The organism is Paenibacillus foliorum (assembly GCF_013141765.1).
GTDB lineage: Bacteria > Bacillota > Bacilli > Paenibacillales > NBRC-103111 > Paenibacillus_S > Paenibacillus_S foliorum.
The window spans coordinates 115,343-230,685 of record NZ_WHOD01000045.1; the positions used below are offsets into that span (position 1 = coordinate 115,343).

Sequence of the window (115,343 nt, forward strand, 5' to 3'; positions counted from 1 at the left end):
GGCATCGAGACGCTGAAGTTTCTTGGTCAGAGCCGTAACCATGCGACAACCATAGAGAAAGTAAGTGATAGATTCAAAGCTGCCACCATGCGGACGCTTAGAACTGCTTTCTTATCTTCCTTCGCTCTTGACTTCATTACGATGCTGTCAGTGGCTTCGGTAGCGGTAAGCCTCGGATTGCGGCTTGTTAACGGAACCGTATCACTAGCCCCTGCCCTAACGGTGCTGATTCTAGCACCCGAATTTTTTCTTCCGGTTCGCATGCTGGGCTCAGACTATCATGCAACGCTGAATGGCAAAGAAAAAGGAGCGGCCATGATGTCCATCCTTCAGCTTCCATCCCATCCTTTGCCGAACATGGAGATGAATAAGGGTAACACTGGCTCATGGAATCATGCGAGCCATCTGACCCTTACGTCAGTTGGAGTGAAACATGATGAGGCGTCTCCCTTTTCTCTCGAATCGGTCTCCCTGGAATTACGCGGCTATCAAAAGATTGCCATAATCGGCGAGTCCGGCGCAGGGAAATCAACCTTGATTGAAGTAATTGGAGGTTTATTGGATCCTTCAACAGGTCAATTAGTATGGGATGGCCGCGAGTTAGCGGAAAAGCTTATGAATGAGGCTTGGCGTATGGAAACCATCTATATGCCGCAGCATCCCTACTTGTTCAGCGGCTCCATATTCGACAATATTAGATTCTACAGACCCGAAGCCACATTGGAAGAGATCCAACAGGCCGCATCCAAGACCGGCTTGTCATCTTTTATCGATAGCCTTCCTAACGGCTTGCATGAGCTAATTGGCGGAGGCGGTCGACCGCTTAGCGGCGGACAAGCGCAGCGTGTCGCGCTTGCTAGAGCTTTTCTAGGTCAAAGACCTGTCCTATTATTGGATGAACCAACTGCACATTTGGATATAGAAACCGAGTATGAGCTTAAAGAAGCCATGCTCCCCTTATTTGAAAACAAGCTGGTGCTGTTGGCTACCCATAGGCTGCACTGGATGCCCGATATGGATCTAATCCTTGTACTTGAACATGGAAAACTCGTTGAATCGGGTACTCACAAACAATTGCTATCCCAGCAAGGTTTATATTATAGCATGATGCTGTCGCAGCTGGAGGAGGTACTATGAAGGAACGATGGGTTCTCCACTATTTGCGGTCTTACTGCGGATCATTTCTGTTCATTATCGGATTAAGTGTATTAACGCTTGCAGCATCTGCTGCACTAACCTTTACTTCGGGTTATCTTATTTCCAAAGCAGCTCTCCGTCCTGAAAATATATTGATGGTTTATGTCCCGGTTGTTGCTGTGCGCACCTTCGGAATAAGTAAAGCTGTTCTAAACTATGTTGAGCGCTTGGCTGGACATAACGCTGTGTTGCGAATCTTATCATTGATGCGGGTGAAGCTGTATCGACGTCTTGAACCACATGCATTGAATTTCTTCGCCAAATTCCGTACCGGTGATCTTCTGGGAGTATTAGCCGAAGATATTGAGCAGCTTCAGCATTTGTATCTGCGCACGATATTCCCAAGCGCGGCAGCGCTGATACTATATGGCGCCATTATTACCGCGCTAGGTGCAATGGATATAAGCTTTGCCCTCCTGATGACCATGTATATAGGTCTGCTTCTATTTATTTTACCAGGTATTTCGCTGTTAATCACAAGACAACGTTTGAAAAAGATTCAGCATTACCGAGGATTATTGTATCAGAAATTAACAGATGCGATTCTCGGGATGGCGGATTGGACGGGAAGCGGCAGACAAAAGGATTTTGTTAAAAGCTATGAAGCTGATGAACAAATCATAGAAAAAGCAGAACAAGATATACGGCGCTGGGAGCGATGGAGAGCCTTTATCGGTCAATGTATAGCTGGGCTCACCCTACTCTCCGTCTTGCTTTGGGCATACAGCCAGGTAAAAGACCACTCTGTTCCGGTTACGTGGTTGGCTGCTTTGGTGTTGGTTGTGTTTCCTGTTATGGATATTTTTATGTCTGTAGTTTCAGCAGCGGATAAGCTGCCCCAATATAAAGGCTCTCTGAACCGTCTTCAAGCTATCGACGGGTTATTGCCTCCTGCTTCTGATTCTGAGAATAATGATACGGCTCTACCGCAGCAAAATCGGCCGCAGATAAATAGAGAGAACATCCATATTCAATTGAACCATGTGTTCTTCAGATATGATCAGACTGATTCATGGATTGTGAAGGACCTCAGCCTCGATATTCCACAGGGCAAGAAAATAGCTGTCATTGGGCGCAGCGGAGCAGGTAAATCGACCTTGTTAAAGCTGCTGTTTGGAGCATTAACACCTAGTAAGGGAATAGTAACAGTCAACGGACAAGAAATAGACAGCTCCCACCAACTGCTGGGGAAGCATATTGCCGTCCTCAACCAAAATCCTTACTTATTCGATACAACAGTAGCCAATAACATACGACTTAGTAATCAAGCTGCTGATGAACAGGAGCTGCAGCAAGCTATAGCGCAGGCTAAGCTAACCCACCTTCTTCAAGAACTGCCTCTTGGAGAACGGACCATGATGCACGAAGCCGGCAGGCGCTTCTCGGGAGGCGAGCGTCAGCGTGTTGCACTCGCCCGAATTTTATTGCAAAAATGTCCTGTCGTATTGCTGGATGAACCCACCCTAGGACTGGACCCCGTGACTGAGAAGAAACTTCTTTCCACTGTATTTCAAGCTTTGGAAGGAAAGTCACTTATTTGGGTGACCCATCATCTGGTCGGAATTGAGCGTATGGACGAAATAATATTTATTGAAGAAGGGGAAATTGTCATGAGGGGCACCCATCAACAGCTATACGAGCAAAGCTCCAGATACAGGAAGCTTTATGCTCTTGATAAGCCATCTCTTTTAGAGCCATCCTACCCGTTACTGTAGAGCGATATTTCATTGGAAAAGGGCAGGTCGAATGCGTTCATTCGCCCTGCCCTCTTTGTCTGCTGAATCAGGATACAAATATTTTTCCTTCAAAAACGCTTTAATCTCGTTCTCCTTGAAATTACGTATTCTTACTACAAAGGGTTGTTCCCATCCCCGGCGTGTTTTCGCATTCGAAGCTGAAGGAGTCTCCGAAAAACAAGCCAAAAACAGTAATTTATGAGCTCTTCACACTTTTTTGCCTATCAAATTCCGCTCCTTCAAACGCTTTTGCATCTCCACTGAAAACGCTCCTAATTTGATTACAATGTAGTTGGGTAGTTCCGTCCGTCTTCCGAGCCGCTTACCCAAGTACACCTATAGCTACGAACGGTTGCGCAGAGCTTTCGCTGGGTTGCAGCTCATTAAGCCGTCCAGCAAGCTGCGATCTATTCCCCATTCCACTGCATATGGGATAAACTCCGTAAACAGCTTATGATACGGCCGAATATCACCGCCTTGCGCTTTTCCGACCGAGTACCAGCCCAGGTCCTGTGACAGCAGCAGCTTCTCTTTCATCCCGCGATCCAGAAAAGCTTGGAGCAGCTTGCAATTATCCTCATTAGTCCAGCGCATGATGGAATCGAGCTGAATCCACATGCCCTGCTTGAAGGCCTGCTCATGCAAAGAGAGATTTTTTTCATTCTGAGCGTGAACCCAGATGAATCGAGACGGATCGAAGTGGCGCTCTGCCATAATTTCCAGCACATGCAGAACCGCGATGCCATCGTTCGTATGGGCTTGAATCGGCAGACCAGTTTCGATCGATGCGGTCAGCGCGGCGCGAACGATCTTTTCCTGTACCGGAATAAGCCGGCCTCTGTTCAGAGCAATTTTGATAAAGCCCGGCTTGACACCGGTACTTTCAATTCCTTCGTCATATTCGCCAATCCACACCTTGGCTAGCTCCGACTCTGGAATTTCATACACAAATGGTGACAAATACGGAGCTTGATAGAAACCAGTATTCGTGATGATATGCAGCCCCGACTTTTCCGCCAGCTCGCATAATACGTGGGGATCACGTCCCAAGTATTCCGGCGTGCAGTCGACGAACGTCTGGCAGCCCACGTTCTTGAGCTCCAATAGATAAGGTAAAATGAGGTTGACTACCTCTTGCCGTTTATAATCGTCTCGGGTCAGCTTACCGTCTTCGATAAAACCAACCATAATATGCTCATGCGGCAGGGTAATTCCAAGCTCTCTATCTTCGATCGGACCAAGCACCGTATGGATCATCGTCCTGTTCCTTCCTTTGACAGCATCCAGTCGAGCGTTTCTTTAAGCGCATCCTCCAGTTTCAATTGCGGCTTATATCCGGTTACTTGAGTTAAACGCGAAGTATCATATATGCGGTGTCTTGCATGATGGACATCGTTAGGCTTATTTTGCAAAAATGAGTGAAGCGGCACGGAGCTGAATTTAAGCTCTACACCCAACATCCCTGCTACGATCTCGTAATACCGCTTCGCAGTTACCGCCTCTAGTCCTGCACAGTTAAAAATATGACCGAAGCTCTGCTCCATCCCAGCAATATGTGCGATACAACACGCGATTTCGCGAGTCCATACCGGTTGGATAAGCATCTGTCCTTCAACTAGCAGTTGAAGGCCCTCCCCGGTGCGGATTTTGTTCAACAGTCGAGTGTCCCGTCCGAGCACTTGGTCGCTACCTAGCTCTTTTCCCGCACCTAAGATGTGCGGTGGACGAAGAACCGTAACTGGAAAACCCTCTCTATCCCAGGCATCCAGAAGCAGCCGCTCACAATCAAGCTTCCCCGCCGCATATGCTGTGTCACGTTGCGTCTCAGCCGATTCCGCAATGGGAAGTACCGCCCGAGTAGTGGAAGCGTATACATAATCAGTGCTTATGAAAACATAATGTCCGCAACGTCCGTTCAAGCTGTGTAAGGCGTTCGCCACATCAAGCTCCTTGTAGCCGGCGCAATCGACGACTAGGTCATAATGACGACCCTCCAACGCCTCCTGCAGCTCCTCCTGGATGGAACGATCTACCTGAATAATTGTGCTACCCTGAGTAACAGGCTTATTGCCCCTGCTGAGCACGTGGGTGTCCCAGCCTTCCCCAATCAGTTGTGCAGTAATGGCGCTGCCAAGAAATCCGCTGCCGCCTATGATAAGTGCTATTTTCCCCACAGTCTCACCTCTTGGTTATTGTTATCAAAAACCTTACACAACGAACTAAATTTTTCCTTGTTTACGACGTTATATCCGCTATCATGTCGTTGCACCCTCTACATTTGGGGTGGAACCCAACCAAAATATGGTTCATCTTGCCCCCATTTCATAAACTATTATAGCAAAAAGTGGAAAGTTTTTGTGAGAAACGGACTGTTTTTTATTCAACTCTAGGTTCCCGTTACAATTATTCCGTGATCTCCCACTCAGGATTCCAGACTACCTCCCACAAATGACCATCCGGGTCTTGGAAGTAACCTGAATATCCTCCCCAAAAAGTCTCATGCGCCGGGACCGTTATAGTAGCACCAGCCTCCTTCACTTCTTGCATCACCTTATCTACTTCTTCTTTGCTGCTTACATTGTGACCGATACTAAATTCAGAAGGACTTGCTTCAGTCTGAATAATTTTTGCGTCATGGGCAAGATTTTTACGATTAAAAATTGCAAGCCTTAAGCCTGCTTCTAAGTCGAAAAAAGCAACAGCACCATGCTCAAATTCTTGGCCAATAACTCCTTGTGTCGGGAACCCTAAACCATCGCGATAAAATTCCAACGATCTTTCCAAGTCATCTACCCCTAAAGTAATAACCGTAATTCTTGGTTTCATTATAATGCCTCCTCTTTTGATTTCAGCCAAAAATACATCCCCATTCCCACTATTGTCAGTAATCCGCCAACGAACTGTGAGGGACCTATCATTTCCCCTAAAAATACATAGGCTAACATAATGGCAAGTACAGGTTCGCCAATAACACCCACAGAAACTGTAGTTGCACCAACATGTTTTAGCAGCAAATTAAATATAAAATGTCCGAAAATGGTAGGAATTACAGCGAGCAACATGAAGTAAAGCCATTCAGATGATTGGTAATCCGTTAGTGAGTAATTATTTGCTACACTATAGACGAGCATGACAACGCCACCCAAAAAGAAGACAAAAACACTATAAATGTTTGCTGGAATCCTGTTGCTTATCTTTTGACCAGCCAGCATATAGATCGATATAGCAATTGTACCTAGTAAGGATAACAAATCTCCATAAAGTGCTGTACGTGAAACCCCGATGTCTCCCCATGCAATAACTATCGAGCCAACGACTGCGGCAACCATACACAAGCTAATAGGTAAGGTTACACGCTCTTTAAACATATAATAGGAACCCATCATCACAAAAAATGGCTGTAATGTTAATATCACCATGGAGCTTGCTACTGAGGTATATCTCAGTGACTCCATCCAGAATAAAAAATGTAGCCCCAGCAAAATACCAACAAATATTAATGTTACCCAATCTTTAGCTTTTAAATGAATGGTTTTGATGATCCTCCAAGGGACAAAAGGCAGCATAATTACTACCGTTATAAACAGTCTATACATACCTGCAACTGATGTAGGAGCTAATGATGATTTTATCATGATTGAAGAAACTGCGACAGCAAGTACACTGATAAGTAGTAAAAAATAAGGATGAACCGATAACTTCTTTTGATCTATCATTAGTTTTATACATTTCCTCCATCATTAAATATCTTTTACATAGGATAACCCTTGTGCTCGCCTTCAATCTTCTGTGAAGCATGACTAGAACGAAATTTAGGCAAATGAGGAATAACACGACTCATAGCTTCTTGTTTTTGCTTATCACCCACATGGGTATAGATTTGAGTTGTTTGTATACTTGAATGTCCAAGCAGCTCTTGCAAGGTTCTTATATCTGTCCCCGCGATCACTTGCAGAGTAGCAAAAGTATGCCTCAGCTTATGACTGCTAAGCGATTTTCCTTGAACTTCTTTATACTTCTTCTTAAATTCTGAAAAGTTCGATTCAGCAATCTTTTGTATCATTCGAATGGTAATGCGACGACCAAACTGTGAAATGAAAAATGCTTGCTCTGTTTCCTTTTTGGGTCGAATACGTTCCTCCAACGCTAAATCAAGAATATACACCAATTGCTCCGGAAGCGGGATGGTCCTCCATTTTCTTCCCTTGCCATTGACCTTTAAATCTTGGGTCGATTTATTGAAATCAGATAGGTTGAGCTTACTCAGCTCACTTACACGCAGCCCTGCATAACTCATAAGAAGAAACATCGCTACGTTTCTGATCTGGTATTTTCCATCGATGGATTCTATGAAATTAGATAACAGATTTTCCTCTAGATAGGAAGGGATCTGTTGTTTCTCGACCTTTGATTTTTTAATAGCTAACGACGGATTTATTGAAACATACTTGTGCTCAAGCAATGCATTAAAAAATGTTCGAACAGAAGATAAGTATCTATTTCTTGTCGAGTCCCCCGCTCCCCTTTGTCTTACTTTAGTTAGAAAACGCATAATGTCGATGGATTCTATTTCAGTTAACTTTTTAGGCGCAATTGTTTCTAAAAACTGCCGCGTATCACCAAGATAGGCTTTTTGTGTTTGGGGGGTAAAGCCCTGATCCTTCATCCATATATCGAAAAACTCTAGCAGCTCATCGTCAAAATAGTCATGATTCATGAATTTAAGGTCACCTTCTCTTTGAACTTGGACTCATATATATTTATAAAAATCGTTTTAAAACGAAATTACGTGAAATAGTGATTTAGCGTAATTTTTATCTCAAAAAAAAAAGCTTGTTTTCATGATACAGCAGCCATTTTTTTTACTTGAACGAGGTACTTCCTCTGATATCCATCATTATACCAAACATATATTCTCATGTATATAAAGTTGACTACCACTCTTGTAATACGATCCCATTGAATAAAAATAGCTGCTTTATTTATCTCCTGCTTCCAGAAATGGTTGATACATCATAAGTGCATGATTCTCTGTAACATATTGATCATCAATTAATTGCTTATTTTCATCAAACACTCGTCTATAGATATAATTATGTCTCATATAACCGCCCCAATATTCTTGAGTAATTTTATGATCTCTTTCATAGATTTCGTAACTGTTTAGCGGTCGAGCAGTCGTCTTCCATTCACCCACTAATTGATCATTCGTTAAATAGATATTAAGCTGATAGGGCTGCTGAGTAGGATTATATATTCTTAAATCTAAATAGTTGTAAGCACAAGTTGCTCCACTGCCAAATGGCTGACTTCTATTGGAATCAGGGAAGGCGTCATAACTATGACGATGTCTTTCTGAGATTTCTAACGGCGTATGCAAAGTCATCCAGTAGATAAGATTTGACAATTGACACAATCCCCCACCTACCCCATGCTTAAATCCTCCGTAAAATAAGACCATTCCGTCCACATACCCTTTCTTGCTAGTTGGGTGGGTGGCCGATTAATTTCCAATAGGAGAAGGTTTCACCTGGCTTAATAAGGATTCCATCGATGTTTTGGGAGGCTATTTTAAGGTTTTTAATCTTATTATGTTGGAGCCACATATCTACTTCTTTCAATTGTCTCAGTAACGGAGTCTGATGCTTCATTATCGTATAAGGTAATGGATTTTTCTGGAGCTCCTTTGCAAACCGTGTACTTCCAAAATACCACTCCATATATCTCTTAGATCTATAATAAATAGTACCCAAGGCTAGTCTTAGCTTTGATCTTTTAATAGGCTTCAACAAGGAGCTCCTCCTAAACGGTTTTCTTTTTTTGCCTATGTATAATAAGTGGATGCCTTCCTAGATTATAAGGATCAGCAGCAGCTTCATATATGAGCTCTATCGGTTGATTGAAATCATGGTCTCTGCTTTGTCTCCAATACTCCCAGTTCTCCGTTAGAAAGTCATGGTTTCTTTTATTGTTGCCCATTGTATCTGTGGATTTAATTCATTATTGACTGTCACAGTTCCAACTAGGATATCATCTTGATTCGGATTGTCTAAATAATGCTCTATAGTAAATTTAATAAGCTTGGACGTATGTAAACTTAACAATTCATTCTTATCTATCCAAAATAATTCCCCTTCATCAGAAGCTATATAGTTCCTATGCTTTGTCTCACCAAAATATACGTACTGCTGTCGGATTTCTCCACTGTTATTCTCTATCAGAATGTATTTAAGTCTAAAATTCTCAATTTCACTCTTAATAAATCCTGTTTCCTCTTCAATTTCCCTATAGCTTGCCTTCATTGGAAAGTTAAGCTCTTCAAATTCAAGATGTCCTCCAATACCACCCCAAAATTCAAAATTAAATAGCTTACTTCTTGCTTTTTTCATCATCAAAACATCGTCCTGGTTAAATAAAAAGGCAGTAGCCATTTGTCTTACTTCCATATGTACCTTCCTCAGCTTCTAAAAATTATTATTTAACTTAATTTAATTAATCTCATTAATTGATTTGCTGGAGAAATTACGTTCTTATTATTGATGTTACATTCTTCTTTAAATCTTCAATTACAGGCCTTTGTACCGAGCTAATATTATCTATTTCAATTTCTTCTATATGTATAAATTCTAGTTTTAGTGACTCTCTGTTTACATCGCTGAATAGAAGCGTTTTACCATCTTCATCTAATCTGCCTTCTAAATCTGCCTGAGCATTAAAAATGAACATTACAAAAACAACTTCATTTCCATCCGGATAGCGATATTTCATTCTTGAGCCACTATAGACCGTATAAAGCTCATTTTCGATTACCGTTAAACCCGTTTCTTCGAGAACCTCGCGTTTCATAGTCTCCTCAACGGATTCTCCAGCCTCCATTGCTCCTCCCGGTAGTCCCCAGTTTCCATAATCCGATCTTTTTTGAAATAATATTCTGCCTTGTTTATCACGGATCACTGCTCCGCCCGTAACTACAGTCCGCATCCTTAAATAGTCCTCTCTGCTAATCTCATTTAGAAATAAAACAGCACATCACTCATTGTACCATATATTGGGATAATGAGTGATCCTAATAAGCCCGTGGAACTAGCCGAATATGGTTACCCTACGTCCTCGATCTGAGAAGCTACATACTTCAGGAATTTTCCCCTTGATATCTAGAAGCTCCTCATCCCTGGAAGTGAGGGCCATAAAGGAAGTCCTTATTCCTCTATTGTCTGGAAAACAAAAAAAGAGAGCGATAAAGGAACAGATAGTTCCGTTATCGCTCTCTTTTGGTGCTTAACGCTCCTCTTTGCCTCAAATAGCGGCATTCTTACTTCCGCTATTGCACTAAATCGAAGGCGCCAGATGGAATAAAGGAACTTTCCGTTCCGCTCAACCCTTCGTGACTTGTAGCACAGCACCGCCGCTATCCTCCACCTATTCATGATTACGTGTAGCTATTAAGCTCTCATTTAAGTTAGGGGTAGTGTTTAATTCCAGTAAAAATGCATTCCAACCTGTTTAAAGAACTGCGCTCAACGCGGATTCTTTTCTGACTGTGTTGGTGCAAATAAAAAAAGCTGCCCCTAAGGGCAGCTTTAATTTTGAATTACAGTTTTACAACGTTCTCAGCTTGGGGTCCGCGTTGACCTTGAACTACGTTGAATTCTACACGTTGACCTTCGTCAAGCGATTTGAATCCGTCGCCTTGAATTGCGGAGAAATGTACAAATACGTCATTTCCGCCTTCTACTTCGATAAAACCAAATCCTTTTTCTGCATTAAACCATTTTACTGTTCCTGTTTCCATTTTAAATGACCTCCAAAATTTTATTTAACATGTTTTTTTCGAACAAACAAAAATCACACATTGGAAAAAGTACCATTAGACAAATGATAACCTTTTTCAATATGTGAATTTAAGGTTTAACTTTGTTTGTATGGACATCATAACATATGGACAACCCCAATGCAACCCTATTGCCCAATTAATTTTTTCATCATGGATTTATCTGAGCCATTTCGGAGCCCACCAATTCCACTTGCCAAGTAATCTCATTAAGGATGGAACCAAAACCATTCGGATCAAGGTAGCATCAATCAAGATTGCTGCCGCGATGCCAATCCCCAGTTGTTGTACTCCAACAACGTCTCCGAAAGCAAAAGGTCCAGTCACTGCGACCATGATCGCTGCTGCAGAGGTTATAATTCTGCTCGTTGAAGCCAGTCCTACCAGCACTGCGCGTTCATTATCTCTTGTCTGTCGATATACTTCGAAGATTCTTGACACCAGGAACACTCCATAATCCATACTTACACCAAACGCAAGCCCAAATATAAATACAGGAATCATGACAGCGATGTGGGTCGGCTCCATTCCCAAATTCCCCTCTACAAAAACCCACACTAAGAATCCAAATGATGCACCCAAGCTTAGAAGAATCATAAAAATCGTTTTAAGCACAATGAGGACAGATCGGAACGCAATAAATAATACCACAAAATTGGAAACCAATATAAATAGACACACATATTTAATGTTTAGAAATATATCATCAAATACCTCCTGTTGATACTTCGACTCTCCTCCCAGCAGGAATTGTATATCTGAAGATTCCCCTTCCCGTTCCCAATTTCGAACCCAATCCATAGTATTCTTCGATGCAGGAGTACCCTGTATGGTTACGTGTATGAGCATGCGGTTTCCTTTTACAAATTGTTGTAGCACCGCTTCATATTTCTTTTTGATAATCGGATTTTGTAAACGTGTATATAACGGCTCAGGTACCATCCCGAAGCTGGAAAATACCGATTCCACTCGTTTTACGTTCGTATCCCTTTCCAGCTTCTGTATGACGGCATAGGCTTTTGACCAATCATCCTTATTTAAATGAATCGATTTCCCTTGGAGTACCATATAAACATGTGAAGTATCCTTGGGAGTAAAATGAGCTTGATAAACCTCAGAGGCCATGCGGGATTCATATCCCGTAGGTAAGGATGTTGCATCTGGAATAGCTAATCTCATCTTGCTTAAAGGCAGCAGACAACCAATCAACAATATTGAAGCCAAAAGGCACATTCGGACAGGTCTTTTCATTACATAAAGTGCGATAGAGTACCAAATATTAGTCTTACCAAAATCTCGAAGTGATCTACTTTCTGCTTGTATGGCTGGCCACAAAACGGTTAATAGTGCTGGAAGCAAAGTTAGGGCGGCACATACCGATACCAATAATACCGTTATAGCGCCAATGGCAACCGTAGTAAACATAGGCAATGGAATGAACAGGACCCCAATCAGTCCTAAAAATATGCTGGCCGCTGAAACTAAGACAGCTCGTCCGGCAGTCTTCATAGTAATGATTAGTGCTTGTTCAGAAGCATTACTCTCTAATTCTTCACGAAACCGACTGACTATGATTAGCGCAAAATCGATACTAAGAGCCAGCCCGACCATGGGGATGACATTCAACACAAAGTTAGACAGCTCGATCCTTGTGCCCATCCAATACATCATTCCCATGGTTCCAATAACCCCGGTTACCCCAATAACTATGGGAATCATTGCGGAGACAATGCCTCCAAATGCATACCATAGAATGATGAAAGCAGCAGGTAGACCTATCATCTCAGCTTGTTTCAAATCATGCTGGCTAGCTTGATTAACATCCACTTGGACCGCGGATTTCCCTGTCATTCTCACTAAGATATCTTTAGTGTCCGGCAAACGCCTACGAACTTCTTCTAGCACCGGCTTCATTTCATAGGATTTATGCTCAAACGAAAGCACTGCAAAGGCTAAATCTCCTTTGATCATGCCCTCTCTTTCCAATGGAGATATCACATTGCTTAAGCCTTTCATCCCTTGCAGCTGAAGCAAGCTTAGCTTGATAAGCTGATTAAAGGGCTCTGGAGGAAGGTGGCTTTTGTTTTCAAATACTAGAATAATAGGATCCTCAGGAATATGAAAATCAGAAGACAGGATATGTTGGACCTCAACATAAGCCCCGTTCGAAGTTAAGCCATGATCCTTTAGAACGGCAGACAGCTTAGGAGCGTAGACTCCGAAAAAGATGAAGAACATAACCCATAAGAAGATTATTGTTTTCGGATATCGAAAAGAGATGCTGGCAAGCTTGTGATATCCCATGATCACGCTCCTCTAAACACAGATTTGCTGCTAACCTAATCATCTGCTTTAAGTCTGGTCGCTTGTACCAATCCAGCTGCCAAGCCAGGTGCGAGATACGCTAAACCTGGAAGAAAATGAGGCATAACAGGGACACCTAGCAGCCATTGAAGAAATCGTCCCCATCGTAAGGGGCTATTGAACTCCCGATGGATAGACTGCGTGTATCGATGCTGCCACATATCAAGAGATTGCTCCCCACGTAAATAACTATCAGCAAGGGACATACATAAGCGAGCAGAACGCAGAGCCATCGACATACCATCTCCGCAGAGAGGTGGTATCATAATTGCTGCATCCCCTATGTGGGGTATCATATCCCATGCAAGCGGCTTGCGGCTTAGATCAACGGGAGCAACAGCTGCCTGAGTGCCTTGGACGGGAATGGCTTGCCCGAGTTTTTGATAAAGCTTTGGATTCCTTTGGGCAGCGGCTTCAATTAGCCCCAAGATCGTTTTTTCACTGTTCTGAAAAGCTTTCCGTGTCAGTAATGCGGCAACATTAACAAGCCCGCCTTCTATCGGGGAAATGCCCATGTAGCCGCCTGAAAAAAAATAGAGCTCTACAACCGGCTCCATTGCGATCCCCATATAATGCGATTTCACACCCATATACGTATTACTCCCCGAACCAACAGGCCTCTTACCTGGAAGTCCTGAACGATGATTTGAGCCCCAAGCAGCAATAACGGCCCGAACTTGAATCCTATTTATCGTCCCCTCTTGTCTCGTCTCAATCAGGTAGCCTTTGTCATTGGGGTACACGGAAGTGACCGTTGTCGCCGTATGCATACGCACACCTGAACCTAGAGCCGCGTTGTGGAGGGCTGGATCAAGTAGATATCGGCTCACTCCCAATGCAGAACCCGGTAAGGGAATTTCTATTACATCTCCGTGGCTGAAAATTAATCGTATCCGATTGATATAGCTTGGATTAAGCAATTCAACAGGCTTTAGCAGACCGAGTGCTTTCAACGTATTTTGGGATTCAGGGGAAAGAAACTCTCCACAGACTTTATGACGGGGGAACCGCTGACGATCGATCAATACGGTATCCCACCCCCTATCAGCTAAAGCTTTGGCTAAGCTGCTTCCGGCGACGCCTGCGCCAAGAACCGCTACATCCTGGGTGCGATTCATCTATTTCAACTCCATTGGATGGATTATTCCTTATTTTTCTGAATCACTACTACATATCGAAATAGCGGCCTCCACGCATAGAGCATCTTGGATAAGCCCATTGCTTTCCTCAGCAGCTTCCAATCCGCCGATCGAAAACCTTTAGCCACAGATAAAGGTCCATCGTTTAAAATATACTGGTTTTTGGAAATCAAACGTGTTGTAATCCATACCGCGGCCCAAGCTATCCAATGCCGATGAATATCATTGATCACAACACCGAATCGAGACGTCTTCAACATCTTATCAACAACCGTGGGAAGCTCACCCTCTGCAAAATGATGAACAAATTGCGTCCCTGTAACCACATCTGCATAAGCTTCCGGCAGTGCAAACAAATCATGCTGCATCACCTGGATCCTCGGCTCATTGAGAAAGAACAGCTTGGCCTCTTCACAGGCTTCCTCTGTAATATCCACCAATGTAATCTTTAGATCAATTCGGTTCGTATCCGCCCACCGTAAGAGATACCGATTTACATCTCCGGATCCTGATCCGATGTCCAGTATGGAAAGTCGTGATGGTTTGCCGGCATCCGTCCATAATTGGCGTATCCCGTAGAGAGTAGGCTTAGCGGCACCGAAGATTCGATTAAGTCGTCGAAGATGCCTCAAGGCTTCTCTAAGCTCCGGTCCACCTAAAGAAAAATCATCCATCAACTCAGAATCAATCGCCCGATACCGCAGCCCTCTAAACACCCGCACCACTTAACTGCTGTTCTTGAATGACAGCGGCAGGAAGATACTTAAACTTGATCATCTCTGCCGTAAGCCCGGGTCCGAATGCCAGAGCTATTCCGCTCATCGGTCCCGATCCATCTCCTGTCAGCTCTCGCCTCATCTCTTGAAGCACGAATAATATGGTGGCAGAGGATACATTCCCATAATCTCGAAGGACGCTGAGACTGGGCCGGACTTGTTCAACTGTGAGCTCAAACCTTTCTCTCAGTATATCCACTATCCCTCTACCTCCGGGATGGATAGCCCATAGGTCAGGATTTCCTCCACCAGCGAACATTTGTTCTAATTGATTGGGAATCAAACTCCCTATCAGCTTAGGGATGCTCGGGGAGAGATAAAGATCAAATCCATGATCACCCAGCTCCCATACCATTTCATTGGCAGAGTCGGGTAAGAGAACGGAATGTTCTTTGCCTAATTGAAAAATAGCTTTATGATCAGGTCCCGGGGTACCTACTATACATGCTGAAGCTCCATCTCCGAAGAACGAAGTGGCGAATAAAGATTCACGCTGACTGGACGGTTGAATGTGAAGCGTGCATAGCTCAACGCAAACAATTAATACTCTAGCTGACGAATTACCCAATATAATCTGCCGCGATAAACAAACCGCCTTCAGACCGGCAGCACACCCGATAAAGTTAAGCGGAATTCTATTCACAGTAGCAGCTAGTCCTAACTGCTTAGCCAAGACAGTATCCATGCCCGGAAGGAATTGCCCGGTGCAGCTAACTGTGATCAGATGCGTAACGGTAGATACTTCTACATCTCCATCTAATAGAGCTTTTTTCGCAGCCTCCAGCCCTAACGGAACCGACTCCCTCTTATAGGTTTCCATCCGATTTGCGGTTGATGGAACATCTTCTAATGAGTTCCGAGGAAAATAACGGCAATCCGCAGCGGATTCGAGTAGGTTAGGTTCACAAGTGTAGCGAGTTTCCACACCACATTGCTTGAATATTCTTTTCGCCCAGCGAGCTGAATCCGGTGTTTCCTTTAACGCTTCTGCTAATCTTCTTGCTGTATCCGCTTGATCGAGCCGATTTACCGGTACAGCCGTACCGATTCCCAACAGCGCAATGATTGGATCTGAATGCTCCATTTGGTTATATCCATCCTCTCGCACAAATTCCCAATATCCACTTAAAAGGTCGGACATGTCTATTAGACATTTATATTCGTATTTACTACTCAATATGACGTTATGACATTAGACGTTTATTCAAAAAATAAAAATCAAAAGGCAGCCCCTTTGTATGGACTGCCCAATCATTGAGAATCGATGTACCCTTATAAAGATTCAATCTTTTTTAATGGCCTCTTAGCCGGTCCCTCCAACACTTCCCCCTTGTATGAAAATCTTGAACCATGGCATGGGCAGTCCCACGTTCGTTCTCCATGATTCCAATCGACCTCGCAGCCCATATGAGTGCACGTTGTATCAACTATATGTAGTTGACCTTGTGGATCCCGATAAGCACCAGCTCGGCTTCCATTAACTTTCACAACGGAACCTTCATCATTCTCCAATTCCTCCGGTAATTTGTGAATCATTTCAAATTTGCCTGTTATGAAGTGTTTAGCTACATCCGCATTTTGAACGATGAACGTTTTTATACTTGGATCTGCATGAAATCTTTCCGGACTAAATAATTGTTGGTAGGGGCTTTCTTTTGCCATAACCAGCTTTTCTATTAATAACGCCGCGGCTGTTCCTGTTGTCATGCCCCATTTCTTATAACCGGTAGCAACCAGAATATTAGGAGTATCTGCAGCAGTTTGCCCTATGTATGGAAGTTTGTCCAATGTTGTTAGGTCTTGAGCTGACCATCGGTAGGCAATTTCTTTTAATCCAAAATGGACTTCCCCAAAAACTCTCAAAGCTTCATAATGCTTGATCGTGCAGATCCCTTGCCCCGTCTTGTGATTCTCGCCTCCAATTAATAGCAATTTTTCACCATTAACCGTGGCCGATCTAAGAGATCGTTTGGGGTCTTCAGCACTAATATACATTCCTTCAGGGTAGCCTTTGTCCGTTTTAACACCTAGTACATAAGATCTTTCGGAATACATTCTAGCAAAGTAAAAGTTCCATCCATCAATAAATGGAAAATGGGAGCATGATACGACATGTCCGCATGTGATTCTAGCTCCCTCACTTGTTACAACAACTGCAGGGCTCCCTTTCTCAACGCTAACGGCTTCTGTGTGCTCATAAATTTGGCCGCCTTGTTTGATAATATGATTTACTAATTGGGTTAAATAGGAAACGGGGTTAAACCGAGCTTGATTAGGCATGACAATAGCGGCCTTGGTTTGAAAAGGAAGCGGCGTTTGTTCAACATAAGCACCTGGTATCCCTAATGCTTCATAAGCCTCGAGTTCAGCGGATATTTTGTCCACATGCTCGTCTGAGTTGGTGTATACATAAGCATCTTCTTCTGCAAAATCACATGAGATTTGATGCTCTTGTATGGTCTGTTTGATGAATTGTAATGCATCCAGGTTAGCTTCGTAATAGCGTTTCGTTTGTTCCTTACCGAAGTGAGCAATGAATTCATCATAGATCAGGTCATGCTGCGCAGTGATTTTGGCTGTTGTATGTCCTGTAGTTCCTGTTAATATTTTACTGGCATCAATTAACGCCACTGTAAAACCTTGTTTGGAAAGAAGATATGCCGTTGTAATTCCGGAAATTCCCGCTCCGACTACCGCAACATCCACTTTAATGTCCTGTGTAAGCTTAGGAAAGCTTGGGATATTTGTAGACGCAATCCAAAAGGATTCTGGAAATTGCGGAAGGTCCAAAGGTATAGATTGTTTAGTCACGATATGATCCCCTTCTGCCATTTTTTTCATAATATATCCATAACAACTGTTTAATATACGATTAGATAAAGGAAAGACAAGTTAAAGACCTTAGATAGCAAAAAAAGGCTTCTAATAGAAGCCTTTTACAAGATACTTTCGTGGCATGGCTCTTCTATTCGAAGACACCCAGAAATTTGTATACATAATAATTGTTATGTAAACACTAATGCAATATCCCATTCAGCATATTATAGAGTTAACTGATTTTTACAACTTATTACTTTGCAGCAGCTGGTTCCTCATCCACTCATTTCGCACCAATCCATCGCCTTCCTCATATAGTCGTTGATATAACAACTGCCTATACTCCTTAATTAAATCTATACAGCTATGATCATAGATAAGATTGGTCAGCTCGTAGGGATCATCCACCAAATTGTATAATTCATCCACATCTGTTGTATTCCAAATATATTTCCAATTGTCAGAGCGCAGCATTCTTTGAGTGTACAAGCCGAATTGTTGACCGTTATAGGTCGAAACCACTGCAGTTCTCCAATCCGGAACGGATTCGTTTTTCAGGAGTGGGAGCAGTGATCTGCCATGAAAAAAGGAAAGCGGCGCTGCCAGCATTAGAACTTCCAATAAGGTTGGGGGGATATCCAGCATATTATATACGAACTGATCACATCGATGTCCCCTCTTCGCTATCCCCGGGTACTTAATAATAAGTGGAACTTTTACTACGTCATCATACAAAATGTAATGCTTATCCATCATCCGGTGCGAACCGCACATATCGCCATGATCAGAAGTGAAGATAACTAATGTGTTATCTAATGCTTTAGTTTGTTCAAGAGCTTGCAGCACCTGTCCAATCGCATCATCCACTTGACTGATCATACCGTAGTAGCGGGCAACGATCGGAGCCCATTCCTCCCACGTAAAATCTTGAATTTGCCAATTAAGCAGCTGCTGCCGTTGGATGTACGGTTTATTGTTGAAGGATTCGTTAAATCCTCCCCATTCCGGAATGTCTTCAGGACCATACATGTCAGCGAACTTCCCTGAAGGCCTGCATGGTAAATGTGGCTCCGCAAAATGAAGCTGCATATACCAAGGTTCACCCGATTTTTCTAGCTCATGGATGGATGCACACGCTTGATCAGCCAACCAGTGGGTTTTGGAATGCTCTACTGGGATGGGATCACGTTCACCGAAAAACCCAGCATCGTATTGAACATTAGGGTAGGATTGCGCTAGCATTTCCTTGTATCCGTCATACCCAATATAGGTATCATATCCGTATTCTATAGGTGACAGCCTTGGGTGTACGTCCCATTTGCCGAGAAAAACCCTTCTATAGGAGAGCTTATTTAACTCTCTAGGCCAAGCATATTCCGTAGGCTCCAAAGCTGGAATGCTCAAACCACTTGTATAATTCCATAGAGCCCCAAAAGCTTCAGGCCTCCGTCCATTAATCAAGGCTTGTCTGGAAGGGCAGCAAATCGGGATTGGAGTAAAAGCATTCGTAAACCAAACACCTTCCGCAGCTAATCGGTCGATATTCGGTGTACATACTGGATATTGTTTGCTAAAACCAATGCAATCATAACGAAGCTGGTCAAGCATGATAAATAAAATGTTTGGTGTATTCATTTATCCTCTCTATCCCCTCTATCCCTTCAACCCACATCAACCACATTCCCACCGGACTTATGAGAACGTATGGCTGCCTCAATAACTTCCTGTGCGGCTAATGCCTCCTCTCCTGAGCCTTCAACTTCTGAAGGAGAAACATTATGTTTAAGCTGCTCAATGAACCGTTCGATCCGATTGCGAAATGTGTCGTTGAACCCCTGCATGCCTCGCATTATAGAGTTGCGCATTACTATCGTTTCGCTGCTTTTATGTGGATACAAGGTGATGCATTCGTAGACGTTTTCAAGCACGAACCGGCCTTCCGTACCCGCAGCCTCGCACCACTCAATCGGATGCAGCATGGACATATCATAACTGCCTGTCAGATGTCCGACAGCCCCGTTAGCAAACTCCAAATTAACGCTGGCGGTAGACCATGTCTTACGATCAGGCGCTTTATTCATAAAAGCTTGCACCCGTTTGATATCTCCGTAAAAATAACGCATCACATCGATCGAGTGCGGATGAAGTGCTCGCATATGAAACCACTCGGTGAAATCGGCTTTGTTATCTATAGTAAGTCTCATGTTGATAAACATCGGCTTGCCAAGCAGATTCTGATTGATCCATTCTTTGCCCCTCTCTGCGGCTGGGGCAAACCGGTGATTCAAATTACAACCAAGACGTACTCCTTTTGCATTCGCAGCATTCACCATTTCCCTAGCCTCTTCGATTCGGTTAGAGATCGGTTTCTCGACAAGCACATCCTTCCCGGCTTCAATGGCGATCATGACCGGCTCATAATGATGGCTGCCTTTCTCATCTCCGCCAGTAGCAACGCATACCATATCGATCTCCTCTTTGTCTAATAAGCTCCTGAGATCCGTATACGCCTTTACCCCGTAAATAATTGAGGCTTCCTTGACACGATCCTCCATCAAATCGCAGACAGCGACCAACTCGGTATCCGGATGCTGACTGTAATAGCGGCAATGAATTTTACCAATGTTATTGACGCCTACAACGGCTACTCGAATCATACTTATCCCTCCTAGTACGATTACCTCTACAATAAATCTAACCGCACCGCATTAAGCAGGTGCGGCACAAGACGATCCGCTTTTATTTATTTGAGCTGTTTGGCCTGAAGGGACCTTGCAGTGAGCGCGCTGCCAATATGCAAGGTATCATAGGCTTGTTGGGATGAAGTAAAAGGTGCATCCCCTTTACCATGCCAACCAAGATTCGTAAACATGGGATTAGTACGCCCGGTTTGCTCCTCTCGTTTACGGATATACGCATCCATCCTTGAAGTAAGCAGCCCTACAATCTCCGGCTCCATTTCTGCCACATTGTTATTTTCTTGCGGATCCTCGATCAAATTATACAGCTCCACTTCCGGTTTGAAATGGAAGTCAGGCTCTAAGGAGCGGATTAGCTTCCAATGAGGCGTGCGCCAGCCATGTTTGCGCATCCAGGTGCACTCTGTGATATAAAATTCGCTCACCCGACGTTCCGGGGTACCGTTAATTAATGGGATAAGGCTCTGTCCATCCGGCTCCAGCTGCTCGTCAACCTCCAGCAATTCCAGAATTGTCGGCATAATATCGCTAATTACCGTTACATCGGAGACACGTTTTCCCGCAGGGATTTTACCGGGAAATTTAATAATTAACGGTACAACAAGGGTACAATCGTACAGACCATGATGATCAAAGTAGCAATCATGCTCATAGAGTGTTTCTCCATGATCCGATGTCACTACTATTAAGGTATCCTCGGCTAGTCCCAAAGATTGGACACTTTGCAACAGATTTTGAATACACGAGTCCATATAGGCGACTGCACCATCATATTGAGCACTGACATACTCTTGATCTGTCACGCCCTCAGGAATCCATGATTTAAGGAAATCGGCAAAAGGCTTAAAGTTATAAACCGGATCCATTGAATGGTTGGCAGAATCATGCTCATCTCCTCCATAGAAGATGCGCTCATACGGCTTTGGAGGCAAGTAGGGCGAATGCGGATCCATATGTCTCAGAAACAGGAAAAATGGTTTATCATCATTAGCAAGCCGGTGCAGCTCTGGAATGGTTACATCGTTCAAGTTTTCCGCTTTGGGGCATTTACCTTGTTCATTAGGCATCCATGCTTCATACTCCAAATAGTTGTCAAAACCCCGCGAGGACGGATTTCCAGTAAACCCCACGCATGTCGTGTTATAACCAATGTCTCTCAGTACCTCCGCCAGCGTTTTTGCTCCAACCGCACCTTTATGCCGCAGCGCAACCACATCAGTACCGAAGCAATCCTTGCCAGTCAGCATGCATGCATAAGCGGGTGTTGTCGGGATGCTCGGACTGAAGTGCTGTTCAAATAAAACCCCTTCACACGCCAGCTTATCAAGATGCGGAGTCGTTAATTTGCCGTAGCCATAAGAACTCATTCGATCCCGGCGCAAGCTATCAATCCCGAAGAGAATCAGATTCGGCTTTTTTTTGGATGTGGAGTGCATTCTGTTCATTCTCCTTTTGTATGTAATAGGGTATTAAAAACATATTAGAATCAATGAATGTCCAAGACTATCGAGAACCGAGCTGCTTCAAGCAAGCATTCAAATAACCGTAGGTTTCTGCAGCAATAATCGAGATTTGGGCTAACGTATGCTCAGGCTTTGCACCGATTACTTCGAGTACAACAGGCCCTTCATAATTACTGTCAACCATAGCTTTACAATAGGCAAACAGATTAATGTCTCCGCGCCCGCAAGCTTGCAACTCAATGGCACCAGGTCCTTGCTCCCGTCCTTTGCAGTCCCGAATATGGATATGCTTGACGCGGTTTATGACAGCCGGCAGCGCTTCCTCTGGATTCTCTTTAGCGCGGTAGATGTGACTTGGATCCATATCGATGCCGAAGGCGCTAGAAGTAACCTCTGACATAGCACGTAGTGTTGTCGGAGTATCATGAATGGCTTGCCCGATATGTGCTTTCACACACAGTGTCACTCCTAATGCTGCCGCCTTTTCCGACATTCGTTGGAGCTGGTCGATGGATTGCTTTAAATCCTCTTCAACGCCGGTTTTGCCTCCTGGACCGATATTGACAATGGGAATACCGATTTCAGCAGCAGCCTCCAATGCGCTTAACAATCGCTGCTCATCTTTAACGCTGCCGAATTCCATAGAGAGGAAGCTTAAACCATTTTCTTGAACAACCGACCTCAGCTCAGCCGCCTGCTCCTTCCACCGTGCAATGTCCAAATGCTCACACATACCTTGAATCGCCGAAATTTCAACCCCATCATAACCACTAAGTGCAATGTGACGAACCGCTGTAGCGAAATCAAATTCCTTATAGAGAACTGAATTAACACCGAGCTTTATCATAATAAAATACCCTCTCCTTATGGACGGCAGACCCTGCCGACTTTTAATTAATATCATTAATGAATAACCACAACTGGTTAAGAACAATACCGCCCCATATATTTAATGTTATTAATTGTCTGTTCCCGTCTACATGGACAACGGATCACCGTGGAATGCCGGTAACGGGTGAGGTCTGACTACAATTCCTCCTTGTTCGTACGATTCGATGACCGCAAACGTATACTCCAGCACAGCCAGTGCATCCCTGCCTGAAGCCCGGATATGCTCTCTTGGAACCCCATTCGTAATATCCTCCAGAAATGCGTGCAGCCTGTTGTTAAATGTCGTATTAAATTCCGTAACCCCTGATTCAGTTACTTCCGGTTGTGGATGTGCTCCTATAACAGGAACCCCCTTTTGAGCCCTCCAATAGGAAACCTTTTCCACACAATTCTCTATACAAAAGGTTCCTTTCGTACCCCCAACCTCCATACTCCACCAGCCGCCTAATCCATAGGTTGCATCACCTCGTTGACTCAGCAAATAGCCTGCCGCACCGCTGGCGAACTTAACGTGAATACTGTTAATGGAGACCATAATATCACTTGCGCTTTTTCGGAAACCCGCCTGACTGGAAAATGTTTGAATATGAGTTATATCCCCGCAAAAATACCGCATAACGCTGAATGGATGAGTCAAGAACGCTTTCATATGAAAATAGGGCTGTCCTTTGTCCTTAGGTGTCTTCGGAGAATTGTACGTGTCTTCACCACCATTAAAGCCCATTTTATGTAAACAATACACGGTTTCACCGATATCACCGGAATCCATATACTGCCGGGCTTTTGCTGCGGGGGCTGTAAAATAATGATTCAAATTGCATCCGAGATATACATTCTTCTCCGCAGCAAACCTAACCAGCTCTCGACCTTCTCGGATATCGTTAGCCAATGGTTTTTCGATTAACACATGCTTGCCAGCCGCAATCGCCTGCATAGCCGGTTCAAAGTGCCAGCTCCCATTATCGATACCACCCGTCGTGACATCGACAATTTCAATCTCAGGCTCATGCTGAAGCATATCCCGCAAACTGTAATAGGCTCTTACGCCGTATTTGTCCGCTGCTTTATCGGCTCTTTCCTTCACTACATCACAAACTGCGATTACTTGCGCGAGCGGATCCTGCGAATAACATTCTGCATGGCGCAAGCCAATTCCATTCATACCTACGATCCCTATTTTCAATGCCATCTCCGCGTCCCTTAGCTTGTTACCTAAGAATAGTGCAAGCCGGGACTACACCACCTTCCATTATGGTTTTACTCTGAAATGTATTCGATCAGCTTACCTGCTTGCACCCTTAGAGCCCACTCCAATCAATGCCCCGACTTCCTATGCTGTGAATACACCCCCGCTCCCTCTAATATGTCATACCGCACACGTTGCGGGTCGGCAATCCACGACTCCCAGGTTAATCCAACCTTTCCAAGGATCAGTTCGATACGTCGTCGAAACGGCAGCTGCGCTTCATTGATTTGAATCATCATAGGATCAGGCCTGCCATTCAATTTACTGGATACAAAAACATTAAGCTTCGCTTCCAATTCCTCAGCCATATGTGGCAGCTTTTTCGCCAAATTGATAAGTTCCTCAGGATCCTGCTGCAAATCGTACAGCTCTTGTTCAGGCCGTTGAAAAGGTCCTGTATCGTAATTTCTTATAAGCTTATATCGCTCTGTCCGGATCGCCCTTGCCGCCTGCCAAGCACACTCGCTCAGGAACACTTCGTCCATAGTCCCATCGGCTTCTCCATTAATGGAGGACCATAAGCTTTGTCCGTCCAGATTGTCCGGTTTCCTAAGCGCTGATAGGTCTATACCGGTCTCGGCTTCCGCCGCAACCGCTTCCAGAATGGTAGGCATCAAGTCCGCATGCTGGACGAAGCCTTTAACCCGTTTAGCAACAGGTATATGTCCAGGCCATCGCATTATTACAGGAACATGTACCGTTTGCTCATACAATCCGCAATGATCCCAATAAATATCGTGCTCGGTTAAGCTCTCTCCATGGTCGCCAAACAAAATTAGCAGCGTTTCCTCCCTTATGCCTACATTCATCAAGTACTCGTCGAGCTCACGAATTAAATCATCCAAATATCGAACTTCCGCATCATAAAGCGCGCTTATATAATCAGCATCTGTGACAGGCCCAAGCTGATTATAGTGATGATGTTTAAAAAAAGGGTATGCCGGGTGGCCATACGCCCGATTCATACTTGAGTTTCCCTTATCATAAGGATTTTTTCCCTCACCATAAAATGGTGTGATGTAGGAATCCGGCGGTAAATAGGGCGTATGGGCATCCCAATAATGAAGAAATAAGAAAAAATCCTCATCTTTATGCTCCTTAATCCAAGGCAGTGCGAGATCATTAACCGTTCTGCCATCAATCCAGCGCTTCTTTCCGGAGCTGTTCATATAGTAGCGGTACCCGCGGGCAAACCATTCCTTCATGTTATAAAGGTTGTCAACAGCGCCGGTTGTGAAGCCTGCTGCTTTAAGTATGGACGGCAGCCATTCCACCGATTTGGAAAGGTAGCTTAGATCCGAGCCATGAGATATGAGTCCTGTCGTCAAACCAATGCTTCCCGTAAAGATAGCCGAATGGGCAACCTCTGTCGGAATATCGGCCGCATAAGCGCGTTCCATGAGCACACCTTCCGAAGCGATCTGGTCGATATACGGAGTCGTTGGTTTTCCGTAGCCATAGCAGCCAAGCCGGTCCGCACGGAGCGTATCGAGCGAGATCATGATGATTTTCATCTGATGTCTCCCTCCAGTTGACCAATCTTGCTATTTATCTCTACCACCCGCTCCATTTCCTGACTCGCCGCCACACAGCTTTGCACAGATTCAACATCCACCTCTTGAGCATTCTGGTTAATCCATTGCATAATCCGATTCACATTAGCATGCACGGAGTTCTGTTCCGTATCAATTACAATGTCCGCTTGATCTGGCTCCTCATAAGCATCGGAAATGCCGGTGAACATAGTGATTTCCTGTCGACGTGCTTTGGCGTATAATCCTTTCACATCCCTCGCCTCGCACACCTCAAGCGAACAGTGCACATAAATTTCCACATAACCCGTGATGTAACTCCGAAGGTACTTCCGCATTTCTCGGTAAGGCGTTATGGCGGACACAAGGACAAGGATACCGTGCTTGGACAGCAGGTTTGCGACATAGGCAATTCGGCGAATATTCTCCAGCCGATCCTCCCGGCTGAAGCCAAGACCTTTACAAATGGCTGAGCGAATTTCGTCCCCATCTAGCAATTCTACCGGCCGTCCTGCATCTGCAAGCTGCTTATAAATATGCTGCGCTGTTGTTGTCTTACCTGAACCTGAGAGGCCGGTAAACCAAAGTACATTACCGCTGGAGCTTTCCATGTACTTTCCTCCTATGAGTTTCGCGTAAGCGAAACTAACTTCGTGAGCATAAGCTGAGTTTTCATATCTCTATATTAAAGCGGAACAGCCACGATATCATTGTCCATTCAGCCATTCGTGTGGTCGATGCGGCCCTAATTAGCTATCCTTTCACCGAACCAGCGGTCATTCCCGCCACAATCTTCTTATTGAAGAATATAAACAGGATAAGTGGCGGGAGAGAAATCAGCACGACATCGGCAAATAACAAATTCCATGAAGTTAGATACATGCTCATGAAATTATATAGCGTTAATTGAACTGTAGCATTCTCCGAACCTGGCAAGAAATAGAGCGGGTTAACAAAATCATTAAATATACTAACCGCCTGAATGATGATGATCGTCGAGGAAACAGGTTTAAGTAACGGAAATATAATATGGGTATACAGCTTAAACCCTCCGCATCCATCCATAAAGGCGCTTTCGTCGATATCACGCGGAATGGTTGCCGTAAAAGCCTTGTACAGAATGGCGCAGAATGGGAAGTGCAGTGCAATTTCAACCAGCGTAAGTCCTGTCAAAGTTTTGAACAAGCCGACCGAATTGAGCACCCAGATAGTAGGTACAACAGCTGGAGGAATCATCAAGCCTGCAAGCACTAGAAAATTGAGCGTCGAGGCTGCTCTCCCCCTCTCTCTACGTTGCAGCACAAACCCCGCCAAAGAGCTGACTATAACCAATCCAGTAACCGACAACACAGTCAGCAGCGTGCTGTTATAGAAGGCGCGTATCAGCATATTGTCAGCTGCAACCAATACGGCTTTATAATTATCAATAATATGGAGTGTATCCGGCCAAAACATGTTCATATCAGCCGCTTTTGTACTCGATTTGAAGGAGTTCACTATAACAAAATAAAAAGGCACCCAGAAGATCAAAGTAGAAAACAGGAGCATAATGATGCTGATTAAAGTTTTTTGTAGCTTATTGCTCATAGGTCTACCTCTCTTCTGTTCAAAAACATGTATAGAGGAAATGCCAGTAAGGATATGGCGATGAATAAAATGACGTTGCCTGCTGTAGCGAGACCGTAAAATCCGGCTTGGTACTGTTTATAAATAATCGAAGCAATCAGATCTGTCGAGAAGCCTGGCCCACCTCTGGTCATAGCCCAGATCAGGTCGAAGGTCCGCAAACCACCTATGAATGCCAGTATGATGACGGAGTTCATAGCGGGCCTGCTAAGGGGCAGCGTAATGTGCCAAAAAGCCTTGAACGCATTTCCTCCATCGATTTTCAAAGCTTCATAATAATGCTGGGGAATAGATAAAATACCGGCAATATATATGACCGTTGCGATCCCGACTCCTTTCCAGACATCAACAAAAGCAACAGAAAACAACGCCAATTTTGTATTCCCTAGCCAATCCGGCCCTTCAATGCCAATTGCAGCAAGGGCAGAGTTTATGACTCCTTGAGTAGGGTGCATCATTGTACTGAACGCAATTCCAACAGCAATCGTACTCAACAAGGTCGGAAAAAACACCATTGAACGGAAATAATCCTTGAACCAAATTTTGGAGGTAAGAAGTGTAGCGATCAGAAGAGCGAGGACCACCTTCAAAATGCAGGTTACCACAGCAAATATAATTGTATTTTTGAAGCCGATTTTCAACGATGATTCCTCAAAAAACATCTTATAGTTGTCAAATCCGATGTATTGCCATTTGGTGAGTGTCCATCTGGTCATACTGAAAAAGAACGACATAATGGTCGGAAGCAAATAAAACACAAAATAAATAATGCCGGCAGGCAGCAAAAATAAATACGTGTACATCCTCTTTTGCGCAACTCTCATCAGGATCTCCTCCGGTTCAAGCTTATACTATTCAGTCAAGGCTAAACGGCTGCAGCGTCCTTTAAGAGACGAGCACGTTTGTCAAGGTTGAGCGAAGCCAAGTATAACTACTTACACATGCTATTCAACTTATAAAATTGGCCCTGCAAGGATCTTGCAGGGCCAATTTTATTCATAAAGCAAGCTTACCAACCCGCGAGATTAAGCTGCTGCGCCTGCTTTCTAACGTCCTTATCGTAGTCTGCCGCGGCGTCCGCAGGAGATTTCTGACCGGTTCCAACCTCAATTAAGATGCTCTCCAGGTTCGGCCCCTTGACTGGAGAAACAAATTCCAGTGCAGGAGCGGTTTTCCCATTATCAAAGTAAGGCTGCATATCTTTTACTCCCTCATAAGCGTCGTCAGGTACTTTGATCCCTTTAACGACATAAGGTCCGTTAGCTTTGCTCTTGGACATATAAGCCTTCTGACCTTCCGGGGACAGCAAAAAGTCAACGAATTTCTTGGCAGCATCTATATTCTTACTCTTCTTATTGATGTAATAAGAGCTAGGCATCCATACCGTAAAACCGTTAATAGAAGCATTGTCGCTTGGTGTTGGAAACACACCAATATCTTTTACTTTATCCGGATAGTTCTGCGCCAAAGCATCGATCGCGCTAGTCAGCATCGGGTATTGAACTCCGGTTCCTTCAGCAAGCATCTTTAGAGCAGTGTCATAAGTCGTAGCGAGAAAATCTTTGTTATAGTAATTCTTTTGGAACACCTCGCTCGTCATTTCAAAGCCGCGCAGCGCTGCTGGTGTCGTCGCATATTTAGCTTTATTCGCGGTATAATCCTGCACAAAGCTCGGTACTTGGGCCTGAACATTATAATGATTGCCAAGCACGAAGAGCTGGGAGGTCCAGGTTGTTTTGAACGATCCAATGATCGCTATTTTGCCTGCGGCTTTAATTTTATCGCTGTTAGCTATGAATTCCGCCCATGTTTTAGGAACAGTCAGACCGAGCTCGGCGTACACTTTCTTGTTGTAGAGAATACCGCCTACATTGGATGAGCCACCAGGTACCCCGAATACCTTTCCATTCGACGTAACGGTCTCCTTGTACGAATCCAGAGGATTGGCCATGAACGGTTCTTTCGTTAAATCAACAAAGTTTTCCTCCGGATTCAGTGCCCTTAGCAACGAGCCGGAATTGTAATAGAGAATATCTGCCATTTCACCTGTAGCCAAACGAGTCTTAACCAAGTTGTCGCCCTCAGTACCGTCTGGTTTAATATCGAATTTGATTTTGATATTCAGCTTTTTCTCCGCTTCCGCCGCCACTGCTTGGGTAGCAGGATAAGCAGTACCGGTTGAGCCAATCAGCAGGGTAAGCGTCACAGGTTCTGCAGGCTTGCTTGGTGCTGGTGCAGCAGGAGCAGTTGCCGCCGGGGCTGTGGGCGTAGAGCCTCCAGCAGGAGCCGGAGCAGTGCCAGCAGCCGGTTGGGATTGGGAGCTGCATCCCATGAATACGGTTGATATCAGGGCCGCGTAAGAACATACGGTCAACAATCTGGCTCGACTCATAGAGGTATCCTCCTAAAATTTTTTAATGCGCAATCTGGTGATTTAAGATGTTATTCAAAAAGTCCCCTTTTGATCACGAAGTATCTCAGGAAGGTTATTCGACATCGAATCTTGCATTCACCTTGAAGTCCGGTGCTCCTACACGGTATTGCCTAAACTCCGCTCCTCCTTCTTCAGGTTCTTGCAACCTTCTCGGTGCTGAAAAGCTGACTTTTTGAACTTGCACTTTAAATAAATTGTACGTGCATCCCTTTTTTTTGAACACTTGCGATTTGTACTTGTTAATGGGGGGAATTTTTCCTATTGTTGCTGCTTGTCTTTACAGCATGCCGCTTGGCATAGGTTATCGGAGCTACTCCAACTATTTTCTTGAACAAAGCACTGAAGTATTTGGAGTCCTCATAACCGACAAGCTGGCTTACCTCCTGCAAACGCTCGACCCCTGAAGTCAGCAGCTCTTTGGCCTTACTGATTCGGTAAGCCGCTATATAATCGGAGAACGTCGTTCCGGTCTGACTTTTAAACATTCGGGATAAATAACCGAGACTGACATGATGATCCGCTGCAAACTGCTGTAAAGAGATGCTATCCTGATAGCTTTTATGTATAAGCTGAAGCAATACGGGAACAAGTCCCTTCGGGTTTAAGTCCTTCACCGCCAGTCCACAATACAAACTTACTAGGGTTTCGTTCAGCCATTCGAACAACTCACGGTAATCGGCAAAGCGATTCAATATTCGGTTGTCCTCTTGCAGCTCGTTGATACTTACCTGCCCCTTCCTTGAGGCAAGCAGATTGTATTTCAATGAAAACAGCATGTCGTGAACGAATAATCTGAGCTGGCGCTTAGTGATTTGCTTTTCGCTCAATTCCCCCAGTATTTGATCTAAAATCACATGCCCCTTCAGCATATCGCCTTTCTTAAAGTAGGTTTCCATCACTCTAACCTTTTCCCACAGGTCTCCAATCTCGGCGTCATGATTTTTCATTCCAGGTACTATGAAGGTTGGCATGCCAAACTTCATATTTTCATCCATACGTTGTTTCAAATCCGAAAATATTGCATACAGCGAATCGAACTCAGATTTAACGGCAAAGCCCATATGAGCAGGCCTTTGAAGCTGCTGTAATTGTTGGAATAAGGGCGACAAATTTTCTCTAATACGAATAGGCTGCACAGCTTCAGATATCGGAATTAGAATCACTCTTTGCCGGCAATCGAGGTCCAGGCAATGAAATTCTCTCTCATGAGAAGGTTTGCAGCCAAACTGCTGTTTAAGGTCATTCATACCTATACAGGTATCCTTCCAGCCTCTTAACACCGACCCGGTTTCCAATACGAGCAGCACCATGCAATAAGCACGTCCATTGACGGCACGCAAAATATCATATTGGGGAATTTCAGCGGTTAAGAGCATCTGCCCAATCGATCCACTCATCCATTCTTCTGTTCGTTTGCTATCCATCTCAATATGCTGTATGGCCTTATCGACCGCGTTAAATAAAACGTCCTTTTTCACAGGTTTAAGTAAATAATCGAATACCCCGAACTTCATCCCTTGACGGGCATATTCAAATTGGTCATGAACACTTAATATCATGCTCTTAATGGTCGAGTCCAAACGGTGTAATTCTTCAATCAGCTCAAGACCGTCCATTCCTGGCATGTTGATATCGGTCAATACCAATTGCGGGCAAATGGTATGTGCAGCCGACAAAGCATCGTCACCATCGGCATAAGCATAAATGCGGTGTTCAGGCTCATAGATTTTAAGCAGCTCCACCAGTTCGGCCAAAGCCCAAGGTTCATCCTCTACCACAAAAATATTCATTGTGCGATTCCACCCTCTTCCTGTTGGACCGTGATGAATGGGACTACTAATGTCACCATCGTCCCTCCACCTGGTTTACTCCATAGGTTAAGTCCATATTGCTTCCCATAAAACAATTGAATTCGTTGATGAATATTGATTAATCCGACTCCTTGTGATATATCCATAAACTGATTATGCACATTTGAAATGTCCAGTGCCTTGCTCAGCTGCGCCCGTTTTGCATCGGTCATCCCTTCTCCATTGTCCGTTACTGTAATGGTTAAGAGCTCATTGTTCTTGGCGGTCTGAATGGTTATGCATCCTCCTGATTTCATTCTGCGAAGACCATGATTAACCGCGTTCTCGATGAGTGGCTGAATAGTCAGCTTTAAAATAGATGCTTGCAGAATATCGTTCGGAATATCACAGCGCAAATCTAACCGGTTGCCGAATCGATGCTGCTGTATGTTGAAATAATTGTTGATATGATCAATCTCCTCCCATAAAGAGACGGGCTGATGAAGATTTTTCATGCTGTATTGGAACAAGCTGGCTAACGATTCCGAGATTTCGGCTACCTCTTCGACTCCTCTTAATCGGCTGATCGATTTCATTATATTGAGTGTGTTGTACAGAAAATGCGGATTAATTTGCGCATGCAGCGCAGAAAGCTGAGCATTCTTCTCGGCTAGCTTCGATTCGTACACTTCGTGAATTAATCGGGAAATACTATCGAGCATCAGATTATACATTCGGCTCAATCGCCCGATTTCATTGTTCCCTGCATACTCCATCCTTTGGCTGAAATCGCCCAGCTCCACTCGGGACATTTTGCGCATCAGATTATTCAGAGGAAGTGTAATTTGATAAGACAAAAGATAAGATACGGCAGCAATTAACAGCATAGTAATAATACCGACAATTACCACAATATCCTGAATCCTTTTTTGTTTTAATAGAAAAACGTCCTTTGGGATGAGAATGACCGTATTCCAACCGGTGTAAGCAGACTTTTCATAGGTGTACAGGTAAAGCCTATCCTGCCAATTCAACTCTCCTTCGGGAGAGGACTTCTTGAATATCACAGAGTCAAAATCGGATTGTGAAAACCCGGTTCTATTGTTTCCATTTTCAAAAATAACCTGACCCTCATCACTCACTATTAATACATGCATCGTGTTGTCACTATCATTAGCTTTCTTATTGGCCAGCACCATTTTGAATGCATTTACATTAATATTGACGTTTACGAATCCAATGATGGTTTGAGTAGGAATTTTAGTAATTTTATGAATAAAAGAAACGACTATTTCGGATTGACTACCGAATGTACGTTCCTCTTTGGACGGCATCAATAAAAACGGCTTGCTGCTCAACACTTCCGTAAAATTCCGCAGCTCCTCGGCAGTAAACACTTCAGCCTGCTTCGGTTGATTGACTACCTTCGTATAGTGATACCCGTGCCCATCCAAGGTATAAATCGAAATGCTCTGCACATAAGATTTGGGGTATGAGAAATTAAATAAAACAGGGTTTAGCTTGTAGCCTATGGTTTCTTTCTCAATCGGATTAGTAGCTTTGGAGAAATCAAATAAATTGCTTTGAATAGCGGGGTCTATGGAAATGGATAAAGATAATTCTTCAATATTTTGCATATATAAATCTATCATTTCGGAAAACTGCTTGGCTATAATTTTGGATAAGGAGAATGTTTGATTCTTTACATCACTTGTATTTTTGTAATAAAAAATAATACAGGTTATACCGACAATGAATAATGACACGATGGAAAAGGAAATAAACATTTTGGTTTTCAGCATGCGATCATTCCATCGTCTCATTGGAACAGTCCCTCCAACCGTATGCTCGCTCTCAAGACAATTCCCGGTACTTACCTGGTGAACAGCCGACCTGCCTATGAAACAGCCTACTGAAAAACGCCGGGTCCTCATAGCCGACTTTGCCCGCAATCGTTATCACTTTCTCATCGGTCTCCAGCAGTAAGTGCTTGGCTCTCTCGATACGAATCTGATGGATCATATTAACAACAGTCATTCCCAAAGCTTCTTTAAATACCCTGTTCAATTGTCTGGGACTAATAGTAAACAACTCACACAGAACTGGAATCGACACTTTTTTATCATAATATCGTTCCAAATAACCGTAAATACGACGAACGAGTAATTGTTTCGAATTCCATCGTACAGGTTCTCTGCCGCACTGTCCTTCTGCCTGCTGGTAAGCCCGCGATAACAAAATAAGGAGTTCCACCATTTGTAGCCGAATTAAAGATTCGAAACCCGAGTACTTGCTGTCAAATTCATTAATAATGGTTTCTAGCAATAATAAGGTACGGGTCGCGTCCTGACCATTCAAATTCAATCGTCTGTGAAAGCGTTCTCTTTTATCCAGGAAAGGATGTACATAGAAGTAATCCATAGACTGAGAAATGCCTAGCTCCAGCAGCCAGTTACCTTGTATCAGATCGGATAGAAACAAGCAATTGATAATTTCGATCTCTTTTCCCGGCTGAATACTGTAAGTATGAACTTCGCCTGGATTAATAATAAACACATCTCCTGCCCGGATTTCGTAGTGGTTGCCTGCAAACACATGCTGGGCTTCACCACGCACAACATATACCAACTCCACAAAATCGTGGCCGTGCAATAAGGGAACATGATCATGATCATGGAAAAAACGTCGAATCCAAAACGGAAAGGATTGCTCTTTAATAAATTGGCTGCTGTGTAACTGTCTCTCCATACAAATCCTCCTGAAAGTTTTCGTTAGAAAACGGGCCTCGTAATCATGATTTCCAAAACTAGCGGCCATACAGTATATAGCTTGTTTGTTATTTTTATGCAAGCCTAGATCTATAATACGGCACGAGTCAAGTTTAATCATGGTCGATTGTGACATTATTATAGCGTAAATGGATAACGAACCCCACAAAAAGAAAAAAGAGACAGCTTAGACGCTGTCCCTTCAAGAGTTATTTTTTTGCCGCTAACCAATCAGCAATAGTTGCAATCTCCGTGTCCTTTAATCTGCCTTTAAAAGCAGGCATACCATTTCGGCCATTAGTAATTGTATTGGCAATCTCTTCCTTGCTTAATTTGGCTCCTACTTTTTGGAGGTTCTTTTTCGAATCCCCCATACCATCCAAGTTCCCACCATGACAAGAGACGCAATTGGCTTTGACTAGGGCCTCCGCATTTGCGCTTTCCGTTGCAGCTCCCCCTCCTTGAGTGGTTCCTCCCGTGGTGTTTCCAGTTTGCGTATTAGTATTACTCTTACCACATGCTGTCGCTACACAAATTATCGCAATCACTGACAGTATTAAGATGATACGCCATTTATATTGCATAACCTAGCTGCTGCCCCCTCATTCACCTTTTTTAGTAAAAGCAAGTTCGATCTTATTATTTTTCTAGACAGGATTATTTATTCATTTTACTTTAGCTGATTCTGACAAAAAAACACTCTACGGATTTTGATCAGGTCCGCAGAGTGCTTGTTATTCACTATTTACGATAGAAAGAAAAAATAACTGGCTGCCCATATGGCATTACATTGATTTCAACTGAATAATCACCGATTTGAAACATTTTGTTCTCGACTACCTCTTTTTTGGCTATCTTTTCGCATACGCGCACAAACTCCTGGTAAAAGGTATCCGCATTATAACCAAATACAAAATCAGTAAATTTACGAATACTCTCCATATTACGGGCTAACACACCATCTTCCACCTTTATCGTAACTCCGTATGTGTGGAATTGAGGCTCCAGCCATAAAGAAACTTCATTAGAAAATCTTGTAGCCTCAGTCGTTCCGCTCAAAGCGGAATTTTTGGCTTCGCCGTCCTTAAACAGCCTTAAAGTCGTTTCCTCCAAATCATAGTTGGTGCCTCTAAGCTTGCCTGCATCTTCCATGATATCGTAGGTTTGAAGCATTTTTTGATCTGGAAAAATCAGCTTTTTGTAGCTTCCGTCTTTTGTCGGAACCACTCTCACGTTTTCATTTTTAAGACTGCCAGTCGATATCCGCATATTTTTATCCATCAGCCGCTCTAGAATTCGCAGTGCTTCGGCTCTTGTAACATAACGCCCTACACCAAAGTAACCGTTCGGATACCCCTCCATGATCCCTTTGGCATACACTTCACTTACGAACTTTTGCTGTCTGGAAGTCGCGCTCTGAAAGTCTCCAAATTGGGAGGCTATACTTACGCTGTATTTCTCATCCTCTAAATATTCCGTTTCCTTGATGGTATAATAAATAATTTCAGCAACATCTTCCCGCTTCAGATTCGCTTTATAATCAGGGAACTGATTTTTACCAATTAGATTTAAACCGCCGGCAAGATCAATATATGGCTTAGCCCAGTATCCAACCGTACCTGGTTTGAATGAGAAATCACGAAAATCCTGCTTCAACACACTTTGATTAGCCGGACTAACTTGTTGAAGAAAAGACGTCTTCCAATTGCGCTCTCCATTCGGATAAAGCTGTGAAAAGGAAAGTAGTAGTATTTTAATGAATTGATCTGCTGTCACGGTTTCATCCGGCCGAAAGGTCCCATCCGGGAAACCATCCAACAAACCCTGATCGACAAGCTGGTTAATTGTCTTCTCTGCCCAATGGGATTTAACATCCATGAATTTTGTAGCGCCTGCAGCCTGAACCCCGACGACAGAGGTTGACATGATACAACAAATTGTAAGTAGTGCTATAAGCCTTCTAAGCTGTTTCATCTAACCAATTCTCCACTTCTCTATAAGAAATTTGGGCAATTATCGCGCCATTTCCTAGAATACCCTTTCCTATACCGTTTGAGAACTGGCTGTATGCCTATATAAGAAGTGAAAATAAACAGGCGCTATTGGGACTAAAGCCATAGAATGAACCTACAAGTGAGCCTAAAACTCTCTATTTCCTTTTCTTTTTCTTATATTGCAACTTTGGATTCATCAAAAAAGAACCATATTGAAGCGGTGTCAAATACGTATTATAGAATGTTGAGTGCATTCCTGCTTTTTTAAACGAGTATCGTTGATCTCTTCCATTCATTTCAATAAATTTAACAGCACCTTTATGATCTATCCCCATATCCAGACCAATATCGGCAAGATTAGACAGTCTTCTACCCAAATAATTAGCGATTTCCAAGGATACCCGCTGCAGCTCTTTTTTGGTAGATTCAGCAGATAGTCCTCCGCTCCGGAATAGCTCCTCACATCTCTTCACTTTACCGCCTTGTGCTACATTGGTAACATGTCTGCCTTTAGCAGCTACTTTTCCCACTATTCCGGTTACCTGCCACTCGCCGGTTTTTCCACGCTGAACAGAAACCCTGAGATCATATGGCCTCCCCTGAAAAGTCGCTAAAGGAATGCCTTCCTGGATAAGATAAGCTTGTTTGCCTACTTTATGTTTAATGAAAGCAATGATCTGCCTTGCAGCTCCTTGGGAAGGCTTTCTTTTTTTCCAATATAATTTCCAATTGCCATTAGATTGCTGCTTTATTTTGATAATACCAATACCTACACTGCCACTCGTCGGTTTAATGAATAGCACTGAATATTCTTTCATAGCTCTGACCAGATTCACTACGGAATATTTCATCGAATAGGGCAAATATCTTCGTAAAGCGCGGTTCTGATACAATTGTTTATAAATCCGATACTTGCTGTAACGATTTTTCCTGTTATAGACTATACTGCTTTTAGCCAGCCTTTTTAAGTTCCTTTTTCCACGCGGTGACAATGTAATAGCCCGGTTATGAGTGACTTCAGGGATAGCTCTCTGTTTCCTTTTATATCGGCCGTTCGTATAGGTGTAGCCTAATGCACCCGACTTTCCCATTCGATTTAATGACATATAAAATGGCTTTAATTGAAGCTCTTTGGCAGCTTTATTATATAAATGAATCCGTTCAAAACCGGTTTTGCGACTAGGGAGCTTCTCATAAACTTTATGGTCGAGCAATATGCCAATTGTCCGTTTCATAATCAGCCTCCGGAATAAGAAGTGAATGCTCTTGTCTTATACTTTATTCCATCCCGCGGCTAACTTCTTCACGGTTCTTGCCTATTTTTATAAAAGTAACCCTATATCATCGAAGTCATCATCTATTATAAAACGCAAAAAAACAAGGGCACATTCACATGCACCCTTGTTTGAGATTCCGACTATTTTATGACCTACAGCTTGTTAAATACTTCAGTCAACACTGGAACAATTTGCGATTTACGCGATACTACGCCTTTTAGCACAGCTTTATTATCTGTCAATGTGACATTATAAGCTTGCTCCACAGCATTTGTTTGTTTTCCTAGCGCTAGAGCAACGGAATCGTTATTTAAAATATCTGTAACAACGAATACGAATAAATCCAAGCCTTTTTCAGCAATAATACCGGAAAGAGCCGCTTCCAGCTCAGCTTTTTTAACAAGAATATCGTTAGGATCTACAGCGTTCACTTGAGCGATTTCAACCTTGTAGGAACCCATACTGAATTCTTTTGCATCAAGAGAAATCAGTTCTGCGATCGTTTTGTCGCTTAGATCCGCTCCAGCTTTCAGCATTTCCAAACCGTAGCTTTCCAGATTAACTCCGGCAATTTCAGCTAATTCACGTGCTGCAGCTACATCTTCCTCTGTGCAAGTTGGGGATTTCAATAACAATGTATCCGAGATGATTGCCGATAACAATAAGCCAGCTATTTCTTTACGGACAGCAACCCCATTTTCTTTAAACAATTTATTCAAAATCGTTGTTGTGCAGCCAACAGGCTCAGCACGGTAATACAACGGATGACTTGTCTCAAAGTTAGCTATGCGGTGATGATCGATAACTTCAACAACACGAACTTGATCGATATCAGATACGCTTTGTTGACGTTCATTATGGTCTACCAAAATAACAGCTTTCACTTCGTTAGCTACAGTTTCAACCAAGCGTGGCGCAGCAACTTTAAAATAATCAAGTACAAACTGAGTCTCGCCGCTGATTGATCCCAAACGAACCGGCTCCACATTTTTACCCAATTGAGTCTTCAAATCAGCATACGCAAGAGCAGAGCAGATTGAATCGGTGTCCGGATTCTTATGTCCGAAAATAAGTGTTTTTTCCATGAAAGTTACTCCTTAAGTCATTTTTTTGGCCGAGAAAATTATACCATATAAAGTTCTTCCCTTTCTAGATTATAGCGCTAAATTCTCCTTATTCCAATGCTTTTACACAGATTACTTGAAAATAATGTGAATATGTAATAAACATTCACCCCAAAGACCAGAAGAGCATTTGACGATATTAGTTGCTATACATATAATTGTTATACAATCTATTTACTCGAACAAGGTGGATTTATATGAACGTTACTCATTCGATTGGTTTTATTATAAGCAATACAGGCAGGAAATTAAGCCAACACCTTACCATTCGCTTTCAGCCTTATGATATTACTTCCGAGCAGTGGTCTGTATTAAGCAAGCTGTCTGAGCAGGATGGCATTTCCCAGAGAGAACTGTCGCATAGAACGGAGAAGGATCCTACAAATGTCACTCGAATACTTGACCAATTAGAAAGAAAGGGATGGATTCGAAGAGTTCCCAACCCAGAAGATCGAAGATCTTTTTTGACTTATGTAACGGACAGCGGTAGAGAGCTTAATATAATCTTGGCTCCTATTGAAGCTCAATTGATTCAAGAAATCCTTACCTCCTTATCCGAAGATGAGATCACCTTATTACGCAAAATATTTACACAAATAAACTCCAATCTGTTAAGCCACTAAACCCAACTGAGAAAGAAGAGAACACTACGATGCAGCAAAAATCAGCTCTATGGAACCGGAATTTTTTATCGATTAGTTTAAGCAGTTTTTTTATTTTTATGACCTTTTATATACTCGCGGTTACACTGCCTATATTTGTTTTGGACAATCTGCATGGAAACAATCAGGAGATTGGTCTTGTCACAACATTATTCATAATCGCTGGTGTAATCTTTCGCCCATTAACCGGCAAATGGTTGGATGAACTGAATAGAAGAAATATCATTTTCTTCTCCCTTGTTTTATACACGATTTGCAGTCTGCTTTACCTATTTGTGCATGACTTTAATATGTTGTTGTGGCTCCGTATTTTTCAAGGCGTTGGATTCGGCATTGCCGCAACCGCGACTTCAGCCATAGTTATAGATATGATTCCTATAGACCGTAAAGGTGAAGGAATCGGCTATTTCAGCCTTTTTATGAGTCTTGCTATGGTCATTGGTCCAGCTTTAGGTCTAATGGTTGTTTCACATTTTAATTTCACCGTATTATTTACCCTATGCTCTCTCCTATCCGTCATGTCATTGATTTGTGCCATGATAACAACAATTCCTGTAAGAGATAAGAATACCCCTACGGATCGTTCTTGGAACTGGAGACGATTTATCGAGCTCAAAGCGATTCCGATTTCAATAGCTGGCAGTTTATTGGCTTTCTCCTATGGAGCTATTTCTACGTTCATATCCATATATGCTAAGGAATTGGGCATTGAGCAAATGGCCAGTTATTTTTTCATCGTTTTTGCCGTCATGATCGTACTGTCTCGCCCATTTACAGGTAAACTATTTGACCGAAAAGGACCTCACGTGCTTGTATACCCGGGGATTTTATTGTTTGCTGCAGGAATGATCTGGTTGAGTCAAGCTCATTCGGTTGTTGTATTCTTACTGGCAGGAGGTATCATTGGACTCGGTTATGGCGCTCTTCTTCCGAGCTTTCAAACCATAGCAATACAAGCTTCGCCTAGTCACCGGCGGGGGTTGGCTACCAGCACCTACTTTGTCCTATTTGATACTGGCTATGGTTTGGGTTCTTATGTCTTAGGTGTTGTTGCGGCCCGAACAAGCTATCATACCATGTACCTCATTGGCGGAGTGGTTGTTGCCTTTACTGCGCTCATCTATTACAGGCTCCATCATAGAAAAGAAAAACTTGCACAGTCCCAATCATAGATCCTTAAAAGCATCACAAAATCACATAACCATAAATACGAAAAAGATCCCTGTTTATAATGCTAAACAAGGATCTTTCGTATTTCTATTATGAATTACTCCGGAGCTTTAATATTTCGTACGACACTAACCTCTACACGACGGTTGTTTCCTCTACCTTCGACCGTTGCATTAGTATCAACAGGTCGATATTCACCATAACCCGTTGAGCTAAAAAAGGATGGGTCCAACGTCTTCCTGGCAAGAACGACCTTCATGAAATTCAATGCACGTTTCGTGCTCAAATCCCAGTTATCGCTAAACTCACCTTTTGAAATAGGTACATTATCCGTATAACCTGCGACTTCAATTTGATAACCGGGGTATTGGCCGAGCATGTCTGCGATTGCGACACCCAATTTCTGTGAATCCGCCTTAATAGCCGCAGAACCAGAATCGAATAATGCTTTATCGCGGATAGTAATGATAAGTCTATCATTGGTCAGCTTCGTTTCGAGCTCTGCGACCAACTTGTTATCGCTGATGTAGGCATCCAGCTTTTTCTTAAGCTCTTCGAGCTCCTGCTTTTCCTTCTCCATCTGCTGCTGTTGTTTATCTTTCTGCTCTTGCTTTTCTTTCGTGTTTTCCGAAGATTGATCCTGCTTGCTTTTATCAACATTCGGCGATATATCTAGAGGAACGAGATTGGACGTTGCAAAGGGCGCAGAGCCTCCAGTAAAAGCAGAGTTAAGCGACTTCATTATGATGTCGTATTTCTTTGCATCCACCTTACTGGAAGCGAACAGGATAATGAAGAGCGCCAGCAGTAAGGTCAGCAAATCGGCATAGGGAATTAACCAGGATTCATCTACATGTTCTTCATGATGCTCCTTCTTGTGTTTCTTCATAACTACACACCCTCGTTCGCAGCTGTTTCGGTATCCCGTTTAGATGTTGGAATAAACACCATTAGTTTTTGGCGTACAGCAACTGCTGAAATACCCGATTGGATGGACAAAATACCCTCTACCATCATCATTTTGATTTCTACTTCTTTTTTCGATTTCTGCTTCAGCTTATTAGCAATAGGATGCCATAAGACATAACCCGTGAATATCCCAAGTAAAGTAGCAACAAATGCAGCCGAAATCAAATGCCCCAAGGCTTCAATTTCATTCAGGTTACCTAATGCTGCGATAAGTCCAACTACCGCGCCAAGTACACCAAGTGTTGGAGCATAAGTACCTGCTTGAGTAAAAATCAATGCCCCGTTCCGATGGCGCTCTTCCATAGTAGAGATATCCTCCAACAGTACATCTCTCACGAAATCCTCATCATTCCCATCAATAATAAGACGTAACCCATTTCGCAAAAAAGCATTTTCAATCTCTTCAACCTTACTTTCCAAAGCTAGCAAGCCCTCACGACGAGTGATGCTAACCCATTCAACAAACATGTTTACCAAATCAGGCTTGGAAATCAGCTTTTGCTCGGAAAACACCATTTTCAACAACATGGGAAACTTCTTCATTTCCTCTAACGAAAAGCCAATAAATAAAGCTGCTGCTGTTCCACCAAAAATAATTAATATCGCAGCTGGATTTGCCAAGGCTACCAAACTCGCGCCCTTCAACACCATCCCTACACCTACTGAGACAACAGCAAGAATAATACCGATAATCGTAGATTTTTCCATAATAATAAATTCCTTCCGAGTATGTAATAATTTCATTTAAAGCCTTTTTAGCCATGCAAGTTTACACAACATCCATCCTATTATTAATCACCTCAGTTCAAAAGAGCTGAACTACATAGGTCTTGTATATTTATTATTTCGACACGTTTAGACATTCACCTGCATGACCCCAATTATTTATTAGGTCATTAAACCCAATATATGTAGATAATCGTCGTTAATGTTACTTAATTAGGATATTACACATAGCTGATAGGTCTTTAATCCTATATTCAAATTTATTGAAATCATAATATCCCGATAAAATTTCACCAAATTATAGCTTTTAAAGGACTTTTAAGCCATACATATTATTTTCACAAAGATAACCAAGCACCTATAGCTCCGCTAAAAGGGCCATGATCTAAGAATACGGCTTCAGCTCCTCTAAGCTTGGTGTAGCCTGTAACGATATCTTGTAATAACCCATTACCTACAAAAGATGAACCAATATACACAATGCTGGAAACCCCACACTGACCTGCCGCAAGAACACTAGCTGTAGTTACTGTTTCTCCAACGAGTCCCATCACAGAAGCTAATAAATCAGCAACTTCCCTAGTGTTTGATCCATCAAGACGTACATTGCCAAAATTGCTAGCTGTTAGATCGCCCGGAATCGGCGGTACGGCCCCCTCGTAAATATGGCTGACCTTCAAATCCACTCTTTCCCTGTTACCGTTCTTTGCTGTGTGGATAATTTCGTTGAAATCGCCAATTCCCGTCAATAAGTAGGACAAGCCTATTAATGTCCCTCCCCCAACCCCGCTTCCACCGAGCCGGTAGTGCTTATTAGGATCGGTATAATGGATCGATGTTCCTGTCCCGCAATTTGTTAGAACAAAGGCCTCCGGTGCCGTCTTTATATCTCGCAATAAATACTGCACACCGCTGCATGTAGCATCAAATTCGACTATCGTACTAATCTCATTTTGTGATAAATAGGATTGCAAAAGAGCTGCTTTGCCTCCGGTTATGCTAACCTTGGCCTTAGGAGCATGCTGCATGATCCACGAGACTGCTTCTTGCATACGAGCACTTGGAAAGTTGATGAATTCCAATGAAGCGCTTGCCTCTTCTTTGTAGGCTATTTTGATAAGAGTACCACCAGCATCAATACCCATTTTGAGAATTTGTTTCATTGAAATAGTTGCCTCCTGAGATGTCGAATACTCTCTGCTATTAACCTTCATATTTATAAAATCCGCAGTAAACAACATCTTCCGAATTTGTCCGAAGAGAGAATTAGCTCGCAGGTCTGTAATTCATCTTCCTGGCTCAACAGTCTTTCTGCCTGTTCAATTCCCCTTTCAGTTAAGGGGACAAAATCTCTTCTTTGGCTGCTGAGCTGCCTTTTATCCTTAAGGTCCCAATCAGGCTCACCATGTCTTACGAGATAATAATGGGTCATGAATGATTCCTCCTAGATCGAGTAACTGACATACCAGAAGCTTCCCCCTACAACCACCTTAAGCTGTTTAGCAATCGGTTTGAAAATGTCGTACAGCTCCTCTTTGGAATAATAATTTTTTACGATTTCATGCTTGGAGCCATCCGATAGTTCGCGAAGTTTGAAGGTATCTTCACAAGACTCTTTATGTACTAGCTCTCCTCCTCTTCCCTGTACAAACACATTATCCGCTATAAAAATATTAGCTCCAGAGCCTAATCGTTTATGCAGTCCTGTTAAAAAATCATCTATCTTATTTTTAGGAATATGTGAAAACCAAAAACTAGCAAGCGCACCATTAAAAACCCCCGGTATTGTATCCAGGTCATAAGCATCTCCAATTAAAAATTGGGCTTTAAGTTGAGGAATTTGTTTCGCTTCGGCAATTTGCAGTACTTCCGGTCTAATATCCGTTCCCGTAACGTGTTGGACAGCATCGGCGATTATTTGTGTCCAATACCCCGTTCCACAAGCTATCTCCAGTACTGTCCTGCCCGCGAGCGCATCCTTCATCGCATTAGCAATTCGTACAAGCTCATTTTGATAATTAGGTTCATCACGATGATATATGTTTTCAAATTCAGCTGCGCGTGAGCCATAATACGATTGTATTCTCGCCGTTTCTTGATTCAAAACTTGCAATCTCTCGGATAATAGGGTTGGATCCTTTTGTTTAGAATCTAGGAGACTGGCAAAAATGGCGGTTCCCTGTGATTTATAATTGGCAAGTAAGCTATGCGTTGCCATTACAATCACTTGGGTCATGGAAAGGCCTGTTTCGGCTGCCATGAGCTCCAAATCGCTTTTCACCTTATCTGGCAAATATACGGATAATCGTTTGGTCTTATTCTCAGTCATAAGTCCTCACGCCTCCTTAGATCGTTTTAAACAAGTTAACATATATTATATGTTAACTCAACCCATTTTACATATACTTAAGGTATGATTAGTTTACTTCCGAGAGCTTCACTTCATAAAGAAATAAGGAGGGAAGGATGCCAAGGCACCTTTCCCTCCTTTACCATTGGGGCAAGCTACTGAATATGCTTACCCTTTCACGCCCACTTATGAAATTTTACCATTTCATACGATATACCGGCTTATTTTCCAATCCACGAATAAGAGGTGTCCAGTTCTCTGTATCTGGCAATACATCAATGGCATCCTCCACCATTTGAAGCTTTGCGTCCAATGCATCAATATGATGAAGAGCTACTGCTTCCGCTGTCTGAGGCTGTACCGGGCTGCCCCATTCTCCCAAGTTATGATGAGACAATACTAAATGCTGCAAAGCGAGCACGCGCTCCGATTGTAGATCGATATCGCACCTAATTGCCGCCTCAGTGATCCAACTGGACGCCATAGCGATATGTCCAATCAATTTGCCATGAACACTATAATCTGACACTATACCCATCTGGGCGATCATTTCCTCCGGCTTGGCTATATCGTGCAATATGATACCGGCCTTAAGCAAATCAGCATTCAGAAATGGCCTCTGCTTGCATATAAAATTGCCAATCTCCAGCATCCGAACCATATGATAAGCCAAACCTGCGAAATAAGCATGATGATGGGTTTTAGCCGCCGGGTAATGCATTAGCTTCTCTTCCACTTTGGACACACAATAAGTAACGATCTTTTTAATTTCCACATCTGTTATGTTTTCAAGCACTTGTTTAATGATATATACTAGATCAACTGGAAGAACAGGCGCAGAACGGATAAAATCGGTTAGCGTTATGCCATCATCATCATTTGCTTTACGAATTTTCGTTATTTTCACCTGCAGCTTTTCCCGGTATGTATGCGCGATTCCTTGAATCTTTACAAGCCCCATTGGGAAGAACGTTTCCTTGTCTGTCGTAGTAACGTCCCAGTATTTAGCTGAAATCTGACCACTTGAATCACACAGGACGATGTCAAAATAATCCTTCGCAGGTGTGCCGTTCGTTTGCTTAACCTCCAGCTCTTTCAATAAGTAAAAGCCGACAAATTCATCTTGATGATTTAAACTTCTGATAATACTCATACGCTTGCCTCCGATATATGAAAAATTATAATTAAGTCCATAATTTAAAATAGTAGAAAATAACAACATGCAGCAGCAAAAGTAAAGGAATTCCTATAACAAAAGACTTATGCTTGGTTTTATGTCGAAATAGCCGCATAGCCAGCCACGCGCCAGCAGCCCCACCTAGAGCCGCAAACGTAAACAATCGTTTCTCAGAAATCCGTCTTGCTTTACGTTTAGCTTTCGATTTATCCAGTCCCATACTAACAAAGGCGATTATATTCATCAATATCAGGTATACATAGATCCACTTCAATTTATTACTCACCTTCCTTAACGTTCCCCTACTAGACTATAAATCAATATGATCCTCTTGGGAAGTCAAACAACTGTTATATTGCAGATTCAGATGACTAATAGATACCCATCTCCCATTTATCGACACATGTACAGTTCAAAACCAAGAATATTTCGTGAACAGCCGACTGCATGGACTTCATAGGATGAACGAACTAAGGTGTAACACACATATTAAGAACCTGAGGCTATGCCTCAGGTTCTTGTCTAAGTGCGTTAGGAGGGAATCAGATTTTTCGTCGCATTTCTAATCCATTAGAGTTATTTCGTATTCTTGTGAATCAATTCCATCTTTAATTCCCATGCCTTAGTGCTGAAGTCGACCAAATATTTAGCTGGATTCAACTTCCGCAAGAACTCTGGCCAGAACAGACCAAGCTGCTTTTGATGATAAACTCGGATGTCCTGCAGATTCGGTAATCGGTAAACTTGGCGCCCATCAACGAAGATATGCCGCAGAAGCGGGATAGCCTCGTACTGTTCGATATATTTGTACAAGTAAGGATGAACCTTGTCGTACAGCTTCAGCTTCTCCCCGCTCATAACATCTGTCTCACCTGCGAGTGATACATAATCAGCTTCGGCTCTACCGGTTTCAAGGCTAACCAGCCTGAATACATCCTTAATTCCTGGAGTTGAAACCTTTTCCGGATTACCCGATATTTTAATGACAGGTATGAACTCCCCATCCTTTTCTCTCGCCACCAGCTTGTAAACCCCGCCTAATGCTGGTTGATCCGCCGCAGTAATAAGCTGTGTGCCAACTCCCCAGCTGTCAATCCGCGCATCCTGGGACTTCAGGTTAAATATGATGTTTTCATCCAGATCATTAGAGGCCACGATTTTGACATAGGACAGCCCCGCTTCATCCAGCATGGTACGCGCTGTTTTGGATAAATAGGCTAAGTCTCCGCTATCCAATCGAATGCCTCCCATTCGTTTTCCTTGCTGCTCCATGGTTTTGGCCACTTGAATGGCATGCGGGACTCCGCTTCTTAATGTATCATACGTATCTACAAGCAATGTTACCTGATCGGGCAGCGCCGCGGCATAACGGTAGAAGGATTCTTCCTCACTGTCGTGATCCTGCACCCATGAATGGGCATGCGTTCCTTTGGATGGAATATCGAACAGCATACCCGCTCGCATATTGGAGGTCGCATCAAAGCCTGCTATATAGGCCGCACGTGCTCCCCAGACCGCAGCATCAGCCTCTTGAGCTCTCCTTGTACCAAACTCCATCAAAATATCATCAGGTGCGACTTGACGAATTCGTGAGGCTTTGGTCGCAATCAACGTTTGAAAGTTCATGAAATTCAATATCGCAGTTTCGAGCAGCTGAGCTTCGAATATTTTGCCCTCAACACGGATAAGCGGCTCATTCGGGAACACAATCGTCCCCTCTTCCACTGCAAGTAAATCCCCGGTGAACTTGAACCTCCTCAGCTCCTCGAGAAATTGAGGATCATAATTCTCCTCTTGCTTTCGCAAATACTGAATACATTCATCATCGAAATGCAAGCTATTCACGTACTCTACAATTCGCTGCAAGCCAGCAAAAACCGCATACCCATTCCCAAATGGCAGCTTGCGGAAAAACACCTCGAACACAGCTCGGCTTTCGTGAGTCCCATGTATCCAATGCGCATACATCATATTGATCTGATATTTATCCGTATGCAATGTTAAATTGTCGTAAGTCATTAGCGAATCAACCCTTTCAACTACAATACCGTTGCTCCTAGCACATGCTCGAAATGCCGAAGCGCCCAATCATGTCCATCTTGGTTAAAGCTAGCCACCGCGTCCCGATGTACATAAACCTTATAACCTTTGTTGTAAGCATCCACTGCTGTATGAAGAACACATATATCGGTGCAGACACCTATCAGATGAACTTCTTTAATCCCCCGCTCCTGCAGCTTCAACTCCAAATCGGTGCCGCAAAAAGCACTATATCTAGTCTTATCCATCCAATAGATTAAATTCCGATTGGCTTGAAATACTCCATCCAATTTCCCGTAGAGGTTCCTACCCTCAGTTCCTCTGATATTATGCGTCGGAAACAAACGCTGCTCTGGATGGAAGGTGTCGGCCTCCTCGTGCAAATCTACAGCCATGACAACCATATGCCCTTCAGCGACAAAACGTTCCGTTAACGACACCATCTTATTTTCAATGTCAATGGCAGGTTGGCCGCAGGGAAGCTTTCCTACTACAAAATCGATTGTATAATCAATTACAATAAGAGCCTTCATATCAAACACCTTCCCTTATCAAGTATCGTCAGTATTCTTAGTCTGATACAATCTCGATAGAACAATCATTGACTTGCAGCAGAATGCCTTATTAGAATGCCATAGAATCAGACACATCACAATATCCAGCAGGTCCTAATCCCAAGTAAAAAAACCTCTCAAACAGGAGGAGGTGTCCATCCAACCAACCAATTGGCCTTTGTTTTTTTCAGCATTATGCGTGTCAATATTCATAGAAAAAACAGATTTCGGCGTTCCAACAAGCCTATGTAGGATGTATTTTGATTTATGTACATATTTAAAATCATTAATATTTAACTTCATTAATAAAAATATTATTTAACTATATATAAATTTAACTTCATTAAATATAAAAGTTTCAAATCGTCTTTCAGATTTGTATGCTTACTTATTCCCTAACAAATGACTTAAAAATCGCACTAATCTTTGGCGATAAAACATGGCTGCCTCCTCGACTTTGCACATCCTCCATCATAAGAGCTATCAGCAGCTGGGGATTTTTAACGTTAAATGCAACAAACCAACCCACTTCTTTCCCTTGTGTACCTTTAGTTTGCTTCAACTCCGCTGTTCCTGTTTTACCCGCCAGTGTTAGTCCCTTTATTCGGGCTCCACGCCCTGTTCCCTGTGGATGCTCAATAACCTGTATTAAATCTTGCTGAAGGAGAGCAGCAACTTGTTCCGACATAGCAGCTTTCTTCCATACTTCCCCATTCGTTGACCCATTAGCTGAATCCAGCAGCAGTTTAGGTGCTATCAGGTTTCCTTGATTGACGAATGGTGTGTATGTCACCGCCACATGCAGCGGATTCATTTGAACCTCTCCTTGCCCATAACCGGAATCCGCTAGTTGGATGTCATTCTTCATGGTTTTGTTAACTAACGTGGAAGTGTCCAATGGGTAAGGGATAGGAAGCTTTTCACCCAATCCGAATTTCCCAGCCTCTTGCATAAAGCTGTCCTTCCCCATTTCCAATGCTGCTTGAGCAAAATAAATATTATCGGAGTAGAGAAGCGCCTTTTGCAAATCCACCTGAGTTGCCGCCTCTGATACCCTTGTCACCTCGTAATTTCCCCAGGATGTATCCTTCTTCCAATGAAGCCCTGGTATTTCACGCAATTGAACCGGATCAATTGTCTTTGTTTGCAGACCTATTGCGGCGGTAAGCGGCTTAAATGCCGAACCCGGCGAGAACGTACGGGCGAATCGATTCAATAACGGCTTAGCCGGGTTTTCGTTCCATTCCTTCCACTGCCCAGCAGAGACTCCGGCAACAAAGACATTTGGATCATAGGAAGGTGAGCTTACCAGCGCCAGTACGTCACCTGTTATTGGGTGAAGTGCTGCTCCCACTCCTGCATTCGAATCCAATTGCCGATAGATCTCCATTTGCAGATCTGCGTTTATAGCAAGTCTGATGTTCTCTCCGTTATGTGCTTCCAGCTTGACGACGTTGACTTTTTCTTTGCCATTGACATCGGATATAAAGATCCGTCCTCCATCCTTACCCCTTAACCGCTCCTCAAGCACCTGTTCTAAGCCTGCCTTGCCAATATCATCATCAATCTGATAGCCCTTATCCTTGTAGGTCGTCCACTCCTCTTGAGTTAGCTTGCCAACATAACCAACTAAATGAGCTGCCGCTTCTTGAAGAGGATAAGTTCGGACTTTTTTAGGTTGGTAAGAAACCCCGGGAATAGAAGTTGCAGCTGCTAATCGCTTATCCGACCGCGAAATCAACGCAACAGGAACAAAGAAATCCGGCTTCACCCAGGACGCATTTCTTTTCTTATCGATATCCTCTATATTCAATTTCATAAGCTCTGCTAACTGCCGAAGGGCTTCTGTAGGTGGATTCGGCAAACGGTTGGGAATAATACCAATTTCCGCCCTTTCCTCATTTATCGCCAGTCCATTCCCATCACGATCTGTAATCTCTCCGCGAACTGCTTTGATTTGTTGTACTCTTACTTTGTCCTCCTCCTTCAGAGAAGGAAACAGCAGTGAAGGGTTCCACTCCAAATGCCAGATATTATTCTCCATCACCATCATGGCAAGGTTGTCAAACGCTACCGGCCCCGCAAACGTCTCCATCTGGACTTTAATTGGATGCTTTACCGGTTCTTTCTCTGACCCTTGTTTATTCCCTTTGGCTGTATCCTGCGTTTGGGGTATAAGCTTGATTGTCAAACCTTTTGCGGCGATTCCTTCGTAAATCGATTCATGCCTTTTACTAAAAGCTTCTTGGGTTATAACCGTTTTGGCTTTGTCACTAAGCATCGAATACATAGTGCTGTATTCACCTTTTTCCCAGTCGGTTATGTATTGTAGCAGTACTTCCTCTGAGGTTGGTCCTTTTTCCTTGCAGCCGGCACCTATCGCCATAGTAACTATTAACATTAGAATAGCAATCGTTTGTTTTGTAATCACGGTATTCCCCTTCCGTTTAAGCTTCAGTTTATATTAGCCTAAATGGTTTCCTTGTAACATGAAGAAACGGTCATATTTACCTGATGAATCACTAACGGCCAATGTTAGCCCTCCCTCATCAAAATTTCATTAAAAAAGCTCTCATTCCCCAAAATTTGAGGACGAGAGCTTCATAATGCTTTTCCACTATGCTTTTTGAAAAGGAGATTTAATGCTATTAGTTAGCTTTTCAATGGATTTTTCAACACGCCCGGTCCGTGTCTCTTCCCTTTTGGCATCCGTTACCCATCGTACATATTCTTTACGGTTAGTGAAAGATAAGCCAGCAAAAAACTCGCTAGCCTCTGGATTCTCATTCAATGCCTGCTGCAGATCGTCGGGGATCTCCAGTGTCCGGTCTTTGGTTGGAATAGCGGCTGGCCTATCGGCTCTAGCAGCAATTCGCTCGCGCCTTGAACCCGTACTATTTACTAAATCTATTATGCGAAACCTCATCGCTGACCAAGTTTCATCTATTGAAATTAAAGCGACACCTTCATAACCAGCTTCACTAATCACCTTCCAGCCTTCGTCCCTGCTAAGATCCGTTTTAAGCTTGGAGCTTTTCTTCGGATAAGTAATCCATAAGAGCGCATTGTATTTGACCGCTTGAAGGGCAACAGGAGCATGTACCTCTAACTCAGCGATACTACGCACAAATAGATGAACCAAATCGTAGGTACCTTCCGGTTGAGTGTCAAGCGAGGTATGTTCTGGCATAGGTATTAAACGTTCTCTATAACCTTCGGGCGCATTTAAAAGCAAAATTCGCTGTCCGCTTTGAATTCTTAGTTTTTTTAATAATTCAGCATCCATTTAGCTACAACTCCTTTAAAGCTTACTATCAGCTGAACTGCTGCAGGGTGCTATACCTCTTTACGAAGTACAGTACCGGTTGCATGACGTAGTACACCTATACTCTCGTCTAAAAACGACCGATTTTTCTCCAGCCCTCTGGTCTTGCACCAAACTACAGCACTGAACGCATCAAAAAATGAATAAAAAGGCAACACTGTATCTAAATCAATTATCGGCCTGACACTCTGGTAGCCTTTAATATAGCTTTCCTTAGCCTGTGGATCATTAGCGAGCAAATACCGGTCTACCTTCGTAAAATCAACCTCCGACGATCCCCCGCGAGCACTTTCAAAATCAATCAATCCTACCAGCCTTCCATCACGAACGAGAAGATTGCCCGGCCTGAAATCCATATGGACTAAACAAGGACCATCTGGCTCAGGAAGTTGGCTGAAGACTCCATCAAAATAATCCAGACACTTGTCATATAGCTCAGGCTCGAGAACTTCTTGGCAGGTTTTTTTACAATCTCCAAAACACCCTTGAATATAGGCCCGCCAATCGTTTCCCTCTACCTGTTGAAAGCCGTCTGGATGATCAACTCCATAACCTGGCATCACTACATTATGGAGCTGTGCATGAAGACAGCCGATCTCAAAGGCAAGTGTTCGACTGGCATGTCCACTCACAGGCTCTCCATCGATAGCTTCCAAAAGTAATGCCCCCGATATGGAATCATCGCCCTCCCAATAATCAAGTACCTTGGGAACTGGCAGATGCCCATCGAGTCTTTTTAAAATTTCATGCTCGCGGTATAGCTTCTGCTTGTTATATGGAATTTTGATGTACATGTCTTGACCAAAATCAGTTTGAATTCGGTAAACCTCTGAGCTATATGACTCTGGAACATTCCGTACCTCAAGGACCTGCAAGCGAAACTGTCTGATAACCTTGTCAACGTTATTCATTCAACAGCTCATCCCCTCTAGCTTACAGACTTTTCTTACAGTCAATCCCAATAATTATAGCATAACTCAACCCTTTGTTACTCTACTCCATGCTCCAGTAAAAAAGGGTCTGGAAATAACCTGCATTTAATGATACATTTAGTATCAATCAATGAGGCTAGGAGGAAATAACTCATATGGATCGGTGGAAGAAATGGTTGCTTTGCATATTTGCCGCAGGCCTTATTATAACAGGTTGGAATACATGGAAACTTCAATCGACGCTTCATTTTGATTATATTCCCCACCCAATTCCTACCAAACCTAATACAGTTCTGCCCGATATTCCAAACGATGGATCTAGCTATAGCTTTCGACTCGGCCTTGAAAAACGGCTGAAGCCACAAGATTCCGCTGATCGCGTAACTGCTCCGAAGTAGGTCTCCGATAATTCAACACAAGATCAGTCCAAATAAACACATAACAGTTGTTGCTTCGACAATATCCATTGCCCTCTTAGTACACTGATACTCAAATCGACATTATGATACATTTCGTATCTAATATATGCGTACCTTAGCATTTATTGCAAAGAATGAGAACCTTGCCGAAAGCTGTCCAACCTTATTTTAGGAACAACATCTTGCCCGACCGGACCCTCTCGTAGTATTATAACTACCAACATATCATTTAACTAAAGGAGCTTTCCCATGTCGTCCGTTCATGAAGCGATTACAAGCCACACTCGTAAAATGCATTCTCATCTTGAAGTATTTCAACAACTTGACCAACAGCGTGAAGAAGCTATAGAGCACGTCATTTCCCTATGTACATCCGGCCAACCCTACACTATCGATGCCATTAACAGAATCACCGCCAGCATCAATGAGCATGCCAAGCATGGTATATCTCCAACGCGTCCCTATGTTACAACCAGCATGGTAGAACAATATGTCAACCGTACATCTCACTAATTATTACGGACCCATTGACTGATCGGCAGAAAAGCTCTGAACAGGACTACCTGAACAGAGCTTTTCTTATTCCATTTAATAGGAAATCACCATCATTTTTCTACTACTTTCAACATCATCTCATAATAAGAGGAAGCTCTGGGCACAAATTCATCATCACCAAACAAGCGTTCTACAGGCTCCAATATACCAGCTATATTCGTCTCCACTCCGGCAGCTCGGATTTTATCTCCTCCTGTTTCCTGTTTGGCTAATCGTCTTACATCCTCTATAGAAACACGGTACAATCCCGTCACCTCATCCGATTGAAGCTTATAGGAATCCAGTGGTTGATTGGACCTGTATACGAAAATATGGCATATCTCACGGTCTATCAACCCGTCTGCCAGTCTCTTCTCATCTAACAAAACACCGCATGGCTCAAGCAATTCGAAATCAACAGATACCCCGAGCTCCTCTTCCAATTCACGGTTACCATTTTCTATCTTTTCTCCAGCAAGCAGATGTCCTGCACAAGAAATGTCCAGCAATCCGGGAAATGTATCTTTTTGAGGATGTCTTTTTTGAAATAAAAGGGTCCTATTTCCATCCTGCTCATTTACAATCCAGCACTGAAACGTGCGATGCCATAAGCCTTGAGAGTGCACCTCTTTGCGACTTGCAGTGCCTATCGGATTTAAATGGTCATCATAGATATCAAAAAATTCTTCAGCTTGTGCCATATAATAATCCCCTTACTGTCATTAACAGCTTATAGTTCCATGTTACTTGTAATTATGAATCATATCCTCAGGTCGAACATAAGTATCAAATTGCTCTTCCGTCAGAAGTCCGCTGCGCAGCGCAGCTTCCTTAAGGGACAGACCTTGCTTATGTGCCGTCTTCGCGATAGAAGCGGCATTCTCGTACCCGATATGAGGATTCAGCGCTGTAACCAGCATCAACGACTGCTCCAGGTAACGCTGAATTACTTCTCGATTCGGTTCTATTCCCACTGCACAATGCTCATTGAAGGAAACCATTGTATCGGTCAGCAATCTAGCTGTTTGGAGAAAATTATATATAATAACTGGCTTGAATACATTCAGCTCAAAATTACCTTGACTGGCTGCAAATCCAATCGTCGCGTCATTGCCCATCACCTGGCAGGCTACCATAGTCATAGCTTCGCTTTGTGTCGGATTTACTTTACCTGGCATAATCGAGCTACCCGGTTCATTCTCTGGAATAGAGATTTCACCAATACCGCAACGAGGACCACTAGCCAGCCATCGCACATCATTAGCTATTTTCATCAAATCCGCTGCAAGTGCCTTAAGTGCACCGTGAGCATAGACTACTTGGTCATGGCTTGTCAATGCATGAAATTTATTATCTGAGGATATAAACGCCTTGCCGCTTCCCTTGCTGATTTCTTCCGCTGCAAACTCACCAAATTGGGGATGAGCATTCAAGCCTGTACCTACAGCAGTACCGCCTATTGCCAGTTCCTTCATCGTTCCAATGCTATCTGCGATCATCCGACTTGTTTTATCCAGCATGGCCCACCATCCGCTGATTTCCTGACCTAACGTCAACGGAGTTGCATCCTGCAGATGAGTGCGGCCGATTTTTACAATATCAGCGAAAGCCTCCATCTTCTGACGCAGCGTTTCCTTTAGCTCCTCCAGCGCAGGCAATAGCCGTTCCTCAACCGCAAGCACTCCAGCTATATGGAGAGCGGTCGGAAACGTATCATTCGAGCTCTGGGACCGGTTTACATCATCATTAGGATGTATTCTGGTCTCGCTCTCCTTCGCCTCTAGAAGCTGATTGGCACGATGTGCAATTACTTCGTTGACATTCATATTGGACTGCGTCCCGCTCCCCGTCTGCCATACAACAAGCGGAAAGTGGTCATCCCATTGGCCTGCAATGATTTCATCCGCCGCTGTTACTATTGCCTCCGCTTTCTCCTGTTCAAGCTTCCCCAGCCTCAAATTCGCCATCGCGGCCGATTTCTTGAGTAATGCAAAGGCCTGTACGACCTCTAACGGCATCCGTTCTGTTCCGATTCTGAAATTCTCACTGCTCCGTTGAGTTTGGGCTCCCCACAGCTTATCTGCTGGCACTCGTATTTCCCCCATTGTATCGCGTTCTAACCTATAATCCATTCCCAATACACCTCCGTTTTTTGATACTTATACTATTGTACCCATTTTGCACGAATCTGCTGGAAAAAACTTTTTTGAAACTATCTGCTACAAAACTGTTTCTATTCCGTAAATAATGTTTAAATAGGTTAATAGTACGATATTTACCGAGGAGGATTATACTACCATGGACACCTTAGATAGCCGTTTCACAGATGCAATAGAGGGTATGTATTACACTTTCGAAGACGATGACAATGAAACAAAATTTATAGAAATGAATAACGCCTTTGCCAAATTGATTGGTCTTTCGAAATCTGAATTGCTCATCATTAATCCCCATACACTCTATGTGCCTGAATCCTCAAAAAAACAATTATTAAAAAAACAACGCCTTCAGCTAAAAGGCTACTTATTCTCAGAGGAACAGCTTCTTGGGCACAATGGGGTTAAATTAAATGTTGAGGTACACAGCAGTAAGGTACACTGGGGAGATAAAGAAATATATTTCCATGTTGTCAAAGAAATCTCTGAGAAGAAGTGGATTGCCAGCCAGGTTAGAAACAAGCCCATCTTAGCATCCGGCATTTTAGACGAGAATTTGAACATTTGCACTATTCATAATCATTATGAACCTCTTCCATTTACATTGGAAACAGGCATGCCCGGTGCCTCTCTCTATTCTTATATAGACGAAGCCGATTTAATGAAGGTAAAACGCAGTGTCTCCAAGGCTATTGAATACAGGCAAGAAAAGCAAGTCGCCTTTCATACCAACGGGTTGTATGAAGTTGGACCTGTAAAGCTTCGAGTTATTGTTAAACCATTAGTAAACGGAAATAATGATGTAATCAAGGTTGCTTTTGTGCTAATTCGAGCGGAAGGTTTTGGAGCATTAAATGAATCTATAGTTCCTCCGTTGCTGTTAGCCTGTTTATAATTTCTAATCGTACTTCACTAAAAACAACGGATGATTCTCCATCAGAGACTCATCCGTTGTCTATTTTCATATTTTCTATTGCTTTATTTCTGTCCAGGTAGTATAATTGATAAATTGTATCAAAAGCAAGCAACCCCTCCATCAAATTACCTCGGTTCGCTTTTTTGTACTACCACCCATAAAAATCACTTAATTCCAACAACCCTAAGAGTTAGTATTCGTGTTACTGATCCACACTGGCGCGGTCAAGGAGCCGCAAGGATGAAAGAGAGGTAGGGCTTTCATTGTTTTAGTACTCAGTCGGTGTTTTTTATGACAGGCAGTAATAGCTTAAGTGCTAGTTGATACAATTCAGAATTCAGATAGAGCCCTGTTTAAGGAGCGTCTATTTCAGCAATGACTTTACGGCTTGTGGTTTCCAAAGCAATTAATTCATCAGACGAAAGAATCATGTCCACTGCTTCGACATTTTCTTTCATATGCTTAATGCTTTGGGATCCCACAATCGCTGTAGTTAAAGCATGCTGATGCAGCAGCCAGCTAATGGCAACCTGAGAGATAGCCTTATTTCTTCCATCAGCAATCTCTTTAAGCAATACTATCAATTCTCTGGACTTTTCCATATGCTCAGGATAGAATAACCGCCTTTTACTCCGGAAATCCTCTTCGTCCAATTGTTTACCGCCCAGATGAAACGCCCCTGTTAAAATTCCTTTCGCAATGGAACTGTAGCTCATTATGCCAATGTTCTCCTGTGCACAATAAGGAATGATCTCTTCTTCTATGGAACGATGCAGCAGGCTGTATTCAGGCTGAATAACGTCAATTTGAGCGAAGCTTGATGCTTCTTTCAACTGCTCTAAAGAGAAATTAGACACCCCAATAGCGCGAATTAAGCCTTCTTCCTTCAGTTTATTAAATTCACCCAAGGTTTCCGATACAGGTATCTCGAAGCTTGGCCAATGTATATAATAAATATCAATATAATCTGTTTTCAATCGTTTCAAGCTGCTTTCTGCAGAACGACGAACATCACCAGGTGCTAGATTAGCCCGGCTGACTTTAGTTGAAATGACCGTTTCTTTCCGCATTCCTTCCAAAGCGGCGCCTACCACTTCTTCAGAATGGCCTGCTCCATAACCCTCAGCGGTATCAAAGGTAGTAATTCCCATCTCAAATGCAGCCTGGATAGCCTTAATATTATTATCATCGCTAGTGAACTCCCAAGGCCCCCCTCCAAGCTCCCAGCAGCCAAAAGTAATGTTTGAAACCTGGATTTCTGTTTTGCCTAATGCTGTTGTCTTCAATTGCACTCTCTCCCTCATATGAAACTTTACTCGCACTAAAACTTCTCTAACAAGCCTAATGCGATAGCTCTATCATAACCAACACTTGCGTAATTTTCCAATTTTAAAGAAGAGCCGTCGAAAATAATAATATATTGACAAGCTTTGTAAAGTATTGACGAATAGGAAACCTCCAGTTAAAATGATTTGGTACCTATCCGTTTACATAATAATCCAGTGAGGTGATAATCATGAGTACTGAAGTTCCTTATCAACAGCCTGCCGCTGCTTATCAAAGTCCTTATATTCAGCAAGCACCCGTGATGACGGTTAAGGATTGGATTCTAACTTTTATTGTAAGTGCTATTCCCGTAGTCAACATTATTATGCTGTTTATTTGGGCATTTGGCGACAGCGCTAATCCAAATAAGAAAAACTATTCTAAAGCCTCATTACTATTGGCTGCTATTTTCATCGTAATATATGCATTATTCTTCATTCTTTTCGTTGTAATTTTGGGAGCTGCCAGCGGCTTTGGCGGTGAAGACTTTTTCTAGATTATTTAAGATTACTAAGAAAGTCTGACTTTATGTCAGGCTTTTTTTGGCGTATACACGAGCAGTTCTGTTTGTCTGGAGGATGTAGGGTATTATTTTTCAGAGGAAGGTATAGAAGCGTTATGTAGTGGGACATTAGTAGTCGAGTACCTTCAACTGATAAGGAGTGGGATAACCTAGATGGAAAAACAATACCAGCCGCAGCAAAGTGAACTGCAGTCTGACGAAAATGCTTTTGTAGAAGAGGGCCAATCAATAACACAAGAGCAGTTAAGTGATATGTTCTTTACCGGTACCAGTGATGGTGTAGTTCAATTAGAGAACCATAAGATTGAAATAACACAGAGCAACAATAAATAAACCGACTTATTATTTAGAAAAGATCAGTTGCTCAGGTTAATTCCAAGAGCTCCTTGATCTTTTTTGATGCAACCATGTAACTACCCCTACCCCGGACTGATCACGTCGCTGCAGCAGCATATAGCGCTTCTAGAACCATTCTCAGTTTATTTCATGGTACAAATACTGGTTGCAATCCCTCCCGCGGTGACGGTAAGGATAGACAATATAAACGTTTCCATAGATAGAAGCAGTCCGCCCAAGCTAATGATAACAGCATCCGACACAAATATAATGATACCTACATTCATAAACGAACGCATGGACATAATTTGTGCCAATAAGTCAGTTCCCCCTGTGCTCACTTCATACCTTAACATGATTCCAATTCCGGCACCTAAAAGAAACCCTCCCAAGACCGAACTCGTAAAAGGTGTCAATTCAACATAATATAAAAAATAATATTGAAACGGTTCCAGCAGGTCAATTAAAAACGAGGAAATTACCATACCTAACAAACTGCTATAGAACATCTTGCGTAGTTGAATCCACGTTAAGATGAGGATAGGTAGGCTCGCAATAATCATTAACGTTCCGATTTTTATTTTAAATAAATAGTTAATAATGAGAGCAATTCCAATAAGCCCGCCATCCAGTACCTTAAAGGGAACTAGAAAAAAATCAATTCCACAAGCAATTAACAAGCTTCCAAATAGAATCACAATAATTTTTTGTGTAGAAAGCATATAAATCAGCCCCTAAAAAAAGCATGTCTAATTTATATGCTTGTTCTTTTAAAAACTGGCAATAAATACAAAATAATCTTTTAGATGAACCATAAAGGATTAACTTTGCAGATATGGTTTTACATCTGAAATAACTTGAACCAAAGCTTCTGAGCATCCAGCATACATTTGCTTAGCCTCTTTCGCATCTGTAGATAAGCTGAACATCTCAATATCCGCCTCACATTTTTTTAATGTAGCTAATAATGCAGCTTTTTCTTGAGGAACGGGAACCTTGATTTTATCATCATATAAATCCACATATAATTGTCCATAAGAGTCAACCTGTCCGAGAAACACATTTTCAAGAAGGACCCCCTGTTTTTCCAATTCTCTGTTAAGCCAACCCGGATTTAATCCCATGACTGCAAGTGGTTCCTTCATCATTTCTCCATCCATTATGACAGCTTGAGGCGTTTGCTCAGGTGCTACTTTCATTCCCATATGAGCTGGAGTTATCGGCTGATACTCTTTTTTGAGCAAAACATTAATATCCCCGCTAGATTCTATTATAGCAAATTCGACATCAGCAGCTCTAAACACATTCCTCTTTCGCAATTGCTCCAGAAGCTCATCAGTAGTTAAACGTTCTTTCTTTAGATTATCCTCTTGAATTTTACCGTCTTTAATTAAAACCGTAGCTTTACTGTCTATAAAATTTCTCGCGCGTTTGCTTTTTAATTGCAATAATTCAATTCCCAATGAAACAGATCCCCAAACTACCATAGACACCAGTCCCAAATACCAATTGGCTTCAATATCCAGAGATATCACCGCGGCCAAGCTGCCGATCGTAATCCCCGTTATATACTCAAATAATGAGAGTTGAGAAATTTGTCGTTTCCCTAAAACCTTTGTAATCAGAAATAAAGCTACAACTGCAACCAAAGTCCTTACAGCTACTTCAATCCACTCCGGCATTTTACATATCCTCCCTGTTCCATATCATTTCGCAATTTCCTTACTTAGATTATTTGATTAGAGAAGGGATTTTACAAAATTAAAATAAGGTTATTAAGCATTATTTTAACTTTTACATTGACTCAATCTCCCTGCATGATTATTGATTCAACAGGTTAGATTATATGGAGTCACTAATTAATAAAAAAAGCAGTGAACAATTTCTGAAATACAGAGAGGATGGAATTAAAATGACAGTTTCCGCACAAGTAAAAACCTGCCTGGCTTCATTAAAGAGCGCTCAAGCTAGCTTAGAGCAATTTGCATTAAACACTCAGAATCAAGAAGCTAAGGACATGTTTACCACTGCATCACAATCGACTACACAGGTGATTCAAGATATTCAATCACGCGTTCAACAGTTAGAAAACGAGGAACCCCAATACAAAGGGTTTTAAAATACTCATTGCAGAAAAGCCATGCAACTTATGCAGGGCTTTTCTGTATTAGTTGATCCGCTCCAATCCCTATTCCCGCTTCCCCAACTCATCTACGGCCAAATGGGCTGAAACCTGCATCCGTTGAAACCGATCCACCCTTTTCACTTTAGACGAGACCAACGACCCTAGGATTCCGCCTGCAAATCCTAGTGGAATAGATACAATCCCAGGATGCTTGAGTGGAAAGATCCCTGCTTGATCCATCCGATGGACGGTTCCATTCATTAGGGCCAATAACAACGAGCAGCACGGAAGAGTTCAGACCCGTACAAAGGCCGATAACGGCACCTATCATTTGAATTTTTCCAGCAGCTGACGGAACAGGGGGATTCGCGTCAATATAAAAGTGAGCATAAGTAATATTCCCATGCGCTCGAACAACAGAAGCGTCAATTCTTCTATAGCTCATCCCCCCCTCCGGCCTAACTTTTACTTGCTTTATAAACATGAAACGCATAACGGCATCATAAAAAGGACGATATTCACTCGAGATGAATGCCGCCCTTAGTTGTTTCACTTCAAATCATAATCAATGAGAACAATCCACAATTATTAACCTTCAAAACCAGTATGCGGTCGGCGGGATTTGAACCCGCACGTCCATGGGACACCACCCCCTCAAGATGGCGTGTCTGCCGTTCCACCACGACCGCAAAGTATGCAGTAACAACTGGAATTCGAATATACCACACGTGCTTGCTTGAATGCAACTCACTATAACCGGAAGTTTGGACCAACTAGATACAACATACCATTATTCGGGGTTATTCACCTTTGATATAGGCCAGACTAGCACCTCTAATTGCTTCGAAAAGTGCAGTAATGGCTTGGTATCCATTACGGTAATGCCTTGACCTAATGCCATCGTGTTGATCTTAAAATCAGCTTCAGCAGCATGCAGTGTCCAGGGAAGATGATGTATCTCGCCGCGCCAAACTTGGTTTTGTTTATCTACGCTGTAGAGGCAATACCTTTCGGTTAACCAGTGTTCAATCGTACCTGGTTTGCTGTAGAATGCCGGTGAAACCGGCGAATAGGTACCTTCATAAGATACTAATGCACCCCGCTTGTCTTTTCTATGGCTGACATAATCATAGACCCCTTCTCTTTCCTCCAGCTTCATATTAGCATTAAAATATGGCAGATAAAAAAAACTCCTGGCAGTCATGACTGCTAGCCGATTCGCCGCATCTAAGCTAAAGAAATAGACCCCTGGCTTGTCCCCTACCGTAACGTACGTTCTAACGTTTAACTCTTCAAAGGAACTGGTATATGGAATGGGGGGCAACCCTCGCATTCGAATGGAATCCATACGAAACGGTACAATACTAATCCATGCATAACCTTCGTATGTATCTAACTCAAGACCCGGAGGTACAAGCTCACGGAGCTGATTGTAGCGGATCGGCCAATGTGCGAATAATAAATCAAGCCAAGTTTGCTTCATCATCCAAGAGCCTGTAGGCAGTGGCCACGGTCTATGAGCAGTAGAAAAGGGTTGTCTCAAGAATTATCACTCTCCCACTCTAAACTTTTACGAATATTAAGCTTAACATAGCATACAAATGGACAAAATAGTTGTAAATAACTATGTAGGAGGTTACTATGATCCCTCAATTTTCTCTCGCCCAACTTTCACCAGAAATACTGTCTGAAATTAAACAATTAGAAGAGCGCATTCGAGCTGACGCCAATGAAAATATCGTTCTTATCGCATACGCTGAAGAGAATGAAGTAAGCCGTTCTTAGAACTATTCTCCATTAATATTTTGCCGAATTTGCTTAATTCGCGATTCGGCTTGTATTTTCTTATTGTTTCCGACTTGAAAAACAGAAGCCGCAGCAATCCCATATATGAAAATCCCCCCAACTTGAATTCGACTGCTTCCATTATCAATTAACATCTTAACAGCCTCATTTTCTGTTGGAGGAAGTGGAAGCTCTCGTGAGAAAATTCCAAAATCATCAAAGTTACCCTCATCTCCCTTGAAATCAGGTACTTTTCTTTGAACAGCTAACGCCTTAGAAACTGGCTTGATCAGCTCATTATCTCCAACTTGTAATATAGATGCTTGCGATACCGAATTTACCTTCATATCCTTAACAACAGAAACGCGGTTCATGAGCCGTTATCCTCCTTATTGTCCCCGTTCTCGTTCTCCTCTTTATCTTCTTTATTCTCCTCCTTATTCTCCTCCTTCTTAGCCTCAGGGTCTAAGTAATAATTACTGCCGACTATTACAGCCTCTGGAGATGTATCCATAATCGAAGAGCATATGATTTGCTCCGTATCTCCGATCAAAAATACAGATGAGCTCGAAACTCCGATTATTCTTACATCTCCAACACATAACGCCTTATTCGTCACTTGAATATTCATGAGTCACCGACTTTCTTTGTTATAAATTTATTATAGTAGCTGTCTACCGCAGCTCTGATATCATTTTGGGTTCTAAAAAGCACCGCATCCTTAATTGAGGATATCTGATCAGCGGTAGCTCCAGGGCTCTTCTGACGTAAATAATAGTCAATACGTGTATCCGTCTGTTTTAATAAATCTTCAACAATCATTTTTTGATGCCATGAGTCTAACTGCTCACCATATTGTATTTGAAGCTCTCCCAACTGTTTCGGTACCTGCTTCTCTACATATTTCTTCAAATCTCTAGCAAGCTCCTTTTGCAGCTCTACTCCCGGCTTAATCTGCTGATCGACTTGCATTATATCTACATCCGCAGCTGTCTTATCCTCCGGAGATACCGCGCTCCCATTTACAGCAATGTCCTCTAATGCACTCGGAATAAGCCCGATATTTAGTGTTCCATCCAGCTTTTCTACCTTCAATTGATCAAACTTATACTCCACTTTATCAATATGAATCCTTTTTTGCTCTTTCCAGCTTTTCATCTCCGTCTGCATGGCAACGATAGATGTTTGCAAGACAACTATGGATTTTTCCATTTCAGTAATCTTCCTAGACTGCATTTCCATCTCACGTTGCATTTGTTGAATATATTGAGCCCATTGCTGCCAATAATTCATAATCACAGCACCTCCTCCATCCATTTTATGCAAATGACTAGAAGTAGGTGTTAGCCCATGTTGACTACTACTGTTCACTCTGCTTAAGTCGGATTCGGCAACGGTACGAGAGAAATGACTGAAGATGAAGCATGTATTTCAGCCGCCGGCTCCTTATTACCACCAGAATTATATAAATTGGAAAGAGGTTTAATCAAGCCGGCAGTCCCAATCTGGAGCACCGAGGAATTCGTTACATAATTTACCTTCAACTGATGAATCACTATGTTTTGATTAACCACCAAATTCATCCTAAACGACCCCCTGATTCCCAACGTTGGTTTGGCCCAAATCCTCCACGTCTTGATCATTAGTAATTGTACTGCTGATCGCATTGTTCGTATGTGCAAAATCGCCTATATTAAATGAACCCGCTCCCGCGAACGTTTTGGAACTGCTGGAAGGTGAAAGCTGCACAGCATCCCCTATTTGTACGATAGAACTGTTGCCTACGCTTATTACTTTGATGTTGCCTACAATTGACGGCATAGACATTCTCCTTTTTCCATTCATAGATTAGTGTATGTCAGCAATCGCCTATAGGCTACTTTGTGCCTCGATCATTATTCCTTATTGTATCAACTCCGCTTTTCCTATCATATACATAAAAGAGAACTGGGCGGAGAGGAGCAGTGCATGATGACCAATAATGGAAATAATAACAAACCGTCTCAATGGCATGAAATTGAAAATTTACTTGGTAGCAAACTGCCAGCATTGCCGACAAGTAAACAAATGGAATTATTAAAGGATACATCCTGGATAGAAGGTTACGTTCAAAACATACTTAATAAAACGATGCCCCAAAACGGCATGCAAAAAGTCACTCAAAGTAATAGCAAAGCAGAAGTATTTGAAACCCATTATCATGTTATCGTTAAAACCCCGATATCCTATGAGGTTAATCCTGCAGTAAAAGTTAGACCGGATCTCATTAAAATTGAAGGACAGCTCGACAATAAAAAAAACCAGCTCATTCGACTGCCTTGCCTTGTTGTTCCGAGCACTGCTAAGGCTACTTATAAGGAAGGAATCTTACAAATAAAAATTCGTAAGAAAAAGCTCAACAAAACCTACCGTGAGGTTTCCATTCGATATATATAGCTCTTAACCCCCCCTATCCGCAGAAAAGGAGTGATTTCCGTGAAGCGTATCATTGTTGATTTATCGGATCGTATGCTATATCTATTGGATGACGAGAAGGTTATACGCGGATTTCCTATTGGTATTGGAAAGGAACTAACAAAGACTCCCATTGGAATCTATACCATCATTAATAAAGTCCCAAATCCAGGAGGGCCTTTTGGCGCCTTTTGGATGGGACTTTCACGGCCTCACTATGGGATTCATGGAACGAACTCTCCTATTTCAGTCGGTCACGAAGTATCCCACGGCTGCATTCGAATGTATAATGAAGATGTCCTAGCTTTATCCAAACTCGTATCGATTGGTACAAAAGTAACAATCAGGGCCTAATCACCCTTCACCCTTATCTAGCCGCTACGATCATTTTCAGCCCTAATTTGGGACGCAATGTAACGAGAGGCTCTGGCTCTACCTCCGGATGATTTGGCGCTAAGCTAAGTTTATATCGGCTACCAATCGTGGCAAGAATCAAAGCCGCTTCCATAAGCGCAAAATTATTGCCTATACACACCCTAGGACCTCCACCAAAAGGAAAGTACGCGAATTGTGGAATTCGCTTCAATAGCTCCCCTCCTGCAAAACGTTCAGGGATAAATTGCTCTGGGTGGTCATAATACTTGGGATTGCGATGCATGGCAAACTGACTCATCATCAAAGTATCTCCGGGCTTAAACAAATGCCCTCCAATTTCGACCTCTTCGGTTGCTTCGCGGTTTATTACCCATACAGCGGGATACAGCCTCATTGATTCCCATATCACCTGATGCAAATAATCTAGTTTTCCTAGATCATCAATCGTCGGTTTTCTTCCTCCAAGCACCTGATCAAGCTCTTGCCACAACTTGTGTTCCACTTCCGGGTGCGATGACAATAAATACCAGGTCCAAGCTAAAGTGTTCGCTGTGGTTTCGTGACCCGCCAAGAATATAGTCATTACTTCATCACGTACCTGTTGATCCGTCATGCCGGTTCCATCTTCTTCATCCTTAGCCGCAAGCAGCATGCTGAGCAGGTCATCGCCTGTTCCATTCGTATTAGGGTTGTTTCTGCGCTCCTCTATAATTCTGTATATAACGTCATCCAGCGTCTTGGCTGCCTGCTTAAATTCCAAATTACTCTTTGTCGGTATGCTTTCTGGGATGTCAAAAATCGAAGAAGCCTTATTGCTCACATATTTCATCCCAACCTCTACCGCATGTCCTATATCATGCAATCCTCCCTTCAAGCTCGTACCAAACATCGTTCTGGTTATTATATTCAAAGTCAGCTCCATCATATCATCCGTTATTGAGCGCTCTTGATGGTCCTTCCAGCCTGCTAGCAGATCATCGGTCAATTCGACCATCGAATCTGCGTACTTACTTACACGATCTTTGCGGAAAGACGGCTGCATAAGCCTGCGTTGGCGTAGGTGCGCCTCTCCTTCACTTGTCAATACTCCTTCTCCTACCACCGCTTTGGCCGTCTGCAGCCCTTTTGCCTTTTGGAATGATTTTTGCTTGGTCATAAGTACTTCCTTAATGAGATCCGGATCGTTGATTAAATACATATGACGTGCCGGTCCAAATCTCATGTGTGCGACATCCCCGAATTCCTGCTGTGTTTTGAGCAAAAAACCGAGAGGATCTTTACGAAAAGCTAGTAAATTACCTGTAATAAGCAGTCCTTTAGGACCTGGTGTTTTAGTTGTTACCATAATTGTTCCCTCCTGAGAAGTTATGCTTTAGCGAAACCGGCATCGTATGCTCTATACTGCCTCTTAGTATCTTTAATATTTTTCTTTCTATACCAGAAAATGCTAAAAAACCGCCTCCATCGAAAATTCGATGCAAGACGGCCTATAAGGTACAAGCATTTATGAGTGATTTATTCAGATGCACCTGATTCAACAGTCACTTTTTCTGAAACCGTATCACGGATTACAGACATGACAAGCTGAAGCAAATAATTGATATCTTCTTGGGATTGACGGAACTCATTAACAATAGGAATAGAGTCCAATTGATCCTGCAGGTCCTCAATTTCCTTTTCAATTTTAGTAACCATCTTTGCATTTTGGAACGATTCGAATGCTACAATTTCTTTTTGTTTCTTTTTAATCGCACTAATTAAAGTTTGAATTTGATCATTCGATGAAATTTGCACTTCGGCCTTTTGAAAAAACTGTACTTCATTTGATGTAGAGATTAATTCAGCTAATTCCTTAGCTTTGGATAAAATATCCTCTCGTACGATCATTTCAGTGTTGGTGTAGTGCTCCATATCGCTGCACTGCATATGAGCATCGTGATGGTCATGACTATGGTTATGGTTTCCTGACATTGCTACTCACGCTCCTTAAAAAATGTATGATTAATTGGCTACCGCTGCGGGGACCCATTCACCCTTAATATACCAGGTTTGAGCATCCGTTATTTTAACGGGTACGACCTTACCTATCAATTCTTTTGGTCCAGTTAAATGTACAAGCTTGTTAGTCCGCGTCCGTCCTGCAAGAACCTCCGCATTATTCTTACTCTCGCCTTCAACCAGTACCTCTAGCACTTGTCCCTTGTAGTTCTCATTACATTCCTTACTAAACTGGCCCAGAATGTCATTAAGGCGGTACAACCGGCTCTTCTTAACTTCCATAGGTACATCGTCAGCCATGGCCGCAGCAGGGGTACCTTCACGTGGAGAATAGATAAAGGTATAAGCACCGTCGAATTTAACCTCTTTAACTAAAGAGAGCGTTTCCTCGAACTGCTCCTCCGTCTCACCTGGGAAACCGACAATAATATCCGTAGTCAGACTGGCATCAGGGATTGCTTGCTTAATTTTGGCCACGAGATCCAAGTAATGCTCCCGCGTATACTTACGGCTCATCCGTTTCAAAATCTCATTGCTACCTGATTGAACCGGTAAATGGATTTGCTCCACTAGATTTCCTTTTTTTGACAAAACCTCAATCAAGTGATCATCAAAATCACGAGGATGCGAGGTCGTAAATCGAACACGAGGAATGTCAATTTTGGAAATATCATTCATCAAATCCCCAAAACGATATTCACTATCTTCGAAATCCTTCCCATAAGCATTCACATTTTGACCGAGCAGCATAACTTCCTGAAACCCTTGTCTAGCTAAATCCCGCACTTCTGCTAATACATCCTGCGGCTTGCGGCTGCGCTCCTTGCCCCGGGTGTAAGGAACAATGCAGTAGGTGCAGAATTTATCGCATCCATACATGATGTTTACAGAAGCCTTAATGCCTTCGCGTTTCTTCGGCAAATTCTCTACGATATCGCCTTCCTTAGACCAAACCTCTATCACCATTTCCTTACTGAAAAAAGCCTCTTTTAACAGCAATGGAAGGCGGTGGATATTATGGGTTCCAAATATTAGATCAACAAATGGATGCTTCTTTAAAATACGATTTACTACGGCTTCTTCCTGTGACATACAGCCACATACGCCAAGTACTAAAGAAGGCTTCTCGATTTTCAGATGCTTTAAATGCCCTAATTCGCCGAAAACTTTATCCTCAGCATTTTCTCGGACCGCACAGGTATTCAATAGAATAACATCAGCCTGCCTACGATCTTCAGTGGACTGGTAGCCCATTTGTTCTAAAAGTCCCATAATCGTTTCCGTATCATGTTCATTCATTTGACAGCCGTAGGTTTGGATATAATAATATTTGTCTTTTCCAAAAACAGTCATCTCTTCAGGAATACCAAAATCATAATGAACCTGGATATCCTCTTTCCCTCGCTTTTTTGCATCAGTGAGAGAAGGTGGCTGGAAGTACTTCTCATAATCCTTCGTTTCTTTAGGCAATGTTGCACCTTCCTTCTATATAAACAAAATTCTTTTTTTGTAGTCTGACAATAAATTATAGCATTTTTTCTACTCTATATCCAAGTGCTATAAAAAGGCGAAATCCGCACAAATGATAAAATTAAGAAAACCTCTATTAAGCCTTACAAGGAAGAGCGACCGTGAATTAAAAGTGGGTTTTCTTGAAACCTAAGAATCTTACAGCTTCGCTGAAAACTATGAAATTCTTAGATTATAAAAAAAACTCCACATATAGCTATGTGGAGATCTATTATGTATGCTATTTCGCGGGTTATGATAAGATCAGAGCGATATCACCTGTCTTAGCACCCGCTGCATTAGCTTCATCTGTATCTATATGCATATCAAGCGAATACTGATCGGATACACGCGCCAACACCTGCTCAAAGATTAATGATCTTTCACCTTCAATTTTAACTGTAAGCAGCTGCTTGTCGATTATACCCCATTTAGCGGCATCATCCGTATGAAAATGAATATGTCTAGCTGCAATAATGACACCTTGAGGTATGGTTACCTCTCCTGCTGGCCCAATTAGTTGGATCCCAGGCGTTCCATCCGTATTTCCCGATTCACGAACCGGTGGGTTCAAACCCAACGAAAAAGCATCGGTACGCGAAACCTCCAGCTGCGTGCCCCCTCGTGCAGGACCTAAAATCCGAACTTTCTCGAACTTTCCCTTCGGCCCAACAACAGCAACCGTTTCCTCCGCGGCATATTGCCCTGGTTGAGATAGATCCTTGAGTACCTTCAATTGGTACCCTTTACCAAATAACAGTTCAATATGCTCCTCAGATAAATGAATATGTCTAGCAGATACCCCAATCGGCACTTGTTTCATAAACCACACCTCATTTTTTGTTTCAGTCTGTTTTCAACAATGATTGCACAAGTCATATTATATCGTTTTTCTATGAAAAAAGCATATGGCAAGCAGCCACATGCTTTTAGCAGAAAATCTATTTAAATTCAGTTACCAATTTATCAAATTCTTGCTCAGAAATTTTTAAGTTAAGTTTAGACATTCCTTCTTCTTTGAAACCAGGAACGTGATTTTCATAACTTGTTTTATTAGTATTTTGATAAATTAAGCCAGTAAGCAAGCTGTTTGTTTCCATTATTTTAGTCATCGCCATAACACGGTTCGACGGATCGTAATCAGGAGTTTCTTCCAGATCTACGATGTTTTCTTTGAACCAGTCATAAGTGTTGACTTTGTTAAAAGTAACACATGGGCTGAATACGTTGATGAATGAGAATCCATTGTGTTTCATTCCAGCTTCGATCAAAGCCGTCAACTGCTTCAGGTTACTGGAGAACGATTGACCAATGAACGTTGCGCCAGCTGCCAAAGCTACTTCTAATGGAGACAATGCGGATTCAATTGAACCTGCAGGTGTACTTTTAGTTTTGAAGCCTTCAGCACTTCTTGGAGAAGTTTGGCCTTTTGTCAAACCATAAATTTGGTTATCCATTACGATGTAAGTAATATTGATGTTACGACGGATTGCATGAACGGTATGACCCATACCAATTGCGAAGCCATCGCCATCGCCGCCTGCAGCTAGTACAGTCAACTCACGGTTAGCCATTTTCAAGCCTTGAGCAATTGGAAGCGAACGGCCATGAACACCATGGAAACCGTAAGCGTTAATGTAACCAGAGATACGGCCGGAACATCCGATACCGGAAACGATACCTAAATCTTCAGGCTCCAAACCAACGTTAGCAGCCGCTCTTTGAATTGCCGCTTGAATGGAGAAATCTCCACATCCAGGGCACCAGTTAGGTTTAATATTGTTACGAAAGTCTTTTAATGTTGCCATACAAGGTTCAGCTCCTGACAAAATGTAGTGATTTCTGCTGGCAAGAATGGATTACCGTTATATTTAAGCAAGCTTTTAATTTTGTCTGCATGACCTACGTTCAATTTGATTAATGAAGCTAATTGACCCGTAGCATTGTTCTCGATAACAACTACTGTCTTTGCTTTATCCATGAAAGGCTCTAATTCAGCAGCCGGGAACGGATGCATAAGACGAACTGTTGCGTGATTTGTTTTAATTCCTTTTGCTTCCAAGCGCGCTCTAGCTTCATCAATTGTTCCGCCTGTCGAACCCATGCCAATGATCAGCAGTTCCGGTTCTTCATGAGGTGCGTCGATAAGAATAGGATTCGTTACTTTTACATGCTTCAATTTCTCCATACGTTTATCCATCATTTTCTTACGGTTATCCGTACTTTCTGATGGACGTCCCTCTTGGTCATGCTCTACGCCGGTAACATGGTGAATCCCGTGTTTTTGACCTGGGATAACACGTGGAGAGATGCCATCTTCAGCAAACTCGTAACGTTTAAACAGCTTGTTAGGCTCATTTTCCGGAAGCTCGCCTTGTTCCAAGCGGCCGCGGTCAATTTGAATTCTATTGTAATCCAGCATTTCACAGGATTGTTTACCTAGTGATAGTTGCAGGTCAGTTAGCAAAATAACAGGACATTGGTATTTCTCAGCCAAGTTGAAAGCTTCAACTGCATCGTAGAAGCACTCTTCAATCGATGAAGGAGAAAGTACGATTTTTGGAATTTCACCGTGTGTACCATAAATCATGGCATACAAGTCGGACTGTTCTTGCTTGGTAGGCAGACCAGTACTTGGGCCTCCACGCTGAGTGTCCACAATAACAATAGGTGTTTCCGTCATACCGGCCAAGCCGATTGCTTCCATCATCAAGGACAGACCAGGACCTGCGGATGCTGTCATGGTACGAACACCACCGTAGTTGCCTCCGATTGCCATTGTTACAGCCGCGATTTCATCTTCCGTTTGAATTACGGCACCGCCGAATTTAGGAAGGGTTTTAGTTAAGTATTCCATGATCTCAGACGCAGGAGTAATTGGGTAAGCAGGCATGAAACGACATCCCCCTGCAAGTGAACCCAGACCAATTGCATCGTTACCGATCATGAACAATTTTTGCTTACCGTCTGCTGGCTCCAATTGGAACTCAAGCAAGGGTCCGCCGTTTGCTTCCAAAATAAATTCAGCCGCTTTACGAACTGCCTCGATGTTCTTCTCAACAACCGCGGCACCCTTACGTCCGAACTCTTCTTCAACTGCTTTATTAAACACTTCCAGTGGCAAGCCGAGCAAAGCCCAAGATGCGCCGGAAGCAGCCATATTCTTAAATAATGAAGTTCCAAGCTCTTCTGCGATAGCCGTAATTGGCACTGGAAATAAACGAGCCTTGATACCTTCTGGTACAACAGGATTAAATTTAGCGTCTGCAACGATTACACCGTTGTCACGCAGCTCAAATGCGTTCAAATCGATTGTTTCTTGGTCAAATGCAACAAGGATATCTAGATCATCGGAAATGGCACGAATAGGCTTTGTGCTGATTCTGATCTTGTTGTTGGTGTGTCCCCCCTTAATACGAGAGGAGAAATGACGGTACCCATACAAATAATATCCTAGACGATTCAATGCCGTCGAGAATATTTTATCGGTACTTTCTACACCTTCCCCTTGTTGTCCTCCGATCTTCCAAGATAATTGGCTAATCACCGTTGTCCACTCCTTTTGATAGTCACTGACTTTGCAACTGATCAACTTATGTTTAAAAGAAACTTAATATATAGATAAAAAATTTCTTTCAGTTGTCATCCAAATTTTATGATTTTAAGCGACAAAAAGCAAGTGCTTTTCAATAAAACAAACATAGTATTTTTAGATGATATCCATATCAAAATGAGATCGATTCAACTATTATACATATCCAAGAAAGATGTAAGCGTTTATGAAACGGGTAAATTCGTTTTAAAAAACGAAAACCAGTTTCGATACAAGAAGCCTTCCACTGTTTGGTCACTATAAAAACGAGAAAGTTGTTGTGCCAGATTGTCCATTTGGCCAGTATGCTCCAGATCAGTTATCTTCTTATCAAATCCATCAAAATCGGACCCTAACACAACATGCTTTTCCCCGCCCAGAGCGCACACATGCTCTATATGCTTTATTAATTGCGCTATGGATGCGGTCCCTGCGTCACTTACAAACCACGGTACGAACGTCATACCTATTCGCCCGCCTTTTATAATTAAAGCACGTATCTGATCATCTTTCAAATTTCTCGGATGCTTACAAACCGCCTCTGCATTAGAATGTGTTGCAACTATTGGGCTGCTTGAATGATCAGCAAGATCCCAAAACGAACGAACCGACAAATGGGACGCATCTAATATTATGCCCAAATCATTGCACTCTTTAATAAATCTTTTTCCTTTTTTTGAAAAACCCCCTTTTCTTGCTTCCAAAATCCCATCGGCCGCCCAATTTGCGTAATTCCACGTTACACCGATCATACGCACTCCAAGATGATATAGAATTTGCGTATACAAGGAATGATCATTAATCGCGTCTGCGCCTTCTAAGGTCAGTATAGCTCCAACCTTTGTCCCATTCATCACTTGCAGCAAGTCTGACTGGTTTTTGATTACAGTCAATTTATCGTTTATTGCGATCTTCTGATAAAAAATATTTATGTACTCCAGGTAATCATCGAATTTTGGCTGCTTAATGGATTCCGGCAAGTAAATGGCAAAGCATTGGATTTTAACTCCCGACCTTATTATATTTTCATAGTTAACATCCAGCTCAGCTTGTTGAGGCTCATAGAAATTGATCAGTGGGTTCTCATACATTTTCCATAAAACGTCACAATGACCATCAATTATAATCACGGAATTCCCCCCTCTTACTAATAACATTTGAAGGATGAACAGCATTCGCAGCAGTTTATAGGACAAAAGTCTAAAGAATTTATACTTCTATTCAACTAAAAAAACCTGTTTACAACGTAAACAGGCGCTTACTATTCACTTATAATGAAGGCTGAGCTATCTTGGCTCTACGATCAATTTAATAGCCGTGCGGTCTTCTCCATCAATCACGATGTCTGTAAATGCTGGTATACAAATCAAATCTACCCCGCTAGGAGCCACGAATCCACGAGCAATTGCTACGGCTTTAATAGCTTGATTAAGAGCGCCGGCACCAATCGCTTGCAGTTCGGCAGCACCGCGCTCACGTAATACCCCTGCTAGTGCGCCGGCTACGGAGTTAGGATTAGACTTTGCTGAAACTTTTAATACATCCATGAAAAGTACCTCCTCGGGAATGATGGATTGCTTCCAGTACTATTCATATTCTAAAAATTTGCAGTTAATTCCTTCATCCCGAAGATCGTATTTTCTAACAATTATGAATTTTCCGACATTTCGTTATTTGTTGTACTGAAATTACTCAAACAACAATTGATCCTCGTCCATTCGAATTAATTGTATTTTTTTTCCTAGCCCGCTTATTGGATCTAAATCAATACACACTGCATGAAAATGCCATTTACCTTCATCCACCACAAAACGGACGGGAAGCTGGGTTTTAAATTTCTGCATAACTGCCGTTCTTTCCATACCTAGAATTCCATCCTGCGGACCTACCATACCCACATCAGTTACATAGGCCGTCCCTGAAGGCAGCAGACGCTCGTCATGAGTCTGAACATGCGTATGCGTCCCAACCACTGCGGACACCTTCCCGTCCAAATGCCAGCCCATTGCAAGCTTCTCAGAGGTTGCTTCTGCATGGAAGTCTACGAGTACGTATTTATGTTTCTTCTTCTGGGACTCAAGGATTGAATCCACTTTCTCAAAAGGACAGTCCAGCGGCGGTAAAAAAGTGCGTCCCTGCAAATTAATAATCAGCAGCTCCTGGTCCTTTACTTTGATCGTTGTATAGCCTCTACCAGGCGTCCCTTTTGGAAAGTTAGCAGGCCTTACCATCCGATCCTCATCATCGATAAAATCGAATATCTCTTTTTGATCCCAGGTATGATTGCCCATTGTAATTCCATGAACACCAAGCTCGAACAGTTCCTTTGTAATGGCCGCTGTGATACCTCTTCCCGCTGCTGCATTCTCTCCATTAGCTATAATAAAGGTTGGATTCAGCTTCGTCTTCAATCTCGGCAAGCAAGCTTTTACAGCTTTACGCCCAACCGAACCAACTATATCTCCTATAAACAAAATTCTCATGTCAGGTCTCCCATCAGTTGTAATTAAACATTTCATTACCCGTTAGTCTGTACTCTGGTTCAAACTTATATTATAACGTACTGCTCTTATAAAGACAAAAGAAAAGTGGCTTTTCAGCCACTTTTCTTTTTAAATACATTTTATTATTTTGCGTATTCGACCGCACGCGTTTCACGGATAACGGTTACCTTAATATGACCCGGATAATCCAGCTCACTCTCGATTTTTTTCGTTATATCACGCGCCAGGCGGAAAGCTTCGGTATCGTCGACCTTCTCAGGCTGTACCATGACACGAACTTCACGTCCGGCTTGAATTGCATAGCATTTCTCAACGCCTTCAAATGACTCTGAAATTTCTTCAAGCTTCTCAAGACGCTTGATATAAGTTTCGAGTGTTTCACGACGCGCTCCCGGACGAGCAGCGGACAATGCGTCTGCCGCGCCAACCAGCATAGCAATAACCGAAGTTGCTTCACAGTCACCATGATGGGACGCAATGCTGTTTATGACGACCGGATGTTCCTTGTACTTCTTGGCAATTTCTACGCCGATTTCAACATGCGAACCTTCAACTTCATGATCCAAAGCTTTACCGATGTCATGCAGGAGACCGGCACGTTTCGCCAATGTCACGTCTACCCCGAGCTCTCCCGCCATCAATCCTGTCAAATAGGCCACTTCCATCGAATGCTTCAACACGTTTTGTCCATAACTCGTTCTGAATTTCAGACGGCCCAAAATTTTGATCAAATCTGGATGCAACCCATGAACACCAGTTTCAAATGTTGCTTGCTCCCCGTATTCACGAATGCGTTCATCCACTTCCTTACGGGACTTCTCGACCATTTCTTCAATGCGAGCGGGATGAATCCGACCGTCTGCAACCAACTTCTCAAGTGAAGTTCGAGCAATCTCACGGCGAATCGGATCAAAACCGGACAGAATAACGGCTTCAGGTGTATCGTCAATAATTAGATCGATTCCCGTCAATGTTTCCAAAGCTCTGATATTTCTACCTTCGCGTCCGATAATGCGGCCTTTCATCTCTTCATTAGGCAATGAAACCACAGATACTGTAGTTTCTGCTACATGATCAGCAGCGCATCTTTGGATCGCCAACGTGATAATCTCGCGAGCCTTTTTGTCGCCCTCTTCTTTAGCCTGCTGCTCAATTTCTTTAATTAACTGTGCTGTTTCGTGGCGAACCTCTTGTTCGACATTGTTAAGGATGATTTGTTTAGCATCATCTGTGGAAAGAGCAGAAATTCGCTCTAATTCCGAAACTTGTTTTTTGTAAAGCTCATCAATTTGTGATTGGGTTTCTTCAATTCTCTTCTCTTTGTTGGCTACTTGCTCTTCTTTCTTTTCCAGAGATTCTAATTTTTTATCCAGCGATTCCTCTTTTTGCAACAAACGTCTCTCTTGTCGTTGTGTTTCATTTCGACGATCACGAATGTCTTTTTCAGCTTCGGTTCGGAGCTTATGAATCTCATCCTTCGCTTCCAGAACCGCTTCTTTCCTTAGTGCCTCCGCCTCTTTACTCGCGCTTTCCTTGATTTGCTGGGCGGCTTGCTCAGCACTTGAAATCTTCGCTTCTGCAATGGATTTGCGGATAAAATAACCAATCCCTAAGCATATTGCACCAACAAAGAGGATGATTAAGATCCAGATGACCGGATTTAATTGCATCCAGTTCACCTCCTCGTTGTTTCTCCAAGGGGTAAGCTTGGGACAGTATGGTTTTTAATCCGTTTTACAAGCGTAAGAATAAAGTAAAAATTGGCGATTTTACTTTGCGAATCACCCGATCAGGCAGGTCAAGATGATCCTTTGTATAAATATACACATTATTATTTTATCTTTTGTCGAAGAAGCTTGTCAAGGTGTCCGTTGCATAATTGATTTCATAATGAACTGAAGAAAGCTGTAGCGATAAAATTTACATTATTTAACTCCACTAATAGTATACATCATTAACTTATTTTATTCATCGAATTCAGTCTCAATCATCTGTTCATCCTCGAAATCCTCAGGGCTGCTTATTGCTTTCATAACACGTGAAATGATTCCTAGACTATAGCCCCTGCGCTGAAGAAACATCATTGTCTTTCTTTTTGCTTTCTGGATATCCTTATTAGCTTCACTATGATACTTCCTTGACCCTAAATCGAAAGCGCTGCGATATTCCGCATCCTCATCAATTTGATCAATGGCCTGCGTAATCTGCTCTGGATTTAGGCCTTTTTGCTTCAGTTCCTGCTTAACCCAGTTCCGGCCCTTCTTCTGCGAATTGATTCGCTGTTTCGTGAGTTGATCTGCAAACAATTGATCATCCAAATATTGCTCTCGTTTCAAGCGTTCTATTGTGTTTGAAATTAACGGGGCTTCATACCCCTTTTGCTTCAAACGGATGGTCAATTCGTGCTGGGTACGAAGTCTGGAGGCCAACAACCTAACTGCATCCAAATAAGCCCGCTGCTTATCTTCAGCTTCTGCAATCTCGTTCATTTCTTTAAGATTGATCATTGTCCCCTTAACAAGTCTATACTTAATTAATATGTCCTCATGAACAGAACAGGCGAATTGTTCGTCTATAAAAAGATTGTACCGTTCCTTCGATTTCTTTTGCCGCTCTACCTTCGTAATCGTTCCAGATAAGTTCAATTCATTATCCATACATAAACACTCCAAGCCTAAGGCAAAGGCACCTTATACCATTAGTAAAGGTGCCTTCTAACCTTGCTATTCAGTTGCTTCCAAATCTTCTTCATCCTCATCCACTTCATCCAAATCGGACCCTGTTGCTACAATCAAATTACTGTTTTCACGTATTTTACCATCGATAACATCAGCAATATGAGGATTATCCTTTAGGAATTGCTTTGCATTCTCACGACCTTGACCCAAACGATCATTGTTATACGAATACCAAGCACCACTCTTTTGAACGATATCCATTTCAGAACCAATGTCGATAATACTTCCTTCTTTGGAAATACCTTCGCCGTACATGATATCGATTTCCGCTTGTTTAAATGGCGGAGCCACTTTATTTTTTACAACCTTAATACGTGTTCGGTTACCAACCATGTCATTGCCCTGTTTGATTGTTTCAATACGACGGACATCCAAACGGATGGTTGAATAAAACTTCAATGCTCGGCCCCCTGGAGTCGTCTCTGGATTACCGAACATGACGCCTACTTTCTCACGGAGCTGATTAATAAAGATCGCAATTACTTTGGATTTATTAATAGCGCCAGAAAGTTTACGCAATGCCTGAGACATGAGTCGGGCTTGCAAGCCAACATGTGAATCGCCCATCTCACCCTCGATCTCCGCTCTTGGAACCAGAGCAGCGACAGAGTCTATTACAATAATATCAACTGCACCACTGCGCACAAGAGCCTCAGCAATCTCTAACGCTTGCTCTCCTGTATCTGGTTGGGACAACAGTAGATCATCAATGTTAATTCCTAATTTACTCGCATATAATGGATCTAGTGCATGCTCAGCATCGATAAAAGCAGCTGTTCCGCCCGCTCTTTGCACCTCAGCAATTGCATGTAAAGCAACCGTTGTTTTACCAGAAGATTCTGGTCCGTATACCTCTATAATTCTACCACGCGGATAACCGCCGATACCCAGTGCAATGTCAAGGGCCAAGGAACCGCTGGGAATAGTTTCAACTTTCATATGGGTGGATTCACCCAGCTTCATAATAGAGCCTTTACCAAATTGTTTCTCAATTTGACGAAGGGCACTTTCCAATGCTGCACGCCGATCTGCCAAAACAGTCACTTCCTTTTTTTATATTGGATAATTACATGATAACTGGTTTTGTTTGTGTTGCCAAGCATTTTTTTACGAACATACATTCGATTAAAACTCAAAAGAAAAACCGTAACAAAGTGGCCATGACTTGTTACGGTGCTTCCGTAAATCTATTATATTACATTACGAACACACAATACAAGAGTATTTTTTAGAGAAGCTTCCAAAGCTTATATAGGGCGCTTTTGGCTGCGCGCCATTTGATAGAATCCCTATTGCCGGTAAGCTGTAGCTGCTCCACTACCGTCTCCCCTTGCGTACTGGCAATCCCCACATACACAAGACCAACCGGCTTGCCTTCCGATGAATCAGGACCCGCTACCCCAGTAATGGCTACCGCATAATCCGAACCGGCTTGCGCTAACATCTGCTCGGCTAATATCTTCGCAGCTTCAGCACTGATAGCACCCGGAGCTCCTGGACCCTCAAGAACATCCATAGGCACATTCAGCAGCCTATGCTTTAAGATATTGGAATAGCATATAATGCCTCCTCTATACACGGCAGAGCTCCCAGGAACCGATGTGAGCATGTTGCTGAACAATCCTCCTGTACAGCTTTCTGCCGCAGCCAGAAGCTGCTTTCTGCTGCTCAGAATGTGGACAATTTCTTGCTCCAGCGTTACATCTTCCGCTGCATAGACATACTGTCCTAGCCTGCTGCGAATTTCACGTTCCATTGGATCCAATTTCACAGCTGCTTCAGCTTCTGATCCTGCCCGGGTTGTTAAGCGAATGGCGACTTCACCTTCTTTAGCGTAAGGTGCAATGGAAGGATCCGTCTGAGCTTTAATAAGATCTAGTAATTCATGCTCTAGCGACGATTCCCCGATACCCGCAAATTTGAGCATCCGAGAGAATAGAGGATGCACATGATTCATTTTAGATGAAATCCAAGGAGCGGCATACCTTTCAAACATCGGTTTCATTTCTTTGGGAGGACCTGGAAGTAATACATAGTGCGTTTGATCTTGTGTCAGCGCTATTCCAACTGCAAGTCCTGCATCATTAGTTAGTGGATCGCTATTATCAAGCATAAGCGCTTGCCTGCGATTGCTTTCTACCATATGTATCCCACGAGTACTGAACATCGCTTCTATCGCATCCATTGACGGTTGGTGCATAATGATTTGCCTTCCTAGAAAAGCAGCGAGGGCATCCTTAGTTAGATCGTCCTGTGTCGGTCCAAGCCCCCCGGTACAAATGATCAGGTCTGCACGGCCCTTTGCTGTTTGCAGCGCTTCGGTTAAGCGGCTCATGTTATCACCCACGACGGTCTGAAAGTAGACGCTTACTCCCAAATCAGCACATGACTGAGCTAAGTATTGAGCATTTGTATTCAAAATTTGCCCCAACAGTAATTCTGTTCCAACCGCAATAATCTCCGCTTTCATATTTTCATCCCCTCAGAATAAAACAAAAACAATAGGGCTAAGCCTACTGTTTTCATTCGTTAAAGTTAATAACATGTTTATTTTTGATAAAGTAATCAAATCCTGAATACAGCGTAATGATAGCTGCGATCCAGCTTGCAAACATATCGAACCGGAAGTTAATAAAGGCAAACGGAAAGTTATTGATCAATAAGGAGATAATGGCAGTGATTTGGGCAGCTGTCTTCCATTTCCCCCACTTACTCGCCGCTATTACATGCCCCTCCAGCAAGGCAATTTGACGCAGACCAGTAACCGCAAACTCCCGACTGATAATAACGATAACGATCCAAGCCCCTACTTTATCCATCTCTACAAGAGAGACGAGAACCGCTGACACAAGCAGCTTATCCGCTAATGGATCGAGCAGCTTTCCCAAATTTGTTACAAGCTTCCGCTTTCTGGCAATATATCCGTCCAGACCATCCGTCCACGCGGCAATGATGAAAATAAGCGCAGCAATAATCTGATTGTAAGTAATGCTAAATTGTTCAATTCGGATATGCGGAAACTTCACGTTGACCAGTAAAAAAAGCATGATAATTGGAACTAAAAAGATCCTCGCCAAGGTGATCTTGTTGGCCAGGTTCATGCCACAACCTCCCCAGATAAATCAAACTCAAACGAATGGGTAATACGAACCTTTGCTATTTTACCTATCTCTAGCTGTGATCCTGTTACAAACACTTCTCCGTCAATTTCAGGTGCATCATACTGAGATCTGCCAACATATACGTCATTGCGGCCATCATACTTTTCTATTAACACATCTACAGTATGTCCGATACGATTACCATTTCGCAAATTCGAGATTTCCCTTTGAATTTCCATTAATGTATTTGCACGGTATTCTTTCACCTTATCAGGTACTTGATCTGGAAGCTTAGCGGCAGGCGTATCTAGTTCCTTGGAATAAGCGAACACGCCTAAACGATCAAATTGCACATCCTGAATAAATTGCTTCAGGTTTTCAAAGTCCTGTTCAGTCTCACCTGGGAAACCGACAATCAACGAAGTCCGTAATGAAACATTAGGAATTCTTGTGCGTATTTTCTCTAGTAAGGCTCTGGCATCCTGCTGTCTGCCGGGTCTTCTCATACGTTTCAATATGCTGTCTTCACTGTGCTGCAAAGGCATATCGATATACTTGCAAACCTTCGGATTGCTCGCAATCGTGTCTATCAGCTCGTCGGTAAAAAATCCTGGATATGCGTAATGCAGACGTACCCACTCGATACCGGAAACCTCTGTAATCTTATTCAACAAAGTCGGCAGCATAAAGCCGTCATATAGATCGGTACCGTAATTAGTGGAATCCTGAGCAATTAAGCTGATTTCCCTAACTCCTTGCGAAGCCAGTTGTTCTACTTCAGCAACTATAGATTCCATGCTACGACTGCGGAATTTACCACGCATAATCGGGATACTACAGAAGGTACAGGCATTATCGCAGCCTTCGGCAATTTTCACATAAGCTGTGTACCGCGGAGTTGTAACCCTTCTAGGGAGAGGCTTGTCATAGTTAAACACCGGGTTTCCAACCAGCATCGGTTTCTTCCCAGCTAATGCATCATCGATAATGTCATTAATTTTATCAAAGTCGCCCGTTCCAACAATACCGTCAATCTCGGGCATTTCCCTCATAAGCTCCTGCTTATAACGCTGTGTTAAACAGCCGGATACAATCAGTGCCTTTAATTGGCCTGTTTCTTTCAAATCAGCCATATCTAATATCGTATTTACCGATTCTTCCTTGGCGGCATCGATAAATCCGCATGTATTGACGATGATTACAGTCGCATCTTCTTTATCACTCACTAGCTCGTAGCCACGTCCAAAAACTAATCCGGACATAATTTCGGAGTCAACGAGATTCTTCTCGCACCCCAACGTAACTACTTTTACTTTCTCTGTCATTTTACTTCCTCCAATATTTAAGCCTGCCTCTAATAGTATCAAGTATAATACAATGAACTGAATAGTGTCAAAAAAAGAACCTGTGCAAAAGCAGCAACTCCTGCTCTCACAAAGGTTTCCTGTAATTAATAAAGATTAAAATGATTAACGAAAATTTAGAAATTGCAATTCCAGAGGGATATCCTCTTTCCTTAGCAATTGAATGATTTGCTGAAGATCATCCTTATTTTTTCCGGTAACCCGAATTTGATCACCTTGAATTTGACTCTTCACCTTCAGTTTGGAATCGCGAATCAAGATATTGATTTTTTTGGCATTATCTTGGTCAATACCTTGCTTTAGCTTAATTCTTTGGCGAACGGTTTGCGATGATGCGGGCTCAACTTTGCCGTAGTCCAGGTTTTTTAGCGATATGCCACGTTTTGCCATTTTTGAATACAAAATATCCAATACATTTTGCAGCTTGAATTCATCGTCCGAGAGAATGACCAGCTCTTCCTTTTCGATGGCAATTTTGCTTTTGCTGTTTTTAAAATCGAACCGGGTACTTATTTCTCTTTCTGCTTGATTAATCGCATTATTTAATTCTTGCATGTCCATCTTGGACACAATATCAAAAGAACTTTCTGCATTACTCATGGCTACACTTCCCTTATCTTCATCATTCTACAATCCTAAATATGACCTAGCATAATTTTCTAATATAATAACATAAAAAGACACCGCGAGCCAACGCTTCGGGTGTCTTCTGTCGTTTCAATCAGACCTTTTGCAAATCGATTTGAATTCGTTTCGCGTTAGGCGTATCTCCTACCTGTACTAAAGTCCCGTTCACCGTTAATTCGATAGCGTTGGAACGACCAAAAATGAGAAATGCTGAGTTAGCTACCTCCCAGGTTTGAGATTTCCCATTGGTATACGTGCCCTGCTCAACAATATTTCGCTCCTGCCCCAATGAGTCTATCTGAACCCAACACGCTTCACCTGTTACCTTCATTTGAATAGTAAGCTTATCGGCATTGGAAACTGAATAATAGTCCGTACCGCTTTGGCTCTTCACGAACTTAACTTCAATTTTTGGAGCAGGGGGAGGTGTCGGAACCGAAGGTTCGGTCTTCTTCTCGGTCAAAGGGACTGCAGCACTACCGCTATTTAAATTGGTCGATGAAGGGTCTAACTTTTTGTCTGTTACCCGATTGGGCTCATCGCTAGGCTTGGCATCAATCGGATTCCCCGGGTAATGCATATTGAGATAGTAGTAAATAATCCCTAATATAAGTACTACAAATGAAACCATCATAACGTTAGACGCCCATTTTCCGATTTTCTCGGTATTACGGCGGGTTCGCTTGCTGCGGATTGGCTCGATAAGCTGTTCTTGTTCATGTGCCGGTATTACATTTTGATATAACCGCAATACCTCATTGGGATCCAACCCCACCGCCTCGGAATAGCTTTTTATAAAAGCTCTCACATAGAACGTACCGGGTAGTACCTTGTAATTCCCATCTTCAATCGCTTCCAAATAACGCTTGCGGATTTTGGTTGTTTCCTGCAAGTCATCCAGTGAAATCTTATTCTCCATCCGTGCTTTTCGCAGCAGTTGGCCAAGATCGGACATATTCTCACCCCTTTTCAACACCGTCATGATGTACTGATATTATTAATAATCCCCAAATCCGTTGGTAAAGGTTTCATACGAAATCTCTTCGTCTGGTGTATTCCGCAATTCCACAATATAATCAAAATGATCATAAGTATATTCGGATTCACGAATAAAAATATCTGGATGCTCAATTACCTTAGTAGAAGGCATGCTCATGATCTCTTGCAGCAATGTATGGTGCTTCTCATTTGAACGTATAGTCGACACTATCCCGTCAATAATAAATACACTGTTCACTGACATTTCATCCTCTGACAATTGGCTGCGTACGGTCTGACGCAATAATGTCGAAGAAACAAAGGTCCAACGCTTATTAGAGCAAACGCTACCTGCAATAATGGACTCTGTCTTACCGACACGCGGCATTCCACGTAGCCCCACGACCTGATTACCCTCACGTTTAAAAATTTCGCCTAAAAAGTCAACTAATAGACCAAGTTCATCGCGTGTAAAGCGGAATGTCTTGCGATCATCAGAGTCACGTTCAATGTAACGGCCATGACGAACTGCTAAAATATCAACCAGCTTGGGCTCACGCAGAGCCGTAATAGTTATATTATCCACTTTTCTCAACATTTTACCCATCAGATCCACTTTTTCATCATCATTGGTTTGTAGCAGCATGCCGCGAGTACGATCTTCTACCCCGTTGATGGTAACTATATTAATATCAAGCATCCCCATTAAGGATGCGACATCTCCCAACAAACCGGGACGATTTTTGTGAATTTTGTATTCCATGTACCATTGCTTTGTTTCCATTTTTACACCCCATAATAAAATTAAGTAACCATCCATATTTTATTGTAATAGTTTACAAAATTATTCTACAAATTTCGATAAATTCCTTCTGCCTGTAAGGAAAAAGATTATTAAGGTTTAATAACCGTAATTTCTTCGTTCCGATAAACTTGTACGCCTGGCGTCCACTGCTTTTGTAACTGGTCCAATACAGCTGTCATTACGGTTTCCCACTGTACATTTATTGTGGTCGAGGAAATATTCATAATCGGTACTTGCAGAGCTTTCATCCGCTGCAGAACTGCTGGCTCTAATGGCGAATAAACCACTAACCAATCTGGTCCATGCTGTCTAACTTGGGATTGAAATGGCGCATACCATCCTTCCGCATCAGAAAGAGATATATATTCTGCTTCTTCTGAGGGTGCCCACATAGAGGGTATAGGATTGGTGGACACAGTGACCCACTCCAACCTCTTACCTATAACCTGCTGCTGCTTAACCCATTCCTGCCACTGCTTCTCCATAAAACCTTGTCCCGTCTGCTTCCACACGATCTGATCTCCGCTGATAGGTACCGCGGACAGAGATATGGCATCATCTAATAAGATCCACTTTTTGTCCGGCATTGCAGCGGCATGAGAAACTGCTTCCGAGGTGAGAGTGTTGCCGATAACGATTATGTAATCATAGGGCGATGTTTTTATTTTATCGACCAGTGGATTCTCAAGTGCAGCCACGTTAGGGAACCACTCAAATGCGATATGCTGGGAATCACGCCATGCAAGCAGTGTTTTCTGAACAACAGCTGCTGTTTGTTCGTTTAAATCGGTCTTTGTAATTACCAATACCGATTGTTTGGATTGTAATAATTGGGGACTTATTGTCGGCATATTTTTACCGCAGGCACTAATAAATAAAGCCAAACAAATAAAAATCAACCATCCTGCATGTTTCATCTTATTCAAACTTCTCCAAGCCGCCTTTCATCATCCGGTTTACCCTACATAGAGTTTTCATAAAAAATAAGACAATCTAAATAAGTATACCATGAAAACCAGGGAAAAGCCTCCTGAGCAGGAGGCCAAGAAATGCAAGAGATTAAGTTACTAACAATCCCTAATATAAAATTAGGATATCCCAGGTGTAACAAGCTTTACCATAAGACGTGCAATAGTTTTCTTCTCATTCTCATCGGCTACATCCCAAAGTTCTTTCAATACTCGTTCTTCATTGTTTTCAGGATCGACCTTATCAGAGAGAAATTCTCCGATTTGGACAGCCAATTTATTAATCGTTTCATCTTTCATACCGGCATGTTCAGCTTGCTGTACACGCTCATTCAAAAATTCTTTCCACCGGTCAAACACCTTCAACACAGTTGCCATATTGATTATGCCTCCCTATAAATGAAGTTGTACTACGAATACTAATGTTCACTAAAAGGGAGGGGAATATGCAGATTGTTAGGTAAGCCAGCCACCATTAGGACTTATGATTTGACCTGTAATATAACCGGACTCTGGCAGAGCCAAAAAATACACCAATGAAGCGATTTCGTCCGGTTGTCCAAAACGTCCTGCAGGAATTTCATTTTCTATTGCGGCTTTCTCAGAAGTATCAAAACTAGCCATCATTCGTGTGTCCACAGCACCAGGGGCTACTGCATTCACAGTTACATTCGAGGGCGCTAGCTCCTTCGCAAGCGCCTTAGTGAACGCGTTTACCCCGCCCTTAGCTGTTGAATAAGCCACTTCACAAGAAGCGCCAGAAATGCCCCATATAGAGGAAACATTGATAATCCTACCATATTTTTGTCGGATCATCGGTTCCATAAATTGCTGTGTCGTTAAAAAGGTTCCTTTCAAGTTGACGCTCATCATGTCGTCCCACTGTTCTTCCGTAACATCTGACAGCAGACCGTATTGGCTGATTCCAGCATTGTTAACTAGTATATCCGGTACCATATCATGATGGTTCAGCTTCTCCTGAAGGCGCAGAAGCTGCTCCTTGCTGCGCAAATCCGCAGTTGCTGTCAGCACCTTAGCTCCATGCTTCATACAGTTTCTTGCCGTTTCATTAGCAGCCTCATGCGACTGTAAATAATGAATAACCACATTCATTCCAACCGTGGAGAACCGCTCGGCTATTGCCGCTCCAATGCCCCGGCTCCCCCCCATTATAAGAACCGTTTGCTCAGTAAACGGTTTACTCGGTTTATTCATTTCTGTTCACTTCTTACGATGGATACGGCAAGCTGATTCCAATTAAAGTGCTTCTGCAGGGCTTCATTCACATCTTCTATTTTCAGCTGCTCATAAACAGGTAAAATATCGAACAAATCAATATCCTTGAACCGATATTTCGTAAACTCGTTGGCGATGGCTTCAGGTGAATTCAAGGATCTCATGAACCCGCCTATTTTCTTTTTCCGGCTTCTTTCGAAATCTGCAGCATCAACGCCCTTTGCCTTGACTAGATCAATTTCCTCGCGAATGCGGGAGATTAGCTTTTCCGGTTCCTTGGTATCACCGCCGAGAACAGAAAACGCATAATTTTCGCCTATATTATACTCGCTGCCAAAACTGTCGGATATAAGCTGCTCATCATACAATTTTTCGTAAATGGCTGAGCTTGGGCTAAGTAAAATATCCAGCAGAAGCTTCATCGTTAATTCACGCTTAAGAAGCTCCTTGCCTCTTGCCGTTTGCTCTGGCTCTTTACAACCAAACAGACATTTGGGTAAAGAAACAGGAAGCACGATTACTTTTTCCTTTTGCTTGACACCTGGCGGTTCTGCTTCGAAATGTCTTAGAATAGTACCTTGTGGCTTGTAATCCTTCGCAGCTTGATTTTGTTGGACCAGCTCTATAATTTCCTCAGGCTTCACGCCACCCACAACAAACAGGCTCATATTACTTGGATGATAGAAGGTATGGTAGCAGTCGTAGAGTAGCTCCTTCGTTATATGGGAAATAGACTCCACCGTTCCAGCAATGTCAATATGTACCGGATGCTTATGATACATCGTTTCGATCAAGCCAAAGTAAGAGCGCCAGTCTGGGTTATCTTCGTACATCTTGATTTCTTGACCGATGATGCCCTTTTCTTTCTCAACGTTCTCATCCGTAAAATAAGGATTTTGAACGAAATCCAGTAAGGTTTGCAAATTGTCATGAACATCCTCGGTTGCTGAAAACAAGTAGGCAGTCTTATCGAAGCTTGTGAAAGCGTTGGCTGAAGCACCTCGCGATGCGAATACTGAAAAAATATCACCTGTTGGCTCTTCGAACATTTTATGCTCTAAGAAGTGTGCTATCCCATCTGGTACCTTGAGCTCCTGAGAGCCTTCTACTTGAAAATGATTATCAATCGAGCCGTACTTGGTTGAGAATATCGCATAGGTTTTGGAAAAACCTTCTTTAGGCAAAACAAATACAGACAATCCGTTAGGGAGCTGCTCCGCATACAAAGTCTCTTTCACATGGGGATATGGAATCACCTTCATGTCTTATTCTCCTCCCTTCCGGTCGCGTAAAAAGTATATGGTATCGAGCTTCACTTGTTTGGCAACCTCTTGAATCTGCGCTTTATCTACCGAAAGAACATCTTCGATTAAAGCTGGGACTGTACGCTCAACGCCAGACAATACATTGTTAAAATCAAATGATATGATCTCGAATGCGGAATCCTGCAGTTCTCTTAAGTGTCCTGTAATCATCGCTTTTGTTTGCTGCATTTCTGTTTCGCTGATATCAGCAGCAATCATAGCGTCAAGCTGCTGGCGGATAATCTCAACTGCTTTATCATATTTATCCAATTCAATGCCAGACTGGATAGTCAGTATGCCTTTATGTCCATCCAAACGCGAGGATGCATAGTAAGCCAGACTGGCTTTTTCCCGAACATTAGTAAACAGCTTCGAGTGAGGGTAGCCGCCCAGGATGCCGTTGTACATCAGCATGGTAGGATAAGTCGGATCAGCATAGGTTGTATACGTCCTGAGCCCCAAATTCAGCTTGCCTTGGTTCACATCCAGCCTTTCAACAACCTCACGTACTTCGTTTACTTGACGGTGCTGCACTTTAGCTGTATAGCTTCCTGCTGCTTGGCGCTGTAGACTGAAGCTGCTCTGAATTAATGGGAGAACTTCTTCTAAAGTTGTCTGTCCGACAATATAGATATCGATCGGCGATGTCTGCAGCCACTGCTCATAATTAGCATACAAGTTATCTGCTGTAATCTTCTTTAATGCATCGATGTTGCCTAGCGGATGTAATCTGTAAGGCTCTTGCTTGCACATCTCCTCTACGCATCGTTCAGCAGCATACCTGATTTTATCATTAATAATCGATTCAATTCGTTTCTGCAGAGTAATTTTCTCGGAGGTGATGTATTTGTCTACGAATCGGCCATCCTCTAGGGCAGGTTTCGTAATAGCTTCACCAATAAACCGGATGCCTTGCTGCAGTAGCGAATCCTTGCTGCTCACAAAATGATCCTGAATCAGATCCATGCGAAATTGGACCATTTGATAGTCGCCGCGTTTGTAAATATCAAAGCCGAAGCCTGCACCATATAAATCGTCCAGCTTCTCCCTAAACTGCTTGGTTTCTGGATAAGTCTGGGTTCCACGGCGTAGCACAAACGGAATAAATGCGGTGGGTGTTACTGTTTCCTCCCCTAACGGAGTACCAATGTATACCGATATGGCATACGTCTTAAATTGATCCGTGGGCAATACATGGACACGAATGTTACCAACCGCGCCGCGTTCAAATTGGATGTTTTTCAAAGGGACATTGCTCCTTTCCAGATCTACAAATCCATTATATTCCTTTGGAAACAGAAGAAGCAACCGCAAGGGTTGCTTCACGCTAGCCTTAGTTACAAAAAATATGCTTACCGATCTGTTTCACCTGAGGCCGAGTCCATATCCATTTGGAGGTTGCAGTTTCGGGATTAAAATAATATATGCAGCCGCCTGATGGATCCATGCCATTCAATGCTTCCTGTACTGCTTTTTTAGCATTTTCATTTGGAGTAAGCCATATTTGACCGTCCGCTACCGCCGTAAACGCACCCGGCTGAAATATAACGCCAGAAACCGTATTTGGAAAGCTTGGTGATTTTACACGATTTAGTATTACTGCCGCAACTGCCACTTGGCCAATATAAGGCTCACCACGTGATTCGCCGTATACTGCGTTAGCCATTAGCTTGAGATCCTGTTCCGACAATCCTAAATTATTCGATTGAGACAGGTTTCCTGTGCCAGAAGGGGGTGTTGAGCCTCCTGACGTAGTACCGCCACCTGCTGCGCCTCCACCACCGCCAGTAGAGGGCAATTCTTCTGCAGTCGGCTTGTACGCTTTCGTTGCTTCCCATAGCTTTAATTTAGTTTTACTACCCAATATACCGTCTACCTTCAACCCGAACTCCGACTGAAACCATTTTAAGGAGCGAAGAGTATTATAACCAAAATCACCATCCACATCGTTTTTGTAAAACCCCAAAAATTTGAGACGGCCTTGCAGCTCGTAAACATCCTTACCGTTTTCACCGTATTTAACATCATTCTTACTGAAGGTTTGCTCAACATCAAAATGGTGTTTAATCTGGTAACCCGAAAATAAAACAAAAATCAAACAAAACGTAATTAATACCAACCGCTTGTTCATCAATAGATACTCACCTTTCTCAATTGCATATTGGAAACCTTTTTAAGGTTATTATGAGAAAGGAAGGGCGCTTCTATTCAGATAAAACTGTGTACTTCGAATCATCTCTTAACGAGCTGTGAAATCACACTGTCCCCTATTCAGAATATACTGAGAAAAATGGGATGTGGAGTGAATGAATAAGCTGGAGCATGTTCTATTTTTAATTGTCATTTATCTATTATTTGTCATTTGTTGTGCCGTTATTTGGTACACTGCCTTGCGTATCTTTCTCCCTGTTCTCCCTTATCGGATAGCACTGTCTGTATCGAACTCCGTGCTGACTATATTCATTTCGTTCCCTCCCAAATCGACTTTAAAGAAATTGCAAGAATCCGATGACGATGAATAAAAAGGATGGTTACAGATTTTTGTATACAATAAATCCCCTATTTTTACCCCTACCTATTGTTAGGCCCATTTCTAAATGCCAAGCTTCAAGCTTCTATTTGAAAGCATACGCTGTTGTTATCTTAAGAGAAGGTGGTAATAAAATGGCCTATAATCCTCATGGAAATCCTTACTATCCAAAAGCATACTCCTCACAGCAGCACCCTTATCCACATCCCTATTCTCACCCTTATCCACATAACCCTTGGAATCAACAACAATGGCATGGTGGCTGGCAGGGCGGTCATGCCGGGCACCATATGCATGGTTGGCAAGGTGGACACAGCGGCTGGCAAGGAAATCAAGGTCATCACGGGCATGGTGGCTGGCAGGGCAATCCTGGTGGCCAGCACGAACACGGCGGCTGGCAGGGCAATCCTGACGGTCATCACGGGCATGGGAACTGGGAAGGTAATCAAGATGGTCAACATGGGCATGGCGGCTGGCAGAGCAATCCTGGGGGGCAGCATGGGCACGGGGGCAGGCAGGGTAATACTAGCGGTCAACACAGGAATAAAAGTCATAGCGGGAATCGCTCCAAATCCAAATAGCCAGGTGCAATTTACTGAGGGGAAAGTTCACTTTCTCCTCAGTATATGCAGCTAGCTTGTCTCTTTACTAAATGACATCATGTCGATCGTTACAGAATGGATCAAACTTAGAACTTAATAAATAAAAGCATACCGTCATGTTTCATACGGCATGCTTCAATGATTTTTATGAACTCATTCTGTCTTGGTATTGTTCCAATGAAACTAACACCTCACGCGGCTTGCTTCCCTCATAAGGACCTACAATGCCTTTTGCTTCCATGGAATCAATCAATCTTGCTGCCCTTGTATAGCCTACACGCATACGCCGTTGGAGTAAGGATACCGAAGCTTGCTTAGCCTCCAGTATAATTTGAACCGCTTGGTCATAGAGCTCATCCTCAACTTGTTCTGGAACATCAGGCTGTTCTTCGATCTGTGGAACCATATCCTCTACGTAGTTAGCCTGACCTTGTGTCCTGACAAAATTAACAACCGATTCTACCTCATTATCGGATAGAAAGGCCCCCTGAACACGTACAGGCTTAGAGGCTCCCATAGGAAGATAAAGCATATCGCCACGACCTAGCAGCTTTTCAGCTCCTACCATGTCTAGAATCGTTCTAGAGTCAACTTGTGAGGAAACGCCAAATGCAATTCTGGAAGGAATATTAGCTTTAATTACCCCCGTGATAACATCGACTGACGGTCTTTGTGTGGCAATGATCAAATGAATCCCGGCAGCACGCGCCATTTGGGCCAGACGGCAAATCGCATCCTCCACATCATTGGCAGCGACCATCATCAAGTCAGCTAACTCATCTACAATAACTACAATATAAGGAAGTGGAGCTCCTGTCTGAGTTTCCACAAGCATATTATTATAGCCTTCGATATTCCGTGTACCACTCTTCGAGAAAAGTTCGTAGCGCTTTTCCATCTCAACAACTACTTTTTTCAACGCTAGAGAGGCCCTTCTCGGGTCTGTTACAACCGGTGCAAGCAAATGCGGAATGCCATTGTAAACGTTCAATTCAACCATCTTGGGGTCAATCATCAAAAACTTAACTTCATCTGGCTTCGCCTTGTACAAAATACTCGTGATAATTCCGTTTATACATACAGATTTACCCGATCCTGTGGCACCTGCTACTAACATGTGAGGCATTCGTGCCAAATTACCGACAATAGGCTGTCCAGAAATGTCACGCCCAAATGTGATGGAGAGCTTGGAGGCGGACTCTTGAAAGGCTCCGCTTTCCATCACCTCTCGCATGGTAACTATGGACACCTCCAGATTCGGTACTTCAATCCCAATTGCTGATTTCCCAGGAATTGGAGCTTCCATCCGGATATCTTTGGCTGCCAAAGCAAGGGCAATATCATCGGTCAAGCTGACGATTCTGCTAACCTTGACGCCTACATCGGGCTGGATCTCATACCGTGTGACTGAAGGCCCGCGAACGACCTCCAAAACTTTGGCTCTTACACCAAAGCTTTCCAAAGTTGCTTCTAACTTACGAGCTACCGCTTTATAATCCAACGAATCTGAGCCTTTGCCAATATTCGGCTTGGACAGCAGCTCAAAGGATGGAAGCTCATAAGGAAGTGCGACTGGCTTATTATTGATCGCGAAATCCTCCGCGGCGCTTGAATCATCCTTTAGAGGCTCTGCACTTGCATCAGGCGTTACCTTTGCAGCAGCAGGAATTTGACTTTGATTTGATACCTCATGCTGAACATGTTCCTGAAAGTCGCGTATGACAGGAATTAATGGATCAGGTTCTATCTCTCGCTGATAAACCAATTGTTCCTCTTCTAGATCATTGGCAACTGTTTGAACTGCTATTGGATCTGCCTCCTTAGGCTCGTCCCTTCCTTCCGCTGCTACAGCTTCACGTTCAATAGGTTGCTTGGGTTGAAGCAAATCATAAAATAAAGAGCGCTTCTTCCCTTCCTTCTTTACCTTACGTTCTGGCTTCAAGGTTTCCTCATCAAATTCGCTCTCATCTGGAATATAAGGAACCATAGCTTTTTTCTTAAGAGCCGGTACAGCAGCTTGCTGGGTTCTTCGTTCTACTATTTTACGCTTTATGTATTGAGCGAGTAACGAGTCGGCAAACGATTTCTTTCCTTTTAACTTTTCCATCATATCGACAATCGATAGACCTGTTAATAGAATAAATCCGATGATCAACAACGTATATTGAATCAGCTTTGCCCCAATATTTGCAAATAAGGAATACAGAATTGCATATAAAGAAGCCCCTAGCATTCCCCCGCCTACTTCGTTAGTAAGGATGGCTTGTCCTTTATCCGTCGCTTTAAGCCCGTCTACCATACTGCTCCACGATTGACTCATAATCATGCCAGCTGTAAACTTACCTTTTGGATAGAGCTGCTCAAACAAGCTAATATGGCTCATAATCAAAAGCGCTAAAAGCATCAGAAAGATTCCGGCTTTGCGGGATGATTTCCATTTCGGCCATTGGCGCTTCACCATCACATACAGACCTACATAAATGAAAATGAGCGGGAAGATGAAATCCCAGGAGCCAATTACGAATCGAAACAAATAGGTCAAGGCACGGGCCACCGGTCCTTCCCTCGATAATGCAATGATAGATAGGGTCAGAATGACAATCCCATATAGCTCATACTTTAAATTGGTTCTGATTACTGTTTTACTTTTTTTCTTTGGTCTTGCCACACGGCTCACCCCCAATTCAAAATTATACCATACTTTGGGGATCAACTTAACTAGGTTGAAAAAATCAGACCTTAGAACTAGCCTACCGGTTGAAATTCAATAATACTCCCTGGGCTATACCTCGGATTTAAATAATTTTGCGGGTCGCAGCTCATGATTCGAACAATAGTTGCTTGAGTTGAGTTAAGCGGCTGTACCTGCATCATTATTCCATTCATCACAATTTCAACACTGGTTGCCTCCATCTTATCTATACCTTCCATCACAACCTCCATAGGCAGAACCGTGTAATGAATCATTGAATCAAGCCTCCTGAATTTGTGTTTCGTTTCTCTTCAATCCGACGATTTAATTCCCGTATTCCATCACCTACGCCGCCAATTGCATTAATAAGGCCATATTTCACAGCATCTACACCAATAACTGTGGTACCTATATCCCGAGTCAATTCACCGGTTTTAAACATTAATTCCTTCAGTTTTTCTTCGGTTACCTGTGAATGACTTGTTATAAAACGGATTACGCGCTCCTGCATTTTATCCAAGTACTCGAAGGTTTGCGGCACTCCGATTACAAGCCCATTCAGACGGATCGGATGAATCGTCATCGTAGCCGTCTCTGCGATAATGGAATAATTGGAGGACACCGCGATAGGAACGCCAATGGAATGCCCGCCCCCAAGAACAAGGGTAACCGTGGGTTTTGAAAGAGTCGCAATCATTTCAGCTATAGCTAAACCCGCTTCTACATCACCGCCAACCGTATTCAGAATAATAAATATACCCTCAATTTTGGGGTTCTGCTCGACTGCAACAAGCTGTGGAATCAAATGCTCATATTTGGTTGTTTTATTTTGTGGAGGCAACACCAAATGCCCTTCCACCTGTCCAATAATTGTCATGCAAAATATATTGGATTCGCCAGCTGGAGTAGCGGTTTGTCCCAGCTGTTGTATGGTATCAACCACCGTGCTTCTTTTATTGTCCTCGGGACCTGTCAATGGTTGGTTAGGTTGAGGCTCCTGCTGTTTAAATTCAGTCATTATAAATTCCCCCTGTTTATCCGTTTTTTCATCTCCCCTAGTATGGTTTGATCGTGCAAAAATATACAAAAAAACCACCTTAATTAGCGAATATACGCCTTAAGGTGGTTCCCTTTTCTCGGAATCAATGGTTAATAACATTAGCTATTTATTAAGGTTTCAAGCTTTCGACTGGTGGTTTTGGATCAAACTTCCATAATGATAGGAAGGATCATAGGTCTTCTTCTGGTTTGTTCATATAAAAATCGTCCTAGTGCATCTTTTACATGGGTTTTTAAAGAAGCCCACTCATTTACATTCTCACTCATTAAGCGATTCAGAGTGTTGGTTACAATACGGTTCGCTTCGTCCAGCAAGCCTTCGGATTCTCTTACATATACAAAACCTCTGGATATAATATCAGGCCCGGATAAAATAGCACCGTCTTGTTTGCTTAAGGTTACCACAACAACTAAAATGCCATCTTGAGACAGCAGTTTGCGGTCCCGAAGTACAATATTGCCTACATCTCCAACGCCCAAACCGTCAATTAAGATATTACCCGCAGTTACCTTCGAGCCTTTACGAGCAACGCCATCTAGAACTTCTACTGTATCGCCGTTATCGACAATAAAAATATTCTCTTTTGCGATACCTACAGCTTCAGCTAGCAGTCCGTGCTGACGAAGCATCCTGTATTCACCATGAATCGGTATGAAATATTTCGGTTTCATTAAATTCAACATAAGCTTGAGCTCTTCTTGACTTCCGTGTCCGGATACATGCACACCTGTAATCGATCCAGGACCGTAAATTACGTGTGCTCCGATTCTCATCAGCTCATCAACAGTTCTACCGACATAACGTTCATTGCCGGGAATAGGTGTTGCTGCAATAATTACCGTATCGCCTGGTAAGATATCAACCTTACGATGTGTAGATCTAGCCATTCGAGTCAATGCCGACATCGGCTCTCCTTGACTTCCTGTAGACAAAATAGCAACGCGATCTGCGGCCATTTTGTTCACTTCCTCAGGTTCGATCAGCATACCGTCTGGAATACGTAAATAACCAAGCTCACTGGCAATAGATACTACATTTACCATACTACGGCCAATAACAACAAGCTTTCTTTTGGTTGTTTCCGCTGCATCAATAACCTGCTGAATACGATGAATATTAGAAGCAAAGGTAGCTATAATAACACGTTGCTTTGCTTTCCGGAACACTTCTTCAATCTCCGTGCCAACGCTTCTTTCAGAACCTGTATAGCCGGGACGCTCTGCATTCGTACTGTCAGACAACAACGCGAGTACACCCTTGCTGCCAATTGCAGCCATACGGTGTATATCAGCATACTGTTCATTTACTGGGGTCTGATCGAACTTGAAGTCACCTGTATGGACAACATTACCTTCCGGAGTTTCCAAACATACGCCGACCGAATCAGGAATACTGTGATTTGTTTTAAAGAAAGTAGCTGTCATGCAACCAAGAGGCAATTCCGTCTCCGATGAAATCAAGATCCGTTTTGTATCGCCAAGCAGATTGGCTTCCTTAAGCTTCGTTTCAATCAATCCCAGTGTAAGCTTGGTACCGTATACAGGAACATTAAGGAATTTCAATACATACGGAAGACCACCGATGTGATCCTCATGTCCGTGAGTAATGATTATTCCTCTAACTTTGTCCCGATTTTCCGTTAGGTAAGTGATATCAGGGATAACAATGTCAATTCCGAGCATGTCCTCTTCAGGAAACTTTAGACCACAATCAATAACAACAATATCGTTAGCATATTGAACGACATACATATTTTTTCCGATTTCACCCACGCCGCCCAGGGCAAAAATCGAAAGCTTATCTATATTTTTCTTAGACAATTTAGAAATACCTCCTATTTAAATTTGACGACGAATTTTTATATGAACCATCAACCAAATCCAAAACCGCACCAGTCACTTGCCACCATTATACCCGATCAAAAACTACAATTACAAGTAGTCACTTCTACCGTCATTGTCCCTAAAAAATAAAATCGATGCTTATAGAACGCACCGATTTTGAGTAAACTCATTCAAACAAGGATGCTATGAATAGTCCTTCTTCTTCGGTAACATTCATTAATGGCAATCGTAATCCGCCTACTTGCATACCCTTCACATTAAGGGCGTGTTTAACTGCTGTAGGATTAGGAACGCGATGAGGACATTCAAACAATCCTTTAAAAATAGGATGGAGTCTGGCATGAATTTGCGCCGCTTCGCGAACATTCCCTTGTAAATAACAGTTTATCATATTTTTCATATCTTTTCCAATCACATGACTGGCGACACTCACAATACCGTAAGCCCCAATAGCCAAAACAGGCAATGTCATGTTATCTTCTCCGCTGTATACTCGGAAGCCTTCAGCTGCCCCATTAACGATTTGCGTCAACTGATCAAGATCAGCGCAATCTTTTGTTGCAACAATATTAGGAATCTGAGACAGACGAATCGTTGTATCTACATTAATGTTAATCCCGGTACGACCAGGTACATTATACAAAATACAAGGTACAGAAACCGCTTCTGCTATTGCTTTATAGTGCTGGTACAAGCCTTCTTGCGAAGGTCGGTTATAATAAGGGGCTACAAGCAATAGTGCATCTACACCCAGCTTTTCAGCTTCCTTGGATAAATGGATGGAATGGGCTGTATCATTACTTCCGGTTCCTGCAATAATTTTGCAGCGTCCGTTAGCGTGTTTTACAGCAAATGCGAACAACTGAAGCTTCTCTTCCTCAGTAAGTGTTGGAGACTCTCCTGTTGTACCACAGATAACCAAGCTGTCGTTGGCCTGTTCCTCAATTAAATAATCTATCAGCTTACCTGTTTGATCCCAATCAATTTGTAAATTAGCATCAAAAGGTGTTACCATTGCCGCAATCAGTCTTCCGAAATCCACGACAAACTCCTCCTACTCTATAATAACTTCAATATCTCGCTTATCGGTATAATTGAAATTTCTTGTGAAGTGCACGGACCGCATTAGCCATATCCTGCCCTTGAACAAGAACCCAAATGGTTGTATTAGAATCTGCAGATTGTAAAATCCTTATATCATTCTCCGTCAATGCTTCGACTATGTGCGCCATAATCCCCGGCACACCGTTCATTCCACCGCCAATAATAGAGACTTTAGCGCAATGAGAAGCAATGTTAGGTTTATATCCAAGCTCAGTTAAAATGTGCACAGCGCTGTCGGCCTCATGATCAAAAACGGTGTACACGACTCCAGCAGGGTTTACATTAATAAAATCAATACTAATATGATGTTGAGCCATAGCTTTAAAAACTTTCAACTGTAGATCGTATACGCCTTCTCCAGCGCTCACTTGAATTTGAGTAATATGCTCAAAATTAGCTATTCCTGTGACACTTCGATCTTGAATCCCATCCTTTACGCCTGGAATCGAATCAGCAACAGTCACTAACGTCCCAGGGTCTTTGCTAAAGGTCGAACGGACTCGGATAGGAATCATAGCATTCATCGCTACCTCAACAGCCCTAGGATGTATCACCTTGGCTCCGTGATGAGCCATATTGCATATTTCCATATAGGTCACAACAGGCAAACGCCTCGCGTCCTTCACAATGCGAGGGTCCGCTGTTAAAATCCCAGTCACATCCGTAAATATATCGACAATTTCTGCCTTTAAAGCAGCACCTAGTGCTGTAGCCGACGTATCACTGCCGCCTCTGCCTAACGTAGTAAAATCATTGTCCTTCGTTTGGCCTTGAAAGCCTGCAACAATGACAACCTTTCCTTGATCTAACAGATCCAAGATCCGCTGTGGCTGAATAGAAAGGATTTGAGCGTTTCCAAAATCGTCATTTGTTGTAATACCGGCCTGCGCTCCGTTTAATACGGTTGCATGAATGCCTTGCGCATTCAATAAACTGCATAGTGTAGCAGCAGAAATGAGTTCACCGCAGTAAAGCAGCATGTCTTTCTCTCTGGCTGGCAAATGGTTACCATTCTGATTAATCACATCAAGCAATGTATCTGTTGCATAGGGCTCGCCTTTTCTCCCCATTGCCGATACGACGACAACTAGCTTGTAGTTTAGTGCTAATGCATCTTGGATGTGTTCTATGACATGTGCTCTTGCTTCGACAGTGGAAAGGGACGTGCCTCCGAATTTCTGTACTAGAATTTTCATGAGGGTCCCTCCTTAAGAGCATCCGTATGGATGCTTACTTCGCAAGGTTATACTTAGCTTTCGTAGAAAGCCTTCTTCGTAAGCGTAATCTTAAGCATCCTTGTGGATGCTTACTGCGTAAGGATATACTTCAAAAAACACAAGCCAGGCTTCCCTACTCAGGAAGCCCACTTGTTATTACTTCTGTTCAATGGCGATATATTCCGCTATTTGTACAGCATTCCAAGCTGCGCCTTTTAATAAATTATCCGAAACAATCCACATATTAAGAGCTCTTGGATTGCTTAAATCTCTGCGCACCCGCCCTACGAAAGTATCCAGCTTACCCGCTGCGTCGCTTGCCAATGGATATAATTGTTCTGCCGGATTATCCTGCAGAACAATACCTGGGGCGTCTGCGAGCAATTGTTTTACTTCCTCGACATCAAAGTCCTGTTTCAATTCAACATAAACCGACTCGGAATGACCGTAAATAACAGGGATACGAACACATGTAGCCGTTACTTCCAATGAATCATCGCCCATGATTTTTTTAGTTTCATTAATCATTTTGATTTCTTCATAAGTAAAACCATTGTCAGTAAACTTATCAATTTGTGGAATAGCATTAAAAGCTATTTGATGCTTAACTGGAAGCGCCCCAACCGGCAAAATTTGTGGTTCAACCGGGTTGCCATCTAAAATTTCACGAGATTGGCGAAGCATTTCATCTATAGCACGCGCCCCAGCTCCGGAAACAGCTTGGTAGGTGGAAACGATAATACGTGAAATCCCGTAACGATCATATAAAGGCTTTAATGCTGCAACCATTTGAATCGTAGAGCAATTCGGATTTGCAATAACTCCCTTATGCTCGCTAATTTTATCAATATTGACTTCAGGAACAACAAGCGGAGTTTCCGAATCCATCCGGTAAGCACTCGTATTATCGATACACACAGCACCATGCTTAATGGCGTGAGGAATTAATTCTAAACTTACACTGCCTCCAGCGCTGAACAATGCAATATCAATTCCTTTGAAACTGTCAGGAGCTGCTGCTTCTAGAGTTATCTCTTGACCTTTAAACTGCAGTTTACTTCCAGCAGACCGCTCGGAAGATAACAATTTCAATTCATTAATGGGGAAATTGCGTTCCTCTAACAAACGTAAGATTTGTTCTCCTACAGCACCTGTTGCTCCAACAACAGCAACATTGAATAATTTTTGATTCGACATCTGTTCGTCTCTCCCCTATGCGAGTAATCATTATTGATAATTGAACCGTTCAATAACCATAGGTTGAAGCTGCTTGCCTTGAAGGGCTGCTTCACAGGTTTCCATAATCAAGTCCATACGAGCTACCAAGGAATTTGGCTTCGCCGTAGGTGCGTCTTGACCGAACGGAACAAAATAAATGTTTTTAGTAATTAAAAGCTTGCTGATATTCATAGCATTCAAACCAAGACCATCATTAGTAGAGATAGCTAATACTACAGGACGATGGTTACGCATTTGTGCTTTAGCCGCCATCAGAACCGGACTTTCGGTCATGGCATTTGCCAGTTTACTCGTTGTATTCCCTGTACATGGAGCTATTGCAAGCACATCCAACAATTTGCTCGGACCTAATGGTTCCGCATCGACAATTGAAGAAATGATATCATTCCCTGTGATCTCTTTCAACTGTTTTTGCCAATTCTCTGACGTACCGAAGCGCGTATCCGTTGTAAGTATGGTATAAGAAACGATCGGAACCACCCGGGCTCCGGCGTCAATAAATCGCTGTATTTGCGGCATCGTCTCAGCAAACGTACAATGGGACCCTGTCAAAGCAAAACCAACTGTCTTTCCCTGCCAATTCATTCCACATTCCTCCTCAGTCCTGCATCCTCAAGAATAATACGACTCAAGGTATCAGCGATGATGCGACCGGCTGTTTTCGGTGCAACAATTCCGGGGAGTCCTGGAGCGAGCATCGCTTTGATTCCTCTTTTTTCAGCAAAACGAAAATCCGTTCCGCCTGGCTTAGAGGCCAAATCGATGATCACTGCACGATGTGGAATATTGGCAATAATTTGTGCTGTGACTATCATAGACGGAATTGTGTTAAAAAGCAAGTCAATATTCGCTGTTTGAGCGTATAAATCCTGTGTGTAAAAGGGTGTAAAACCCATCTCCCAAGCACGTGCGTAATACTCAGGTTTGTTGACGCCTACCTTCACCTTTGCGCCGAGTCCTTGCAATGTCCGTGCCAAAGTAATCCCCGTTCTACCAAATCCAAGCACCATAGATTGCGAGCCATGTATAGTAAAATCGGTGTTTTGAATCGCCATCATAATGGCACCCTCTGCTGTCGGAATAGAGTTATAAATGGCTACATCATCCCGATCGAAAAGCTCAACAATTGAAATCGAATACTTAGCACACAAGTTGCGCAAGTAAGGTTTAGCCATTCCTGTGAAAATCTTGGCATGCTTGGGCAAGGCCTGGATATGTGCATCTGTTAGGCGGAGCTCTGAGGCAGAGAAGATACTCTCCACATTACCGTGATCATCCGTTCCCACCGCCGGCAAAATGACTGCATCAATCCCCTCAAGAACCTCAGAACTCAGCTCGGATCTTGTAATCCCGCTGAATTGATTTTGCAGATTATCAAACCCGATCAAGACGACAGAAGCATCTAACTCGGAGCATTTATAAATGACTTCAAGCTGCCTGGCATCGCCGCCAATCAAAGCCACTTGAATTCCTGTAAGCATTCATTCTCACCTCTTTCTAATCGCAATCCATAACTCATACTATGCTCTCGCCTATGGATGGGTTACTTGGCTGAATAAAGAAACGGCTTTTCCAAAGCAATGTACTAAGAAAACAAAAAGAGTACCTCCTGCTTGCTATTGCAAACAGAAAGTACTCTACAAGTTTTAAATTCATTGGAGTCTTAAAACAATAAATAATCGCAATAAGCTTTGTTTTATTACTTCGTTCCGGTATGTCCGAAACCACCCGCACCACGGTCCGTATCCTCAAGCTCATCAACCTCGATTAATTGCACCTTCGGAACCTCCTGGAAAACCATCTGGGCGATTCGCTCATTTCTCTCAATAATGAATGAATCCAAACCGTGATTGATAAGTAGAACCTTGACCTCGCCGCGATAATCCGCATCAATCGTTCCCGGTGAATTTAACGCAGTAATGCCATGCTTCAGTGCTAAACCGCTGCGCGGACGAATCTGAGCCTCCAGCTCCGATGGCATTGCCAAACAGAAGCCTGTTGGGATCAGCATTCGCTGCCCTGGGTTTAACTCTATCGGTTCATTAACCGCGGCATAAAGATCAAAGCCGCTTGCCAGGAGCGACATTTTTTGTGGAAGCTGAATATCTTCGTTGCCTGGCAACCGCTTGATTTGTACATTAAACAAGTTGATCCCTCCTGAAGCCGTCAATCACATCTGCTTTTTGCCCCACCATCGCCAAAGCAAAAGGAGTAGCAAGCATCTCCTGCGTCAATTCCTGAATGTGATCAAGTTCAACACTCTCAATGCGTTCAATGATTTCGTCCATGCTATAATGTCTTCCAAGCATTAGCTCGTTTTTACCTAACCGGTTCATCCGACTGCTGGTGCTCTCCAAACTAAGGATCAGACTTCCTTTCATCTGCTCCTTGCCTTTTTTGAGCTCACTTGCAGTAAGCCCTTGATTTTTAAGTTCGCTAAGCAGCTCCATAGTTACCTTCAACACATCTGCCGTTTGCTTAGGTGCTGTTCCTGTATAAATCGTAAACATACCACCGTCTTGATAAGAGGTATGATAGGAATAGACCGAATAGGCCATGCCGCGTTTTTCTCTAATTTCTTGAAATAACCGTGAACTCATTCCACCGCCGATAGCATTGTTCAGCAAGACCATCGCATATAGCCGGTCATCTTTAGCAGACAGACCAGGTAGCGATAGGCAAATATGATTTTGCTCCGTTTTCTTCTCATGGTATTCTAAATTGCTGAAAAATGAAGGTGGAGTAAACGTTTGTTCGGTTCCATTGTTTTGAAAACTTCCAAAGTGTTGTTCCATTAATGCCAGAATCGAATCATCTACATTACCTGCAATTGCGATGACCGTATTTTCGATACTATATTTTTCTTTCATGTAATTTCGCAGTGTGTTCGAATCCATGGCCGTCAGGTTTTGTTCGGTTCCAATAATTGTATAACCTAAAGAATGGTTTTCAAAAGCCGCTTTGGCAATTAAATCATGAACCATATCATCAGGTGTATCCTCATACATGGAGATTTCTTCAAAAATGACATTCTTTTCTTTCTCTAATTCAGTTGGATCAAAGGTTGAACGGAAGAACATATCAGCCAAGGCTTCAACAGCTATAGGCAAGTGCTCATCCAGTACTTTGGCATAGTAGCATGTATACTCTTTAGACGTAAATGCGTTAACGTTGCCGCCGATACCATCAAACAATTCTGCTATATCCTTGGCGGAATATTTATCCGTTCCCTTGAACAGCATGTGCTCGATAAAATGTGAAATACCGTTAATTTCTCTGCTTTCATTACGCGAACCTGTTTTTACCCAAATCCCAAAGGATACGGAGCGGCAAGTTGGAATAGGTTCAACGATGACCCGCAGCCCATTGTTCAAGGTATATTTATTCAATGAAGGGAGCCTCCTCGGAAAATCTCATTATGTATCAATTAAATTGTATCTTCTTCAAACTGCTTCGATCTGAAGCTTTTCTTAAAATATGGAATGCATAAGTTTTCAGCTTAGCTGAACCATTCTTATATTGCAAGAAAAGCTACTGCTGAGACACGAATGTATCTTCATCGAACTGCTTCGATCTGAAGCTTTTCTTATATTACCATTATTGCTCAGCAGACTCAACTTTGGGAATGCGATCAGAAGAAATTACTTCGCTTACGGTTCCAAGCTGGAGTCCTTTATTTTTGATTACTTTTATCATTCGCTCTAATGCTTCGCTTGATGATGACGTCGGATGCATAAGAACTAATGATCCCGGTTCTATTCTTGCAGAAATTTTGTTCACAATAGTTGAAGGCGATGGCTTTTGCCAATCTACAGTATCTAATGTCCACAAGATCGTTTTCAACTTTTGCTGACGGGCAATATCGACTGTTGCTTGGTTGAAATCGCCTGAAGGCGGTGCAAACAACACATTGACTACACCTAATTCTTTTTCCAGCAGCTGTTGGGTTTTGAAAATCTCTTGATAAGCCTGATCCCGCGATATTTGGCTCATATTTTTATGGGAGTATGCATGATTAGAAAGCTCATGTCCTTTATCCTTAATGATCTGTGCAGTCGGAATATTTTTTTTCAACCAGCTTCCATCGAAAAAAAAGGTCGCTCGGACATTTTCTTTTTCCAGAATACTTAGCATTTTGGGTAAATATTGCTCTCCCCATGCAACATTGATCATCAAAGATACCATTGGTTTATTGGGATTCCCCTTGTAAATCGGGTGTGATCCCAACTGTTCCAAACCGATGGCTGGCGGCACCTCCCTCATGATTAAATGCAATTGACCTGGTGTTTGCCGCTCTAAGGTGAGCGCAAGCGACTTCTCTACATCAACCTCCACCCCATTGTACCCTGGTATCGCCTTCCATACTCTATCCAATTGTGCGTTGATAGGGGCAATCCTACGTTTATCCGCTTCCAGCATAATCTTTTCTTGAAGCATAGCCGTTTGATCCTGTAGCTTACCTAATCCAGAGTTAACCTTAATCGCAGAAGGGTTATCCATATGAAACGGACTGGTTGCAGGTACATTCGCCGAATGTTGTTTGGTGTATTGTATGAAGGATTTCACACTTTCTGAGCTCTGCAGCACCAGCATGACCGTTGCAAACAGACAGGTTATCATAATCACCTGAATATATTTCATAAGCTTGCTCCTGTCGATGGAATCGTTTGTCCCATAAATATGCGTCGGAGGACAAGATTAGACCAAAACAAAAAGAGACAGAATTCTCTGGCTCTTTGTCGTTGCAATGCTATGAAATAACCTGATTAAGATTGAGCAGGTACTTGTGGTGTAAGAACAGCCTTGCGAGAAAGATTAACGCGGCCCTGTTGGTCGATTTCGGTTACTTTAACGGTGATAGTGTCCCCAATAGCAACCACATCTTCAACTTTAGCTACACGTTCTGTTGAAAGCTGGGAAATGTGAACCAAGCCTTCTTTACCAGGCAAAATCTCCACAAAAGCACCAAATTTCTCAACACGCTTAACTGTACCTAAATACGTCTCGCCAACAACTACTTCCTTAACGATACCTTCAATGATTTGACGAGCCTTATCGTTCATCTCTTGATTCGAGGAAGCAATAAACACTCGACCATCTTGCTCGATATCGATCTTCACGCCAGTTTCTTCAATAATTTTATTGATAATTTTACCGCCTGCGCCGATAACATCACGGATTTTGTCCGGATTGATATGCATGGTAAGAATTTTTGGTGCATATTTGGAGAGTTGTGCTTTAGGCTGTTGAATACGTTCCAGCATTTTACCCAAAATGTGCATTCTGCCTTTTTTCGCTTGCTCTAGAGCTTGTCCTAAGATAGCACGGTCAATACCGTCAATTTTAATATCCATTTGCAAAGCTGTAACTCCAGCTGCAGTACCTGCTACCTTGAAGTCCATGTCGCCAAGATGATCTTCCATCCCTTGAATATCACTTAGGATTGAGAAGTGATCTCCGTCCTTGATTAAGCCCATAGCTACTCCGGCAACTGGTGATTTAATTGGAACTCCAGCATCCATCATGGCAAGTGTGCTCGCACAAATACTCGCTTGTGAGGTCGATCCGTTAGATTCCAATACTTCAGATACAAGACGAATCGTATAAGGGAAATCAGTCTCTGATGGAAGAACTGGCTCTAATGCGCGCTCGCCTAGTGCTCCGTGACCAATTTCACGACGGCCTGGAGGACGCAAAGGTCTTGCTTCGCCGACACTAAATGGCGGGAAATTATAGTGATGCATAAAGCGTTTGGTTTCTTCCAAATCAAGCCCGTCCAAGATTTGCACATCGCCAAGTGCACCAAGCGTACAAACACTCAGAGCCTGCGTTTGTCCACGAGTAAACAAACCGGAACCGTGTGTACGAGGCAGTAAATCGATATCGCACTCAATCGGACGAATTTCGTCTAAGCCACGTCCATCCGGTCTAACTTTATCGTGAGTAATGAGTCGACGTACTTCATCTTTAACGATGTCGTAAAGCGTTTCTTTAACATCAGCCAGCTTCTCCGGCGTTTCTGCATACTCATTTTTGAAATGCTCAACTGTCTCTTCATTAACCACATCGATGGCTTCTTGACGAGCATGCTTCTCAGCAATTTTAACAGCTTCAACCAATCTGGCTTGAGCAAATGCTCGAACATCACGGTTGACTTCTTCATTTACTGTATGTAATTTAACTTCCATTTTAGGTTTGCCAGCCTCTGAAACTAACTGCTCTTGAATGGCAACGATTTTCTTAATTTCATCATGACCGAACATGATCGCTTCCAACATAACTTCTTCCGGAACCTCATTGGCCCCTGCTTCAACCATCATGATGGCATCCTTAGTTCCAGCTACCACTAGATGGATATCACTCTTGTCAACCTGCTCCAACGTTGGATTAATCACAAACTGACCATCCACACGCCCTACAATTACTCCACCAACCGGACCGTTAAAAGGAACATCTGAGATGCTCAATGCCGCTGAAGTACCAATCATAGCTGCAATTTCCGGCGCACACTCTTGGTCTACGCTCATTACGATAGAAACTATTTGTACATCATTACGAAAGCCTTCCGGAAATAAAGGGCGAATCGGGCGATCGGTTAATCGGCTTGATAATATCGCTTTTTGACTTGGACGACCTTCCCGTTTAATGAAGCCTCCTGGAATTTTACCAACCGCGTACAGACGTTCCTCGTAGTTTACAGTCAAAGGAAAGAAATCTAGATCCTTAGGTCCTGTCGAAGCTGTCACTGTACACAGCACCACTGTATCTCCATAGCGAACCATTACTGCAGCATTCGCTTGCTTGGCAAAACGGCCCGTTTCAAGAATTAAGGGACGTCCGCCTAAATCCATTTGCACTCGTTTTTCCATAAAAACCTCCTGAAAGTTATCATAATATCATAAGGAAACTTACTTCATAAGCATCCTCGAAAAATAAAGGTTAGGTTTTACTAATTTAATCTATATAACATTTCTGCATAATGATCAGTATTTCCTTCTTTAATCGAAATAAATCTCTTTATTCATAAAGTACGAAGTTATGCATACGAAAAAGCAACCTCGCTATCTGTTGTCCCAGCCCAAACCGGACCCGAACAGCAGACAACCATGGTTGCTCTTTTGCAGCTAATCCTATTAACGACGCAGTCCCAACTTCGCGATCAATGCGCTGTAGCGGGTAACGTCTTTGTTTTTCAAATAAGCTAACAATTTACGACGTTGACCTACCATTTTCAAAAGACCACGACGAGAATGATGATCCTTCTTGTGAGTCTTAAGATGGCCAGTCAAGTTTACAATGTTTTCTGTAAGAATAGCAACTTGCACTTCCGGTGATCCTGTATCGGACTCATGCGTTTTGTGCGTTTGAATCAATTCTTGTTTACGTTCTTGTGTCAATGCCATTATTGAGTCACCTCCATGAATGATTTGGTATCCCCAAAGGCCCAGAGATCGTCGGAGTTCTCGATTCTCCATGCCAAGGTTCTAATGTTGACGTTTCCGACAACTTTTTGATTATAACACAGCTTGCTAGGAAAAGTAAAATAATAGTTAGTCATGCTAGATTACGCTAAAAGTAATTTAGCCTGATCTGCATCTCTTTGAATTTGTGCTATCAGCTCAGTAACACCCGAAAACTTGCGCTCCGGCCTCAAATAACTGATAAAATCAACGGTCACTTCTTTACCGTAAATTGACTCCGAAAAATCAAACAGATGCGCCTCTAACGTTGGTTTCTCCAAATTTGACTCAAAGGTTGGCTTGTTTCCAACATTCATCACACTGTTATAGGTTTGTCCATCAACGGTAACACGAGCCGCATATACACCTAAGGTCGGGATAAGGAAAGGATCAAGCAAATCAATGTTAGCAGTCGGAAACCCAATCGTTTTACCTCTTCCATCTCCATGAACAACGATCCCATTTAAGGAGTAAGGCCGTCCCAATAAAGCGTTAGCTTGCTCGAGATTACCAGACAATAGATGTTCACGAACCCATGTGCTGCTGACCTTACTTCCATTTTGATGAAACGGTCGTATCACTTCAACAGCAAAACGTCCTTGTGCCAGCTCGCATAAGGTATCCGGTGTGCCGGCCCCCAGATGGCCAAAGGTGAAATCAAACCCTACAATGACGGTATTGACTTTCATCGGTACGAGCATATTTTCAACAAACTCTGAAGGAGAAACCTTCATCAGTTCATTATTGAAAGACACGATGTACATGTTATCTACACCTAATGCTTCCATTAGCCGTTTCTTTTGCTCCACAGGAGTCAGAAGCTGAACGTATTTGCATTGGCCCAGCACTTGTCTCGGATGAGGATGAAACGTCATTATAGAAGCAGGGATTCGCAAGCCTTCAGCGGTATGAATAGCACGCTTGATAACTTCCTGATGTCCCAAATGAACACCGTCGAAATCTCCAATGGCTAGTACCTGCGGCCCCATATTTGAGAGATTGCTTTGTGATATTATAGGATATCCTAATTCTAGCGATTGCATGAATACAAAGTTCACCTACAATTCTTATGAGACAATAACATGCTAAGAGAACACTTTTACTGGGCGAAGCTCCGCGCTGCCTGAATCCCATTGAAAAATTCCAATAAATTGGGCATTCGGGGAATAGGCTGTTATTATCTGATCTTGTATAGCAAGAAGCTGCTCTTCGGATGGTGTAAAAAGAATCTTTTGACCGAGAAGCGCTCTGCGGGTTTGTTCTTCGTTTAAATTTACAGATGGTAAATGAGCTAACGCTCTTTGTGCAGGTATTAGCTTCTGAGCAAGCGTACCTTGTAGCAGCTCCTGCTCAATCTGCTCCAAAGTTAGGCATTGCTCGGGTCCAATGCTTCCTGTAGATGTACGAACTAAGTCCGACATTACAGCTGGATAACCTAATTTCTTACCCATATCTACACATAATGTACGAATATAGGTTCCTTTCGAGCATTGAACATGAAAGCGAATTTCAGGACATGGAAGATCTAGATCCATTTGCAAAATATCGATTTTGTAGATGGTTACCTTCCTTGCTTTACGTTCCACTTCCAATCCTTGACGAGCCAACTCATACAAGCGTTTGCCGTCTACTTTTACAGCCGAGTACATAGGAGGAACTTGTTCGATCTCCCCAACGAAAGAAGAGATAACATCCTCCACTTGGATTTGCGTCAGACGAACCTCATCAGCACGCTCAATTACCTCTCCGCCTGCATCCTCCGTGTCTGTAGCAAAACCAATCTTCAGTGTTGCCTCATAAGCTTTGGGAAGCTCTTGAATATATTCCACAAGACGTGTAGCACGCCCAATACATAGCGGTAATACACCAGTCACCTGTGGGTCAAGTGTTCCTGTGTGCCCGATGCGTTTAATTCTGAGAATTCCCCGGACTTTGGCCACCACATCATGGGAAGTAAACCCCTTGGGCTTCCATACTGGAAGTATACCTTCGAATGTTTCTTTTGTCATGCTAATGCCAACCCTACTTCCTTAACAACCTGTTGGACCGCTTCCTCTAAAGTACCGTAAACCGCACACCCCGCAGCACGCACGTGGCCGCCACCGCCGAACTTCTTGGCTACTTGCGCTACATCCACTTTACCGGAAGACCGTAAGCTTATCTTTACAACGCCACCTGCTTTTTCTTTGAAAAGCAAGCCTACTTCAACACCCTCGACATTACGAGGATAATTGACAAGACCGTCCAGGTCATCACTTGAAGCTCCGCTGCTAACCAAGTCCTGCAGTGAAACTGCAAGCCAACCTACTTGATTGCCGTGAGCAAATGCTAATGTATTCAAACTACTTTTGATTATAGAAATTTGTGGATAGGTAAGCTTCTCCAGAAGATGCTCTGCTAATTCATGACCTTTAACGCCACGCTTCAGCATGTCTGCAGCAATATTCATTACCTTGGCTGAAGTGTTAGCATACCGAAAGCCGCCTGTATCTGTCAGCAAGCCTGAATAAATACATACGTTCAACTCGTAGGACAATGAAATATTCAATTGAATAGCTAGATCATATAGGATCTCAACAGTAGCTGCAGCCGTATCCATTACTAAGTTAACGCTGCCAAAACGGTCGTTGGTTGCATGATGATCGATATTCAGAATTTTTGCCTCACCTGTAAATAACTTGTGCACGCTACCGATTCGAGAATAATCCGCACAATCCACACTGATGATATTTTGATATGTAATTACGGAGGCAGTATCCGCTTCATAGTTAACTATAGAATGCTGACCTGCCGCCATATACATGAACTTGTCTGGCATACGTCCTTCATTGATCAAAGTAAACCGTTTGCCCAAAGCACTCAATATCCAAGCAACCGCAAATGTTGACCCAGCAGCGTCACCATCCGGTTGGATGTGTGACACTACCAGGAAATCATCATTGGTCAGAATGAAGTGAGCTGCGGCTTCCAATTCGGCTGCGTAAGCTTCGGAATGAGACGATACCGTCATAGCCCGGCGTTCTCCCCATTAACTTGATCCAATAGACGCTCAATCTTAGTACCGTAATCAATTGAGGCGTCAAAACGGAACAGCAATTCTGGAATTTTGCGCAACCGAATTCTTTTACCAATCTCCGAACGGATAAACCCGCTGCCGCGGCCCAGTGCTTTCAATGTTTCTTCCTTCTGTTCATCGGTCCCTAGCACACTAAGGAAAATTTTGGCCTGAGATAAGTCATTCGTGAGATCAACGCCGGTCACTGTAATAAAACCGATACGCGGATCTTTCATTTCTGACTGTATGATCTGGCTTAATTCCTTCTTAATTTGCTCTCCGACTCTTCCTACACGTACTCGAGCCATTCAGATCACCTCTCAACAGTTTCCATAACGAAGGCTTCAATAATGTCGCCCTCTTTAATATCGTTGAATTTATCTAGAGATATACCACACTCATAACCTTGCGCTACTTCTTTCGCATCGTCCTTGAATCGTTTTAGCGAGTCAATGTTGCCCTCAAAAACGACAATTCCAGCGCGGATCAAGCGCATTTGTGCGTTACGTGCGATTTTCCCAGAGGTGATCATACAACCTGCAATAACCCCGATTTTGGAAACTTTGAATACATTACGAACTTCAGCTTGGCCAATAATATTCTCTTTGTAGATTGGATCAAGCATCCCTTTCATAGCATGTTCAATTTCTTCCATTACTTTGTAGATGATGCTGTGCAGACGAATGTCCACTTTTTCTTGATCAGCGGTGTTTTTAGCCTGTGGCTCCGGACGAACGTTAAATCCGATCACGATAGCATTGGATGCAGAGGCTAATATTACATCGGACTCGGTAATTGCGCCAACTCCATGATGCAAGATTTTAACACGTACGCCTTCAATATCGATTTTCTCCAAAGAACCACGCAGTGCTTCAACTGAACCTTGAACGTCACCTTTGATGATAACATTAAGATCTTTAATTTCACCATCTTTGATGTGTTTATACAAATCATCCAAGGTAACTCGAACATTTGCGCCCATCTCTGATTGTCTCAAGCTTACTGCACGTTTTTCAGCAATAGCTCTTGCCTTACGCTCATCCTCGAAGCAAATAAACGGATCTCCAGCCTGCGGCACCTCAGTTAAACCCGTGATTTCAACTGGAGTCGAAGGGCCTGCTTCTTTTAATTTCTTGCCTTTATCGTTAACCATTGCACGAACACGACCGAAGCAAACACCAGCTACAAAGCTGTCGCCAACTCTCAATGTACCATGCTGGATCAAGACACGAGCAACCGGACCTTTACCTTTGTCAAGCTCTGCTTCAATAACTGTACCTCTAGCACGTTTATTAGGGTTAGCTTTAATCTCTTGAACCTCAGCTACCAATAAAATCATGTCAAGAAGATTCTCGAGTCCGATACGCTGTTTCGCGGAAATGTTACAGAATATCGTGTCGCCGCCCCACTCTTCCGGAACGAGTTCATACTCGGTAAGCGCCTGTTTGATTTTTTCAGGATCAGCGCCCTCTTTATCTACTTTATTAACTGCAACGATAATAGGCACTTTAGCAGCCTTAGCATGAGCAATTGCTTCAACCGTTTGCGGCATAACACCGTCGTCTGCGGCAACAACAATTATCGTAATATCGGTTACTTGAGCTCCACGCGCACGCATCGATGTAAAGGCTTCGTGACCCGGTGTATCAAGGAATGTAATTTTCTTGTTATGAGTTTCAACTTGATACGCACCGATGTGCTGGGTAATACCCCCTGCTTCGCCTTCCGTAACACTTGTTTTACGGATAGCATCCAACAACGTTGTTTTACCATGATCTACGTGACCCATGATAGTAACAACCGGTGGACGTTCAAACAGATCCTCTTCTTCATCTTTTTCCTCGAACTGTTCGAACTTGTCTTCCTCAACCGGAATTTTCAGTTCTACTTCTACTTTATAATCACCTGCAAGCAATTGAATCGCATCCAGATCAAGCTCTTGGTTAATGGTAGCCATTACACCAAGGAACAACAGCTTCTTGATAACTTCAGAAGCATCCTTATGGAGAGACTTCGCCATTTCACCTACCGTCATAGTTCCACGGACAATAATTTTCTTAGGTGTATTATCAATCTTTTCTTTCTTGACCGTTTCTTGCTGGTATCTGCCTTTGTTATTACCTCTGTTATTGCCTCTATTGTTAGGGCCTCTAGACGAACTGAATTTGTTGTCGTCATAGCGCTTTTCATTAGGTTTGGTTTTCTTGGCTAGCTTATTTTCTTGCTCTCCATCAACGGGTCTTGCACCACCCACAGACTTGTTAAATGGGCTGGAGCTTCCAGCGCTTCTTTGCTCAAATGGCTTGCGCTGTTCAAAAGAACCTTGTCCCTGAGGACGGCTCGATCTTTGATCGCCTGGGCGTCCGGCATTACCGGCAGCAGTTCCGCTTGGACGGTTAGCTTGCTGTCCTTGACCACCTTGGTACCCGCCTGGACGACTTTGGCCGCCGCTTGGTTGGCTGCTGCTGCGTTGTTGGTAGCCTCCGCCTTGGCCGCCTTGTTGACCACCACTTGATTGGCCGCTGCGTTGTTGGTAGCCTCCGCTGCCCTGCTGGCTGCCTGGTTGGCCGCTGCGCTGTTGATACCCACCTTGGCCGCCTTGTTGACCGCCACTGCGCTGCTGGTAGCTACCTTGCTGGCCGCCTTGTTGACCACTGCGCTGCTGATATCCACCGCTTTGCTGTGATCCTTGGCCTTGAGGCCTGTTGCCTTGATAACCTGAACGCTGCTGCCCTTGAGAGCTGCCGCCTGCTTGACTGCTTGAGCCTTGGCTCTGTTGGGAACTAGCAGGTCTTGGAGCTGGTGCTGCTGTTTGAGTTGACGCTGCTTGAACCGGCTTATCTGCTTCCGGCTGAGCTTGTTGAACCTGCGGCTGAACTGGTGCTGCTGCTTGAGCTTGTGGCTGAGGCGTCACCTGCTGTGCCGTCTCCTTGGTAGCTGTGCTAACCGGTGTTGTACTGCGCTTGGCAGCAGCGTTTGCTTTAACATCTTTAAAAAACTTCTCTACACTATCCACTGTATTATTCTCCATTACGCTCATATGATTATTAACCGGGATACCTAGTCTTTTTAATATTGTTATAATCTCTTTGCTACTCATATTTAAAGACTTAGCATATTCGTATACTCTTAGTTTTTCCTTATTGTTGTCTTGATTACTCAATACTGTCCACCTCCGTACGATTTTCCAGACTTTTCTTCAGCATTTTCGCAAACCCCGCATCGGTCACGGCTATAACAACTCGTGATTCCTTTCCGATGCTTGCTCCCAACTGTTCACGGCTGCCGTACTGATGTAGGGGAACACGATAGGTATTGCATTTATCGCCCACTTTTTTACTTGTATTAACCGCAGCATCTTCAGCTACAATGACAAGCTTAGCCTCGCCCTTACGAACTGAATCAATAACGGATTCTTCACCTGTAGTTATCTTGCCCGCTCTCATGGCCATACCTAGGTTATTAAAAAAATTATTCTTCATCATCCACCGCTGCTTCCTTACCGGCAATAAATTCATCTTCCACTTTGATGAAATCTTGCTCCAAAGCATCGTAGATGTCTGCACTTACCGTTTGCTTTAATGCGCGGTCTAAGGCCTTGCTCTTCTTAGCCAGCTTAAAACAGGATAACTTTCCACAAAGGTAGGCTCCCCGTCCAGCTTTTTTACCGCTCAAATCTATCAGTATTTCGTCACTTGGCGTTTTGACAACGCGGATCAATTCTCTTTTCGCCATCATTTGCTGGCATGCAACGCATTTACGAAGAGGAATTTTTCTTTGCTTCATCCATGATCACCTCCGGTGCAACCGCACAGCGTATATATGTCGCCCACTACCGTACCGGCTGCTGGACTCAGTCAACGCTTATTGAATCCTGGTTCATTTCATCATTGTATGTTTTCGGGCGGCCATATTCTTGCTCAGCCTGCGTCTCACTCTTGATGTCAATCTTCCAGCCCGTCAATTTAGCAGCTAGCCGCGCATTTTGACCCTTAATCCCGATAGCTAAAGAAAGCTGATAATCGGGTACAATCACCCGTGCCATCTTCTCGCTTTCGAACACATTTACTTCCAGCACCTTCGATGGACTCAATGCGTTCGCTACATACTCATCCACTTGCTCGATCCAACGCACAATATCGATCTTCTCGCCTTTTAGTTCGTTCACTATGGTTTGCACGCGCATCCCCTTGGGACCTACACAGGAACCAACCGGATCTACCTCTGCATTGCGGGAATGAACGGCAATTTTAGAACG

General features: G+C 42.9%; 114 protein-coding genes, 1 tRNA gene and 3 pseudogenes (2 of these 118 running past the window's edge). 15 read left to right on the plus strand and 103 right to left on the minus strand.

The window, feature by feature from the left end; translation table 11 throughout:
- Both cydD and cydC read left to right on the plus strand, forming a co-directional pair.
- Positions 1-1,137: the 3' portion of a thiol reductant ABC exporter subunit CydD gene (gene cydD, locus GC093_RS08755; RefSeq protein WP_171651481.1), read on the plus strand. The gene continues 600 nt to the left of window position 1, outside the view; the window shows 1,137 of its 1,737 coding nt (coding positions 601-1,737); its start codon lies off the left edge, out of view; its stop codon occupies positions 1,135-1,137.
- Complete coding sequence (gene cydC / locus GC093_RS08760; protein ID WP_171651482.1) at positions 1,134-2,912, plus strand: thiol reductant ABC exporter subunit CydC; 1,779 nt, start codon at positions 1,134-1,136, stop codon at positions 2,910-2,912. The genes cydD and cydC overlap by 4 nt, the downstream gene beginning before the upstream one ends.
- A gap of 363 nt (positions 2,913-3,275) precedes the next feature.
- On the opposite strand, the gene GC093_RS08765 is transcribed toward cydC, so the two are convergent.
- From GC093_RS08765 to GC093_RS08915, 32 genes and pseudogenes are all read right to left on the minus strand, one after another.
- Positions 3,276-4,190: a phosphotriesterase family protein gene (locus tag GC093_RS08765; protein WP_171651483.1), complete on the minus strand. Its 915-nt coding sequence runs from the start codon at positions 4,188-4,190 to the stop codon at positions 3,276-3,278.
- Positions 4,187-5,107 (minus strand): NAD-dependent epimerase/dehydratase family protein, encoded by a 921-nt coding sequence (locus GC093_RS08770; protein ID WP_171651484.1) that lies wholly within the window; start codon positions 5,105-5,107, stop codon positions 4,187-4,189. Before GC093_RS08770 ends, GC093_RS08765 begins: the two co-directional genes overlap by 4 nt.
- A 229-nt stretch (positions 5,108-5,336) precedes the next feature.
- Positions 5,337-5,759, minus strand: coding sequence for a VOC family protein (locus tag GC093_RS08775; RefSeq protein ID WP_171651485.1), 423 nt, complete (start codon positions 5,757-5,759; stop codon positions 5,337-5,339).
- The gene (locus GC093_RS08780; protein WP_171651486.1) at positions 5,759-6,649 is read right to left on the minus strand and encodes a DMT family transporter; all 891 of its coding nucleotides are present in this window, start codon (positions 6,647-6,649) and stop codon (positions 5,759-5,761) included. The genes GC093_RS08775 and GC093_RS08780 overlap by 1 nt, the downstream gene beginning before the upstream one ends.
- A gap of 35 nt (positions 6,650-6,684) precedes the next feature.
- Entirely contained in the window at positions 6,685-7,650 is a 966-nt protein-coding gene (locus GC093_RS08785) for a tyrosine-type recombinase/integrase (protein WP_171651487.1), read from the minus strand.
- 261 nt (positions 7,651-7,911) lie between these two features.
- A pseudogene (locus GC093_RS08790) lies at positions 7,912-8,722 on the minus strand (VanW family protein).
- A 156-nt stretch (positions 8,723-8,878) separates the two neighbouring features.
- Positions 8,879-9,379, minus strand: coding sequence for an NUDIX domain-containing protein (locus tag GC093_RS08795; RefSeq protein WP_246313953.1), 501 nt, complete (start codon positions 9,377-9,379; stop codon positions 8,879-8,881).
- Between the two features lie 76 nt (positions 9,380-9,455).
- Positions 9,456-9,914, minus strand: coding sequence for an NUDIX domain-containing protein (locus tag GC093_RS08800; protein ID WP_171651488.1), 459 nt, complete (start codon positions 9,912-9,914; stop codon positions 9,456-9,458).
- A 610-nt stretch (positions 9,915-10,524) separates the two neighbouring features.
- Positions 10,525-10,725 (minus strand): cold-shock protein, encoded by a 201-nt coding sequence (locus tag GC093_RS08805; protein WP_171651489.1) that lies wholly within the window; start codon positions 10,723-10,725, stop codon positions 10,525-10,527.
- Between the two features lie 198 nt (positions 10,726-10,923).
- On the minus strand, positions 10,924-13,068 hold the full coding sequence (locus tag GC093_RS08810) for an MMPL family transporter (RefSeq protein WP_171651490.1): 2,145 nt from the start codon (positions 13,066-13,068) through the stop codon (positions 10,924-10,926).
- A gap of 35 nt (positions 13,069-13,103) precedes the next feature.
- Positions 13,104-14,246: an NAD(P)/FAD-dependent oxidoreductase gene (locus tag GC093_RS08815; RefSeq protein ID WP_171651491.1), complete on the minus strand. Its 1,143-nt coding sequence runs from the start codon at positions 14,244-14,246 to the stop codon at positions 13,104-13,106.
- A 23-nt stretch (positions 14,247-14,269) separates the two neighbouring features.
- Positions 14,270-14,941 (minus strand): methyltransferase domain-containing protein, encoded by a 672-nt coding sequence (locus GC093_RS08820; protein ID WP_171651677.1) that lies wholly within the window; start codon positions 14,939-14,941, stop codon positions 14,270-14,272.
- A 34-nt stretch (positions 14,942-14,975) separates the two neighbouring features.
- Positions 14,976-16,127: a type III polyketide synthase gene (locus tag GC093_RS08825; RefSeq protein ID WP_171651492.1), complete on the minus strand. Its 1,152-nt coding sequence runs from the start codon at positions 16,125-16,127 to the stop codon at positions 14,976-14,978.
- Between the two features lie 188 nt (positions 16,128-16,315).
- Positions 16,316-17,875 (minus strand): FAD-dependent oxidoreductase, encoded by a 1,560-nt coding sequence (locus GC093_RS08830; protein ID WP_171651678.1) that lies wholly within the window; start codon positions 17,873-17,875, stop codon positions 16,316-16,318.
- Positions 17,876-18,103: 228 nt separating this feature from the next.
- Positions 18,104-19,495 (minus strand): sulfatase family protein, encoded by a 1,392-nt coding sequence (locus GC093_RS08835; protein ID WP_171651493.1) that lies wholly within the window; start codon positions 19,493-19,495, stop codon positions 18,104-18,106.
- Positions 19,496-19,521: 26 nt separating this feature from the next.
- Positions 19,522-20,517 (minus strand): Gfo/Idh/MocA family protein, encoded by a 996-nt coding sequence (locus GC093_RS08840; RefSeq protein ID WP_171651494.1) that lies wholly within the window; start codon positions 20,515-20,517, stop codon positions 19,522-19,524.
- Positions 20,518-20,603: 86 nt separating this feature from the next.
- Positions 20,604-21,995, minus strand: coding sequence for a sulfatase family protein (locus GC093_RS08845; protein ID WP_171651495.1), 1,392 nt, complete (start codon positions 21,993-21,995; stop codon positions 20,604-20,606).
- A 67-nt stretch (positions 21,996-22,062) separates the two neighbouring features.
- Complete coding sequence (locus tag GC093_RS08850) at positions 22,063-22,869, minus strand: sugar phosphate isomerase/epimerase family protein (RefSeq protein ID WP_171651496.1); 807 nt, start codon at positions 22,867-22,869, stop codon at positions 22,063-22,065.
- 129 nt (positions 22,870-22,998) lie between these two features.
- A complete protein-coding gene (locus tag GC093_RS08855; RefSeq protein ID WP_171651497.1) occupies positions 22,999-24,102 on the minus strand; it encodes a Gfo/Idh/MocA family protein in 1,104 nt (367 codons plus the stop codon).
- Between the two features lie 125 nt (positions 24,103-24,227).
- Positions 24,228-25,673, minus strand: a complete 1,446-nt coding sequence (locus tag GC093_RS08860; RefSeq protein ID WP_171651498.1) for a sulfatase family protein — start codon at positions 25,671-25,673, stop codon at positions 24,228-24,230.
- Complete coding sequence (gene cysC, locus GC093_RS08865; RefSeq protein WP_171651499.1) at positions 25,670-26,302, minus strand: adenylyl-sulfate kinase; 633 nt, start codon at positions 26,300-26,302, stop codon at positions 25,670-25,672. The genes GC093_RS08860 and cysC overlap by 4 nt, the downstream gene beginning before the upstream one ends.
- 142 nt (positions 26,303-26,444) lie before the next feature.
- Positions 26,445-27,278, minus strand: coding sequence for a carbohydrate ABC transporter permease (locus tag GC093_RS08870; RefSeq protein WP_171651500.1), 834 nt, complete (start codon positions 27,276-27,278; stop codon positions 26,445-26,447).
- A complete protein-coding gene (locus GC093_RS08875; protein ID WP_171651501.1) occupies positions 27,275-28,141 on the minus strand; it encodes a carbohydrate ABC transporter permease in 867 nt (288 codons plus the stop codon). The genes GC093_RS08870 and GC093_RS08875 overlap by 4 nt, the downstream gene beginning before the upstream one ends.
- A 185-nt stretch (positions 28,142-28,326) precedes the next feature.
- Positions 28,327-29,709 carry an ABC transporter substrate-binding protein gene (locus GC093_RS08880; protein WP_171651502.1) on the minus strand — a complete coding sequence of 461 codons (1,383 nt, stop codon included), beginning with the start codon at positions 29,707-29,709 and terminating at the stop codon, positions 28,327-28,329.
- 94 nt (positions 29,710-29,803) lie between these two features.
- The gene (locus GC093_RS36335) at positions 29,804-29,935 is read right to left on the minus strand and encodes a hypothetical protein (RefSeq protein WP_281365203.1); all 132 of its coding nucleotides are present in this window, start codon (positions 29,933-29,935) and stop codon (positions 29,804-29,806) included.
- A gap of 55 nt (positions 29,936-29,990) precedes the next feature.
- Positions 29,991-31,541 (minus strand): response regulator transcription factor, encoded by a 1,551-nt coding sequence (locus GC093_RS08885; RefSeq protein ID WP_171651503.1) that lies wholly within the window; start codon positions 31,539-31,541, stop codon positions 29,991-29,993.
- Positions 31,538-33,364 carry a cache domain-containing sensor histidine kinase gene (locus tag GC093_RS08890; protein ID WP_171651504.1) on the minus strand — a complete coding sequence of 609 codons (1,827 nt, stop codon included), beginning with the start codon at positions 33,362-33,364 and terminating at the stop codon, positions 31,538-31,540. Before GC093_RS08890 ends, GC093_RS08885 begins: the two co-directional genes overlap by 4 nt.
- Before the next feature lie 31 nt (positions 33,365-33,395).
- Positions 33,396-34,289 carry an AraC family transcriptional regulator gene (locus GC093_RS08895; protein ID WP_171651505.1) on the minus strand — a complete coding sequence of 298 codons (894 nt, stop codon included), beginning with the start codon at positions 34,287-34,289 and terminating at the stop codon, positions 33,396-33,398.
- A 229-nt stretch (positions 34,290-34,518) separates the two neighbouring features.
- Complete coding sequence (locus GC093_RS08900; protein ID WP_171651506.1) at positions 34,519-34,893, minus strand: c-type cytochrome; 375 nt, start codon at positions 34,891-34,893, stop codon at positions 34,519-34,521.
- A gap of 157 nt (positions 34,894-35,050) precedes the next feature.
- Positions 35,051-36,283 (minus strand): S-layer homology domain-containing protein, encoded by a 1,233-nt coding sequence (locus tag GC093_RS08905; protein ID WP_171651507.1) that lies wholly within the window; start codon positions 36,281-36,283, stop codon positions 35,051-35,053.
- A gap of 175 nt (positions 36,284-36,458) precedes the next feature.
- Positions 36,459-37,538 (minus strand): YheC/YheD family endospore coat-associated protein, encoded by a 1,080-nt coding sequence (locus GC093_RS08910; RefSeq protein WP_171651508.1) that lies wholly within the window; start codon positions 37,536-37,538, stop codon positions 36,459-36,461.
- A 194-nt stretch (positions 37,539-37,732) separates the two neighbouring features.
- The gene (locus tag GC093_RS08915; RefSeq protein ID WP_171651509.1) at positions 37,733-38,665 is read right to left on the minus strand and encodes a manganese-dependent inorganic pyrophosphatase; all 933 of its coding nucleotides are present in this window, start codon (positions 38,663-38,665) and stop codon (positions 37,733-37,735) included.
- A 236-nt stretch (positions 38,666-38,901) separates the two neighbouring features.
- Between GC093_RS08915 and GC093_RS08920 the strand changes: the two genes are divergently transcribed.
- Together GC093_RS08920 and GC093_RS08925 are read left to right on the plus strand one after the other, a co-directional pair.
- On the plus strand, positions 38,902-39,327 hold the full coding sequence (locus GC093_RS08920; protein WP_171651510.1) for a MarR family winged helix-turn-helix transcriptional regulator: 426 nt from the start codon (positions 38,902-38,904) through the stop codon (positions 39,325-39,327).
- Between the two features lie 29 nt (positions 39,328-39,356).
- A complete protein-coding gene (locus GC093_RS08925) occupies positions 39,357-40,538 on the plus strand; it encodes an MFS transporter (protein WP_171651511.1) in 1,182 nt (393 codons plus the stop codon).
- 95 nt (positions 40,539-40,633) lie between these two features.
- On the opposite strand, the gene GC093_RS08930 is transcribed toward GC093_RS08925, so the two are convergent.
- From GC093_RS08930 to GC093_RS08985, 12 genes are all read right to left on the minus strand, one after another.
- On the minus strand, positions 40,634-41,425 hold the full coding sequence (locus GC093_RS08930; protein ID WP_171651512.1) for a flagellar motor protein MotB: 792 nt from the start codon (positions 41,423-41,425) through the stop codon (positions 40,634-40,636).
- Between the two features lie 2 nt (positions 41,426-41,427).
- Positions 41,428-42,213 (minus strand): flagellar motor stator protein MotA, encoded by a 786-nt coding sequence (gene motA / locus GC093_RS08935; RefSeq protein WP_171651513.1) that lies wholly within the window; start codon positions 42,211-42,213, stop codon positions 41,428-41,430.
- A gap of 356 nt (positions 42,214-42,569) precedes the next feature.
- On the minus strand, positions 42,570-43,394 hold the full coding sequence (coaW, locus tag GC093_RS08940; RefSeq protein WP_171651514.1) for a type II pantothenate kinase: 825 nt from the start codon (positions 43,392-43,394) through the stop codon (positions 42,570-42,572).
- 53 nt (positions 43,395-43,447) lie between these two features.
- The gene (locus GC093_RS08945; RefSeq protein ID WP_171651515.1) at positions 43,448-43,663 is read right to left on the minus strand and encodes a histidine phosphatase family protein; all 216 of its coding nucleotides are present in this window, start codon (positions 43,661-43,663) and stop codon (positions 43,448-43,450) included.
- Between the two features lie 12 nt (positions 43,664-43,675).
- Entirely contained in the window at positions 43,676-44,560 is an 885-nt protein-coding gene (locus GC093_RS08950; protein WP_171651516.1) for a class I SAM-dependent methyltransferase, read from the minus strand.
- A 217-nt stretch (positions 44,561-44,777) separates the two neighbouring features.
- Complete coding sequence (locus GC093_RS08955) at positions 44,778-45,734, minus strand: 3'-5' exoribonuclease YhaM family protein (RefSeq protein ID WP_171651517.1); 957 nt, start codon at positions 45,732-45,734, stop codon at positions 44,778-44,780.
- A 31-nt stretch (positions 45,735-45,765) separates the two neighbouring features.
- Positions 45,766-46,032, minus strand: a complete 267-nt coding sequence (locus tag GC093_RS08960) for a DUF1294 domain-containing protein (protein WP_171651679.1) — start codon at positions 46,030-46,032, stop codon at positions 45,766-45,768.
- A gap of 302 nt (positions 46,033-46,334) precedes the next feature.
- A complete protein-coding gene (locus tag GC093_RS08965; protein WP_171651518.1) occupies positions 46,335-47,777 on the minus strand; it encodes a nicotinate phosphoribosyltransferase in 1,443 nt (480 codons plus the stop codon).
- Between the two features lie 20 nt (positions 47,778-47,797).
- A complete protein-coding gene (locus GC093_RS08970; protein WP_171651519.1) occupies positions 47,798-48,331 on the minus strand; it encodes a cysteine hydrolase family protein in 534 nt (177 codons plus the stop codon).
- Between the two features lie 409 nt (positions 48,332-48,740).
- On the minus strand, positions 48,741-50,783 hold the full coding sequence (locus GC093_RS08975; RefSeq protein WP_171651520.1) for a penicillin-binding transpeptidase domain-containing protein: 2,043 nt from the start codon (positions 50,781-50,783) through the stop codon (positions 48,741-48,743).
- 186 nt (positions 50,784-50,969) lie between these two features.
- The gene (locus GC093_RS08980; protein WP_171651521.1) at positions 50,970-51,638 is read right to left on the minus strand and encodes a YdeI/OmpD-associated family protein; all 669 of its coding nucleotides are present in this window, start codon (positions 51,636-51,638) and stop codon (positions 50,970-50,972) included.
- Positions 51,639-51,688: 50 nt separating this feature from the next.
- Positions 51,689-52,588 carry a phosphotransferase family protein gene (locus GC093_RS08985; RefSeq protein ID WP_171651522.1) on the minus strand — a complete coding sequence of 300 codons (900 nt, stop codon included), beginning with the start codon at positions 52,586-52,588 and terminating at the stop codon, positions 51,689-51,691.
- A 176-nt stretch (positions 52,589-52,764) separates the two neighbouring features.
- Between GC093_RS08985 and GC093_RS08990 the strand changes: the two genes are divergently transcribed.
- On the plus strand, positions 52,765-53,007 hold the full coding sequence (locus GC093_RS08990) for a hypothetical protein (RefSeq protein WP_171651523.1): 243 nt from the start codon (positions 52,765-52,767) through the stop codon (positions 53,005-53,007).
- A gap of 270 nt (positions 53,008-53,277) precedes the next feature.
- Positions 53,278-53,541, plus strand: a complete 264-nt coding sequence (locus GC093_RS08995; protein ID WP_171651524.1) for a DUF2533 family protein — start codon at positions 53,278-53,280, stop codon at positions 53,539-53,541.
- 92 nt (positions 53,542-53,633) lie between these two features.
- Here the strand turns inward: GC093_RS08995 and GC093_RS09000 are convergent, their stop codons facing one another.
- A complete protein-coding gene (locus tag GC093_RS09000; protein WP_171651525.1) occupies positions 53,634-54,263 on the minus strand; it encodes an NUDIX hydrolase in 630 nt (209 codons plus the stop codon).
- A gap of 42 nt (positions 54,264-54,305) precedes the next feature.
- On the minus strand, positions 54,306-55,694 hold the full coding sequence (fumC, locus tag GC093_RS09005; protein ID WP_171651526.1) for a class II fumarate hydratase: 1,389 nt from the start codon (positions 55,692-55,694) through the stop codon (positions 54,306-54,308).
- 166 nt (positions 55,695-55,860) lie between these two features.
- On the opposite strand from fumC, the gene GC093_RS09010 reads away from it, so the two are divergent.
- The gene (locus GC093_RS09010) at positions 55,861-56,613 is read left to right on the plus strand and encodes a PAS domain-containing protein (RefSeq protein ID WP_171651527.1); all 753 of its coding nucleotides are present in this window, start codon (positions 55,861-55,863) and stop codon (positions 56,611-56,613) included.
- A 374-nt stretch (positions 56,614-56,987) separates the two neighbouring features.
- Here the strand turns inward: GC093_RS09010 and GC093_RS09015 are convergent, their stop codons facing one another.
- Entirely contained in the window at positions 56,988-57,926 is a 939-nt protein-coding gene (locus GC093_RS09015) for an aldo/keto reductase (RefSeq protein WP_312886490.1), read from the minus strand.
- Positions 57,927-58,150: 224 nt separating this feature from the next.
- Between GC093_RS09015 and GC093_RS09020 the strand changes: the two genes are divergently transcribed.
- Positions 58,151-58,456 carry a hypothetical protein gene (locus tag GC093_RS09020; protein ID WP_216624558.1) on the plus strand — a complete coding sequence of 102 codons (306 nt, stop codon included), beginning with the start codon at positions 58,151-58,153 and terminating at the stop codon, positions 58,454-58,456.
- Between the two features lie 180 nt (positions 58,457-58,636).
- Positions 58,637-58,816, plus strand: a complete 180-nt coding sequence (locus tag GC093_RS09025; protein WP_171651529.1) for a hypothetical protein — start codon at positions 58,637-58,639, stop codon at positions 58,814-58,816.
- 146 nt (positions 58,817-58,962) lie between these two features.
- Here GC093_RS09025 and GC093_RS09030 read toward each other — a convergent pair whose 3' ends face one another.
- Together GC093_RS09030 and GC093_RS09035 are read right to left on the minus strand one after the other, a co-directional pair.
- Entirely contained in the window at positions 58,963-59,541 is a 579-nt protein-coding gene (locus GC093_RS09030) for a YitT family protein (RefSeq protein ID WP_171651530.1), read from the minus strand.
- Positions 59,542-59,640: 99 nt separating this feature from the next.
- Complete coding sequence (locus GC093_RS09035; RefSeq protein WP_171651531.1) at positions 59,641-60,501, minus strand: DUF421 domain-containing protein; 861 nt, start codon at positions 60,499-60,501, stop codon at positions 59,641-59,643.
- A 230-nt stretch (positions 60,502-60,731) separates the two neighbouring features.
- Here GC093_RS09035 and GC093_RS09040 point away from each other — a divergent pair, with 230 nt between their 5' ends.
- Complete coding sequence (locus GC093_RS09040; protein WP_171651532.1) at positions 60,732-60,938, plus strand: DUF1657 domain-containing protein; 207 nt, start codon at positions 60,732-60,734, stop codon at positions 60,936-60,938.
- Positions 60,939-61,086: 148 nt separating this feature from the next.
- Here GC093_RS09040 and GC093_RS09045 read toward each other — a convergent pair whose 3' ends face one another.
- The 3 genes from GC093_RS09045 to GC093_RS09055 all read right to left on the minus strand — a co-directional run bounded on the left by GC093_RS09045 (position 61,087) and on the right by GC093_RS09055 (position 62,430).
- Positions 61,087-61,389, minus strand: coding sequence for a hypothetical protein (locus GC093_RS09045; protein ID WP_171651533.1), 303 nt, complete (start codon positions 61,387-61,389; stop codon positions 61,087-61,089).
- Between the two features lie 162 nt (positions 61,390-61,551).
- Positions 61,552-61,633: transfer RNA gene (locus GC093_RS09050), tRNA-Leu, on the minus strand.
- A gap of 101 nt (positions 61,634-61,734) precedes the next feature.
- Positions 61,735-62,430 (minus strand): YqjF family protein, encoded by a 696-nt coding sequence (locus GC093_RS09055; RefSeq protein ID WP_171651681.1) that lies wholly within the window; start codon positions 62,428-62,430, stop codon positions 61,735-61,737.
- A 155-nt stretch (positions 62,431-62,585) separates the two neighbouring features.
- Between GC093_RS09055 and GC093_RS09060 the strand changes: the two genes are divergently transcribed.
- Positions 62,586-62,729, plus strand: coding sequence for a hypothetical protein (locus GC093_RS09060; RefSeq protein WP_171651534.1), 144 nt, complete (start codon positions 62,586-62,588; stop codon positions 62,727-62,729).
- A 2-nt stretch (positions 62,730-62,731) separates the two neighbouring features.
- Here GC093_RS09060 and GC093_RS09065 read toward each other — a convergent pair whose 3' ends face one another.
- The 5 genes and pseudogenes from GC093_RS09065 to GC093_RS09085 all read right to left on the minus strand — a co-directional run bounded on the left by GC093_RS09065 (position 62,732) and on the right by GC093_RS09085 (position 64,550).
- Complete coding sequence (locus GC093_RS09065) at positions 62,732-63,103, minus strand: spore germination protein GerPE (protein ID WP_171651535.1); 372 nt, start codon at positions 63,101-63,103, stop codon at positions 62,732-62,734.
- 83 nt (positions 63,104-63,186) lie between these two features.
- Positions 63,187-63,360, minus strand: a pseudogene (locus tag GC093_RS36605) (spore germination protein GerPD); the annotation flags it as partial.
- On the minus strand, positions 63,357-64,022 hold the full coding sequence (gerPC, locus tag GC093_RS09075) for a spore germination protein GerPC (protein ID WP_171651536.1): 666 nt from the start codon (positions 64,020-64,022) through the stop codon (positions 63,357-63,359). The pseudogene GC093_RS36605 and the gene gerPC, both read right to left, overlap by 4 nt.
- An 83-nt stretch (positions 64,023-64,105) precedes the next feature.
- Complete coding sequence (locus GC093_RS09080) at positions 64,106-64,312, minus strand: spore germination protein GerPB (protein ID WP_171651537.1); 207 nt, start codon at positions 64,310-64,312, stop codon at positions 64,106-64,108.
- Position 64,313: 1 nt separating this feature from the next.
- Positions 64,314-64,550 (minus strand): spore germination protein, encoded by a 237-nt coding sequence (locus GC093_RS09085; RefSeq protein ID WP_171651538.1) that lies wholly within the window; start codon positions 64,548-64,550, stop codon positions 64,314-64,316.
- A 147-nt stretch (positions 64,551-64,697) separates the two neighbouring features.
- Here GC093_RS09085 and GC093_RS09090 point away from each other — a divergent pair, with 147 nt between their 5' ends.
- Together GC093_RS09090 and GC093_RS09095 are read left to right on the plus strand one after the other, a co-directional pair.
- Complete coding sequence (locus GC093_RS09090) at positions 64,698-65,165, plus strand: Hsp20/alpha crystallin family protein (protein ID WP_216624559.1); 468 nt, start codon at positions 64,698-64,700, stop codon at positions 65,163-65,165.
- A gap of 33 nt (positions 65,166-65,198) precedes the next feature.
- Positions 65,199-65,537 carry a L,D-transpeptidase gene (locus tag GC093_RS09095; protein ID WP_171651682.1) on the plus strand — a complete coding sequence of 113 codons (339 nt, stop codon included), beginning with the start codon at positions 65,199-65,201 and terminating at the stop codon, positions 65,535-65,537.
- A 13-nt stretch (positions 65,538-65,550) separates the two neighbouring features.
- Here GC093_RS09095 and GC093_RS09100 read toward each other — a convergent pair whose 3' ends face one another.
- The 24 genes from GC093_RS09100 to sleB all read right to left on the minus strand — a co-directional run bounded on the left by GC093_RS09100 (position 65,551) and on the right by sleB (position 90,413).
- Positions 65,551-66,903 (minus strand): cytochrome P450, encoded by a 1,353-nt coding sequence (locus GC093_RS09100; protein WP_171651540.1) that lies wholly within the window; start codon positions 66,901-66,903, stop codon positions 65,551-65,553.
- Positions 66,904-67,073: 170 nt separating this feature from the next.
- A complete protein-coding gene (locus GC093_RS09105) occupies positions 67,074-67,469 on the minus strand; it encodes a YlbF/YmcA family competence regulator (RefSeq protein ID WP_171651683.1) in 396 nt (131 codons plus the stop codon).
- A 90-nt stretch (positions 67,470-67,559) separates the two neighbouring features.
- The gene (gene miaB, locus GC093_RS09110; protein ID WP_171651541.1) at positions 67,560-69,026 is read right to left on the minus strand and encodes a tRNA (N6-isopentenyl adenosine(37)-C2)-methylthiotransferase MiaB; all 1,467 of its coding nucleotides are present in this window, start codon (positions 69,024-69,026) and stop codon (positions 67,560-67,562) included.
- Between the two features lie 292 nt (positions 69,027-69,318).
- On the minus strand, positions 69,319-69,888 hold the full coding sequence (gene pduL / locus GC093_RS09115; protein WP_171651542.1) for a phosphate propanoyltransferase: 570 nt from the start codon (positions 69,886-69,888) through the stop codon (positions 69,319-69,321).
- Between the two features lie 118 nt (positions 69,889-70,006).
- On the minus strand, positions 70,007-70,873 hold the full coding sequence (locus GC093_RS09120) for a 2-oxoacid:ferredoxin oxidoreductase subunit beta (protein WP_171651543.1): 867 nt from the start codon (positions 70,871-70,873) through the stop codon (positions 70,007-70,009).
- Positions 70,861-72,612, minus strand: coding sequence for a 2-oxoacid:acceptor oxidoreductase subunit alpha (locus GC093_RS09125; RefSeq protein ID WP_171651544.1), 1,752 nt, complete (start codon positions 72,610-72,612; stop codon positions 70,861-70,863). Before GC093_RS09125 ends, GC093_RS09120 begins: the two co-directional genes overlap by 13 nt.
- A gap of 230 nt (positions 72,613-72,842) precedes the next feature.
- A complete protein-coding gene (locus GC093_RS09130; RefSeq protein WP_312886485.1) occupies positions 72,843-73,787 on the minus strand; it encodes a dipeptidase in 945 nt (314 codons plus the stop codon).
- Between the two features lie 156 nt (positions 73,788-73,943).
- Positions 73,944-74,204: a stage V sporulation protein S gene (locus GC093_RS09135; protein WP_025335291.1), complete on the minus strand. Its 261-nt coding sequence runs from the start codon at positions 74,202-74,204 to the stop codon at positions 73,944-73,946.
- Between the two features lie 141 nt (positions 74,205-74,345).
- Positions 74,346-75,140, minus strand: coding sequence for a TIGR00282 family metallophosphoesterase (locus GC093_RS09140; protein WP_171651546.1), 795 nt, complete (start codon positions 75,138-75,140; stop codon positions 74,346-74,348).
- Positions 75,141-75,283: 143 nt separating this feature from the next.
- On the minus strand, positions 75,284-76,831 hold the full coding sequence (gene rny, locus GC093_RS09145; RefSeq protein WP_171651547.1) for a ribonuclease Y: 1,548 nt from the start codon (positions 76,829-76,831) through the stop codon (positions 75,284-75,286).
- Between the two features lie 294 nt (positions 76,832-77,125).
- On the minus strand, positions 77,126-77,818 hold the full coding sequence (locus GC093_RS09150) for a RecX family transcriptional regulator (protein WP_171651548.1): 693 nt from the start codon (positions 77,816-77,818) through the stop codon (positions 77,126-77,128).
- A gap of 66 nt (positions 77,819-77,884) precedes the next feature.
- Complete coding sequence (gene recA, locus GC093_RS09155; protein WP_171651549.1) at positions 77,885-78,934, minus strand: recombinase RecA; 1,050 nt, start codon at positions 78,932-78,934, stop codon at positions 77,885-77,887.
- 193 nt (positions 78,935-79,127) lie between these two features.
- Positions 79,128-80,369 carry a competence/damage-inducible protein A gene (locus tag GC093_RS09160; RefSeq protein ID WP_171651550.1) on the minus strand — a complete coding sequence of 414 codons (1,242 nt, stop codon included), beginning with the start codon at positions 80,367-80,369 and terminating at the stop codon, positions 79,128-79,130.
- Positions 80,370-80,421: 52 nt separating this feature from the next.
- Positions 80,422-81,000, minus strand: coding sequence for a CDP-diacylglycerol--glycerol-3-phosphate 3-phosphatidyltransferase (gene pgsA, locus GC093_RS09165; RefSeq protein WP_171651551.1), 579 nt, complete (start codon positions 80,998-81,000; stop codon positions 80,422-80,424).
- Entirely contained in the window at positions 80,997-82,325 is a 1,329-nt protein-coding gene (rimO, locus tag GC093_RS09170) for a 30S ribosomal protein S12 methylthiotransferase RimO (protein WP_171651552.1), read from the minus strand. The genes pgsA and rimO overlap by 4 nt, the downstream gene beginning before the upstream one ends.
- A gap of 144 nt (positions 82,326-82,469) precedes the next feature.
- The gene (locus GC093_RS09175; RefSeq protein ID WP_171651553.1) at positions 82,470-82,964 is read right to left on the minus strand and encodes a YajQ family cyclic di-GMP-binding protein; all 495 of its coding nucleotides are present in this window, start codon (positions 82,962-82,964) and stop codon (positions 82,470-82,472) included.
- Between the two features lie 121 nt (positions 82,965-83,085).
- Positions 83,086-83,946, minus strand: a complete 861-nt coding sequence (locus GC093_RS09180; RefSeq protein ID WP_171651554.1) for a helix-turn-helix domain-containing protein — start codon at positions 83,944-83,946, stop codon at positions 83,086-83,088.
- A gap of 42 nt (positions 83,947-83,988) precedes the next feature.
- The gene (locus GC093_RS09185; RefSeq protein WP_171651555.1) at positions 83,989-84,753 is read right to left on the minus strand and encodes a DUF3388 domain-containing protein; all 765 of its coding nucleotides are present in this window, start codon (positions 84,751-84,753) and stop codon (positions 83,989-83,991) included.
- A gap of 110 nt (positions 84,754-84,863) precedes the next feature.
- Complete coding sequence (locus GC093_RS09190; protein WP_216624561.1) at positions 84,864-85,700, minus strand: hypothetical protein; 837 nt, start codon at positions 85,698-85,700, stop codon at positions 84,864-84,866.
- A gap of 162 nt (positions 85,701-85,862) precedes the next feature.
- Positions 85,863-86,120, minus strand: a complete 258-nt coding sequence (locus tag GC093_RS09195; protein ID WP_171651557.1) for a DUF3243 domain-containing protein — start codon at positions 86,118-86,120, stop codon at positions 85,863-85,865.
- 78 nt (positions 86,121-86,198) lie between these two features.
- On the minus strand, positions 86,199-86,957 hold the full coding sequence (ymfI, locus tag GC093_RS09200) for an elongation factor P 5-aminopentanone reductase (RefSeq protein WP_171651558.1): 759 nt from the start codon (positions 86,955-86,957) through the stop codon (positions 86,199-86,201).
- A complete protein-coding gene (gene yfmH, locus GC093_RS09205; RefSeq protein ID WP_171651559.1) occupies positions 86,954-88,240 on the minus strand; it encodes an EF-P 5-aminopentanol modification-associated protein YfmH in 1,287 nt (428 codons plus the stop codon). Before yfmH ends, ymfI begins: the two co-directional genes overlap by 4 nt.
- A gap of 3 nt (positions 88,241-88,243) precedes the next feature.
- Positions 88,244-89,527 (minus strand): EF-P 5-aminopentanol modification-associated protein YfmF, encoded by a 1,284-nt coding sequence (gene yfmF, locus GC093_RS09210; RefSeq protein ID WP_171651560.1) that lies wholly within the window; start codon positions 89,525-89,527, stop codon positions 88,244-88,246.
- Between the two features lie 88 nt (positions 89,528-89,615).
- Positions 89,616-90,413 (minus strand): spore cortex-lytic enzyme, encoded by a 798-nt coding sequence (sleB, locus tag GC093_RS09215; RefSeq protein ID WP_171651561.1) that lies wholly within the window; start codon positions 90,411-90,413, stop codon positions 89,616-89,618.
- 175 nt (positions 90,414-90,588) lie between these two features.
- Here sleB and GC093_RS09220 point away from each other — a divergent pair, with 175 nt between their 5' ends.
- Together GC093_RS09220 and GC093_RS35855 are read left to right on the plus strand one after the other, a co-directional pair.
- Positions 90,589-90,804, plus strand: a complete 216-nt coding sequence (locus tag GC093_RS09220; protein WP_171651562.1) for a hypothetical protein — start codon at positions 90,589-90,591, stop codon at positions 90,802-90,804.
- 226 nt (positions 90,805-91,030) lie between these two features.
- Positions 91,031-91,393: pseudogene (locus GC093_RS35855) on the plus strand (hypothetical protein); the annotation flags it as partial.
- A gap of 166 nt (positions 91,394-91,559) precedes the next feature.
- On the opposite strand, the gene GC093_RS09230 reads toward GC093_RS35855, so the two are convergent.
- The 22 genes from GC093_RS09230 to nusA all read right to left on the minus strand — a co-directional run.
- Positions 91,560-94,082 (minus strand): FtsK/SpoIIIE family DNA translocase, encoded by a 2,523-nt coding sequence (locus tag GC093_RS09230; protein ID WP_171651564.1) that lies wholly within the window; start codon positions 94,080-94,082, stop codon positions 91,560-91,562.
- A 77-nt stretch (positions 94,083-94,159) separates the two neighbouring features.
- A complete protein-coding gene (locus GC093_RS09235) occupies positions 94,160-94,381 on the minus strand; it encodes a YlzJ-like family protein (protein WP_171651565.1) in 222 nt (73 codons plus the stop codon).
- Entirely contained in the window at positions 94,378-95,124 is a 747-nt protein-coding gene (locus GC093_RS09240) for a ClpP family protease (RefSeq protein ID WP_171651566.1), read from the minus strand. Before GC093_RS09240 ends, GC093_RS09235 begins: the two co-directional genes overlap by 4 nt.
- A gap of 185 nt (positions 95,125-95,309) precedes the next feature.
- Complete coding sequence (locus tag GC093_RS09245) at positions 95,310-96,986, minus strand: ribonuclease J (protein ID WP_171651567.1); 1,677 nt, start codon at positions 96,984-96,986, stop codon at positions 95,310-95,312.
- 190 nt (positions 96,987-97,176) lie between these two features.
- Positions 97,177-98,052: a 4-hydroxy-tetrahydrodipicolinate synthase gene (gene dapA, locus GC093_RS09250; RefSeq protein WP_171651568.1), complete on the minus strand. Its 876-nt coding sequence runs from the start codon at positions 98,050-98,052 to the stop codon at positions 97,177-97,179.
- Between the two features lie 40 nt (positions 98,053-98,092).
- Complete coding sequence (gene dapG, locus GC093_RS09255) at positions 98,093-99,310, minus strand: aspartate kinase (RefSeq protein ID WP_171651569.1); 1,218 nt, start codon at positions 99,308-99,310, stop codon at positions 98,093-98,095.
- Between the two features lie 177 nt (positions 99,311-99,487).
- Positions 99,488-100,528, minus strand: coding sequence for an aspartate-semialdehyde dehydrogenase (locus tag GC093_RS09260; protein WP_171651570.1), 1,041 nt, complete (start codon positions 100,526-100,528; stop codon positions 99,488-99,490).
- Positions 100,529-100,558: 30 nt separating this feature from the next.
- Entirely contained in the window at positions 100,559-101,155 is a 597-nt protein-coding gene (locus GC093_RS09265; protein WP_171651571.1) for a dipicolinate synthase subunit B, read from the minus strand.
- On the minus strand, positions 101,152-102,051 hold the full coding sequence (dpsA, locus tag GC093_RS09270; RefSeq protein WP_171651572.1) for a dipicolinate synthase subunit DpsA: 900 nt from the start codon (positions 102,049-102,051) through the stop codon (positions 101,152-101,154). Before dpsA ends, GC093_RS09265 begins: the two co-directional genes overlap by 4 nt.
- A 218-nt stretch (positions 102,052-102,269) precedes the next feature.
- Positions 102,270-102,716 carry a dUTP diphosphatase gene (dut, locus tag GC093_RS09275; RefSeq protein ID WP_171651573.1) on the minus strand — a complete coding sequence of 149 codons (447 nt, stop codon included), beginning with the start codon at positions 102,714-102,716 and terminating at the stop codon, positions 102,270-102,272.
- On the minus strand, positions 102,709-103,959 hold the full coding sequence (locus GC093_RS09280; RefSeq protein ID WP_171651574.1) for a M16 family metallopeptidase: 1,251 nt from the start codon (positions 103,957-103,959) through the stop codon (positions 102,709-102,711). The genes dut and GC093_RS09280 overlap by 8 nt, the downstream gene beginning before the upstream one ends.
- A 208-nt stretch (positions 103,960-104,167) precedes the next feature.
- Positions 104,168-105,211, minus strand: coding sequence for a polysaccharide deacetylase family protein (locus tag GC093_RS09285; protein ID WP_171651575.1), 1,044 nt, complete (start codon positions 105,209-105,211; stop codon positions 104,168-104,170).
- A gap of 125 nt (positions 105,212-105,336) precedes the next feature.
- Positions 105,337-107,439 carry a polyribonucleotide nucleotidyltransferase gene (gene pnp / locus GC093_RS09290; RefSeq protein ID WP_171651576.1) on the minus strand — a complete coding sequence of 701 codons (2,103 nt, stop codon included), beginning with the start codon at positions 107,437-107,439 and terminating at the stop codon, positions 105,337-105,339.
- A gap of 264 nt (positions 107,440-107,703) precedes the next feature.
- Complete coding sequence (gene rpsO / locus GC093_RS09295; RefSeq protein WP_171651577.1) at positions 107,704-107,973, minus strand: 30S ribosomal protein S15; 270 nt, start codon at positions 107,971-107,973, stop codon at positions 107,704-107,706.
- 161 nt (positions 107,974-108,134) lie between these two features.
- Positions 108,135-109,019, minus strand: coding sequence for a bifunctional riboflavin kinase/FAD synthetase (locus GC093_RS09300; protein WP_246313955.1), 885 nt, complete (start codon positions 109,017-109,019; stop codon positions 108,135-108,137).
- Positions 109,020-109,115: 96 nt separating this feature from the next.
- On the minus strand, positions 109,116-110,039 hold the full coding sequence (gene truB, locus GC093_RS09305) for a tRNA pseudouridine(55) synthase TruB (RefSeq protein WP_171651579.1): 924 nt from the start codon (positions 110,037-110,039) through the stop codon (positions 109,116-109,118).
- Positions 110,036-111,040 carry a DHH family phosphoesterase gene (locus GC093_RS09310; protein WP_171651580.1) on the minus strand — a complete coding sequence of 335 codons (1,005 nt, stop codon included), beginning with the start codon at positions 111,038-111,040 and terminating at the stop codon, positions 110,036-110,038. Before GC093_RS09310 ends, truB begins: the two co-directional genes overlap by 4 nt.
- Positions 111,037-111,393 (minus strand): 30S ribosome-binding factor RbfA, encoded by a 357-nt coding sequence (gene rbfA / locus GC093_RS09315; RefSeq protein WP_171651581.1) that lies wholly within the window; start codon positions 111,391-111,393, stop codon positions 111,037-111,039. Before rbfA ends, GC093_RS09310 begins: the two co-directional genes overlap by 4 nt.
- 5 nt (positions 111,394-111,398) lie before the next feature.
- Positions 111,399-114,248, minus strand: coding sequence for a translation initiation factor IF-2 (gene infB, locus GC093_RS09320; RefSeq protein ID WP_171651582.1), 2,850 nt, complete (start codon positions 114,246-114,248; stop codon positions 111,399-111,401).
- Positions 114,241-114,570 (minus strand): YlxQ family RNA-binding protein, encoded by a 330-nt coding sequence (locus tag GC093_RS09325; protein ID WP_171651583.1) that lies wholly within the window; start codon positions 114,568-114,570, stop codon positions 114,241-114,243. The genes infB and GC093_RS09325 overlap by 8 nt, the downstream gene beginning before the upstream one ends.
- Positions 114,557-114,871, minus strand: a complete 315-nt coding sequence (rnpM, locus tag GC093_RS09330) for an RNase P modulator RnpM (RefSeq protein WP_171651584.1) — start codon at positions 114,869-114,871, stop codon at positions 114,557-114,559. The genes GC093_RS09325 and rnpM overlap by 14 nt, the downstream gene beginning before the upstream one ends.
- Positions 114,872-114,938: 67 nt before the next feature.
- On the minus strand, positions 114,939-115,343 hold the final stretch of the coding sequence (gene nusA / locus GC093_RS09335) for a transcription termination factor NusA (protein ID WP_171651585.1). The gene runs 693 nt beyond the window's last position; 405 of the gene's 1,098 nt are visible here — the last part of the coding sequence; the start codon falls outside the window, past its right edge; its stop codon occupies positions 114,939-114,941.

Coding starts and splice junctions, on each gene's coding strand:
- GC093_RS08780 (WP_171651486.1), bottom strand. CDS start 6,649: ATGATAGATCAAAAGAAGTTATCGGTTCATCCTTATTTTTTACTACTT.
- GC093_RS09240 (WP_171651566.1), bottom strand. CDS start 95,124: ATGACTGAATTTAAACAGCAGGAGCCTCAACCTAACCAACCATTGACA.
- sleB (WP_171651561.1), bottom strand. CDS start 90,413: ATGAACAAGCGGTTGGTATTAATTACGTTTTGTTTGATTTTTGTTTTA.
- GC093_RS08880 (WP_171651502.1), bottom strand. CDS start 29,709: ATGAGTCGAGCCAGATTGTTGACCGTATGTTCTTACGCGGCCCTGATA.
- GC093_RS08895 (WP_171651505.1), bottom strand. CDS start 34,289: ATGGAGAGACAGTTACACAGCAGCCAATTTATTAAAGAGCAATCCTTT.
- GC093_RS08855 (WP_171651497.1), bottom strand. CDS start 24,102: ATGGCATTGAAAATAGGGATCGTAGGTATGAATGGAATTGGCTTGCGC.
- GC093_RS09060 (WP_171651534.1), top strand. CDS start 62,586: ATGATCCCTCAATTTTCTCTCGCCCAACTTTCACCAGAAATACTGTCT.
- dpsA (WP_171651572.1), bottom strand. CDS start 102,051: ATGCTTACAGGAATTCAAGTGGCTTTGATTGGCGGCGATGCCAGGCAG.
- pnp (WP_171651576.1), bottom strand. CDS start 107,439: ATGGAAAAACGAGTGCAAATGGATTTAGGCGGACGTCCCTTAATTCTT.
- GC093_RS08980 (WP_171651521.1), bottom strand. CDS start 51,638: ATGGATGCTGAATTATTAAAAAAACTAAGAATTCAAAGCGGACAGCGA.
- GC093_RS09100 (WP_171651540.1), bottom strand. CDS start 66,903: ATGGTAACAACTAAAACACCAGGTCCTAAAGGACTGCTTATTACAGGT.
- GC093_RS09325 (WP_171651583.1), bottom strand. CDS start 114,570: ATGATGAAGAATAATTTTTTTAATAACCTAGGTATGGCCATGAGAGCG.
- GC093_RS08885 (WP_171651503.1), bottom strand. CDS start 31,541: ATGAATATTTTTGTGGTAGAGGATGAACCTTGGGCTTTGGCCGAACTG.
- GC093_RS09160 (WP_171651550.1), bottom strand. CDS start 80,369: ATGAAAGCGGAGATTATTGCGGTTGGAACAGAATTACTGTTGGGGCAA.
- GC093_RS09150 (WP_171651548.1), bottom strand. CDS start 77,818: ATGGATAATGAATTGAACTTATCTGGAACGATTACGAAGGTAGAGCGG.
- GC093_RS08875 (WP_171651501.1), bottom strand. CDS start 28,141: ATGAGAGTTGCGCAAAAGAGGATGTACACGTATTTATTTTTGCTGCCT.
- GC093_RS09235 (WP_171651565.1), bottom strand. CDS start 94,381: ATGATTCATTACACGGTTCTGCCTATGGAGGTTGTGATGGAAGGTATA.
- GC093_RS09055 (WP_171651681.1), bottom strand. CDS start 62,430: ATGATGAAGCAAACTTGGCTTGATTTATTATTCGCACATTGGCCGATC.
- GC093_RS09220 (WP_171651562.1), top strand. CDS start 90,589: ATGAATAAGCTGGAGCATGTTCTATTTTTAATTGTCATTTATCTATTA.
- GC093_RS08835 (WP_171651493.1), bottom strand. CDS start 19,495: ATGAATACACCAAACATTTTATTTATCATGCTTGACCAGCTTCGTTAT.
- GC093_RS08965 (WP_171651518.1), bottom strand. CDS start 47,777: ATGACTTACGACAATTTAACATTGCATACGGATAAATATCAGATCAAT.
- motA (WP_171651513.1), bottom strand. CDS start 42,213: ATGGAAAAATCTACGATTATCGGTATTATTCTTGCTGTTGTCTCAGTA.
- GC093_RS08955 (WP_171651517.1), bottom strand. CDS start 45,734: ATGAGTATTATCAGAAGTTTAAATCATCAAGATGAATTTGTCGGCTTT.
- GC093_RS09195 (WP_171651557.1), bottom strand. CDS start 86,120: ATGGCAACTGTGTTGAAGGTGTTTGACCGGTGGAAAGAATTTTTGAAT.
- GC093_RS08870 (WP_171651500.1), bottom strand. CDS start 27,278: ATGAGCAATAAGCTACAAAAAACTTTAATCAGCATCATTATGCTCCTG.
- GC093_RS08860 (WP_171651498.1), bottom strand. CDS start 25,673: ATGAAAATCATCATGATCTCGCTCGATACGCTCCGTGCGGACCGGCTT.
- GC093_RS09185 (WP_171651555.1), bottom strand. CDS start 84,753: ATGGAAACAAAGCAATGGTACATGGAATACAAAATTCACAAAAATCGT.
- GC093_RS08920 (WP_171651510.1), top strand. CDS start 38,902: ATGAACGTTACTCATTCGATTGGTTTTATTATAAGCAATACAGGCAGG.
- GC093_RS09045 (WP_171651533.1), bottom strand. CDS start 61,389: ATGAGCTATAGAAGAATTGACGCTTCTGTTGTTCGAGCGCATGGGAAT.
- GC093_RS09180 (WP_171651554.1), bottom strand. CDS start 83,946: ATGTCCGATCTTGGCCAACTGCTGCGAAAAGCACGGATGGAGAATAAG.
- GC093_RS08830 (WP_171651678.1), bottom strand. CDS start 17,875: ATGGCAGAAGGGGATCATATCGTGACTAAACAATCTATACCTTTGGAC.
- GC093_RS08765 (WP_171651483.1), bottom strand. CDS start 4,190: ATGATCCATACGGTGCTTGGTCCGATCGAAGATAGAGAGCTTGGAATT.
- truB (WP_171651579.1), bottom strand. CDS start 110,039: ATGACAAAAGAAACATTCGAAGGTATACTTCCAGTATGGAAGCCCAAG.
- GC093_RS09035 (WP_171651531.1), bottom strand. CDS start 60,501: ATGCCGGAGTGGATTGAAGTAGCTGTAAGGACTTTGGTTGCAGTTGTA.
- ymfI (WP_171651558.1), bottom strand. CDS start 86,957: ATGAATAAACCGAGTAAACCGTTTACTGAGCAAACGGTTCTTATAATG.
- GC093_RS09000 (WP_171651525.1), bottom strand. CDS start 54,263: ATGGCACAAGCTGAAGAATTTTTTGATATCTATGATGACCATTTAAAT.
- pduL (WP_171651542.1), bottom strand. CDS start 69,888: ATGAAACAAGTGCCGATTGGGGTATCTGCTAGACATATTCATTTATCT.
- GC093_RS08805 (WP_171651489.1), bottom strand. CDS start 10,725: ATGGAAACAGGAACAGTAAAATGGTTTAATGCAGAAAAAGGATTTGGT.
- GC093_RS09025 (WP_171651529.1), top strand. CDS start 58,637: ATGGAAAAACAATACCAGCCGCAGCAAAGTGAACTGCAGTCTGACGAA.
- GC093_RS08800 (WP_171651488.1), bottom strand. CDS start 9,914: ATGCGGACTGTAGTTACGGGCGGAGCAGTGATCCGTGATAAACAAGGC.
- yfmH (WP_171651559.1), bottom strand. CDS start 88,240: ATGAAGGTGATTCCATATCCCCATGTGAAAGAGACTTTGTATGCGGAG.
- cydC (WP_171651482.1), top strand. CDS start 1,134: ATGAAGGAACGATGGGTTCTCCACTATTTGCGGTCTTACTGCGGATCA.
- GC093_RS09010 (WP_171651527.1), top strand. CDS start 55,861: ATGGACACCTTAGATAGCCGTTTCACAGATGCAATAGAGGGTATGTAT.
- GC093_RS08820 (WP_171651677.1), bottom strand. CDS start 14,941: ATGGATGATTTTTCTTTAGGTGGACCGGAGCTTAGAGAAGCCTTGAGG.
- GC093_RS08815 (WP_171651491.1), bottom strand. CDS start 14,246: ATGAATCGCACCCAGGATGTAGCGGTTCTTGGCGCAGGCGTCGCCGGA.
- rbfA (WP_171651581.1), bottom strand. CDS start 111,393: ATGGCTCGAGTACGTGTAGGAAGAGTCGGAGAGCAAATTAAGAAGGAA.
- GC093_RS08915 (WP_171651509.1), bottom strand. CDS start 38,665: ATGGAAAAAACACTTATTTTCGGACATAAGAATCCGGACACCGATTCA.
- cysC (WP_171651499.1), bottom strand. CDS start 26,302: ATGGAAAGCTCCAGCGGTAATGTACTTTGGTTTACCGGCCTCTCAGGT.
- GC093_RS08810 (WP_171651490.1), bottom strand. CDS start 13,068: ATGGGATATCACAAGCTTGCCAGCATCTCTTTTCGATATCCGAAAACA.
- GC093_RS08900 (WP_171651506.1), bottom strand. CDS start 34,893: ATGCAATATAAATGGCGTATCATCTTAATACTGTCAGTGATTGCGATA.
- GC093_RS09030 (WP_171651530.1), bottom strand. CDS start 59,541: ATGCTTTCTACACAAAAAATTATTGTGATTCTATTTGGAAGCTTGTTA.
- GC093_RS09105 (WP_171651683.1), bottom strand. CDS start 67,469: ATGGAGCACTACACCAACACTGAAATGATCGTACGAGAGGATATTTTA.
- GC093_RS09140 (WP_171651546.1), bottom strand. CDS start 75,140: ATGAGAATTTTGTTTATAGGAGATATAGTTGGTTCGGTTGGGCGTAAA.
- GC093_RS08795 (WP_246313953.1), bottom strand. CDS start 9,379: ATGGAAGTAAGACAAATGGCTACTGCCTTTTTATTTAACCAGGACGAT.
- dapG (WP_171651569.1), bottom strand. CDS start 99,310: ATGAAAATTCTAGTACAGAAATTCGGAGGCACGTCCCTTTCCACTGTC.
- GC093_RS08850 (WP_171651496.1), bottom strand. CDS start 22,869: ATGATAAAGCTCGGTGTTAATTCAGTTCTCTATAAGGAATTTGATTTC.
- GC093_RS08775 (WP_171651485.1), bottom strand. CDS start 5,759: ATGAAACCAAGAATTACGGTTATTACTTTAGGGGTAGATGACTTGGAA.
- GC093_RS09135 (WP_025335291.1), bottom strand. CDS start 74,204: ATGGATGTATTAAAAGTTTCAGCAAAGTCTAATCCTAACTCCGTAGCC.
- pgsA (WP_171651551.1), bottom strand. CDS start 81,000: ATGAACCTGGCCAACAAGATCACCTTGGCGAGGATCTTTTTAGTTCCA.
- rny (WP_171651547.1), bottom strand. CDS start 76,831: ATGCAATTAAATCCGGTCATCTGGATCTTAATCATCCTCTTTGTTGGT.
- GC093_RS09065 (WP_171651535.1), bottom strand. CDS start 63,103: ATGAACCGCGTTTCTGTTGTTAAGGATATGAAGGTAAATTCGGTATCG.
- GC093_RS09285 (WP_171651575.1), bottom strand. CDS start 105,211: ATGAAATATATTCAGGTGATTATGATAACCTGTCTGTTTGCAACGGTC.
- GC093_RS08950 (WP_171651516.1), bottom strand. CDS start 44,560: ATGACTGAGAATAAGACCAAACGATTATCCGTATATTTGCCAGATAAG.
- GC093_RS08925 (WP_171651511.1), top strand. CDS start 39,357: ATGCAGCAAAAATCAGCTCTATGGAACCGGAATTTTTTATCGATTAGT.
- GC093_RS09020 (WP_216624558.1), top strand. CDS start 58,151: ATGAGTACTGAAGTTCCTTATCAACAGCCTGCCGCTGCTTATCAAAGT.
- GC093_RS08995 (WP_171651524.1), top strand. CDS start 53,278: ATGTCGTCCGTTCATGAAGCGATTACAAGCCACACTCGTAAAATGCAT.
- GC093_RS08840 (WP_171651494.1), bottom strand. CDS start 20,517: ATGATTCGAGTAGCCGTTGTAGGCGTCAATAACATTGGTAAAATTCAT.
- coaW (WP_171651514.1), bottom strand. CDS start 43,394: ATGAAACAAATTCTCAAAATGGGTATTGATGCTGGTGGTACTCTTATC.
- GC093_RS09175 (WP_171651553.1), bottom strand. CDS start 82,964: ATGAGTAATGCAGAAAGTTCTTTTGATATTGTGTCCAAGATGGACATG.
- GC093_RS08985 (WP_171651522.1), bottom strand. CDS start 52,588: ATGAATAACGTTGACAAGGTTATCAGACAGTTTCGCTTGCAGGTCCTT.
- gerPC (WP_171651536.1), bottom strand. CDS start 64,022: ATGAATTATTGGCAGCAATGGGCTCAATATATTCAACAAATGCAACGT.
- GC093_RS08905 (WP_171651507.1), bottom strand. CDS start 36,283: ATGAAACAGCTTAGAAGGCTTATAGCACTACTTACAATTTGTTGTATC.
- GC093_RS08910 (WP_171651508.1), bottom strand. CDS start 37,538: ATGAAACGGACAATTGGCATATTGCTCGACCATAAAGTTTATGAGAAG.
- GC093_RS09085 (WP_171651538.1), bottom strand. CDS start 64,550: ATGCCGTCAATTGTAGGCAACATCAAAGTAATAAGCGTAGGCAACAGT.
- GC093_RS08825 (WP_171651492.1), bottom strand. CDS start 16,127: ATGGAGCATTCAGATCCAATCATTGCGCTGTTGGGAATCGGTACGGCT.
- GC093_RS09265 (WP_171651571.1), bottom strand. CDS start 101,155: ATGAATTGGCAGGGAAAGACAGTTGGTTTTGCTTTGACAGGGTCCCAT.
- GC093_RS08845 (WP_171651495.1), bottom strand. CDS start 21,995: ATGCACTCCACATCCAAAAAAAAGCCGAATCTGATTCTCTTCGGGATT.
- rnpM (WP_171651584.1), bottom strand. CDS start 114,871: ATGAAGCAAAGAAAAATTCCTCTTCGTAAATGCGTTGCATGCCAGCAA.
- GC093_RS08945 (WP_171651515.1), bottom strand. CDS start 43,663: ATGACCCATTATTATCTCGTAAGACATGGTGAGCCTGATTGGGACCTT.
- fumC (WP_171651526.1), bottom strand. CDS start 55,694: ATGGATTATAGGTTAGAACGCGATACAATGGGGGAAATACGAGTGCCA.
- GC093_RS09090 (WP_216624559.1), top strand. CDS start 64,698: ATGATGACCAATAATGGAAATAATAACAAACCGTCTCAATGGCATGAA.
- GC093_RS09120 (WP_171651543.1), bottom strand. CDS start 70,873: ATGGCAACATTAAAAGACTTTCGTAACAATATTAAACCTAACTGGTGC.
- GC093_RS09260 (WP_171651570.1), bottom strand. CDS start 100,528: ATGTCGAATCAAAAATTATTCAATGTTGCTGTTGTTGGAGCAACAGGT.
- GC093_RS09080 (WP_171651537.1), bottom strand. CDS start 64,312: ATGAATTTGGTGGTTAATCAAAACATAGTGATTCATCAGTTGAAGGTA.
- GC093_RS09040 (WP_171651532.1), top strand. CDS start 60,732: ATGACAGTTTCCGCACAAGTAAAAACCTGCCTGGCTTCATTAAAGAGC.
- GC093_RS08785 (WP_171651487.1), bottom strand. CDS start 7,650: ATGAATCATGACTATTTTGACGATGAGCTGCTAGAGTTTTTCGATATA.
- GC093_RS09310 (WP_171651580.1), bottom strand. CDS start 111,040: ATGACGGTATCGTCTCATTCCGAAGCTTACGCAGCCGAATTGGAAGCC.
- GC093_RS08890 (WP_171651504.1), bottom strand. CDS start 33,364: ATGAGACGATGGAATGATCGCATGCTGAAAACCAAAATGTTTATTTCC.
- GC093_RS09300 (WP_246313955.1), bottom strand. CDS start 109,019: ATGGGGCCGCAGGTACTAGCCATTGGAGATTTCGACGGTGTTCATTTG.
- GC093_RS08990 (WP_171651523.1), top strand. CDS start 52,765: ATGGATCGGTGGAAGAAATGGTTGCTTTGCATATTTGCCGCAGGCCTT.
- GC093_RS08930 (WP_171651512.1), bottom strand. CDS start 41,425: ATGAAGAAACACAAGAAGGAGCATCATGAAGAACATGTAGATGAATCC.
- rimO (WP_171651552.1), bottom strand. CDS start 82,325: ATGACAGAGAAAGTAAAAGTAGTTACGTTGGGGTGCGAGAAGAATCTC.
- GC093_RS08970 (WP_171651519.1), bottom strand. CDS start 48,331: ATGAAGGCTCTTATTGTAATTGATTATACAATCGATTTTGTAGTAGGA.
- rpsO (WP_171651577.1), bottom strand. CDS start 107,973: ATGGCATTGACACAAGAACGTAAACAAGAATTGATTCAAACGCACAAA.